The 102,088-nt window shown below is 73.1% G+C and carries 92 protein-coding genes and 3 pseudogenes (1 of these 95 running past the window's edge); 40 read left to right on the forward strand and 55 right to left on the reverse strand.

Annotated elements, in window-relative coordinates:
* The 3 genes from ACH4ZA_RS23120 to ACH4ZA_RS23130 form a co-directional block, all read right to left on the reverse strand.
* Positions 1–175 carry the start of a TetR family transcriptional regulator gene (locus ACH4ZA_RS23120; RefSeq protein WP_398431319.1) on the reverse strand. Its footprint begins 482 nt before the window's first position, so only the first 175 of its 657 coding nucleotides appear in the window; it begins with the start codon at positions 173–175; its stop codon lies beyond the left edge, outside the window.
* Positions 176–179: 4 nt separating this feature from the next.
* Complete coding sequence (locus ACH4ZA_RS23125) at positions 180–1,664, reverse strand: MFS transporter (RefSeq protein WP_398431320.1); 1,485 nt, start codon at positions 1,662–1,664, stop codon at positions 180–182.
* Positions 1,665–1,775: 111 nt separating this feature from the next.
* Positions 1,776–2,996 (reverse strand): FAD-dependent monooxygenase, encoded by a 1,221-nt coding sequence (locus ACH4ZA_RS23130; RefSeq protein WP_398431322.1) that lies wholly within the window; start codon positions 2,994–2,996, stop codon positions 1,776–1,778.
* Positions 2,997–3,344: 348 nt separating this feature from the next.
* Here ACH4ZA_RS23130 and ACH4ZA_RS23135 point away from each other — a divergent pair, with 348 nt between their 5' ends.
* The 3 genes from ACH4ZA_RS23135 (at position 3,345) to ACH4ZA_RS23145 (ending at position 5,154) form a co-directional block, all read left to right on the forward strand.
* On the forward strand, positions 3,345–3,725 hold the full coding sequence (locus ACH4ZA_RS23135; protein ID WP_398431324.1) for a tyrosinase cofactor: 381 nt from the start codon (positions 3,345–3,347) through the stop codon (positions 3,723–3,725).
* Positions 3,726–3,769: 44 nt separating this feature from the next.
* Positions 3,770–4,594: a tyrosinase family protein gene (locus ACH4ZA_RS23140; protein ID WP_398431326.1), complete on the forward strand. Its 825-nt coding sequence runs from the start codon at positions 3,770–3,772 to the stop codon at positions 4,592–4,594.
* A gap of 107 nt (positions 4,595–4,701) precedes the next feature.
* Entirely contained in the window at positions 4,702–5,154 is a 453-nt protein-coding gene (locus ACH4ZA_RS23145) for an SRPBCC family protein (RefSeq protein ID WP_266719442.1), read from the forward strand.
* 59 nt (positions 5,155–5,213) lie between these two features.
* Here the strand turns inward: ACH4ZA_RS23145 and ACH4ZA_RS23150 are convergent, their stop codons facing one another.
* On the reverse strand, positions 5,214–5,933 hold the full coding sequence (locus ACH4ZA_RS23150) for a ribonuclease H (RefSeq protein ID WP_398431328.1): 720 nt from the start codon (positions 5,931–5,933) through the stop codon (positions 5,214–5,216).
* 20 nt (positions 5,934–5,953) lie between these two features.
* Positions 5,954–6,751 carry a VOC family protein gene (locus ACH4ZA_RS23155; protein ID WP_398431330.1) on the reverse strand — a complete coding sequence of 266 codons (798 nt, stop codon included), beginning with the start codon at positions 6,749–6,751 and terminating at the stop codon, positions 5,954–5,956.
* Between the two features lie 179 nt (positions 6,752–6,930).
* Between ACH4ZA_RS23155 and ACH4ZA_RS23160 the strand changes: the two genes are divergently transcribed.
* Positions 6,931–7,860 (forward strand): aminoglycoside phosphotransferase family protein, encoded by a 930-nt coding sequence (locus tag ACH4ZA_RS23160; RefSeq protein WP_398431332.1) that lies wholly within the window; start codon positions 6,931–6,933, stop codon positions 7,858–7,860.
* On the opposite strand, the gene ACH4ZA_RS23165 is transcribed toward ACH4ZA_RS23160, so the two are convergent.
* Positions 7,845–8,327, reverse strand: a complete 483-nt coding sequence (locus tag ACH4ZA_RS23165; RefSeq protein ID WP_398431334.1) for a VOC family protein — start codon at positions 8,325–8,327, stop codon at positions 7,845–7,847. The genes ACH4ZA_RS23160 and ACH4ZA_RS23165 overlap by 16 nt on opposite strands.
* 185 nt (positions 8,328–8,512) lie before the next feature.
* Here ACH4ZA_RS23165 and ACH4ZA_RS23170 point away from each other — a divergent pair, with 185 nt between their 5' ends.
* Together ACH4ZA_RS23170 and ACH4ZA_RS23175 are read left to right on the forward strand one after the other, a co-directional pair.
* Positions 8,513–9,151, forward strand: coding sequence for an ATP-dependent Clp protease proteolytic subunit (locus tag ACH4ZA_RS23170; RefSeq protein WP_398431336.1), 639 nt, complete (start codon positions 8,513–8,515; stop codon positions 9,149–9,151).
* Between the two features lies 1 nt (position 9,152).
* Positions 9,153–9,755 (forward strand): ClpP family protease, encoded by a 603-nt coding sequence (locus tag ACH4ZA_RS23175; protein WP_398431338.1) that lies wholly within the window; start codon positions 9,153–9,155, stop codon positions 9,753–9,755.
* Between the two features lie 21 nt (positions 9,756–9,776).
* Here ACH4ZA_RS23175 and ACH4ZA_RS23180 read toward each other — a convergent pair whose 3' ends face one another.
* Positions 9,777–10,223: a helix-turn-helix domain-containing protein gene (locus ACH4ZA_RS23180; protein ID WP_398431340.1), complete on the reverse strand. Its 447-nt coding sequence runs from the start codon at positions 10,221–10,223 to the stop codon at positions 9,777–9,779.
* Between the two features lie 260 nt (positions 10,224–10,483).
* Here ACH4ZA_RS23180 and ACH4ZA_RS23185 point away from each other — a divergent pair, with 260 nt between their 5' ends.
* On the forward strand, positions 10,484–11,374 hold the full coding sequence (locus tag ACH4ZA_RS23185; RefSeq protein WP_398431342.1) for an RNA polymerase sigma factor SigF: 891 nt from the start codon (positions 10,484–10,486) through the stop codon (positions 11,372–11,374).
* 42 nt (positions 11,375–11,416) lie between these two features.
* Here the strand turns inward: ACH4ZA_RS23185 and ACH4ZA_RS23190 are convergent, their stop codons facing one another.
* Both ACH4ZA_RS23190 and ACH4ZA_RS23195 read right to left on the reverse strand, forming a co-directional pair.
* A complete protein-coding gene (locus ACH4ZA_RS23190) occupies positions 11,417–11,863 on the reverse strand; it encodes an ATP-binding protein (protein ID WP_398431344.1) in 447 nt (148 codons plus the stop codon).
* Positions 11,864–12,056: 193 nt separating this feature from the next.
* Positions 12,057–13,373, reverse strand: coding sequence for a DUF6777 domain-containing protein (locus ACH4ZA_RS23195; RefSeq protein WP_398431346.1), 1,317 nt, complete (start codon positions 13,371–13,373; stop codon positions 12,057–12,059).
* A gap of 237 nt (positions 13,374–13,610) precedes the next feature.
* Between ACH4ZA_RS23195 and ACH4ZA_RS23200 the strand changes: the two genes are divergently transcribed.
* A complete protein-coding gene (locus ACH4ZA_RS23200) occupies positions 13,611–14,885 on the forward strand; it encodes a streptophobe family protein (protein WP_398431348.1) in 1,275 nt (424 codons plus the stop codon).
* A gap of 118 nt (positions 14,886–15,003) precedes the next feature.
* Here the strand turns inward: ACH4ZA_RS23200 and ACH4ZA_RS23205 are convergent, their stop codons facing one another.
* From ACH4ZA_RS23205 to ACH4ZA_RS23220, 4 genes and pseudogenes are all read right to left on the reverse strand, one after another.
* The gene (locus tag ACH4ZA_RS23205) at positions 15,004–15,984 is read right to left on the reverse strand and encodes a serine/threonine-protein kinase (RefSeq protein WP_398431350.1); all 981 of its coding nucleotides are present in this window, start codon (positions 15,982–15,984) and stop codon (positions 15,004–15,006) included.
* Between the two features lie 284 nt (positions 15,985–16,268).
* Positions 16,269–16,772 (reverse strand): annotated as a pseudogene (locus ACH4ZA_RS23210) (hypothetical protein); the annotation flags it as partial.
* Positions 16,773–16,780: 8 nt separating this feature from the next.
* Entirely contained in the window at positions 16,781–19,120 is a 2,340-nt protein-coding gene (locus tag ACH4ZA_RS23215; RefSeq protein WP_398431351.1) for an FHA domain-containing protein, read from the reverse strand.
* A gap of 86 nt (positions 19,121–19,206) precedes the next feature.
* Positions 19,207–19,617 (reverse strand): hypothetical protein, encoded by a 411-nt coding sequence (locus tag ACH4ZA_RS23220; protein ID WP_351678497.1) that lies wholly within the window; start codon positions 19,615–19,617, stop codon positions 19,207–19,209.
* 307 nt (positions 19,618–19,924) lie between these two features.
* On the opposite strand from ACH4ZA_RS23220, the gene ACH4ZA_RS23225 reads away from it, so the two are divergent.
* The gene (locus ACH4ZA_RS23225) at positions 19,925–20,308 is read left to right on the forward strand and encodes a nuclear transport factor 2 family protein (RefSeq protein WP_398431353.1); all 384 of its coding nucleotides are present in this window, start codon (positions 19,925–19,927) and stop codon (positions 20,306–20,308) included.
* Positions 20,309–20,644: 336 nt separating this feature from the next.
* Here the strand turns inward: ACH4ZA_RS23225 and mgrA are convergent, their stop codons facing one another.
* Positions 20,645–21,637 (reverse strand): L-glyceraldehyde 3-phosphate reductase, encoded by a 993-nt coding sequence (mgrA, locus tag ACH4ZA_RS23230; protein ID WP_398431354.1) that lies wholly within the window; start codon positions 21,635–21,637, stop codon positions 20,645–20,647.
* A 138-nt stretch (positions 21,638–21,775) separates the two neighbouring features.
* On the opposite strand from mgrA, the gene ACH4ZA_RS23235 reads away from it, so the two are divergent.
* Together ACH4ZA_RS23235 and ACH4ZA_RS23240 are read left to right on the forward strand one after the other, a co-directional pair.
* Positions 21,776–22,660, forward strand: coding sequence for a LysR family transcriptional regulator (locus tag ACH4ZA_RS23235; protein ID WP_398431355.1), 885 nt, complete (start codon positions 21,776–21,778; stop codon positions 22,658–22,660).
* Positions 22,661–22,685: 25 nt separating this feature from the next.
* A complete protein-coding gene (locus ACH4ZA_RS23240) occupies positions 22,686–23,201 on the forward strand; it encodes a DinB family protein (protein WP_398431356.1) in 516 nt (171 codons plus the stop codon).
* Here the strand turns inward: ACH4ZA_RS23240 and ACH4ZA_RS23245 are convergent.
* The 6 genes from ACH4ZA_RS23245 to ACH4ZA_RS23270 form a co-directional block, all read right to left on the reverse strand.
* Positions 23,183–24,253 carry an adenosine deaminase gene (locus tag ACH4ZA_RS23245; RefSeq protein ID WP_398431358.1) on the reverse strand — a complete coding sequence of 357 codons (1,071 nt, stop codon included), beginning with the start codon at positions 24,251–24,253 and terminating at the stop codon, positions 23,183–23,185. The two genes, ACH4ZA_RS23240 and ACH4ZA_RS23245, sit on opposite strands and share 19 nt — an antisense overlap.
* Positions 24,254–24,274: 21 nt before the next feature.
* A complete protein-coding gene (locus tag ACH4ZA_RS23250) occupies positions 24,275–24,673 on the reverse strand; it encodes a VOC family protein (RefSeq protein WP_398431360.1) in 399 nt (132 codons plus the stop codon).
* A 567-nt stretch (positions 24,674–25,240) separates the two neighbouring features.
* Positions 25,241–26,161: an aldo/keto reductase gene (locus ACH4ZA_RS23255; RefSeq protein WP_398431361.1), complete on the reverse strand. Its 921-nt coding sequence runs from the start codon at positions 26,159–26,161 to the stop codon at positions 25,241–25,243.
* A gap of 286 nt (positions 26,162–26,447) precedes the next feature.
* Complete coding sequence (locus ACH4ZA_RS23260) at positions 26,448–27,776, reverse strand: aldehyde dehydrogenase family protein (RefSeq protein ID WP_398431363.1); 1,329 nt, start codon at positions 27,774–27,776, stop codon at positions 26,448–26,450.
* Between the two features lie 271 nt (positions 27,777–28,047).
* A complete protein-coding gene (locus ACH4ZA_RS23265; RefSeq protein ID WP_398431365.1) occupies positions 28,048–29,241 on the reverse strand; it encodes an RNA polymerase sigma factor in 1,194 nt (397 codons plus the stop codon).
* A 3-nt stretch (positions 29,242–29,244) separates the two neighbouring features.
* Positions 29,245–29,595 carry a YciI family protein gene (locus ACH4ZA_RS23270; protein WP_398431366.1) on the reverse strand — a complete coding sequence of 117 codons (351 nt, stop codon included), beginning with the start codon at positions 29,593–29,595 and terminating at the stop codon, positions 29,245–29,247.
* Between the two features lie 99 nt (positions 29,596–29,694).
* Between ACH4ZA_RS23270 and ACH4ZA_RS23275 the strand changes: the two genes are divergently transcribed.
* Positions 29,695–30,723: an acyl-CoA dehydrogenase family protein gene (locus ACH4ZA_RS23275; protein ID WP_398431367.1), complete on the forward strand. Its 1,029-nt coding sequence runs from the start codon at positions 29,695–29,697 to the stop codon at positions 30,721–30,723.
* A gap of 54 nt (positions 30,724–30,777) precedes the next feature.
* Here the strand turns inward: ACH4ZA_RS23275 and ACH4ZA_RS23280 are convergent, their stop codons facing one another.
* Both ACH4ZA_RS23280 and ACH4ZA_RS23285 read right to left on the reverse strand, forming a co-directional pair.
* The gene (locus ACH4ZA_RS23280) at positions 30,778–30,945 is read right to left on the reverse strand and encodes a hypothetical protein (protein ID WP_398431369.1); all 168 of its coding nucleotides are present in this window, start codon (positions 30,943–30,945) and stop codon (positions 30,778–30,780) included.
* 88 nt (positions 30,946–31,033) lie between these two features.
* Entirely contained in the window at positions 31,034–33,142 is a 2,109-nt protein-coding gene (locus ACH4ZA_RS23285; protein WP_398431371.1) for an MMPL family transporter, read from the reverse strand.
* A 258-nt stretch (positions 33,143–33,400) separates the two neighbouring features.
* On the opposite strand from ACH4ZA_RS23285, the gene ACH4ZA_RS23290 reads away from it, so the two are divergent.
* Positions 33,401–34,054: a hypothetical protein gene (locus tag ACH4ZA_RS23290; RefSeq protein ID WP_398431372.1), complete on the forward strand. Its 654-nt coding sequence runs from the start codon at positions 33,401–33,403 to the stop codon at positions 34,052–34,054.
* A 111-nt stretch (positions 34,055–34,165) separates the two neighbouring features.
* Here ACH4ZA_RS23290 and ACH4ZA_RS23295 read toward each other — a convergent pair whose 3' ends face one another.
* Complete coding sequence (locus ACH4ZA_RS23295) at positions 34,166–34,675, reverse strand: MarR family winged helix-turn-helix transcriptional regulator (protein ID WP_398431374.1); 510 nt, start codon at positions 34,673–34,675, stop codon at positions 34,166–34,168.
* Between the two features lie 126 nt (positions 34,676–34,801).
* Between ACH4ZA_RS23295 and ACH4ZA_RS23300 the strand changes: the two genes are divergently transcribed.
* Complete coding sequence (locus ACH4ZA_RS23300; protein ID WP_398431376.1) at positions 34,802–36,325, forward strand: SDR family oxidoreductase; 1,524 nt, start codon at positions 34,802–34,804, stop codon at positions 36,323–36,325.
* Between the two features lie 68 nt (positions 36,326–36,393).
* Positions 36,394–37,767 (forward strand): cryptochrome/photolyase family protein, encoded by a 1,374-nt coding sequence (locus ACH4ZA_RS23305; protein WP_398431378.1) that lies wholly within the window; start codon positions 36,394–36,396, stop codon positions 37,765–37,767.
* Positions 37,768–37,792: 25 nt separating this feature from the next.
* Here the strand turns inward: ACH4ZA_RS23305 and ACH4ZA_RS23310 are convergent, their stop codons facing one another.
* Positions 37,793–38,890: a MerR family transcriptional regulator gene (locus ACH4ZA_RS23310; RefSeq protein ID WP_398431380.1), complete on the reverse strand. Its 1,098-nt coding sequence runs from the start codon at positions 38,888–38,890 to the stop codon at positions 37,793–37,795.
* 139 nt (positions 38,891–39,029) lie between these two features.
* Here ACH4ZA_RS23310 and ACH4ZA_RS23315 point away from each other — a divergent pair, with 139 nt between their 5' ends.
* Positions 39,030–39,470: an SPW repeat protein gene (locus ACH4ZA_RS23315; RefSeq protein WP_398431382.1), complete on the forward strand. Its 441-nt coding sequence runs from the start codon at positions 39,030–39,032 to the stop codon at positions 39,468–39,470.
* Positions 39,471–39,533: 63 nt separating this feature from the next.
* Here the strand turns inward: ACH4ZA_RS23315 and ACH4ZA_RS23320 are convergent, their stop codons facing one another.
* Positions 39,534–40,310: a GNAT family N-acetyltransferase gene (locus ACH4ZA_RS23320; protein WP_398431383.1), complete on the reverse strand. Its 777-nt coding sequence runs from the start codon at positions 40,308–40,310 to the stop codon at positions 39,534–39,536.
* A gap of 162 nt (positions 40,311–40,472) precedes the next feature.
* Positions 40,473–41,282, reverse strand: a complete 810-nt coding sequence (locus ACH4ZA_RS23325) for a chaplin (protein WP_398431384.1) — start codon at positions 41,280–41,282, stop codon at positions 40,473–40,475.
* A gap of 237 nt (positions 41,283–41,519) precedes the next feature.
* On the opposite strand from ACH4ZA_RS23325, the gene ACH4ZA_RS23330 reads away from it, so the two are divergent.
* Positions 41,520–43,166, forward strand: coding sequence for an alpha/beta hydrolase (locus ACH4ZA_RS23330; RefSeq protein ID WP_398431385.1), 1,647 nt, complete (start codon positions 41,520–41,522; stop codon positions 43,164–43,166).
* Entirely contained in the window at positions 43,167–44,657 is a 1,491-nt protein-coding gene (locus ACH4ZA_RS23335) for a glutamate synthase-related protein (protein ID WP_398431387.1), read from the forward strand.
* A gap of 11 nt (positions 44,658–44,668) precedes the next feature.
* Here the strand turns inward: ACH4ZA_RS23335 and ACH4ZA_RS23340 are convergent, their stop codons facing one another.
* Positions 44,669–45,451, reverse strand: coding sequence for an alpha/beta fold hydrolase (locus ACH4ZA_RS23340; protein WP_398431388.1), 783 nt, complete (start codon positions 45,449–45,451; stop codon positions 44,669–44,671).
* Between the two features lie 167 nt (positions 45,452–45,618).
* Here ACH4ZA_RS23340 and ACH4ZA_RS23345 point away from each other — a divergent pair, with 167 nt between their 5' ends.
* Positions 45,619–46,713: a chemotaxis protein gene (locus ACH4ZA_RS23345; protein WP_398431389.1), complete on the forward strand. Its 1,095-nt coding sequence runs from the start codon at positions 45,619–45,621 to the stop codon at positions 46,711–46,713.
* Between the two features lie 85 nt (positions 46,714–46,798).
* Positions 46,799–47,821, forward strand: coding sequence for a Gfo/Idh/MocA family protein (locus ACH4ZA_RS23350; RefSeq protein WP_398431390.1), 1,023 nt, complete (start codon positions 46,799–46,801; stop codon positions 47,819–47,821).
* Between the two features lie 13 nt (positions 47,822–47,834).
* Here the strand turns inward: ACH4ZA_RS23350 and ACH4ZA_RS23355 are convergent, their stop codons facing one another.
* Complete coding sequence (locus tag ACH4ZA_RS23355; RefSeq protein WP_398431391.1) at positions 47,835–48,248, reverse strand: SsgA family sporulation/cell division regulator; 414 nt, start codon at positions 48,246–48,248, stop codon at positions 47,835–47,837.
* A 349-nt stretch (positions 48,249–48,597) separates the two neighbouring features.
* Between ACH4ZA_RS23355 and ACH4ZA_RS23360 the strand changes: the two genes are divergently transcribed.
* Positions 48,598–49,989 (forward strand): PP2C family protein-serine/threonine phosphatase, encoded by a 1,392-nt coding sequence (locus ACH4ZA_RS23360; protein WP_398431393.1) that lies wholly within the window; start codon positions 48,598–48,600, stop codon positions 49,987–49,989.
* Between the two features lie 48 nt (positions 49,990–50,037).
* On the opposite strand, the gene ACH4ZA_RS23365 is transcribed toward ACH4ZA_RS23360, so the two are convergent.
* The gene (locus ACH4ZA_RS23365) at positions 50,038–51,540 is read right to left on the reverse strand and encodes a hypothetical protein (RefSeq protein WP_398431395.1); all 1,503 of its coding nucleotides are present in this window, start codon (positions 51,538–51,540) and stop codon (positions 50,038–50,040) included.
* 232 nt (positions 51,541–51,772) lie between these two features.
* Between ACH4ZA_RS23365 and ACH4ZA_RS23370 the strand changes: the two genes are divergently transcribed.
* Positions 51,773–52,912: an aminoglycoside phosphotransferase family protein gene (locus tag ACH4ZA_RS23370; protein ID WP_398431396.1), complete on the forward strand. Its 1,140-nt coding sequence runs from the start codon at positions 51,773–51,775 to the stop codon at positions 52,910–52,912.
* Positions 52,913–53,075: 163 nt separating this feature from the next.
* Positions 53,076–55,061 carry an N-acetylmuramoyl-L-alanine amidase gene (locus tag ACH4ZA_RS23375; RefSeq protein WP_398431446.1) on the forward strand — a complete coding sequence of 662 codons (1,986 nt, stop codon included), beginning with the start codon at positions 53,076–53,078 and terminating at the stop codon, positions 55,059–55,061.
* Positions 55,062–55,075: 14 nt separating this feature from the next.
* On the opposite strand, the gene ACH4ZA_RS23380 is transcribed toward ACH4ZA_RS23375, so the two are convergent.
* From ACH4ZA_RS23380 to ACH4ZA_RS23405, 6 genes are all read right to left on the reverse strand, one after another.
* Positions 55,076–55,573: a hypothetical protein gene (locus ACH4ZA_RS23380; protein ID WP_319165450.1), complete on the reverse strand. Its 498-nt coding sequence runs from the start codon at positions 55,571–55,573 to the stop codon at positions 55,076–55,078.
* Positions 55,574–55,862: 289 nt separating this feature from the next.
* Positions 55,863–56,105, reverse strand: coding sequence for a DUF397 domain-containing protein (locus tag ACH4ZA_RS23385; RefSeq protein WP_351673760.1), 243 nt, complete (start codon positions 56,103–56,105; stop codon positions 55,863–55,865).
* An 83-nt stretch (positions 56,106–56,188) separates the two neighbouring features.
* The gene (locus ACH4ZA_RS23390; protein ID WP_398431398.1) at positions 56,189–57,355 is read right to left on the reverse strand and encodes a thiolase domain-containing protein; all 1,167 of its coding nucleotides are present in this window, start codon (positions 57,353–57,355) and stop codon (positions 56,189–56,191) included.
* Positions 57,352–58,422 carry a thiolase domain-containing protein gene (locus ACH4ZA_RS23395; RefSeq protein WP_398431401.1) on the reverse strand — a complete coding sequence of 357 codons (1,071 nt, stop codon included), beginning with the start codon at positions 58,420–58,422 and terminating at the stop codon, positions 57,352–57,354. Before ACH4ZA_RS23395 ends, ACH4ZA_RS23390 begins: the two co-directional genes overlap by 4 nt.
* Complete coding sequence (locus ACH4ZA_RS23400; RefSeq protein ID WP_398431403.1) at positions 58,419–59,360, reverse strand: Zn-ribbon domain-containing OB-fold protein; 942 nt, start codon at positions 59,358–59,360, stop codon at positions 58,419–58,421. Before ACH4ZA_RS23400 ends, ACH4ZA_RS23395 begins: the two co-directional genes overlap by 4 nt.
* 130 nt (positions 59,361–59,490) lie before the next feature.
* Positions 59,491–60,291, reverse strand: coding sequence for a crotonase/enoyl-CoA hydratase family protein (locus tag ACH4ZA_RS23405; RefSeq protein WP_398431404.1), 801 nt, complete (start codon positions 60,289–60,291; stop codon positions 59,491–59,493).
* Positions 60,292–60,468: 177 nt separating this feature from the next.
* Between ACH4ZA_RS23405 and ACH4ZA_RS23410 the strand changes: the two genes are divergently transcribed.
* Together ACH4ZA_RS23410 and paaK are read left to right on the forward strand one after the other, a co-directional pair.
* Positions 60,469–62,091: an acyl-CoA synthetase gene (locus tag ACH4ZA_RS23410; RefSeq protein WP_398431405.1), complete on the forward strand. Its 1,623-nt coding sequence runs from the start codon at positions 60,469–60,471 to the stop codon at positions 62,089–62,091.
* A 132-nt stretch (positions 62,092–62,223) separates the two neighbouring features.
* Positions 62,224–63,522: a phenylacetate--CoA ligase PaaK gene (gene paaK / locus ACH4ZA_RS23415; RefSeq protein WP_398431406.1), complete on the forward strand. Its 1,299-nt coding sequence runs from the start codon at positions 62,224–62,226 to the stop codon at positions 63,520–63,522.
* 15 nt (positions 63,523–63,537) lie between these two features.
* Here paaK and ACH4ZA_RS23420 read toward each other — a convergent pair whose 3' ends face one another.
* From ACH4ZA_RS23420 to ACH4ZA_RS23435, 4 genes are all read right to left on the reverse strand, one after another.
* Positions 63,538–65,034 (reverse strand): fatty acyl-CoA synthetase, encoded by a 1,497-nt coding sequence (locus tag ACH4ZA_RS23420; protein ID WP_398431407.1) that lies wholly within the window; start codon positions 65,032–65,034, stop codon positions 63,538–63,540.
* 349 nt (positions 65,035–65,383) lie between these two features.
* A complete protein-coding gene (locus ACH4ZA_RS23425) occupies positions 65,384–66,937 on the reverse strand; it encodes an acyl-CoA synthetase (protein ID WP_398431408.1) in 1,554 nt (517 codons plus the stop codon).
* Entirely contained in the window at positions 66,934–68,043 is a 1,110-nt protein-coding gene (locus ACH4ZA_RS23430; protein ID WP_398431409.1) for an NAD(P)H-dependent flavin oxidoreductase, read from the reverse strand. Before ACH4ZA_RS23430 ends, ACH4ZA_RS23425 begins: the two co-directional genes overlap by 4 nt.
* A 202-nt stretch (positions 68,044–68,245) precedes the next feature.
* On the reverse strand, positions 68,246–69,871 hold the full coding sequence (locus tag ACH4ZA_RS23435) for a phytoene desaturase family protein (RefSeq protein ID WP_398431410.1): 1,626 nt from the start codon (positions 69,869–69,871) through the stop codon (positions 68,246–68,248).
* Between the two features lie 168 nt (positions 69,872–70,039).
* On the opposite strand from ACH4ZA_RS23435, the gene ACH4ZA_RS23440 reads away from it, so the two are divergent.
* Complete coding sequence (locus ACH4ZA_RS23440; protein WP_398431411.1) at positions 70,040–70,957, forward strand: NUDIX domain-containing protein; 918 nt, start codon at positions 70,040–70,042, stop codon at positions 70,955–70,957.
* Positions 70,958–71,057: 100 nt separating this feature from the next.
* On the opposite strand, the gene ACH4ZA_RS23445 is transcribed toward ACH4ZA_RS23440, so the two are convergent.
* Both ACH4ZA_RS23445 and ACH4ZA_RS23450 read right to left on the reverse strand, forming a co-directional pair.
* On the reverse strand, positions 71,058–72,152 hold the full coding sequence (locus ACH4ZA_RS23445) for a serine/threonine-protein kinase (protein WP_398431412.1): 1,095 nt from the start codon (positions 72,150–72,152) through the stop codon (positions 71,058–71,060).
* A gap of 55 nt (positions 72,153–72,207) precedes the next feature.
* Positions 72,208–73,053, reverse strand: a complete 846-nt coding sequence (locus ACH4ZA_RS23450) for an oxygenase MpaB family protein (RefSeq protein WP_398431413.1) — start codon at positions 73,051–73,053, stop codon at positions 72,208–72,210.
* 205 nt (positions 73,054–73,258) lie between these two features.
* Between ACH4ZA_RS23450 and ACH4ZA_RS23455 the strand changes: the two genes are divergently transcribed.
* A complete protein-coding gene (locus ACH4ZA_RS23455) occupies positions 73,259–74,128 on the forward strand; it encodes a universal stress protein (RefSeq protein WP_398431414.1) in 870 nt (289 codons plus the stop codon).
* A 98-nt stretch (positions 74,129–74,226) separates the two neighbouring features.
* Positions 74,227–74,661, forward strand: a complete 435-nt coding sequence (locus ACH4ZA_RS23460; protein ID WP_398431415.1) for a pyridoxamine 5'-phosphate oxidase family protein — start codon at positions 74,227–74,229, stop codon at positions 74,659–74,661.
* Between the two features lie 77 nt (positions 74,662–74,738).
* On the opposite strand, the gene ACH4ZA_RS23465 is transcribed toward ACH4ZA_RS23460, so the two are convergent.
* Positions 74,739–75,317, reverse strand: a complete 579-nt coding sequence (locus ACH4ZA_RS23465) for a TetR/AcrR family transcriptional regulator (RefSeq protein ID WP_398431416.1) — start codon at positions 75,315–75,317, stop codon at positions 74,739–74,741.
* 90 nt (positions 75,318–75,407) lie between these two features.
* On the opposite strand from ACH4ZA_RS23465, the gene ACH4ZA_RS23470 reads away from it, so the two are divergent.
* Together ACH4ZA_RS23470 and ACH4ZA_RS23475 are read left to right on the forward strand one after the other, a co-directional pair.
* On the forward strand, positions 75,408–75,854 hold the full coding sequence (locus ACH4ZA_RS23470; protein ID WP_398431417.1) for an anthrone oxygenase family protein: 447 nt from the start codon (positions 75,408–75,410) through the stop codon (positions 75,852–75,854).
* 232 nt (positions 75,855–76,086) lie between these two features.
* Positions 76,087–76,302: pseudogene (locus tag ACH4ZA_RS23475) on the forward strand (hemin transporter); the annotation flags it as partial.
* A 213-nt stretch (positions 76,303–76,515) separates the two neighbouring features.
* Here the strand turns inward: ACH4ZA_RS23475 and ACH4ZA_RS23480 are convergent.
* The 4 genes from ACH4ZA_RS23480 to ACH4ZA_RS23495 are packed head-to-tail and all read right to left on the reverse strand — an operon-like array spanning position 76,516 to position 81,438.
* The gene (locus ACH4ZA_RS23480; protein WP_398431418.1) at positions 76,516–78,036 is read right to left on the reverse strand and encodes an ABC transporter ATP-binding protein; all 1,521 of its coding nucleotides are present in this window, start codon (positions 78,034–78,036) and stop codon (positions 76,516–76,518) included.
* Positions 78,033–78,893 (reverse strand): ABC transporter permease, encoded by an 861-nt coding sequence (locus ACH4ZA_RS23485; protein ID WP_398431419.1) that lies wholly within the window; start codon positions 78,891–78,893, stop codon positions 78,033–78,035. Before ACH4ZA_RS23485 ends, ACH4ZA_RS23480 begins: the two co-directional genes overlap by 4 nt.
* Complete coding sequence (locus ACH4ZA_RS23490) at positions 78,890–79,903, reverse strand: ABC transporter permease (RefSeq protein ID WP_398431420.1); 1,014 nt, start codon at positions 79,901–79,903, stop codon at positions 78,890–78,892. Before ACH4ZA_RS23490 ends, ACH4ZA_RS23485 begins: the two co-directional genes overlap by 4 nt.
* Positions 79,888–81,438: an ABC transporter substrate-binding protein gene (locus ACH4ZA_RS23495; protein ID WP_398431422.1), complete on the reverse strand. Its 1,551-nt coding sequence runs from the start codon at positions 81,436–81,438 to the stop codon at positions 79,888–79,890. Before ACH4ZA_RS23495 ends, ACH4ZA_RS23490 begins: the two co-directional genes overlap by 16 nt.
* A 297-nt stretch (positions 81,439–81,735) precedes the next feature.
* Here ACH4ZA_RS23495 and ACH4ZA_RS23500 point away from each other — a divergent pair, with 297 nt between their 5' ends.
* The 5 genes from ACH4ZA_RS23500 to ACH4ZA_RS23520 are packed head-to-tail and all read left to right on the forward strand — an operon-like array spanning position 81,736 to position 87,608.
* The gene (locus ACH4ZA_RS23500) at positions 81,736–82,725 is read left to right on the forward strand and encodes a TauD/TfdA family dioxygenase (protein WP_398431423.1); all 990 of its coding nucleotides are present in this window, start codon (positions 81,736–81,738) and stop codon (positions 82,723–82,725) included.
* Between the two features lie 35 nt (positions 82,726–82,760).
* On the forward strand, positions 82,761–83,792 hold the full coding sequence (locus ACH4ZA_RS23505) for an ornithine cyclodeaminase family protein (protein ID WP_398431424.1): 1,032 nt from the start codon (positions 82,761–82,763) through the stop codon (positions 83,790–83,792).
* On the forward strand, positions 83,789–85,141 hold the full coding sequence (locus ACH4ZA_RS23510) for a Y4yA family PLP-dependent enzyme (protein WP_398431425.1): 1,353 nt from the start codon (positions 83,789–83,791) through the stop codon (positions 85,139–85,141). The genes ACH4ZA_RS23505 and ACH4ZA_RS23510 overlap by 4 nt, the downstream gene beginning before the upstream one ends.
* A 29-nt stretch (positions 85,142–85,170) precedes the next feature.
* Complete coding sequence (locus tag ACH4ZA_RS23515; protein ID WP_398431426.1) at positions 85,171–86,199, forward strand: cysteine synthase family protein; 1,029 nt, start codon at positions 85,171–85,173, stop codon at positions 86,197–86,199.
* A gap of 5 nt (positions 86,200–86,204) precedes the next feature.
* Complete coding sequence (locus ACH4ZA_RS23520; protein WP_398431427.1) at positions 86,205–87,608, forward strand: MATE family efflux transporter; 1,404 nt, start codon at positions 86,205–86,207, stop codon at positions 87,606–87,608.
* A gap of 96 nt (positions 87,609–87,704) precedes the next feature.
* On the opposite strand, the gene ACH4ZA_RS23525 is transcribed toward ACH4ZA_RS23520, so the two are convergent.
* Positions 87,705–88,115 (reverse strand): hypothetical protein, encoded by a 411-nt coding sequence (locus ACH4ZA_RS23525; RefSeq protein ID WP_398431428.1) that lies wholly within the window; start codon positions 88,113–88,115, stop codon positions 87,705–87,707.
* Between the two features lie 59 nt (positions 88,116–88,174).
* Positions 88,175–89,692, reverse strand: a complete 1,518-nt coding sequence (locus ACH4ZA_RS23530; RefSeq protein WP_398431429.1) for a carboxylesterase/lipase family protein — start codon at positions 89,690–89,692, stop codon at positions 88,175–88,177.
* A 50-nt stretch (positions 89,693–89,742) separates the two neighbouring features.
* On the opposite strand from ACH4ZA_RS23530, the gene ACH4ZA_RS23535 reads away from it, so the two are divergent.
* Positions 89,743–89,991, forward strand: coding sequence for a hypothetical protein (locus tag ACH4ZA_RS23535; protein WP_398431430.1), 249 nt, complete (start codon positions 89,743–89,745; stop codon positions 89,989–89,991).
* Between the two features lie 581 nt (positions 89,992–90,572).
* Here ACH4ZA_RS23535 and ACH4ZA_RS23540 read toward each other — a convergent pair.
* Positions 90,573–90,992: an ester cyclase gene (locus ACH4ZA_RS23540; protein ID WP_398431431.1), complete on the reverse strand. Its 420-nt coding sequence runs from the start codon at positions 90,990–90,992 to the stop codon at positions 90,573–90,575.
* A 91-nt stretch (positions 90,993–91,083) separates the two neighbouring features.
* Between ACH4ZA_RS23540 and ACH4ZA_RS23545 the strand changes: the two genes are divergently transcribed.
* Positions 91,084–91,644, forward strand: coding sequence for a PadR family transcriptional regulator (locus tag ACH4ZA_RS23545; RefSeq protein ID WP_398431433.1), 561 nt, complete (start codon positions 91,084–91,086; stop codon positions 91,642–91,644).
* Positions 91,645–91,664: 20 nt separating this feature from the next.
* Positions 91,665–92,645 (forward strand): NADPH:quinone reductase, encoded by a 981-nt coding sequence (locus ACH4ZA_RS23550; protein ID WP_398431434.1) that lies wholly within the window; start codon positions 91,665–91,667, stop codon positions 92,643–92,645.
* A gap of 61 nt (positions 92,646–92,706) precedes the next feature.
* On the opposite strand, the gene ACH4ZA_RS23555 is transcribed toward ACH4ZA_RS23550, so the two are convergent.
* The 3 genes from ACH4ZA_RS23555 to ACH4ZA_RS23565 all read right to left on the reverse strand — a co-directional run bounded on the left by ACH4ZA_RS23555 (position 92,707) and on the right by ACH4ZA_RS23565 (position 95,071).
* A complete protein-coding gene (locus ACH4ZA_RS23555) occupies positions 92,707–93,111 on the reverse strand; it encodes a type II toxin-antitoxin system PemK/MazF family toxin (RefSeq protein ID WP_398431435.1) in 405 nt (134 codons plus the stop codon).
* A gap of 286 nt (positions 93,112–93,397) precedes the next feature.
* Positions 93,398–94,576 (reverse strand): acyl-CoA dehydrogenase family protein, encoded by a 1,179-nt coding sequence (locus ACH4ZA_RS23560; protein WP_398431436.1) that lies wholly within the window; start codon positions 94,574–94,576, stop codon positions 93,398–93,400.
* Positions 94,577–94,696: 120 nt separating this feature from the next.
* Positions 94,697–95,071 (reverse strand): ferredoxin, encoded by a 375-nt coding sequence (locus ACH4ZA_RS23565; protein ID WP_398431437.1) that lies wholly within the window; start codon positions 95,069–95,071, stop codon positions 94,697–94,699.
* Between the two features lie 188 nt (positions 95,072–95,259).
* Between ACH4ZA_RS23565 and ACH4ZA_RS23570 the strand changes: the two genes are divergently transcribed.
* A complete protein-coding gene (locus ACH4ZA_RS23570) occupies positions 95,260–95,625 on the forward strand; it encodes a DUF6479 family protein (protein WP_398431438.1) in 366 nt (121 codons plus the stop codon).
* A 71-nt stretch (positions 95,626–95,696) separates the two neighbouring features.
* Here the strand turns inward: ACH4ZA_RS23570 and ACH4ZA_RS23575 are convergent, their stop codons facing one another.
* Positions 95,697–98,084 carry an ATP-binding cassette domain-containing protein gene (locus tag ACH4ZA_RS23575; RefSeq protein WP_398431439.1) on the reverse strand — a complete coding sequence of 796 codons (2,388 nt, stop codon included), beginning with the start codon at positions 98,082–98,084 and terminating at the stop codon, positions 95,697–95,699.
* 264 nt (positions 98,085–98,348) lie between these two features.
* Between ACH4ZA_RS23575 and ACH4ZA_RS23580 the strand changes: the two genes are divergently transcribed.
* Complete coding sequence (locus ACH4ZA_RS23580) at positions 98,349–100,382, forward strand: PAS domain S-box protein (protein ID WP_398431440.1); 2,034 nt, start codon at positions 98,349–98,351, stop codon at positions 100,380–100,382.
* Here ACH4ZA_RS23580 and ACH4ZA_RS23585 read toward each other — a convergent pair.
* On the reverse strand, positions 100,366–101,343 hold the full coding sequence (locus ACH4ZA_RS23585; protein ID WP_398431441.1) for a RimK family alpha-L-glutamate ligase: 978 nt from the start codon (positions 101,341–101,343) through the stop codon (positions 100,366–100,368). The two genes, ACH4ZA_RS23580 and ACH4ZA_RS23585, sit on opposite strands and share 17 nt — an antisense overlap.
* Positions 101,344–101,722: 379 nt before the next feature.
* Positions 101,723–102,088: pseudogene (locus ACH4ZA_RS23590) on the reverse strand (phosphoketolase); the annotation flags it as partial.

The following is a 102,088-nucleotide window of genomic DNA, read 5'->3' on the forward strand; positions in this document are numbered from 1 at the left end:
CACGCTCCGCCACGGCCTTGAGCGTGATGTCGGCGTGAGCCTGGCGGGCGAGGAGGTGGCGGGCGGCGCGCAGGATGGCGGCCCTGGTCGCCTCGGCGTCGCGCCGGGCGGGGGCCGAAGAGCCTGTGGAGGCCGGAGAGCCGGTGGGGACCGGGGCGTCGGGTGAGGTGCTCACGGGTTCATGCTCCCTCCCTGGCCCCGTCGCTCACCGGCCGGGTGCGGCCCAGGGGCGCCGGCGTGTCCGCGGCGCCGGCGTCGCCGGGGATGGCGAGGGCCACCGCGCATGCGCCGAGGGCCACCGCGCCCGCGACGCCGAAGGCCAGCAGATAGCCGTGCAGCGTCGGCACCCGGGCCCCGCCGAGAAGGCTGGTGTGGTGCACGAGGACGGCGGCGACCGCGGCGCTGGAGACGGCCTGGCCGATGGTGCGCATGAGGACGTTGACGCCGTTCGCCGACGCGGTCTGGCCGGGCGGGACGGCGCGCAGGATCAGCGCGGGCAGCGCCGAGTAGGCGAGGGTCGTGCCGGTGGACACGACGGTCGCACCCACCATGATCATCCACAGTTCGCGGCTGTCGGCGACGCGCAGGGCGTACCCGGCGGCGATGACGGCGGCGCCGAGGGCGAGGGTGATCCTGGGGCCGCGCGCCTCGGAGATGCGGGCGGAGAGCGGCGAGAACAGCAGCATGGTGACGCCGCCGGGCAGCAGGCACAGGCCCGTCTGGACGATGGACAGCCCGAGCCCGTACCCGCTGGCCTCGGGAGCCTGCACGAGCTGGGCGGTCACCAGCGAGTTGGCGTAGAAGGCGAAGCCGGTCAGCAGTGCGGCCAGGTGGGAGAGGCCCACTCTCGGCCGGGACACCAGCCGCAGGTCGACCAGGGGCTCCGCGGAGCGCAGCTGACCGCGCCACCACAGACCGAGCACGGCGACGGCGCCGAGGAAGAGGCCGACGATCCGGGGGCTGCCCCAGCCCCACTGACCGCCCTGGGAGACGGCGAGCAGGAGACAGACCAGGCCCGCGGCGAGGCCGAGCGCGCCGGTCACGTCGAACCGGCCCGGCTCGCGCACCGGCGACTCGGGAACCGCCCAGCGGATGAGCACGACGCCGGTCGCGCCGAGGGCGGCGGTCACCCAGAACATCGCGTGCCAGTTCGCGTACTGCACGACCACGGCCGCGGCGGGCAGTCCCAGTGCGGCGCCGATGCCGACGGTGGAGCTCATCAGCGCGATGGCGGATCCGCGGCGCTGCGGGGGCAGTTCGTCGCGCAGGATGCTGATGGACAGCGGGACGACACAGGACGCGGCGCCCTGCAGGGCGCGGGCCGCGATCAGCACCCCGATGTCGGAGGTGAGGGCGCAGACCACGGAGCCGGCGACCATCAGGGAGAACGACAGGAGCAGGACCCGGCGCTTGCCGTACATGTCGCCGGCGCGGCCGAGGACCGGGGTGAGGACGGCGCCGGACAGCAGGGCGGCGGTCACCATCCAGGAGACCGCGCCGGCCGAGGCGCCGGTCAGCCGTGGCAGGTCGGGCAGCAGCGGGACGACGACGGTCTGCATGACCGCCATGAGAATTCCGCAGTACGCCAGGACCGGAATCGTGAGCCGGGCCCGCAGAGCAGGGTCTCCGCTGGTCGAGGTGGGTATCGGAGCGGGCGACGCCATGGGCACTCCAATGGCCGGAACGGCACGCGAAGAGAGGTGAATGACCATTCACCATAGCAGTGAATGGTCATTCACCCAACGCTCTCCGGCGTGACGGAGGCCGCCCTCCCCCTACTTGCCCGAGGTCAGCGTGCGGGCGTGCGCGCCACGCGCCAGCTTCGGGCCCAGCCAGCGCTTGAGGCGGCGCAGCGCCTCGAGACGCCCGGCCGCCCGGTCGAGGCGGTAGTACAGCTGGGGCGGGACATAGGGCAGCAGGGGCGAGTGGCGCTGTCCGAGCAGGGCGAACATCTGCTCCGGGGGGAGGTGGATGTAGCGGGTGAGGTTCTCGTACCACTGGGCGCTGTAGCGGGCCGCGCTCTGCTGGGACAGCAGAGCGGACTTGCGGACGCGCTCATAGCGGTCGAGCGCCTGCGGAAGGTCCGGGCTCTCGCACAGCGCCCCGGCGAGGGCGATGGCGTCCTCCAGGGCGAGAGTGGTGCCGGCGCCGATCGAGTAGTGGGTGGTGTGGGCGGCGTCCCCCAGGAGGACGAGGTTGCCGCGGCTCCAGGTGCGGTTGACGAGCGTGCGGAACGTCAGCCACTGGGCACTGCCGCCGGCGGAGGAGGCCCGGCCGACGAGGGGGTGGCCGTCGAGGATGTGCGCGAAGAACTTCTCCAGGTCGGCGAGGCCGTCGGCCTCGGCGGCCCGGTCGAGGCCGAGTCCGGCGAGGGTCTCGGGGGCGCACTCGATCACGCAGGTGCTCTGCTCGTCGCTGAAGGGGTAGCCGTAGCACCAGACCCAGCCGTGCGCGGTCTCCACGAAGGCGAAGGTGAAGGAGTCGAAGACCTTGGTCGTGCCGAGCCAGACGTAGGCGTTGCGGCCTTCGGTGAGCTGCGCGCCGAAGTCGTCCGCGTGGGCGGTGCGCAGCGCGCTGTGGACGCCGTCGCCCGCCACCACGAGGTCGGCGTCCGGCAGGTTCCCGGCGGTGATCTCGCTCTCGAACTCCAGTCGTACGCCGAGCGCGCGGGCCCGGTCCGCGAGGATCTCCAGGAGCCGGTGGCGGCCGATGCCGTGCCCCTTGTCGCCGGGCTGACGGGTCGCCAGGTCCCGCACGTGCGCGACGCCCTCGTTCCACCGGACGGAGCTCTCCTCGATCGCGCGCGCCGACTCGGGGTCGTGGGCGCGGAGTTCGTCGAGGAGCCCCTGCCAGTACGTGACGCCCCAGCCGTAGGTCGAACCCTCCGGGTTGCGCTCGTGGACGGTGATGTCGTGGGACGGGTCCTGCCGCTTGAGCAGGATCGAGAGATACAGGCCGGCGGGCCCGCCGCCGACACAGGCGACCTTCACGCGCACCCCTTCGGAGTCACCAGACGTGGTTGATTGACGACGCAGGGTAGCAGGAGCCGAGCCCGCCCGCCGGACGCCCCACCTGCCCGATCGCGCCACTTTTCGCACGTGAGCCACACCACCCACGGCGCGACGGACCGATAAAGATCACCGGAAGCGGTGGCCCGACGGAAAGGAATTGCCCGTTCCGGCGCACGGCGGTCCACGGACGGCCAAGATCATCTTGGTTAAAGATTGCACGACATGTAAGCGAATGTCCGGATCACAGCCAACCGTTCGAGGCCGATTTCCCGGCCTCGCGGTACGGCCGATAGGCATGCGGAGTCGTCACCCCCTGGACCCTGGAGATCCCGCATGCCGCACATCAGCCGCCGTCGCGCACTCACCGCGGTCGCCGCCGCCGGCGCCGGCGCCACCCTCGCCGCCGTCCCCGCGGCCCGTGCCGCCGACGGCCGGCCCGGCCCGCACGACCCGCACGGCTCCCCCGAGGCCTTCGACGAGGTGTACAAGGGCCGCCGGATACAGGGCCGGAGCCGGACCGGCGGCGGCCATCACCACGGCGGCGGCTACGCCGTGTACGTCGACGGGGTCGAGCTGCACGTGATGCGCAACGCCGACGGCTCCTGGATCAGCGTGGTCAGTCACTACGACCCGGTGTCCACTCCCCGGGCCGCGGCCCGCGCCGCGGTGGACGAGCTGCAGGGCGCCCGGCTCGTCCCCTTCCCGGCCGGCTGATCCGCCGACCGCCCCCGTCCTTCCGCACCCCTGGAGCACCGCACATGACCGTCCGCAAGAACCAGGCCGCCCTGACCGCCGACGAGAAGCGGCGGTTCGTCGCCGCCGTCCTCGAACTCAAGCGCACCGGCCGCTACGACGCCTTCGTCACCACGCACAACGCGTTCATCCTCGGCGACACCGACGACGGCGAGCGCACCGGCCACCGTTCGCCGTCCTTCCTGCCCTGGCACCGCAGATTCCTGCTGGAGTTCGAGCGGGCGCTGCAGTCGGTGGACGCCTCGGTGGCGCTGCCGTACTGGGACTGGTCCGCCGACCGGTCACCCCGCTCCTCGCTGTGGGCTCCGGACTTCCTCGGCGGCAGCGGGCGCAGCCGGGACGGCCAGGTGATGGACGGTCCGTTCGCCGCCACGGCGGGCGCCTGGCCGATCAACGTCCGGGTGGACGGCCGCACCTATCTGCGCCGCTCGCTGGGGGCGGGCGTCCGCGAGCTGCCGACCCGGGCCGAGGTCGAGTCGGTGCTCTCGATGGCGACGTACGACATGGCTCCCTGGAACAGTTCGTCCGACGGCTTCCGCAATCACCTGGAGGGCTGGCGCGGCGTGAACCTGCACAACCGGGTCCATGTGTGGGTCGGCGGGCAGATGTCGACCGGGGTCTCCCCCAACGACCCGGTGTTCTGGCTGCACCACGCCTACATCGACAAGCTGTGGGCCCGGTGGCAGCGCCGGCACCCGGCGTCCGGCTACGTCCCGGGCGGCGGGACCCCGAACGTCGTCGACCTGCACGAGACGATGCGTCCCTGGAACGACACCACCCCGGCGGACCTGCTCGACCACACCGCCCACTACACCTTCGACGCCGACTGACCCCGCCGGCCGGGCCGATCGCACCGGCCTGTTTGCCTCCGCGCTGACGGGTACCCGCCACGGGCAACACCGACAGGATGAACCCGACGACGCAGGAGGAGACGACCGTGTCGCAGGTCGAGGAGTCCATCGAGGTCGACGTGCCCGTGCACACGGCCTACAACCAGTGGACGCAGTTCGAGAGCTTCCCCGAGTTCATGGGCGGCGTGCAGCGCGTCGAGCAGCGCACCGACACGCTCACCCACTGGGTGACCAGTGTCAACGGCGTGCACCGCGAGTTCGACGCGGAGATCACCGAGCAGATCCCCGACGAACGGGTCGCCTGGACCACGGTCTCGGGCGAGGCCAGGCAGGCCGGGGTGGTGACCTTCCACCGGCTCGACGACGCCCACACGAAGGTGATGCTCCAGATGGAGTTCCAGCCGGAGGGCGTCGCCGAGAACGTCGGCGACAAGCTGGGCTTCGTGAAGCGCCAGACCAAGGGAGACCTCGAGCGCTTCAAGACGTTCATCGAGGAGCGCGGCCTGGAGACCGGAGGCTGGCGCGGCGCGGTGGTGTGAGGCGCGGCGGCCGTGTGAGGCGCGGTGGCCCCAGAGCCGCCGCCGGCCCGGACCGCCGGTCAGCCCGCGTCGCCGGCCGCCGTCCGGCACTCCGGGTGTCCCCAGCCCTGGTCGTTCTTGGCGATCTGCTCGCCGGCCGCGTAGGTGCGGCCGCACAGGCAGCGGCCGGGGAACTTGGCGCTGATCGTGCGGGCCGACGAACCGCCGCTCCGCCGGGGCGACTTGCCCCCGGCGGAGCGGCCCTGCTTCGAGGCGGGCCGCGCCTTCGGGGTGTCCGGTGAGGCCGGCGGCTCGGGCGAGCCCTGGGCGCTGCCGGCCGGCTGCTGGACGACCGCCGCCTGGCTGGCCGCGCGGTCCGCGAAATCGTTGAGCGGGTCGCCGTCCACCTGGTGCGCGGGCACATAGCGGAAATCGACGGAGCGGCCTGCGAGCAGCTCGTCGATGCGGACCACGAGCTCCTGGTTGGCCACCGGTTTGCCGGCGGACGTCTTCCAGCCGTTGCGCTTCCAGCCGGGCAGCCAGGTGGTGACGGCCTTCATCGCGTACTGCGAGTCCATCCGGACCTCGAGCGCAACGGCCGGATCGGTGGCCGCCAGCAGGCGTTCCAGCGCGGTGAGTTCGGCGACGTTGTTGGTGGCCCTGCCGAGCGGACCCGCCTCCCAGCGGTCCGGCGCCTCCGTGTCGTCCGCGACCACCCACGCCCAGGCCGCCGGTCCCGGGTTTCCCTTCGAAGCCCCGTCGCACGCGGCCACCAGTCGTTCATGCATGCGCCCGATCATGCCATGACCGGCCGGGCCGGTCAGACGTCCGTGGTCTGCGGCATCTCACCGGCGGTGGTCGTCACATCGATCATCGAGAAGTTCGCGCCCTGCGGGTCGCTGATCGCCGCGAACCGTCCGAACGGGGTGTCCATCGGGCCGAAGCGCAGGGTGCCGCCGTTCTTCGTCGCCCGGGCGACGGCCGCGTCGCAGTCGTCCACCGTGAAGTAGACATTGACGTACGAGGGCACCTCGGGCGGGAACTCCTCCGTCATCCGCATGCGGCCCAGCACCGTGTCGCCCCCGATCTCGAACATCCGGAAGTCGACCGCGTCGTCCTGCATCTGCTTCGCCGTGTACGGGAACACGGCCGGGAGGAACGCGTCCGTCCGCTCCGGTTCGCGGGTGAAGACCTCGGCCCAGCAGTACGCGCCGGGCTGCTCCGGCGGGGCCTCGAAGCCCTCGTGCGAGCCGGCCTGCCACACGCCGAACACCGCGCCGCCCGGTTCGCGCCCCAGGCACATCGTGCCGAAGTCGCCGACCTGCATCGGCTCCATCAGCACCTCGCCGCCGTTCTCACGGATCCTGCCGGCGGTGGCGGCGGCGTCCTCGGAGGCCAGGTAGAGGCACCACTGCGACTGGCCTTCCTGACCCGGCATCGGCGGGACGACCGCGGCGACCGCCCTGCCGTCGGCGTACGCCTGCGTGTAGTTCCCGTACTCCGACGACGCTTCGCCGAAGGTCCAGCCGAGGACCTCGCCGTAGAAGTGCTTGGCGGCCTCCACATCGCTGAACATCGCGTCGGCCCAGCACGGGGTTCCCTCTGGTCGTACGGCCATGACGGCGGCCCTCCCGGTGAGATGGATTGTCCGGTTCCTCACGCTAGCCACCCCGCCTGCGCGGCGCGCGCCGAACACCCGGGTCTCCTGGAACACCCCCTGGACGGCACAGCCCGTCGCGGCCTGCGGGGCCCTTAATCGTTGGACGGCGCCGTCGCCGATCGCCTGGAATGGGACGCATGAGCGCCATGAGGATGCACGCCGACGAGGTCGACCTCGACGACTCGCTGGTCGGCCGGCTCGTCGCCGCCCAGTTCCCGCAGTGGGCGGGACTGCCCCTGCGGCGGGTGACCTCCTCGGGAAGCGAGAACGCGATGTTCCGGCTGGGCGAGGACATGGTCGTACGGCTGCCCCGGCATCCCAGGGCCGTGGCGAGCGTCGCCCACGAGCAGCGGTGGCTGGCGCGGCTGGGGCCGCTGCTGCGGGTGGCCGCGCCCGAACCGCTGGCGCAGGGCGGGCCGGGTGAGGGGTTCGCCTGGCCCTGGTCGGTGTACCGCTGGCTGGACGGCCGTAACCCGATCGCCGGCGCGGTCGAGCGGCCGGAATCGCTGGCCGCCGACCTGGGGGCGTACATCGCCGCACTGCGAGCCGTCCCGCCGAAGGACGGACCGCCGAATCCCCGGGGTGTTCCGCTGGCCGAGCGGGACGGACCCACCCGCGACGCCCTCGCCCGGCTGGAGGGCCAGATCGACACGGCAGCGGCCCGCGCCGCGTGGGACGAGGCGCTGCGCGTCCCCTACCGCGCGGGGCCGCCGGTCTGGGCCCACGGAGACATCTCTCCCGGCAACGTCCTGGTCGCCGGCGGGCGGCTCGCCGCGGTGATCGACTTCGGCTGCGTGGGTGTGGGCGACCCGGCGGTCGACCTGATCGTCGCCTGGAACCTGCTGCCCGCGTCCGCGCGCGGCGTCTTCCGCGACGCCGTGGGAGCGGACGACGCCGAATGGGCGCGAGGCAGGGGCTGGGCGCTGTCGATCTCCCTGATCCAGCTGCCGTACTACCGGCAGACCAATCCGCCGCTGGCGGCGAACTCACGGCATGCGATCAGCGAGATCCTGGCCGAGACCCGCTCCGCGGACGCCGGCGCGAGCGGGGGCTACGCGCCGTCGTAGGCCTTCCTCAGGGCCGCGACGTCGAGCTTGCCCATGGCGTACATGGCCTTGGTGGTGCGGGCGGACTTCACGGGATCGGGGTCGCTGATCATCTCGATCAGTCCGTCGGGGATGACCTGCCAGGACACCCCGTACTTGTCCTTGAGCCATCCACAGGGGCCCGGCTCGCCGCCGTTCTCGGTGAGCTTGGTCCAGTAGTGGTCGACCTCGGCCTGGTCGGCGCAGTAGATCTGGAAGGAGATCGCCTCGCTGAAGGTGAACTGCGGGCCGCCGTTGATGCCGACGAACTTCTGCCCGTTGGCGGTGAACTCCACCGCGAGCACCGATCCGGCCGGACCGGGGCCGGCCTCGTTGTAGCGTCCGATGGCGCCGATGCGGGAGTTCTTGAAGACCGAGACGTAGAAATGGGCGGCTTCCTCGGCCTGGCCGTCGAACCAGAGACACGTGGTGAATCCGTCGGTGGTCATGAGCACCTCCTGGGTGGGAACGCGGTCGTCAGTATCGACTCCCGCCGGTGCGGAATCTCATCGCCCGGCCCCCCGTGTCGCCGATCCGCCCTCGGCGGATCTGCCACGGGCAGAGAACCGGCGTGCGGGCGTCCGCCGGGGCCGAGAGTGAAGTCGACGGCATCACGCCACGACGAGGAGACCCGATGACCGCACTCACCACTCTCGCTCCCCGCGCCGCGGAGGGCGACACCCCGCCCTCCCGCTTCGACGACCACCTCGCCGCCCAACTGCTCGGCCAGCGCATCGTGCTGCTGGGCACCCAGGTCGACGAGGTGTCCGCGAACCGGGTCTGCGCGCAGCTGCTGATCCTGTCGGCGGAGGACCCGCGCACCGACATCGGCCTGTACATCAACAGTCCCGGCGGATCGGTGCACGCCGGGCTCGCCATCTACGACACGATGCGGCTGATCCCCAACGACGTGTCGACCCTCGTGATGGGATTCGCGGCCAGCATGGGGCAGTTCCTGCTCAGCGTGGGCGCGGCCGGCAAACGGTTCGCGCTGCCGAACGCGCGCGTCATGATGCACCAGCCGTCGGCCGGGATCGGCGGCACCACGGCGGACATCGAGATCCAGGCGGAGAACCTGGAGCACACCAAGCGGACCATCGAGCGGATCACCGCCGAGCACACCGGGCAGTCCCCGCAGACCATCTCGCGGGACGGCGACCGCGACCGCTGGTTCACGGCCGAGGAGGCCAGGGAGTACGGGATGGTGGACCGGGTCGTGGAGTCCCTCGCGGACGTCCGCCCGGCCGCGCAGAAGCGACGGATGGGGCTCTGACATGGGGACCTACACGATTCCGAACGTGGTCGAGCGGACCCCGCAGGGCGAGCGGTCCTACGACGTGTTCAGCCGGCTGCTGTCCGAGCGGATCATCTTCCTCGGCACCGAGATCGACGACGGCGTCGCCAACGTGGTGATCGCGCAACTCCTGCATCTGGAGGCGGCGTCCCCGGAGAGCGAGATCTCGATCTACCTCAACTCCCCGGGCGGCTCGTTCACCTCGCTGATGGCGATCTACGACACGATGACGTTCGTCCGGGCGCCGATCGCGACGCTGTGCGTCGGACAGGCGGCCTCGACGGCGGCCGTGCTGCTGGCGGGCGGCGATCCCGGCCGGCGGCTCGTGCTGGAGCACGCGCGCGTGCTGCTGGGGCAGCCGGCCAGCGGCGGCCGGCAGGGCACGGTCTCGGATCTCGCGCTGCAGGCCAAGGAGATGGTCCGCATCCGCGCCCAGGTGGAGGAGGTGCTGGCCCGGCACACCGGCCACGACGTCGCGACCCTGCACGCGGACATGGACCGCGACAAGGTGTTCACCGCACAGGAGGCGGTCGCGTACGGCCTGGCCGACGAGGTGCTGAGCCGGCGTCCCCTGACGGTGTGAGACGCCGGCCCGCGCGGCTCGTCAGGCGGCCAGGCAGAGACCGTCATGCCTCGATGCGGTCGTCGCCCGGCTCCGCACGGCGCGCCGGGCGGTGTGCCGGGCCAACTCCCCCTGGGCCCGGGCCAGTAGGTCGCCCAGGCTGAGACCGAGGGCCTGGGCGGCGGCCGCGAGCACCTCCGATGAGGCCTCCTTGCGGCCCCGCTCCACCTCCGAGAGGTACGGCATGGAGATACGCGCCTCGTCGGCGACGTCCTTCAACGTGCGCTCCTGCGCCTGGCGTTCACGGCGCAGGACGTCTCCGACGAGGTCGCGCAGCAGGGGTTCGCGCGGCGTCGTCCGGGGAGCGGTCCCGGGCGCCGCGGGGGGCACGGGGGCAGCGGGCACGGGTCCGGCGGGGGCGGCGCCCGGGCGCCCGGCGGACGGGCGCAGCGGGATCACGCGGGCTCGGTTCGGCGTCTGGTGGCTCACCTTCCCAGCCTAGGAGAGCAGGCCGCCCCGGGAAGGGCGATGCGTTGCGCCCTGGGTGGAATCGGCGGACGCAGGGGGAAGCGGCCGGCGGCGAGCGCCCCACCGCAGCCCGCCCCGTACGCATGGGTCGTGCGTGAGCGGGTACCCGCATCCCCGAGCGGTGCCGTGTGCGGGTGCCCGCTCACGCAACGAGCACGACGCACGCCGAACCGTGACGGTGCGGGGCACGGTGACCGAGTACCGCGACTCGAGGGAGAGCCATGCAGACCGCCGTTGGCCGGTCGAAGGCCGAGGTCGTCGAGAACGCCGCAGGGGCAGGAGCGCCCGACGCGCCGCTGCCCGGCATCGAGGCGCCGCGGAGCGTGGCTCCACGCGACGCGCGCGAACTGTCCCGCCAGTTCTTCCGGCGGCTGGCCGGCCTCGAGGAGGGCACGCCCGAGCACCAGTACGCGCGCAACACCCTCATCGAGATGAACATGTCCCTGGTGCGCTTCGCGGCGGGCCGGTTCCGCGGCCGCGGGGACGACATGGAGGACCTCGTCCAGACCGGGATGATCGGCTTGATCAAGGCCATCGACCGGTTCGAGGTGGCGCGCGAGGTCGAGTTCACGTCGTTCGCGCTGCCGTACATCGTCGGCGAGATCAAGCGGTTCTTCCGGGACACGACGTGGGCGGTGCACGTCCCGCGGCGGCTCCAGGAGCTGCGCGTCGAGCTGGCGAAGGCGCGCGAGGAGCTCTCCAGCCGACTGGACCGGGAGCCGACGGTGGCGGAGCTGGCCACACTGATGAACCTCTCACCCGAACAGGTGATCGAGGCGCAGATCGCCTCCAACGGCTACACCTCCTCCTCGCTCGACGCGGCGCTCACCGCCGGCGACGGCTCCGAGCGGGGCGAGTCGGTCCTCGCGGACTTCATCGGCGTGGAGGAGGACAGGCTGGGACTCGTCGACGACTTCCACTCGCTCGCCCCGCTCATGGCGGAACTCAGCGAGCGCGACCGGCGGATCATCCATCTGCGGTTCGTGGAGGAGGCCACCCAGTCGGAGATCGGCGAGCGCCTCGGCTGCTCCCAGATGCACGTGTCCCGCCTGATCAAGCGGATCATCGGGCGGCTGCGGCAGGGGATGCTGGGCGAGCTGGGCTGCGCCTGACCCGTCCGCGGCAGGCCGGCTCGCGTCGCGCCCGGCCTGCCGTCAGAAGCTGAGCACCGCGCGGACCCGCTTGCCGACCGGCACGCGCTCGGCGGTGACCTGCACGGCCACCGCGTGCACGATCTCCAGGCCGTGCCGGCCGACCCGCTCGGGGTCCTTGGGATACCGCATGGGCAGGGCGTCGCTGCTGTCGTAGACGCTCACGGTGACCGAGGCCTCGGTGCCCTCCAGTTCGAGGATGTACGGCCCGTTGCTGTGCCGGTCGGCGTTGGTGACCAGTTCGCTGACCACCAGCATCACCTCACCGCACACGCGCTCGCCCACCGTGGCGCACCACTCGGTCCTGAGCTGGTCGACGAAGTGCGCGGCGAAGGCACGCGCCTCGGCTATGCAGCCGGGGTCCCCCGTGTAGTGCGCCGCGCGCCGCAGCGGTTCCACGGGTACGTCGAAACCAGTCGGTATCACTGCCCCGTCCAGGTGCTCGATCATGCAGTTCTCTCTCGGAGGCCGGACTGTCCGGACGCTGCTGTGCACCAGTGCTCGTACCCCGTGCCGCGCCGTGCAGTCCCCGTCATATCTGACCCGTCAAGGCTACGGCCATGCCGTACCTCACAGTGCGGGCGGCCCCGAACGGATCCGGCCGTGAGCGAGGTGAGGCCTGCTCACGGCCGGGCGCACGCGTCTACTGCGACAGCGCCGAGAGCGAGCTGCCGGGCGCGCTCGACAGCTCGGACAGCGAGCTCGGCGGCGACGGCGACGCAGGCGCTTCGGAGGACGGCGGCTTCGACGACGGCGGCTTCGAGGACGGCGGCTTCGACGACGGCGGCTCGGAGCTCGGCGACTCGGAGGACGGCGGCTTGGAGCTCGGGGACTCGGAGGACGGCGGCTTCGACGACGGCTCCCCGGTGGACGAGCCGGACGACGGCGGCAGGACGCATCCGGGCGGGCTGGCGGTGCCGGTCACGTCACCGGTCGCCGGCGATACGCACGGCGGGGACGCGGGGCTGGTCAGGGAGCTCGGCGGGGCGACGATGATGGACGGGGTGCTGTGCGCCGGGGGGCGCGTGGGCCGGTCCTTGTGCCCGTCGTCGCCCGGCCGGCGGGCGAACCAGTGGTGGGAGTGATGGGGGTCGTAGAGGACGAAGACCTTGATCACGGTCGTGGACGGCATGACCGTGACGGTGGTCGCGGGGCTGTACGTCGGCCACGACTGGCCCGTCCGCCGGTACCCGCTCTGCTGGGCGACGGGCGGGGTCAGCGGGTTTCCGCAGGCGCAGCGCACCCGGGGCACGCCGAGCCGGTCGACCAGGACGGCCGTTCCGGCCTGCAGGATCGCCTGGTAGGTGGTGGCGCGGCCGTCGCGGTATCCGTGATTGGTGACGCGGGTGTCCAGGCGCAGCTGCACCGAGGTGAGCGAACGCAGGTAGGCGGGGACGCCGGACGGGTCGATCCCGACCACCGAGGCGAACGCCGCGTTCTTCTGGGGCGCCTGCTGGAGGGCCGTGATCTGCTGCTCCACGTCGCAGCTGGCGACGTTGCGGGTGCCGCCGTACAGTCCGGGCTCGCCGCCGCGGACGGCGGGCACGGTGTTCTGGGCCGGGGCCGAGCCCGAGGGGGCGACCGTGGCGGGCGGGACGGACGCCTTCGTCGCGGAGGTCGTGGTCACGGGGTTCGGGCCGACCTCGCCGGCCGGCTGCATGAACACCTCGCCGGCCTGGTCGGACGTGCCGCCGCCGGGCAGGGTCAGCACGAGGGCGAGCGCGGTGGCGGCCACGACGGCGACGGTGATCAGCGCGATCCGGGGCGCGGACTTCCACCACGGCAGGTGCGGCGGCCCTCCGCCCGCTCCGAAGTCGCCGCCCGACGGCGGGGCGGGCGGGCCCTGGGGCGGCTGCGAGGAACCCGAGGACAGCGGACCGGAGGGGGGGCCGGTCGGCCGCCCGGACGGTTCGGTGGGCGGTTCCGAGGGACGGCCGGACGACGGCGGTTCGACGCTCACGAGCACTCCCGACGTGGGGTTCCCGCGACACGGTGTCCGACGGAGCCGAGGCGATCGGCGGGCCGGCAGGACCGCGCGCCTGCGGGACGTGCGACCGGCGCAAACCGGATTCATCCGATATGCGCCGCTTTCTTCCACCATGACCATTGTGTGCTCCGGTCGGGCGCCGCCCGCAAGCCGAGCCCGTACGGTCCCTCCCGACGGGCGTACTCCCCCGGCGCTGCTTAGCGTGACAGGGTGAGTGCGCAGACCCCCCACGACCAGGCAGGATCCCCGGCGCACGGCTGGGTGCGCGCGGTCGTCACAGCGCTGGCCGGACTGATCGCCATGGGCGTGACGGCCGCACTGGGACTGTGGGCGGCCGGGGCCGGGGATCTGCCCGAGGGGGCCTTCCCCCGGGTGGTCGCGGCGACCGTCGTCACGGCCGTCGGCGGCACGGTCGAACTCGTCGGCGACGCGGGCGGCCTCGCCGAGACCGACGCCGGCCTGACGGTGATCCCGCTGTCCGTGACCCTCGTCGGGGCGCTCGTCGTCGGCGCCGGATTCCTGTGGCCGCTGCGCCACCGGGCGGTCGCCGGCGCGGCCGAGCTGGCCGGCTGGGCGGCCCGGATCGCCGCCGGGTGGCTGCTCGGCCTGCTCGGCCTGGCAATCGCCGCCCGCCAGACCTTCAAGGTGTCCCTCGGCGACGGCGCCCTGAGCGATCTGGGCGACCTGTTCGACGTCGGTCCCGAGGTCGGCTTCAGAACGGACGTGGCGGTGACGGTCCTGGTCGGACTGCTCTGGCTGACCGGAGTGCTGGTACTGGCCCTGCTCGTCGCGCGCGGGGCCCCGTTGCCTGCCCGGCTGCTGCGCTTCCAGGAGCCGGTGCGGCCCGCCGCGCACGCGATGGTCGTGCTGCTGCTGGTCTGCGTCGCCCTGGGCGTCGTCATCGCGCTCGTCGTCGCGGCGACCCGTGGACACGCCGCCGAGACCCTCGCGGTGATCCTGCTCGGCCTGCCCAACCTCGTGTGGCTGGCGTTCACCGTCGGACTGGGCGCCGGCTGGGACGGCCGGGTCGAGGGGCCCTTCGGGCTGCCGATGCCGCATGTGCTGGACGAGGTGCTGCGCGGCAAGGAGACCGCTCGGCTCGACCTCGGCGCCCTCGCCGCGTACGACGGCCGGGTCTGGTGGCTGGTCGTGGTGGACGCGGTTCTGCTGGTGGGGGCGGGGTTCCTGATGGCGGCGCACTCACCGCCGAACACGCCGGCCTGGCGGCACTCCCTGCACATGGCCGTCGCGCTGGTGCTCACGGTGCTGATGATCTGCCTGGTCTGCCGGATCTCCGCGCACTACGGCCTGTCCGTGCTCGGGCTCGGCGACCTCGGCGGCAACCTGTCCGGGGAGCTGTACCTGCGGCCCCGGCTGTGGTCGGCCCTGGGCCTCGCCGCGCTTTGGGGCCTGGTCACCGGGCTTCTGGGCGGCCTGCTGGCCGGTCTGGTCCGCCGCCGGGGAGCGCAGCCCCCGCCGCGCTGACGCCGCCGCCGCGGTCGCAGCGCCGGCGCAGTCGCGTACGGGCCGCAGGACCGCCGGGGCTCAGGACCTGCGGGGCTCAGGAAGGAGCTGCGGGGCTCACGAGCTGCGGGGCCCGGGGTCAGGGCCGGCGGGCGCCGAACACCGGGCGCGCCCAGAGCGGAGGCTCGAGCGCCCTCGGCAGGGCGTCCACCAGTTCCGTCGGCGGGTGCGCCGCCGGTTGCTCGCGGCCTCCCGTCGACCTCAGCTCGGCGACGAACGCCCCGCAGGTCTCCTGACGGTCGTCCGGGCTCTTCGCGAGGGCCCGGACGAACACCCGGTCCACATGCGCAGGCAGGTCGGGCCGGGTCTGTGTCAGCAGCGGCGGGTCGGCGTTCTGGTGGGCCCACAGCAGCGCCATGTCGTCGTCGCGGAGGAAGGGCGGACGGCCCGCCAGGCACTCGTAGACGACGCAGGCGAACCCGTACACGTCGCAGCGCCCGTCGACGGGGCGCCCGGAGATCTGCTCGGGCGAGACGTAGTCGAGCGTGCCGACGAACTGGCCGACCGTGGTGAACCCGGTCAGGGACAGCGACTTCTTCGTCAGCCCGAAGTCGGTGAGATAGGCGTGCTCGGGATGGTCGGTGTCGGTGCCCCGGGCCACCAGGATGTTGCCGGGCTTGACGTCCCGGTGCACGAGCCCGTGCTCGTGCGCGGCGTCCAGCGCCGAGGCGATCTGCGCGGCGATGCGGACGGCCTTCGCCAGCGGCAGCGGACCCTGCCGGTCGAGCAGATGCCGCAGGTCGCTGCCCTCGACGTAGCGCATCGCGATGTACAGCACGCCGTCGGTCTCGTCCGCCTCGAAGACGGGCACGATGTGCGGATGGTCGATCGCCGCGGCCGCCCGCGACTCGTGGGTGAACCGCTTGCGGAACACGTCGTTGCGGGCCAGCTCCGGCGCGAGCAGCTTGAGCGCGACCGTCCGGTCCAGGCGCAGGTCGTGGGCGCGGTAGACGACGGCCATGCCGCCGCGGCCGATCTCGCGCTCGATGCGGTAGCCGGCCACCTGCCGCCCGACCAGTTCGGAGGGCCGGCCGGAGAAGGGGCTGGTCTGATGTGCCATCAGGGTCTCCGGTCCCGGTTCACGATCCGGGTGACGGTGTGGTCGAGATCCTGCTGCCGACCCTGTTCACGGTCCCCGGCGCGGTCCCGGCCCTGGTCCCGGCCCCGGCCCCGGTCTCGGTCACGGTCCTGGTCCCGGCTCGTGTCTCGCTCCCAGTCACGGTCCTGGTCCCGGCCCGTGTCTCGCTCCCAGTCACGGTCCTGGTCCCGGTCCCGGCCTGTGTCTCGGCCTCGGTTCCGGTCCCGGTCCCGGCGGCGATCCCGGCCGAGGCCCTCCGGCGGGTCCGGCGGCTCCGCCGTCGCGTGCGGCGCACGGTCCGTCGCGTACGTGCTGAGGCGGGTCCCGTCGCCGTACACCCAGCGCCCGGCGACGGAGTCGTACATCCAGACGTCCTCGCCGTCGACGACCACGCCGAGCCGCAGCCCCTGGGTGCGGCGGCGGAACGACTCGCCGTCGAGGCCGCCGTCCGCCAGCTCCTCCACCGCCTCGCGGTACCGCGCCAGGGCCTGTTCGGCACGGTCGAGGAGGGGGCGCGGGTCGGCCGCGGCCGTGTGCGGGCCGCCGGCACGGGGCGGGTCCTGGGGGACGGCGACCAGAGCGCGGCCGTCCACCCAGGCCGACCAGCCGTTGGAGCACAGCACGCGTCCCCAGTCGCCGCGCCGCTCCAGGAGCCGGACCGGCAGCAGCGGGTCGAGCGGCATGGTGGGGCGGGCCGGATCGGGCTCCTCCCAGGCGGGCATGCCGTGCTGGGGGACGACGTGCGTCGGGCTGAATCCGGGAGTCGTCATGCGCCGCCCTACTTCCGCATCACCGCGGGCTCGTGCCGGCGCAACAGCCGGGAGACGATGAATCCGAAGGCCGCCGAGAGCACGACCAGCATGCCCACGTCCAGCAGCCAAGTCCCGGCCGAGTGCTCGAACAGCGGGTCGCCGGTGAGGTCGCCGGGCACGATCCGGGACAGCCCGATGGTGCCGGCCATCGCGCCGAGCGCCCACCGTGAGGGAACCAGCCACGACAGCTGGTCCAGGCCGGGCACACCGCTCAGTTGCAGCAGCGCCCCGCAGAAGACCACCTGGACGATGGCGAGCAGCACCAGCAACGGCATCGTCACCTCCTCCTTGCGCACCAGCGCGGAGACCAGGAGTCCGAGCATCATCGCGGTGAAGGACAGCAGCGCCACGGCGACGGTGATCTCGACGAGGGGCGGCATCAGCACGCCCTCGCCGCCGGGCGCGTGCAGGTCGACGCCGAGCAGGGCGACCAGGGTGAGGACCACCGCCTGCACGACGGTCACCGTGCCCAGCACCACGACCTTGGACATCAGATACGCCGATCTGGACAGGCCCACGGCGCGTTCCCGCTGGTAGATCACGCGTTCCTTGACGAGTTCGCGCACCGCGTTGGCGGCTCCGGTCAGGACGCCTCCGACGCACAGGATGAGCAGTGCGTTCATCGCCGTGTCCCGGGTCAGCTCTCCGCCCGCGAGAGCCCGGGCCATGACGCCCATGACGAACGGCAGCGCGATCATGATGGCGAGGAAGGTGCGGTCGGCTGCGAGGGCGGAGGTGTAGCGGCGCACCAGGGTGCCGACCTGGGCGCTCCGGCTGCGGGGACGCGGCGGCGGCAGCATGATCACCGGTCCGGAACGCGGCAGCCGGGGCTGTTCGCTGTCGTCGAGGACGTAGCGCCGGCGCGACGGCGAGTCGTGGTACTCCCCCGCCCAGTCGCGGTCCTGGTCGCGCTCGAAGGCCTCGAATGCCTCGGGCCACTGCTCGAAGCCGAAGAAGGCGAGCGCGTCCTCGGGCGGGCCGTAGTAGGCGACCTTGCCGCCGGGCGCGAGCACCAGCAGCCGGTCGCAGACGTCGAGGCTGAGGACGCTGTGCGTGACGACGATGACGGTGCGGCCGTCGTCGGCGAGGCCGCGCAACATGTGCATCACCGAGCGGTCCATGCCCGGGTCGAGACCGGACGTCGGCTCGTCGAGGAAGAGCAGCGAGGGCTTGGTGAGCAGTTCCAGGGCCACGCTGACACGCTTGCGCTGCCCGCCGGAGAGGCTGTGCACCGGCTGGTCGGCGCGCTCCTGGAGGCCGAGTTCCCGGATGACCTCCTCCACCCGCTCGCGGCGCTCCGCCTTGGCGGTGTCCTGCGGGAAGCGCAGTTCGGCGGCGTAGGCGAGGGCGCTGCGCACGGTCAGCTGGGCGTGCAGGATGTCGTCCTGCGGGACGAGGCCGATGCGCTGGCGCAGCTCGGCGTAGTCGCGGTAGAGGTCGCGGCCGTCGTAGACCACGGTGCCGTGGCCGGCGGGGCGCTGGCCGGTGAGGGCGCCGAGCAGGGTGGACTTGCCCGCGCCGCTGGGCCCGACGACGGCGAGCAGGCACTTCTCCCCCACCGGGAACGACACGTGGTCGAGGAGCACCTTGCGGCCGCGGTCGACGGTGACCGTCAGGTCCTGCACGTCGAGGGAGACCTCACCGGTGTCGACGTACTCCTGGAGCTGGTCCCCGACCAGGCAGAACGCCGAGTGGCCGATGCCGACGATGTCGCCGGGGCCGACCGGGGCGCGCTCGACGGGCAGCCCGTTGAGATAGGTGCCGTTGTGGCTGCCGAGGTCGACGATCTCGTGGCCGCCGTCGGGCAGTGCCCGCAGTTCGGCGTGCCGACGGGAGACGACGAGGTCGTCGACGACGAGTTCGTTGTCGACGGCACGGCCGATGCGCACGGTGCGCGGGGGCAGCGGCCGGACGTGGGTGGGCTGCCGGAAGGTGCCGGTCAGGGCGGGCATGGAGACGGCGGACGGCCGCTCGGGCGCCACCGGAGCCAGGCCGGACAGGACGACGCGGGGCCCGTCGGACGGGCTTCCGAAGCGGATCACGCTGCCGGGGCCGACGCCCCACTCGTGGACCTGACGCCCGTCGGCGTAGGTGCCGTTGGTGCTGTGGTCGTCCTCGAGGGTCCAGTGGTCGCCGTCGGGCCGCAGCACCGCGTGGTGCCAGGAGACGCGGGTGTCGTCGATGACGATGTCGCTCTGCGGGTCCCGCCCCAGGCGGTAGTCGTGGCCCGGGATCAGCAGAGTCGAGCCCGTCTCGGTCTCCAGCACGAGTTCGGGCGCAGTCGAGGAGACCGGCCGCTCCGTCATGTCTGAATTCTATCGATTGGCACCCTTGTGTGCCTGACGGGAGACGCGTGTGTGCCTGACGGGAGGTGCGCGGCACGGGCGGCCCGTCAGCCGACCGGGAGGACGAGGGCCGGGACGGTGCGCTGCATGCGCAGTGCGTCCACGGACTCCGCGAGGAGCTCGTACTCGGTGGTGTCGTCGCTGATCGCGATCCGCACCAGCCTGCCGCCCGCCAGCTCGTCGGCCACCAGCTCCTGTCGGCCCGTGTCGGCGCACCAGGCCCGCAGCAGCCCGGGCACGTCCTGCACGGTGTCGGCGACGGGGACGAGCGCGCCCGGCGGGAAATACTCGCTCTCGGGCAGCGGATCCAGTCGTTCCGCCATCCAGGACGCCCGGTCCCGCAGCCACCACAGGGCGAGCGCCAGCGTCGGCGCGCGATAGGTGCCCAGCGGTACGCCTATGCGCCGGCCGTCGCAGACGCCGTACGCGGTGACATGGCACAGGAATTCGTCGTGCACGTCCCTCTCCCCCGGTGCTCGCTTGCCGGTCGCGCCTCGCTTTCCGTGCGGCTCCTGTGGGGAAACTGCCCCCGACGTTCGAGTATGTTCACTGCTGAATCACTGTCACCATGTCTTTTTGGCCAGTCTCCTGGCATATTCCTCATGATTCATGGCCGAAATGCGGCGAGCTTTGCCGGGCACCGTCATTACCCGGCGGGTAATCGACCCGGACGGCGGGTGCGGGCAAGGTGGTCACACCGGATCGGCGAAGGCCCGAATCCGGGACCTGACCAGTATCGACGACCTTCCTGGGGGCTGATTTCCCATGTCCGCGAACACCGACCGCTACGAGAACGCCGTCGCCCGCTACTTCGAGGCCTGGAACGCACGGGAGCCCGAGACGCTGGCGAAGGCCGTCGCCGCCGCGTGGGCCGTGGGAGGCGGGTACACCGACCCCCTCGCCGACGTCCGCGGTCACGAGGAGATCGCGGCCGTGGTCGCTGCGGCGCACGCGCAGTTCCCGGGCTTCGTCTTCCGGCTCTCCGGCGCGGTCGACGGCCACCACGACACGGCCCGGTTCTCCTGGGAACTGGTGAGCGAGTCCTCGGGCGTCGCCCCGGTGGCCGGATCCGACGTCATCACCCTGGACGCGCAGGACCGGATCACGTCCGTCCTGGGATTCCTGGACCGGGTGCCGGCCGGAGCCTGAGTCCGGCGGCGAATTCCCCCGCCCGGGCGGTGGTAACGGTGCGAGACCGCCGTACGGCCGCCGCGGGCGGGGGAGATCGCGAAAACGAAGGATGCCCCGGGCACGGGAAACGGAATACGGAATGCCGAATTCACCGGCGTCCCGCACGGGTTTTACACCGGCGCGCCGCGCACGTGTCCTGCGAACGGGGCTGGACTTGCGCCGCCCGGCCCGATTCCGTCGCTTCATCCGGACGCGCCGACCCGTCGCGGGAACCGAGGTGCGCAGTGCCGTCGGAGAACCGGACGACCCGGTGAGCACCGTCCGACGCGACGGCTCAGCCGGCGATCACCCGCGTCAGCCGTTGATCACCGCGTCGATCCGGGACAGCTCCTCGGCCTCGAAGTCCAGGCGGGCCAGCGCGCCGACGCTGTCCTCGATCTGGCGGGCGCTGCTCGCTCCGACGAGTGCGGAGGTCACCCGGCCGCCGCGCAGCACCCAGGCGAGCGCGAGCTGTGCGAGGGACTGGCCGCGGGACTTCGCGATCTCGTCGAGGGCGCGCAGCTTGCCGACGAGCTCCTCGGTGACCGCCTCGGACTTCAGGAACGGGCTGTCGCTCGCCGCCCGCGAGTCCTCCGGGATGCCGTTCAGGTAGCGGCCGGTGAGCAGCCCCTGCTCCAGCGGTGAGAACACGATCGACCCGACCTGGAGCTCGTCCAGGGCGTCCAGCAGGCCCTCGCTCTCCGGGCGGCGGTCGAGCATCGAGTAGCGCGGCTGATGGATGAGGAGCGGGGTGCCCAGTTCGCCGAGGATCCGGGCCGCCTCCCGGGTCTGCTCCGCGGAGTAGTTGGAGACGCCGACGTACAGGGCCTTGCCCTGCTGGACCGCCGAGTGCAGGGCGCCCATCGTCTCCTCCAGCGGAGTCTGCGGGTCAGGGCGGTGCGAGTAGAAGACGTCGACGTAGTCCAGACCCATCCGCTTCAGGCTCTGGTCCAGCGAGGACAGCACGTACTTGCGCGAGCCCCACTCCCCGTACGGGCCGGGCCACATCAGGTAGCCGGCCTTGGTGGAGATCACCAGTTCGTCGCGGTACGCCGCGAAGTCGCTCTTCAGGAACCCGCCGAGCGCGGACTCGGCGGCGCCGGGCGGCGGGCCGTAGTTGTTGGCGAGGTCGAAGTGGGTGATGCCGAGATCGAAGGCGCGGCGCAGGATGGCCCGCTGCGTCTCGACGGGGCGGTCCGGGCCGAAGTTGTGCCACAGGCCGAGCGACAGCGCGGGAAGCTTCAGGCCGCTGCGTCCGGTGCGCCGGTAGGGCATGTCCGCGTAACGGTCGGGGTGTGCGGTGTACAACGCGACTCCAGAGGGGGTTGGCACGACGATCGGGTCCGGGAAGATCACTCCCGTGGACCGCTACCCACTCTGGCTCCACCTGCGGGCAGTGGTCCAACAGAAGAATCCGATGAGATTCAGCGGATACGCTTCTCAATCATGGAACTGCGCCACCTCCAGCACTTCGTAGCGGTCGCCGAGGACCAGCATTTCACCCGGGCCGCCGAACGCCTGATGGTCTCCCAGTCCGGCCTGTCGGCGTCGATCCGGTCCCTGGAGCGCGAGCTGCGCGCCCCGCTCTTCGTGCGGACCACCCGGCGGGTGACGCTGACCGAGGCGGGCCGGGCGCTGCTCGGCGAGGCGGAGCGCGTCCTGGCACAGGTGCGGGCGGCCCACGAGGCGGTCGCCGCCGTGCAGGGCGTGGTCCGCGGCACCCTCTCCGTGGGCACCGAGCAGTGCATCGCCGGGGTGCATGTGGCGGGGCTGCTGGCGGCGTTCCGGCGGCGTCACCCGGACGTGGAGATCCGGCTGCGGCAGACCGGCTCGGGCGCGCTCGGCGAGGAGGTGGCGGCCGGCCGGCTCGACCTGGCGTTCGCCTACCGCACCCAGACCGACACCGACCAGCTGCGCTGCGTCCCGCTGGCGGCCGAGCCGATGTACGTGCTGTGCCACCCCGACCATCGCCTCGCGGGAGCGTCGGCGGCCCTCACGCCCCGGGATCTGGCCGGCGAGGTGTTCGTCGACTTCCACCCGGACTGGGGGCCGCGCAGCGCCACCGACGCCGCGTTCGCCGGGGCGGGGGTGCACCGCACGGTGGCCCTGGAGGTCAACGACGTGCACAGTCTGCTGGACCTGGTGGACGAGAACCTCGGCGTCGCCGTGGTGCCGCGTCATTTCCGGCACAAGCGCGAATCCCTCGCCGCCGTCGCCCTCGCCGGCGCGGGCGAGGCGGCCTACGAGACGGTGGCCCTGCTGCCGCCGGCCCGGGCGACCAGTCCGGCGGCCCGGGCGCTCATGGGGCTGCTGGAAACAGGGGGCGCGTGAGCGTCCGCTGGGCGATGGTGGACGTATGCATGCGAAGGACGTCCTCATCGACGGGTACAACCGCATCCAGGAAGAGGTCCGCGCCGCCGTCGGGGGCCTGGACCCCGACGCGCTCAACAGCCGGCCCGCGGCCGGGGCCAACTCGGTCGCCTGGCTCGTCTGGCACCTCAGCCGGGTCCAGGACGACCATCTGGCCGAAGCCTTCGGGCTCGACCAGGTGTGGCTGGCCCAGGGCTGGGAGAAACGGTTCGGCCTCGACCTGCCGCCCGAGGACACCGGGTACGGGCACAGCGCCGCCCAGGTCGCCGAGGTGCACGTGCGCGACGCCGGGCTGCTGACCGGCTACCACGACGCCGTGCACGCGCAGAGCGTCCAGGCGCTGCGCACGCTGACCGCCGCCGACCTGGAGCGCGTGGTGGACGAGCGCTGGGATCCGCCGGTCACCCTGGGCGTCCGGCTGGTCAGCGTCCTGTCCGACGACCTGCAGCACGTCGGACAGGCCGCCTACCTGCGAGGGCTGCTTCAGAGCGCGGCGGCGTAACCCGGCAGGACCACGTCCTCGATGAGGGCGGTGCGCTCGTCGAACGGGATGAACGCGCTCTTGAGGGCGTTCACCGTGACCGTGCGCAGGTCCTCGACGCCCCAGCCCGCGTGCTCGACGAGCAGCGCCATCTCGCCGGTCATCGTGGTGCCGGAGACCAGACGGTTGTCCGTGTTCAGGGTGACGCGGAAGCCGAGGTCCTTCAGGGCGGTGATCGGGTGCTCGGCGATCGAGGTGGCGGCGCCGGTCTGGAGGTTGGACGTCGGGCACATCTCCAGGGCGATCCGGCGGTCGCGCACCCAGCCGGCGAGGCGGCCGAGCTTGCCGTCCACGATGTCGTCGGTGATCCGCACGCCGTGCCCGATGCGCTGGGCGCCGCACACCTGGAGCGCCTGGTGGATGCTGGGCAGGCCGTGGGCCTCGCCGGCGTGGATGGTGAAGGGCACGTTCTCGCGACGCAGGTGCGCGAAGGCGTCGAGGTGGTCGGCGGGCGGGAAGCCGTCCTCGGCGCCGGCGATGTCGAAGCCGACGACGCCGGCGTCCCGGAAGGCGACCGCGAGGTCGGCGGTCTCCCGGGTGCGGTCGAACATGCGCATGCCGCAGAGCAGGGTACCGACCCGGACGGGGGTTCCCGCGGCGGCGGCCTTGGCCATGCCGGCGGCGAGGCCCTCCTGGACCGTCTCGACGACCTCGGCGAGCGCCAGCCCGCCCTTGAGCATCAGCTCGGGGGCATACCGGACCTCGCCGTAGACGACGCCGTCCGCCGCCAGGTCGAGGACGTACTCCTCGGCGGTGCGCAGCAGGCCCTCGCGGGTCTGCATGACGGCGAGGGTGTGCTCGAAGGTGGCTATGTAGCGCACCAGGTCGCCCGAGTCGGCGGCCTCGACGTACCAGGCGGCGAGCTCGTCGGCGTCGGTGGTGGGCAGGGCGTGGCCGGCCTCCGCCGCCAGTTCGACGACGGTCGCGGGGCGCAGTCCGCCGTCGAGGTGGTCGTGCAGGACGGCCTTGGGGAGCCGGCGAAGGGTGTCGATGTCGATGCGGGGCGCGGTCATGTGCGTGGTGTCTTTCTCGGGTCAGTCGGTGGCGGCGGGCTGGAGCAGGTCCCAGCGGTTTCCGTACAGGTCCTGGAAGACGGCGACGGATCCGTAGGGTTCGTGACGGGGCTCTTCCAGGAAGGTCACCCCCGCAGCGAGCATCCGGGCGTGGTCGCCGGCGAAGTCGTCGGTGTGCAGGAAGAACCCGACGCGGCCGCCGGTCTGGTCTCCGACACGGGCGCGCTGCCCCTCACCCTTGGCCAGGGCGAGCAGCAGCCCTGTGCCGTCCTGACCGTCCCCGGGCCGCACGACGACCCAGCGCGCTCCGCCGGGCCGCGGCTCGTCCTCGACGAGCCGGAATCCGAGCGCCTCGGTATAGAAGCGGATCGCCTCGTCGTAGTCGTCGACGACGAGGGTGACCAGGGCGATACGACTCATCGGGGCCTTTCGGGGAGCACCGGGGCAGGGACGGCGACGCCGGCGGAAGTCTTGCCGGAGGGGCGACAGACGGGTGAGGTTATACGTAAAACCTCGCGCACGCCAGTCTCCCCCGTGCGCACCGGATCGCACCCGGCGAGGCCGACCGCCCCGGCCGGGGACGGGGGCGGCCGGCGGCTGGCGGCTGGCGGCTGGCGGCTGGCGGGCAAGCGCTCCGCAGGCGCGACGGGCAGGGGTCAGGCGGCGGGCGGGCCGCCGGGGCGGCGGCCCGGGGGTGTGCGGCGGACGGCCGCGGGGGTGGACGGCGGACGGCCCGTCCGGTCCGATCACCGTGGGCCGACGGCGGGCGTCCCACCGGATGGCAGGCAGCCCGTCCGGTCCGATCACCCGGAGCCACCCGGCGGGCCTCACGACCGGGACGGCGGCCGCGAAGGAGGCGGCGGACAGCTCGCCGGAGCGGCAACGGCGAGGCAGGCGGCGGACAGCGGGTGGGCGGGACGGGCGACGGGGGTCGGGGGCAGGGGGCAGGGTCAGGGGGTGGGCGGCTCGGCGGGACGGGGGTCAGGGTCAGGGGGTGGGCGGCTCGGCGGTCCTGCGGTGGGCCGTGTTCAGACGGTCCAGCTCCTCCGGGGCGAGGCGCAGCGCCCCCGCCGCCACGTTCTCGACGAGGTGGTCGGGGTTCCCCGTGCCCGGGATGGCGAGGACGTGCGGGCCCCGGCTGAGGGTCCAGGCGAGCCGGACCTGCGCCGGCGTCGCACCGTGCGCCCGGGCGACGGCGAGCACCTCGTCGTCGTGGGCGGCGGTCGCACCGCCGGGGCCCGCGTCGCCGGCGATGGCGAAGAACGGGACGAAGGCGATGCCCTGTTCGCCGCAGAGCCGCATGAGCTCTTCGTTCACGGGATCGTGGTCACCGAGTCCGAACCGGTTCTGCACGCTCACCACCGGGGCGATGGCCTGGGCCTCGGCGAGATGCTCGGGCCGGACGACGGACAGACCGAGGTGACGGATCAGGCCGGCCTCGCGCAACTCGGCCAGCGCGCCGAAGTGTTCGGCGATCGACTCCTGCCCCGTCCGGCGCAGGTAGACGAGGTCGAGATGGTCGCGGCCGAGTTGGCGCAGGTTCTCCTCGACATGGGCGCGCAGGTCCTCGGGCCGGGCCGAGGTGCCCCACTCGCCCCGGTAGTCGCGGAACGGGCCGACCTTCGTGGCGATGAGCAGCTCCTCCGGGTAGGGGGAGAGCGCGCTGTTGATGAGTTCGTTCGCGGAGCGCAGTGCGGAGAAGTAGAAGGCCGCGGTGTCGATGTGGTCGACGCCGAGGTCGATCGCCCTGCGCAGCACGGCGATCGAGCGCGAGCGGTCGCTCGACGTGCCGAGGTGGAAGGCGGCACTTCCCGTCAGCCGCATCGCGCCGAATCCGACGCGGCTGACCGGATGGCCGCCGACGCTCCAACTGCCCGCGGCTTGCGCGGTGATCGCTCCGATGGTCATCCGTGCAGTTTCGCACGCCCGGCGGATGCCGGAAGGGGGACGGTCCGGACCGTCGTCGACACCACGGGCCGCGGGGTCTCCTGCCGCCATGTGAACGGGCCGGCGAAGCCCGTTCGGCCGCGCGGACGGCCGTGTGACGGACCCGAGCCGTGGGACGGACCGAGCCGTGTGACCGGCCGACCCCGCGTGTGACGGACCGGCCCGCGCGGGGTCGGCCCGCGCGGCCGACGGGCCGGGCGGTCGACGGGCCGGGCGGTCGACGGGCCGGGCGGTCGACGGCAGGCGGTCAGTGCAGGGGCTTCTCCAGGACGGCCTTGCGGTGGCTGAACGTCTCGATCGAGTAGCGCCCGTGATAGCTGCCCATGCCGCTCGCGCCCACTCCGCCGAACGGTAGGTCGGAGACGGTGAGATGGGCCAGGGGCAGGCCGTGGCCGAGACCGCCGGAGGAGGTCTCGGCGGCGATCCGGCCGCGGGTGTCCTCGGAGTCGGTGAAGACGTACAGGGCGAGGGGCTTGTCGCGGTCGTTGATGAAGCCGATGGCAGCGTCCAGGCCGTCGACGGTGACGATCGGCAGGATCGGGCCGAAGATCTCCTCCTGCATGACGGGCGACTTCGGGTCGACGTCGGCGAGCACGGTCGGCGCGAGGTACTTGTCCGCACGGTCCGTGCCGCCGCCGACCACGACGCGGCCGGAGCCCAGCAGACCGACGAGCCGGTCGAAGTGGCGTTCGTTGACGATGCGGCCGTACTCGCCGGAGGTCTGCGGGTCGGCCCCGTAGACGCTCTCGACCGCCCGCGCCAGCAGCGGCTCGAGGGCGGCGGCCGTCTCGGGGTCGGTGAGGACGTAGTCGGGGGCGACGCAGGTCTGCCCGGCGTTGAGGAACTTGCCGCGGGCCAGCCGATCGGCGACGACGACGAGATCGGCGTCACGGTCGACGAACGCCGGTGACTTGCCGCCCAGTTCGAGGGTGACCGGAGTGAGGTGCTCGGCGGCGGCGCGCAGCACGACGCGGCCGACGACGCCGTTGCCGGTGTAGAAGATGTGGTCGAACCGCTCCTGCAACAGGGCCGTGGTCTCCGGGACGCCGCCCTCGACGACCGCGACCGCCTCGGTGTCGAGGTGCGTCGGCAGCAGACGGGCCAGGGCGGCGGAGGTGGCGGGGGCGAGCTCGCTGGGCTTGACGACCACCGCGTTGCCTGCGGCGAGGGCGCCGACCAGCGGGGCGAGCAGGAGCTGGGCGGGGTAGTTCCACGGGGCGATGACGAGGACGACGCCGAGCGGGTCGTACTGGGTCCAGGCGCGCGCGTCGGCGCCCAGGTGGGCGGGGACCGGGGTCGGCTCGGGGCGCAGCCATCCGTCGAGGTGCTCGAGGGTGTGGTCGATCTCCCGGACCGTGAAGTCGATCTCGGTGCGGTAGGCCTCGGTGGAGCTCTTGCCGAGATCGGCGTGGAGCGCGGCGGCCAGCTCCGCTCCCTGATCGGTGAGCATCCGGCGCAGGCGGCGCAACTGGTCCGTGCGCCAGGCGACGGGCTTGGTGCGGCCGGTGCGGAAGGCGGCTCGCAGCCGGGCCACGACGTCGGCGGGCTGCTCGGGAGTGGTGGCGGCGGTGGTCATCGTGCCTCGCTGGGGTGTGCGGGCCCTTGCGGGCCCTGGGTCGTCGGACGAGCGGTCAGCTCGATGTATATGCCAACCTTTCGGGAGTCAAAATACATTCCCGCGGACCGCCGCTCCCTCCGCGCTCTGCCGAGCCACCCCGTGGGCCTCCCGCGAGCCACCCCCTCGCCCCTCGCCGGCCTGCCGCCCCGGACCGCCCTGTCGGACCGCCGTCCGAACCCCTCTTCCGGAGCGCCGTCCGCCCCCTTCCCGACCGCCGTCCCGGATCGCGTCAGTGGGCGAGCTCACGCAGCCGCCGTTCGAGGAAGGCGCGTTCCGCCGGGCTCTCGCTCAGCGCGAGAGCCGCCCGGTAGGCCCGTCCGGCCTCGGCCGTGCGGTCCAGCCGGCGCAGCAGGTCGGCGCGGACGGCGTGCCAGACGCGGTAGCCGTGCAGGTCCAGCGCGTCCACGAGGTCGAGCGCCTGGCGCGGGCCCTGGGTCCCGGCCACGGCGACCGCCCGGTTCAGGGCCACGACCGGGCTCGGGGCGAGGGCCGTCAACTGGTCGTACAGGCGCAGGATCTGCCCCCAGTCGGTGGCGTCGGCGGCCGGCGCGTCGCTGTGGACGGCCTGGACGGCGGCCTGGATCTGGTACGGCCCGGGCCGGTCGCGGCGCAGGCAGCGGCGGACCAGCGCCTGGCCCTCGGCGATCAGTGCGCGGTCCCACCGGTCGCGGTCCTGCTCGGGCAGCGGCACGAGCGTGCCGTCGGCGTCCACGCGTGCGTCCCGACGGGACTCGACCAGCAGCATCAGCGCCAGCAGGCCGACGGCCTCCGGCTCGTCCGGCATCAGCTCCACGAGGAGCCTGCCGAGCCGCACCGCCTCCGCGCACAGGCCCGCCTCACCCTCGTATCCCTGGTTGAACACCAGGTACACGACGGCGAGGACGCCGCTCAGCCGATCGGGCAGATCCGCGTCGCGCGGTACGCGGTACGGGATGCGCGCGTCCCGGATCTTCGCCTTGGCGCGGACCAGTCGCTGGGCCATGGTCGGTTCGGGGACGAGGAAGGCCCGGGCGATCTGGGCGGTGGTGAGCCCGCCGAGGAGCCGCAGGGTCAGGGCGACCTGTGCCTGCGGGGACAGTGCGGGATGACAGCAGGTGAAGATCAGCCGGAGCCGGTCGTCGCGCACGGGGCCCTCCTCCACGGGCGGGTCGGCGGCGTGCAGCAGGGCCGCCTCGGTCTGACGGGCGTGCCGGGTGGACTCCCGGCGCAGCCGGTCGACGGCCCTGTTACGGGCGGTGGTGATGATCCAGCCGGCCGGGGCGGGCGGCGCCCCGGTCTGCGGCCAGCGGTGCACGGCCGTGGCGAAGGCGTCCTGGACCGCTTCCTCGGCGAGGTCGATGTCGCCCAGGAAGCGGACGAGGACGGCGACGGCCCGGCCGTACTCCGCGCGGAAGACGGCCTCGACCCCCGTGGCGTCCGCCATGGGTCAGTGACTGTCCACGAACGGGCGGACCTCGATCGGCAGCGTGGTGGCGAGCGCGGCCTTGCGCCCCCACTCCAGGGCCTCGTCGAGGTCGGCGGCGGTGATCAGGCAGAGCCCGCCGAGGTACTCCTTCCCCTCGGCGTACGGCCCGTCGGTGATGAGCACCTCGCCGTTCTCGGGCCGCAGCACGGTGGCCGTCTCCGGACCGTGCAGACCGCCGGCGAAGACCCAGGCCCCGGCGGCACGCAGCTCGTCGTTGTAGTCCTGCACGCGGCCCATGATCTCGGCCAGCTCGTCGGCGGCGGGCGGTTCACCGCCGGTCGGCTGGACCACACTGAGCAGGTAGTGCTTCATGACGTCCTCCTTGGCGTCGTGCCGTTGTCTCACCTCCTACACGAACGACTCTCCCCCGGATCGACACCCCGCGCCGCGATCCGGGAAAGAATCCCGCCCATGACCGCACCGCACCCGCTCGTCGCCCGCGCCCGCCGTCTCGCCGACGACCTGCTGACCCCGCACGCCGAGCAGGTCGACCAGGGGGAGGTGCCGAGGGGCCACCTGACGGAGATCGGCCGCTCGGGCCTGCTGGGCGTGAACGCGCCGAGGGAGTACGGCGGCGCCGAGGCGCCCGCGTCGGTGGTGCGGGAGACGACGGAGATCCTGGCCGGGGCCTGCTGCTCGACCTGGTTCGTGCAGGCCCAGCACCACACGCCGGTGCAGGCGCTGGCCGGGAGCGAGAGTCCGGAACGCGAGCGTCTGCTGCCCCGGCTGGCCGGCGGCGAGCTGCTGGCCGGCGTGGCGTACGCCCAGCTGCGGGCGTATCCGCGCACTCCGGTGCGGGCCACGCGGGAGCGGGGCGGCTGGCGCTTCGACGGGACCGTGCCCTGGTACACGGGCTGGGGCCTGAACGACGTCATGCTGCTGGCCGGGGTGACGGAGGCGGGCGAGGCCCTGTTCGCGTTCACCGAGGCGCGCGAACAGCCGGGCCTGCGTGCCTCCGCCCCGCTGCGGCTGGCCGCGCTGACGGCCGCCCGCACGGTCTCCCTGGAGCTGGACGGCCTGTGGTTCCCGGCGGAGGCGGTGGTCGTGCGCACCGCGCACGAAAGCTGGTCGGCGGCCGACCGCCGCAAGACGGTCAACACCAATCCCGCGGTCTTCGGCGTCGCGCGGGCGGCGCTGGCCCTGCTGGACGAGGAGACGGCGGCCCCGCTGCGCAGCCGCCTCGACGCGACCCGCAGTGAGGCCTACGCCCTCGCCGACGGCGCGGCCCCCGACGAGTGCCTCGGGGAACGACTGGCCCTGCGGACGCAGGCCTTCGCGGTCCTTCAGACGGCGACCACGGCGGCCGTCGTCGCGGGCGGAGGCCGCTCCATGCTGCTGACGAACCGCGCCCAGCGCCTCGCGCGCGAGGCGCTGTTCCTCATGGTCCAGGCCCAGACCCGGGAGTCGCGCCGGGCTCAGCTGGCCGCCCTGACGGCCTGACTCCGCGAGGGGCGCGGGCGCAAAACGACGGGGCCGGCCCCCGCGCACGCCCGGTCAGTCCTCGTCCGCTCCCGGGACCACGACGAGGAACGCGTCCGACTTCAGGTCCATGACGACGGTCGCAGGCTCGCCCTCGGCCCGTCGGCGGGCCGCGTACTCCTCCGCGGGCCACGATCCGCGCGGCGCTCCCGCGGGGAACCTCTCCAACACCTTCGCGTGCATGACGGCAGACACCTCCACAGCGAAACGGACACCGCCGAGACCGACGACTCGTGCACGAACCGGCTTCCCGCGATCCGAGCGGGCATGTTCACAGCCGCGCGAAACGGTCCTCCTCGACGGGCGTGCGGGGGCGGCTCGGCCGGCCCGGCCACCACGCCCGGGCCCCGATGTCCCGCACGAGCGCGGGGACCAGCAGCGACCTGACCACGAGGGTGTCGAGGAGGACGCCGAAGGCCACGATGAAGGCGATCTGGACCAGGAAGGCCAGCGGGACGACCCCGAGCGCGGCGAAGGTCGCGGCGAGCACCACACCGGCCGAGGTGATCACCCCGCCGGTGGCGACGAGCCCCCGCAGCACGCCCTCGCGCACCCCGTGCCGCAGCGACTCCTCGCGGACCCGGGACATCAGGAAGATGTTGTAGTCGACGCCCAGCGCGACCAGGAAGACGAAGCCGTACAACGGCACGGAGGGGTCGGTTCCGCCGAAACCGAGGACGTGCCGGAACACCAGGGCCGAGACGCCCAGCGTGGCCGCGAAGTTGAGCGCGACGGTGGCCACGAGCAGCACGGGCAGCAGCAGCGAGCGCAGCAGCAGCGTGAGGATGAGCAGAATGACGGCCAGCACGACGGGGACGATGAGGGTCCGGTCTCGTTCCGCGGTGCGCCGGGTGTCGACCTGCTGGGCGGTGTAGCCGCCGACGAGGGCGTTCGCGCCGGGAACCGCGTGCAGGGACGTGCGCAGCCGCACCACGGTCCGCTTGGCCGCGTCGCTGTCCGCGGGCGAGGCGAGGGTGACGTCGACGCGGACGCGGCCGTCGACCACCAGCGGCGCCCCGCCGGGCCGTCCGGACGCGCTCACCCCGGCCGCGGAGGCGACGCCGTCGGTGGTGCGGGCCGCGGCGAGCACCTGCGCGAGCCGGTCGGCGTCGGCCACGACGACCGCCGGGTTGCCCGAGCCGCCCGGGAAGTGCCTGCTCAGCGTCTGCTGTGCGGCGACCGAGGGAGCGTCGTCCACGAAGGTCTCGTCGAGGGGGACGCCCTTCGAGCTCAGTGTCGGCGCGAAGGCGGCGCCGGCCAGCAGCAGGGCGAGGGTCACCGCCCAGACGCGGCGCGGCGCCCGGTCGACGAGTGCGGCGACGCGGTGCCAGATCCCGGCGCCCGCGCCGCGCCCCTCGGCGGGGGCGGGCTTCGCGGGCCAGTAGGCGGCTCGCCCGAGGACGACGAGGACGGCGGGCACGAAGGTGAGCGAGGCGAGGGCGGCGCAGCCGATGCCGATGGCGCCGACCGGGCCGAGGGCCCGGTTGTTGGTCAGGTCGCTGAGCAGCAGGGCGAGCAACCCCAGCGCGACGGTCGCGGCGCTGGCCGTGACGGCGCCCCAGGACTGCCGCAGCGCGGCTCGTCCGGCGGTGTGGCGGTCCGCGCCCGCGGCGAGTTCCTCTCGGTAGCGGGCGGTGAACAGCAGGGAGTAGTCGGTGGCCGCGCCGATCACGAGGATCGACAGGATGCCCTGCACCTGCCCGTCGACGCGGACGACGTCGTGGTCGGCGAGCGCGTAGACGACCGCGCACGCGAGGCCCAGCGCGAAGACGGACCCGAGGATGATCACCAGCGGGAGCAGCAGGCTGCGGTAGACCAGCAGCAGGATGGCGAGCACGGTGGCCAGCGCCACGCCGAGGAGCAGGCCGTCGATGCCGGCGAAGGCGTCCGCCAGGTCGGCCTGGCCGGCGGCCGGGCCGGCCAGCCGGACCGTGGTCCCGGGAACGCCTTCGGCTGCCTCCCGGATGCGGTCGAGGGCGGCCCCGAGGCCGTCGCCGAGGTCGGGACGCAGCGGCACCACGCCCTCCAGCGCCTTCCCGTCCCGTGAGAGCACGGCGGGCGGGATCTCGCCGGCCACCTCCGGGGCGTCGGCCAGCGGCGCGAGCGCCCGGTCGGCCGCCGCCCGCCGGCCTGCCGGGCTCGTGGCCTCGCCGCCCGTCCAGACGACGATCGCCGGGAGCGTCTCGTCCTGGCGGAACGCCCGCCGGGCGGCGATCACCGCCGTCGACTCGGCGCTGCGCGGCAGGAACGCCGCCTGATCGTTGGTGGCGACCTCGCCGAGCCGTCCGGCGAAGGGGCCGAGGGCGCCCCCGACGCCGAGCCAGACGGCGACGAGCAGCAGGGGGACGAGCCATCGGGCGCGTCGGGGCGTGGCGGGCATCGCTCTCCTGGTTCCGGGGGCCGCGGCAGCGGCGGCCGGCCAATATATCTCGATGATGAACAATCTCAATCATCGAGTCAGTTGGTGATCGTAGACGGCGCCTCTGCTTCCGTCGATGCCGGGTGCGCGGATGCGGTGCGGACGGACGTAGGTCCGCGCAGTCCTCTACGTGGATCCACCGATGTGCCGGCCCGGCCGCCTGGGCGAGGATGCGAGCCCGCGCACCACCCCGGCCGGAGCGAAAGGACGTCGCCCGCGGTGCTCCCCTGGATCATGTTCTCGGTCATCCTCATCGCCCCGTTCGTCGTGGGCGGAACACTCGCCGCCCGTACCGCCCGCCGGGCGAACAAAACGGACCGGGCCATGCGCGTCCTCGCCCAACGCCCCGGCTGGAGCCGCATCTCGAGCGACGGGCAAGGGCCGCCCGGGACCGGCTACGCGGGGCACTTCCCGTGGCTGCTCCGCACCCGCCACGGCACCGGCGTGACCGGCCCGCTCGGGGATCTCCGAGTCGGCGTCACCAGACTCTGGGAGCCGGTCGGGCGCAGGGACGTGCGGCACTGGCTCGTCGTGTCCTTCGACCTGCCCGGCGACGGGCTCTTCCTCCGGCTCGAGCGCGACTGGAGCGCGGCGGAACTCAACCTGCGCTGCGAGGGCCTTCCGTACCTGCCGATGAGCAAGGACGACCAGGCGGGGACGGTCGAGCGGTTCTACTCGTCGGATCTGCCCGAGCGGCTCATGAGGTTCGCCGCTCCGGCGGTCTCGCTGTACGGGGCCGGGGTGTGCTTCGCCTACCCGATGCCCGACGTGGTGGACATGGGCTCCCTGCTGGAGGGACTGGCGGCCCTGCTCCCGGACCTGACCGCACTCGCCCGGCCCGCCGGCCCGAAGGAGCCGCAGGACGCTCCCTAGCCCTCCCCGGCCGAGCCGCCCGTCACGGGGGCCGCAAGGCCGTGAGGGGCCGCAAGGCCGTGAGAGCGCGCACGGTCGTGGGGAGCCGCACGGACGGTACCGCCGGGCCGGTCAGCGCGCCGGCGGCGGCACGCTCCCGGCGAGCTCCTCGTTGAGGGCCGCGAGGAAACGCACCACGACCGACAGCTCGTCCGCCGTGAAGCGGGCCCGTGCGGCCTCGGTGGCCTCGGCCAGCGGACGGAAGTAGGTGCGGGCCGCCGACCGGGCGTCGGAGGCGTAGTACAGGTGAACCACCCGGCGGTCGGCGCTCTCCCGGACCCGGCGGATGTGCCCGGCCCGTTCGAGCCGGTCCACGCACGCGGTGACCGCGCCGGAGGTCAGTCCGAGGAGCTCGCGCAGCCGCTTCGGCGTCATCGGCTCCTCGGCGTCCAGGATCGCCGCGAGCGCCTGGACGTCGGTGGCGTGCAGGGCGTGCTCGCCCGCGAACCCGTGCACCAGCCGGTTGATCCCGCCGTTCATCCGCCGCAGCTGGACGGCGAAGGCGTGCAGGTCGGCTGGGTGCGGGAGCGCCTCGGACTCCCGTGCCGCCGCCGGGCGTTCCCGGTCGTTCGCTGTGGCCACGCGATCAGCGTAGTCGGCCGCCCGTCTCACTCGATCGTGCGCACAAACCGGTGTCCCCGCATCCATGACGGCTCCCGGCGTGGAAGCGATCGACAAGGGGCCATCGAGACGGAGGACCGAGGACTGATGACCGCACAGGGCGACCGCACGGGACCGCTGAGCCTGGTGACCGGCGCGACCGGGTACATCGGCGGGCGGCTGGTCCCGGAGCTGCTCGCGGCCGGACACCGGGTGCGCTGTCTGGCCCGTTCCCCCGACCGGCTGCGCGACCACACGTGGGCGGGCGACGTCGAGGCCGTGCGCGGCGACGTCACGGACGCCGCGTCGGTCGCGGCGGCGATGCGGGGCGTGGACGTCGCCTACTACCTGGTTCACGCCCTGGGCACGGGCGACGACTTCGAGGAGACCGACCGGCGGGCGGCGCGGATCTTCGGCGAACAGGCCCGGGCCGCCGGGGTCCGTCGCATCGTCTACCTCGGCGGTCTCACCCCGGCCGGGGCGCCCGAACGGGAGCTCTCGCCGCACTTGCGCTCGCGGGCCGAGGTGGGCCGCATCCTGCTGGCGTCGGGGACGCCGACGACGGTCCTGCGGGCTGCGGTCGTCATCGGATCCGGCTCGGCGTCGTTCGAGATGCTGCGCTATCTGACCGAGCGCCTGCCGGTGATGGTCACCCCGAGCTGGGTGCACACCCGCATCCAGCCCGTCGCGGTGCGCGACGTGCTGCGCGCGCTCGTCGGCAGCGCCGCCATGCCGGACGACGTCAGCCGGGCCTTCGACATCGGCGGCCCGGACGTGCTGACGTACCGCGAGATGATGCTCCGCTACGCCGCGATCGCCGAGCTGCCGCGTCGCCTCATCCTGTCCGTCCCGATGCTCACCCCCGGCCTGTCCAGCCACTGGGTCGGCCTGGTGACGCCGGTGCCCGCGTCGATCGCCCGGCCGCTCACCGAGTCGCTGCGGCACGAGGTGGTCTGCCACGAGCACGACATCGCCCGGTACGTGCCCGACCCGCCGGGGCATCCGATCGGCTTCGACGAGGCGGTCCGGCTCGCGCTGCGCAAGGTCCGCGACGCGCAGGTCTCCACCCGCTGGTCGTCCGCCTCGGTGCCGGGCGCACCCAGCGATCCGCTGCCCACCGACCCCGGCTGGGCCGGCGGCAGCCTGTACACGGACGACCGGGAACTCGCCGTCGACGCGCCGCGCGCCGCCCTGTGGCGGGTGATCGAGGGCATCGGCGGTGAGAACGGCTGGTACTCGTTCCCGCTCGCCTGGGCCGTCCGCGGCGGGCTCGACCGGCTGGTCGGCGGGGTGGGGCTGCGCCGCGGCCGCCGGGACGCCGCCCGGCTGCGGGTGGGCGACTCGCTGGACTTCTGGCGGGTCGAGGAGATCGAGCCCGGACGGCTGCTGCGCCTGCGGGCGGAGATGCGGCTGCCGGGCCGGGCCTGGCTGGAGCTGTACGCGCGAACGGACCCCGAGGGCCGGACCCGGTTCCGTCAGCGCGCCCTGTTCCACCCGCACGGGCTCCTCGGCCACGCCTACTGGTGGAGTGTGGCGCCCTTCCACACGGTCGTCTTCGGCGGCATGGCCCGCAACATCGCCCGGGCGGCGGAGGCGCAGGCGGGCGCCCCGAAGCCCGCGCCCGTGCGCTGAACGGCGTGCGCCGCCCGCCCGGCAGCAGTTCTTCGTCGTCCCCGATCTTTTCGCACCGGAGCCCCCTCATGAACGTCTCGGTCGTCCTGTTCACCGCCGACCTGCGTCTGCACGACCATCCGCCGCTGCGCGCGGCCCTCGACGGGTCACGTCAGGTGGTGCCGCTGTTCGTGCGCGACCGGGCGGTGGACGCGGCGGGGTTCGCGGCGCCCAACCGGCTGGCCTTCCTCGCGGACAGCCTGCGCGACCTCGACGCCGGGCTGCGCGAGCGGGGCGGCCGGCTGGTGCTGCGCTCCGGCGACGTGGTGGACGAGGTGTGCAGGGCGGCTCGGGAGGCGGACGCCGACGAGGTCCATCTGGCCGCCGACGTGAGCGCGTACGCACGGCTGCGCGAGAAGCGGCTGCGGGCCGCGCTCGAGGCGCAGGGCGTGCGGCTTCATGTGCACGACGAGGTGACGACGGCGGTCGGCCCCGGAGCGGTGGTCCCGTCGTCCTCGGACCACTTCGCGGTCTTCACCCCGTACTTCCGGCACTGGTCGCAGCGGCGGCTGCGGACCCCCCTGCGCGCCCCCGGCCCGGTACGGGTCCCCGACGGCGTCGGCTCGGAGGAGCTTCCCTCCCGGGGAGAGCTGTCGGGGCTGTCTCCCGCCCTGGCGGAGGGCGGCGAGACGCAGGGACGCCGGCGGCTCGCCTCCTGGCTGCGGTCGGGCGTCGCCGCCTACGAGGACCGGCACGACGACCTGGCCGGCGACGCCACCTCGCGGCTCTCCCCCCATCTGCACTTCGGCACGCTGTCCCCGGTGGAACTCGTGCACCGTGCGCGCCGGGCGGGCGGCCCCGGCGCCGAGGCCTTCGTGCGCCAGCTCGCCTGGCGCGACTTCCACCGTCAGGTGCTGGCGGCACGGCCCCGCGCGGCGCACGCCGACTACCGCACCAAGCACGACCGCTGGCGCTCGGAGCGCACCGCGCGCGAGGACGTCGAGGCATGGCGGGCGGGCCGCACCGGCTACCCGATCGTGGACGCGGCGATGCGCCAGCTGCGGCACGAGGGCTGGATGCACAACCGCGGCCGGCTGCTGACCGCGAGCTTCCTCGCCAAGACCCTCTACGTGGACTGGCGCGTCGGCGCCCGGCACTTCCTGGACCTGCTGGTCGACGGGGACGTGGCCAACAACCAGCTCAACTGGCAGTGGATGGCGGGCACGGGCACCGACTCGCGCCCCAACCGGGTCCTCAACCCCGTCACCCAGGCGAAGCGGTACGACCCCGACGGCGCGTACGTGCGGCGCTGGCTGCCCGAACTGCGGGACGTGGCGGCCCCCGGGATCCACGAGCCGTGGAAGCTGCCCGGCCCGGCCCGGGCGGAGCTCGACTATCCGGACCCGATCGTCGAGCTCTCCGCGGGCCTCGACCGCTTCCGGCGAGCCCGGGAGCGCCGCTGATCGAACGGCGCCGCTGCGGTCGCGCTCAGGCGGTGTCGTACAGCCCGGCCAGCAACGTCAGGGCCTCGGCCAGTCCGGTCGGCCGGTGCAGGCCCTGCGCGGGGCGTCCGGCCCAGCCGGGACCGCCCAGCACCACCACGGGGGCGCGCCGGGCCCCGGCGACTCCCCACCGCGTGTCCGCGATGTGCCGGGCGAGCGGCAGACTCGCGGTGGAGCGCGCCTGGGCCCACAGCACGACCGCGGCCGGACCCAGCCGCCGGACGGCCGAGTCCAGCGCCTCGGCGGGCACGGCCGGCCCGAACATGCGGGTGGGCACCCCCAGTTGACCGAGCGCGGCGTCGAGCGCCTCCAACGGCAGACTGTGCTGTTCGCCGGGCGCGCAGGCCAGCACCACGGGCCCCGGCCGACCGGCCGCCTCCCGCGGCGCCGCGGCCCGGGCGGCGCGGCGCAGCACGGTGGAGACGTGCCAGGACAGCAGGTGCTCCACCTCGACGTACCGGTCGCCGGAGGAGACCCACTTGCGTCCCACGGCGTGCAGCGTCGGGACCATCACCTCCTGCCAGGCGACGATCAGTCCGTGGCGTTCGACAGCCGCGCCCAGGAGCTCCGCGACGCCCGGCGCGTCGAGCCGTACGGCGGCGCGGGCCAGCCCCCGGCACTCGTGGCGCACGTCGACGCCGAGCAGGAGGGCGTCGTCCGCGCGCGTCGGCGCCCCGCCGTCGCCCGGCGGACGGTCCCGGCCTGCGACGCCCGGCGGACGCGCGTCCCTGTCCGAAGCGTCCGGGTCCGCGTCCTCCGGAACTGCGCCCGCGCCCGCATCCGGATCCGCGGCCGTGCCCGCCGCGTCCGTGCCCGCCGGACCCGGACGCGTCCGGCGGATGGCCTCCTTCGCCGCCCGGGCCGCGTCCGCCGGGGGCACGCCGGACGCGGTGAGCCGGCACATCGCCTCCAGTACGGCCACGTCGCCCGGGCGCCAGCGCCGGTGCCGCCCGTCGTCGCGGACGACGGGACCGATGCCGTACCGACGGTCCCAGGAGCGCAGGGTGGTGGGCGCCACGCCCAGCCGGCGGGCCAGCGCCCCGGTCGTCAGTCCGGCCTCGTCCGGGCTCGGGATCTCGCTCATGGTCCGACGATACGAGAAGCGCCACTCCACCCCTGCGACCTCTACACATAAGGAGCAAATAAGAGCAGAATGAACATGCGCGGCACATACCGCACACCGCAGCGAAGCGGTCAGGCCGGAAAGTCGAAGGAGACGAACCATGGCCAACGTCTCGCCCACCAGAGGTGACATGTCGACGCACCCCGACGTTTCCGAGATGCAGGCGCGGTACGCGCGCATGCTCGGTGGTCGTGATGTGGCACTCGTGGACGGACCGGTGTTCCTGCTCGGTCTGTACTGCGCCGTGTCCCCGTGGATCCTCCACTACACCGCCAGCCAGCCCGCGCTCATGACCCACAACCTGATCGTGGGCATCGCGATCGCCCTTCTGGGCCTCGGATTCACCGCGGCTCCCGCCCGTATGTACGGCCTGAGCTGGGCCATGTGCGCGGCGGGGATCTGGATGATCATCGCGCCGTGGGTCGTGGGCGACAGCCCGGACGCCGGTGTCGCGGTGAACAACATCGTCATCGGCGCCCTGGCGCTGGTCCTGGGACTGCTGTGCACCGCCACGGCGGCGAAGAGCACACCGAAGCCGTAGGGAGGGCTGCACGCCCGGAAGGCGGCCGGTCCGGTCCGCAGGGGGCGGAGCGGACCGGCCGCCTCACGGCGCGTACACGTACGGCGTCGTCGTGGTGAGCGCCGTGAAGCCGAGGCGTTCCAGGATGGGACGACTCAGGTCGGAGGCGTCGACCTGGAGGTAGCGGTAGCCGCGGTCGGCGGCGATACGGGCGCGGTGGGCGATCAGGGCCCGGTAGACGCCGCGACCGCGCCAGCCCTCCACCGTGCCGCCGCCCCACAGCCCGGCGAACGCGGCCCCCTCGACCAGCTCCAGCCGCGCCGAGCTCACCGGCGTGTCCCCGGCCAGCGCGACGAGGGCGACGAGGGTGTCCGGGTCGGTGGCGAGGCGGGCCAGCAACAGGTCCCGCAGCCAGGAGCCGTCCCGGCCGAAGGCCTTCTCGTTGGCCTCGACCATGAGTTCCACGCCCGCCCGGTCGGTGACCGGCACGATACGGACGCCGTCGGGCGGCCGGACGTCGCCGAGCTGCTCGCCCGTCTCGGCGATCAGCAGGGTCTCCTCCGGCTCGGGCGTGAAGCCGGCCGACCTGAGCCGCTGTCCGAGATCGCCCGGACGGTCGTGCCCATGCAGCTTCCACTCGAACTCGCGGCCGAGCCCGGCGAAGAAGGCGACCTGTTGCGCGATGGCCGCGTCGGCGTCGGCAGGGTCCAGCTCCGACCAGAGAACGCCGTTCCAGCCGCCGGCGCCGCCGAGGTGACGGACCACGTTCCCGACCCGTTCGACCCGTGCGTCGGAGCTGTCGGGACGTGCGCCTTCGCGCATCTCCCGGTCGTACAGTGCGAGTACCGCGGCATGATCCATGCGCCCACCCCAACACTCCGGGGCGGAGCCGCACAACGCGATTACGGACGCGGGCGGCCGGCGCGGGCGACCGGGACGGCCGGACGCGCCCGCACCGCCGCGACGACGGACCGCAGACCCCCGACACTCCGGGGCCTGCGGTCCTGGTGCCGAAGGCCCCGCTCAGCGCTCCGCACCGGGGCGGAACCTGCGGTACAGCAGCACGCCGCCGAGCAGCATCGCCGTACTGCCCGCCAGCGCGGTCAGCGTGGCGTCGGCGCCCGTGTGGGCCAGCGACGCCAGGGCCTCGGGGCCCCTGGTCCCGGCCTCGACGGCCGGTGCCGAGGGGTTGGCCTTCGGCCCCGGCTGCTGCGGCTTCGCGGGCGGGGTGTGCCGGGCCGGCGGCCGGTGCTCGGGCTGCTCGGGCTTCTCCCCGGAGGTGTTCACCGACGTGTTGCCGAACGCCGGGTCGCCGATGCCGACGACGTTCACGCTGTTGCCGCTGACGTTCACCGGGAGCTGCACCGGCAGCTGGACGCCGTTGCCGGAGACCACGCCCGGGGAGCCCTCCATGTCGCCCTGCGCGACGGCCCCGCCGCCGGAGGAGGCCCCGGATCCGCCGCGGCCGTCGTGACCGCCACGGCCGCCGTGCTCGCCGTGCCCGTCATGCCCACCGCGACCGCCGTGCCCGTCCTGCCCGCCACGACCGCCGTGCGCACCCTGCCCGCCGCGGCCGCCGGAGGCGTCGGCCCCGCCCTTGTTGACACAGGTGTTGCCCGCGGCGGGGTTCAGCACTCCCACCACGTTGACCGTGTTCCCGCACAGGTTCACCGGGAGGTGTACCGGCAGCTGCACCCCGTTGCCGGAGATCAGCCCCGGCGAGCCGGCCGCGACGCCGTTCGCCGTGGAGTCGGCGTGTGCGGGCAGTGTCACAGCCATCGCGCCGGAGACCACGGCGACGGCCATCACACCGGATCGGGTAACCCGCTTCATGGGTCCCTGCCTTCCAGACTTGAATCGCGGGCAGTCGCCCGCACCCGATAGAACGTCGGCGAAGCGTCCGAGTTATGCCTAAACGCCCTTTCACCCCATCGGGTGTCACCCGCGTCGAACTGTCGGCGGGCCGCGCGCCGGGGGCCGCGCCGCCGCCCGGAGGCGGCGCGTCCACCTGCCGCTTATCGTGATCGAGGGCGCCGTTCCGGACCGCTGCGGGCGTCCTTGGAGGCACTGATGCTGGCCAATCTGTCGACGCGGCCCGGGCTGCGGAGCTGTGCCCTCGCCGCGACCGCCGCACTGACCCTGTTCGGCGGCGCGGGTCTGCCGACGGTAAACGCGAACCGCGCCGGCGACGGGGACGACCGCCCCGACCTGTCCCGGTTCTCCGGTCAGAAGGTCGCCTGGAAGGCGTGCAGGGGCGAGGGCATGCCCAAGGATCTGCAGTGCGCCAAGCTGACCGTCCCACTCGACTACTCCCGCCCCCAGGCGGGCACGCTCGACCTCGCGCTCGCCCGCTACCGGGCCACGGGTGACAGACGCGGTTCTGTGGTGCTGAACTTCGGCGGCCCCGGCGGCGCAGGCGTCCCCGAACTCGCCTACGGCGGCAAGGAGTTCATGGACCTGACGGACGGCTACGACGTGGTCACCCTCGATCCGCGCGGCGTCGGCCGCTCCTCCCCCGTCAGCTGCGGGGACGGCGAGGGCAGCGGGCTGGCCCCGCTCAACGACGACACGGCCCTCGCGGATCCGCCGGAGCTCCTCAGCCGGCTCAAACAGGCCGCCGCCGAGTGCGCGGAGCACTCCGGACCGGTCCTGCCGCACATCGGCACCGTGTCCGCGGCCCAGGACCTCGACGTCATGCGTCAGGCGCTCGGCGACAGCAAGCTCAACTACCTGGGCTTCTCGTACGGCAGCCGGCTCGGCGCGGTCTACGCGGCCCGGTTCCCCGACAAGGTGGGACGGATGGTCCTCGACGGGGTCGACACCCTCACCGAGCCGCTCACCGAACAGGGCGTGGCGGGCGCCCGAGGCCAGCAGGTGGCCCTCGACGACTTCGTCAACTGGTGCGTGAAGGACATCGCCTGCCCCTTCGGGCAGGATCCGCGGGTGGCGCGCCAGGAGGTCGTGCGACTCGTCCGCTCGCTCGACGAGGATCCCCTGCCGACCGACTTCGGCGACGACTTCAGCGGGCAGGACCTCGTCGGCGCCCTGGGGCAGGGCCTGTACAGCAGGGAACTGTGGCCGCTGCTGGAGAGGTCGCTGGCCCAGCTGATCGAGAACGGCGACCCGAGCGGGGTCCTCGGGTTCACGACCGGCGGCTTCGCCCGTCCGCTGCCCTTCCCGGTGCCGCTCCCGCTCCCGCTGCCGCCGCGGTCGGCGGTCCGCACCGACCCCTCCCCCGGCGCCCTGGTCGACGCGGAGGACGTCCCGCTCGACAACCTGCCCGCGGCTCTGATGGCGATCAACTGCGCGGACGACCCGGACCGGCCCACCGCCGCCCGGATCACCGCGGACCTCGAACGGCTGCGGGCCGCCTACGACAAGGCGTCGCCGGTCTTCGGCCGGTACCGGCTCAACGAGGTCCTGCTGTGCTACGGACGCCCCAGGGGCACCGACTACATCCGCAACGAGGTGAAGGACCTCCGCACCCCGAAGATCCTCCTCGTCGGCACGCGGGGCGACCCGGCGACGCCGTACCGCTGGACCGTGGAGACCGCCAAGCGGCTCGGATCGCCGGCCGTCGTGCTCGACAACAAGGGCGAGGGCCACACCGGGTACGGATCGTCGAAGTGCGTGCACCGCAAGGTCGACGACTTCCTGCTGTACGGATCGCTCCCGCCCAGCGGCAGCTCGTGCGGGCCGGACGAGGACGCCGGCTGAGTGCGCCGATTCCTGCCGCTGCTGCTCGTCGCCCTGTGCGCGGCCGTGACGACGGCCTCGGCGGCCGTCCTGTCCGCCCGGTGGTGGTTCGCGGCCGGGCCGCTGCTCGCGACGGCCTGCCTCGGCGTCCGGGACCTGCTGCAGCGCGGCCGCGCCGTGCCGCGCAACCACCCGCTGGTCGGCCGTCTGCGGTACCCGGCGGCGCGGGCGCTGCCCGGGGACGGCGGCCCGGGACGCCCGCCCGACGCCGCCGGCGAACCCGACGTGCACGAGTACCTGGTGCCCTCGCTGCGTCCCGTCGAGGCGGCGGAGGAGCCGCCGGTGGTGCGGGTGGGCGGGCCCGACTGCTCGCAGCCCTACGACATGGCCCTGCTGAACGTGTCCGCGATGAGCTTCGGCGCGCTGTCCTCACGTGCGGTCCTCGCCCTCAACCGGGGCGCCGCACTGGGGCGCTTCGCCCAGGACACCGGCGAGGGCGGTCTGTCGGAGCACCATCTGCGCGGCGGCGGCGACCTCGTGTGGGAGATCGGGACGGGGTACTTCGGCTGCCGTACCGCCGACGGCGGCTTCGACGAGCGGGAGTTCGCGGACAAGGCGGCGCTGCCCGAGGTGAAGTGCGTGTCGCTGAAGCTCTCGCAGGGTGCGTCGCCGGGTACCGGCGCGGTCCTGCCGGGCGTGAAGGTCGGCGTCGAGGTCGCGCGGGAGCGCAAGGTGCGGGTGGGCGAGCCCGTGGTGTCGCCCCCCGTCCACCGGACGTTCGCGACGCCGCGCGAACTGGTGCTGTTCGTCGCCCGGTTGCGGGAGCTCGCGGGCGGCAAGCCGACCGGGTTCAAGCTGTGCGTGGGCTCGCGGCGGGAGTTCCTCGCGGTCTGCCGGGCGATGGCGGCGGAGGGCGTGACGCCCGACTTCGTGGTGGTCGACGGGTCGGAGGGCGGCACGGGCGCCGCTCCGGCGGAGTTCGCCGGACGCCTGGGCATGCCGCTCACCCAGGGGCTGGTCACGGTGCACAACGCCCTGGCCGGGGTCGGTCTGCGGGACCGGGTGCGGATCGGGGCGAGCGGTCGGGTGGCGTCGGGCTCGGACATCGTCCGGCGGCTCGTGCAGGGCGCCGACTACACCAACGCGGCGCGCGCGATGATGCTCGCCGTCGGCTGCGTGCGGGCCGGACGCTGCCACACCGGCGCCTGTCCGGCCGGCGTGGCGACGCAGGACCCGTCGCGGGTCCGTGCGCTGCATGTGGCCGACAAGGCCCGCCAGGTCCGGCGCTATCAGCGCGACACCGTCCGCGACGCGGTGCGGATCATGGCCGCGATGGGCGTGCGCGAGCCGGGCGGGCTCACCCCCGCCCAACTGGTCCGGCGGACCGGGCCCGGCTCGGAGCGCTCGTACGCGGAGCTGTACGAGTGGCTCGCGCCGGGCGAACTCCTCGCCGGGCCGCCCCAGTCGTGGGAGGCGGACTGGAAGGCGGCCGACCCGGACAGCTTCGGGTGACGTCGCGGGGACTAGGCGGACCTGACGGTCACGAAGGCGTCGATCGCCGCGGTCAGCTCGGCCGGCCTCTCCACGGGGAGTTCGTGACCTGCGTCGATGATGCGCACGGTGGCGTCCGGGTAGGCCTTGGCCATCCGCAGCATCTGACGGACCGGGAGCTGGATGTCGTGATAGCCGTGGATCATCAGCGTCGGGGCCTGGATCTCGCCGACCCGGTCGAGGACGTCGAAGGCCCGCATGGCGCCGTACAGGGTCATGACCACTTCGCGCGGGGTGTCCGCCGAGGACTTGACGTACGCGCGGATCTCGTCGCGGGGGTGACCGGGGGCGAAGGCACGCTGGATGTTGGCGGCGACGAACAGCTTGAACGGGACGAGGGTGGAGACACCCATCAGCAGTCCTCGCCCCCGGCTGTAGGTCATGCGGCCGATGGAGTTCACCAGAACCATGCGCTCCACCCGCTCCGGGTGGGAGAGGGCCACGGTCTGCGAGATCATCCCGCCCATCGAGTGGCCGACCAGCACGAACCGCTCGATCTCCAGGTGGTCGAGGAGGGCGAGGAGGTCCCGCGCCAGCTCCTCGACCGTCTTCACGCCCGCCCCGCTGCTCTCGCCGTGCCCGCGCAGGTCGAGCCGCACGACCCGGCGCCTGCCGGAGAAGTGCGCCACCTGGTGGTCCCAGCGGCGCCGGTTGGCCGTCCAGCCGTGCACGAACACCAGGGGCACGCCGTCGCCGTCGCGCGGGCCCTCGTCGTCGTACGTCAGTGCTGCGCCGTCGACTTCGAGCTGCGGCATGGAGGCCTCCTGCGGTGCGGTCCCGGTTACTGACGCGTACGGTAACCGGCCGAGGGGGTCGCCGTCACCGGCGGCCACCGGGGAGACCGAAGTGTGACCGCACGCCCCTCCACCGCGCCCGTCCTGTCCCGAATGCCCGCTACGCGATTCGGACCTATCGTGCTCGTATGGAGCACGCACTCAGCCCCTCCGCCCTCTCCGAACTGCGCCGCCCGCGCCCCTACCCGGCGGTGTCCGTGCTGACGCCGACCCATCGGCGCGAACCCGACAACGCCCAGGACCGGGTGCGGCTGCGCAACGTCGTGGCGGAGGCGAAGAGACAGCTGGAGCACGATCCGGCGATCACCCGCGATCGGCGCGCCGACGTCGCGGGACACCTCGATCGCGCACTGGCCGAGGTCGACCTGACACACAGCGAGGACGGCCTGGTCATCTACGCGGCGCCGGGCGAGCACCAGGTGTGGTCGCTGGCCCGTCCCGTGCCCGAACGGGTCGTGCTCTCCGACACCTTCCTGACCCGCAACCTGGTCGCCGCGCAGGCCGCCGAGCGGCCGTTCTGGGTCCTGTCGGTCTCCGCCGACCGCGTCACCCTGTGGAACGGCGGCGCCGACCGGGTGACCGAGGAGCACACCGGCGGCTTCCCGCTGGTCAGGAGCCGGCCGAACTTCGACGCCGAGCGCATGCAGCGCACCGGCGACCTGCCCAGCACGTTCCGCGACGAGGACACCCGCCACTTCCTGCGCGACGCCGACACCGCCATGGGCGGGCTGCTGCGCGCACACCCGCGGCCGCTGTTCGTCACCGGCGAGCACGCGGCCCTGTCGCTCCTCGACGAGCTGGGCGGCGTCACCCGCGACGCGCTGCACGTCGCGCACGGCGGGCTCTCGCACGGTCCGCCCGAGGCCGTGTGGCAGACGGTGCGCCCGCTGCTCGACGCGGAGTCCCGCCGGGACGTGGCCTCGATCGCCCGGGTCTTCGACTCGGCCCGCGGGCACCGCATGTTCGCGGCCGGAGTCGACGAGCTGTGGCAGAACGCGCGGGAGGGCCGGGTCCGGCTGCTGGCCGTCGAGGAGAACTACCGGATCACGGTCCGCGACCACGGCGACCACCTCGTCCCGGCCGCGAGCGGCGATCTGGACGCCCGGGAGGACATCGTCGACGAGATCGTCGAGCAGTGCCTGGAGACGGGCGCCGCGGTGCGTTTCGTGCCGGACGGCACGCTCGGCGACATGGACGGCATCGCGGGCGTGCTGCGCTACTGACCGCGGACCCGTCACGGCCCCGGCCGGCCGGGTTCCCCGGCGGCGTACGCTTCGGCGTGATCGTCGACCGGGAGGGGGCGGGCGCGTGGGCGACCTGCTGGGGGTGGCCGTGCTGGGCGCCGGGCACATGGGCGCCGACCACGTGCGCCGCCTCGCCCGGGTGGTGAGCGGAGCCCGGGTCGCCGCGGTGGCCGACCCCGACACGGCGCGCGCCGAGGAGGCCGTGGCCGGCCTCGACGCGGTGACGGTGCACACGGAGGCGGAGGCCGCGCTCGACGCGCCCGGCGTCGAGGCCGTGCTGATCGCCTCGCCCGGTCCCGCCCACCAGGAGGCGCTGCTCGCGGCGTTCGACCGCGGCCTTCCGGTGCTCTGCGAGAAGCCCATGGTGCCGGACACGGCGGGGGCGCTGCGCGTGCTGGAGGCGGAGGCCCGGCTCGGTCGGCGGCTGGCGCAGATCGGGTTCATGCGACGGTACGACGCCGAGTACCGCAGGCTGAAGGCGCTGCTGGACGACGGGCGGCTGGGACGGCCGCTGATGCTGCACTGCGTGCACCGCAACGTGTCCTCGCCGCCGGACTTCACCAGCGCGATGCTGGTCGACAGTTCGGTGTCGCACGAGATCGACGCGGCCCGCTGGCTGCTCGGGCAGGAGCTGACGTCGGTGACCGTGCTGCGGCCGCGCTCCTCGTCCGGCGCCCCGCAGGGCCTGCTCGACCCCCAGTTCGTCCTCTTCGAGACCGCGGACGGCGCCCTGGTCGACGTGGAGGTCTTCGTCAACTGCGGCTTCGGGTACCAGGTGCGCTGCGAGGCCGTGTGCGAGGCGGGCAGCGCACGCATCGGCGACGACCACGGCGTGCTCGTCACCGCACGGGGCGCCGCCGGCGCGGAGGTGCCGCAGGACTACCTCGTACGGTTCGCGGACGCGTACGACCGCGAGGTGCAGGCCTGGGTCGACGCCACGCGGCGCGGCCGGGTCACCGGTCCGTCCGTGTGGGACGGCTACGCGGCCTCGGCCGTCGCCGAGGCCGGGGTCCGGGCCCTCGGGAGCGGGGCGCGCGTCGCCGTCGAACTCGCCCCGCGCCCCGGTCTGTACGCCGTCGGCCGTTGAGCCCGGGCGCTCCTCAGACGTTGCCGAGCAGGGCCTGCAGACCCCGGTCGACCGCGCTGCCGACGTCCTCCCCGCCGCGGGCGACGACCGCGTAGCTGCGCAGCAGGAAGCGGCGCAGGGCCGCGGTGTCGAACTGGAGCAGGGCCATCCCGAGCGGTGAGTGGAACTCCATCACCGTGCGGGCCTGCCCGCAGGGCCAGATGTGCACGTCGCCGCTCCCGGCCGGACCGTCCACGCCCTGCTCCAGCAGCCCGCGGCCGAAGGTCCAGGTGACCGGCTCGCCCGCCAGGGAGACCTCGGGCGGGAAGTCGATGTGCACGGCGAAGGGGTCGGCGGAGTCGTAGCGGAGTGTGGCGGGCACGGGCAGCGCCTGGTCCTCCGCGGTGATCAACCGGGCGCGGACGGGTTGTTCCAGAGGGATGTCCATGCACATAGGACCTCGCGGAGGCCGATCGCATTACGCCTTTCCCGGGACCAATTAATGTGACCTGCATCACACCATGAGGTGCGTAGAACATATGCCCGTCGAACACCCGGATGACACGCACCCCAACCCCCTCAGGAGTCCCTCAAGTCACGTACGCTGCCTACGACTTGAAGCGTCTCCGAGGCGCCCGCGCCACACTTCTCCACCCCTCCGCGAAGACACTGGCATATGCCGGAAGCACCACCGAATCGTGTGTTGCCAAATCCCTTACACCGCGTCGCGGGCTGTGCCACAGTCGTAACGGCCCTCGCGTCAGCCTTCGTCGTACCGTCCCGCATCGGAGAGCCTCATGCCGCCCCACGTCTTCGCGGATCACCCGGCCGCCCAGCCGCCGCCGCGCGGCTCGGTGGACGCGCTGATCTCGCAGACCCGACGGCTCAAGGGCGACATGGACGCCGTACGGCAGGACGCCCACAGCGACCCGACGGACCCCGAGGGACGCTGGCAGCGGGCCCTCTACGATCTGGCCCGGCACCAACTCGAGGATCTCGACGCGCACTTGGCCCAGTTACGGGACGGCCCCCGGCCCGCGCCGCCCCCCGGACCCCCGCCGGCCGCCACGGAGCCCCGGCACGGGTCCCTGGTCAGCCGGGTCGGCAGCGCTGAGTGGAACCTGCTGACGGACGAAGCCGTGTGGTCCGAGGAGCTCTTCCGGATCCTCGGCCGCGACCCCGCCACCGCCCCGCTCACCCTCGACGAACTCCCCTGTCTCGTCCTGGAGGAGGACCGGCCCAAGCTGACCGCGATGGTCACGGACTGCCTGGTCGACGCCCGCCCCATCGACGGCGAGTTCCGCATCCTCCGCCCCGCGGGCTCCCCGCGCACCGTGCACATGATGGGCGAGCCGGTGCTCGACTCCGACGGCGCCACCGCGTCCATGTGGGCCGTACTGCGGGACGTCAGTGAACTGCGCCGCAACCAGCGCGCGGTGCGCGAGAGCCATGACTCGTTGCGGGCCCGGCAGCAGGCACAGACCGAACACCGACGGGCGGTCGAGCTGCAGGAAGCCGTCCTTCCCCCGCACCGCGTCCCCCTGCGCCTGCCGCACGAGGGCCCCAGCGCACTCGACGTCGCCGCCCGGTATCTGCCCGCCGCCACCACCTCCCTGATCGGCGGCGACTGGTACGACGCGCTCGAACTCCCCGACGACGAGACGCTGCTGAGCGTCGGCGATCTCACCGGACACGGCCCTGCCGTCACCTCGAACACGGCGATGCTGCTGGGAGCGCTGCGCGGCATGGCCATGGCGGGCGCCCAGCCGGACCGGCTGCTGTGCTGGCTGAACCAGTTGCTGGACGCCACCGCCCGACCGGTCCTCGGCAGCGCCGTCTGCTGCCGCTACCGGCCACGGACCCGCACCCTGATGTGGGCGCAGGCCGGTCACCCCGCCCCGCTGCTGTTCCGCGACGGGACGGGTCGCCGGCTGCGGGCGCCGGAGGGCTCCCTGCTCGGAACCGCCCCCCGCACCACGTACGAGCAGGCCGAGGAGACGCTCCATGAGGGCGACCTGATCCTGCTGCACACCGACGGCCTGGCGCCCGCCGATCGTCTCCTCGCCCTGGCCCCGCGCCTGCACGCGGCCCGCAGCGCCCAGGAGTGCGTCGACGCGGCCGTGCAGGAGTGCGGCGAGGCCGAACGCACCGACGACGCCTGTGTGCTCGTCGCCCGGGTGACCCGGTAGGCAGCCGGGCGACCCGGTGACGGGTGGCGACGGAGAAGCCCGGCTCGCTCACGCCCGGGCGCTGCCGCCCCCTTTGGCCCCCTTCTGCTTCGGCAGCGCCAGCCTGATCTCCTCGCGCAGCTCACTGATCCTCGGGGAGCCGGCGTACTCCGCGGTGAGCCGGTACATCTGGCTCAGCCGGTCCCAGGTGCGCCGGGAGGAGTTCGACCCCATCGACATCAGGGCCAACCGTGCGAACCGGTCCGCCTGTTCGGGGTCGTCCGCGATGAAGCAGGCGGACGCCATGGACAGATGGTCGAAGATCTTCGACCGCTCGCGCCCGTCGACGCGCAGCGCCAGTGCCTTCTCCGCGTAGTACTGGGCGTGCGCGGCCGCCTGCGGCTCGAACTCGGCCAGCGTGCGGTAGGCGAGCGCCTGCATCCCGTACAGGTCCTCGTCCTTGAAGGTCTGCATCCAGGACGGCGGGACGACGTCGTCCTTGTCGGAGACGAAGAGGTCCTCCGCCCGGCCGAGGGTGCGCCGCATCGCCTGCCCCTTGCCCATCGCCGCCTGCGCCCAGGCCTCGATGGTGTGGAACATCGCCCGGGTGCGCGGCAGCACCTCCTCGCCGGAGCCGGACTGGGCCAGTTTCATCAGGTCGAGGGCGTCGTCGGGCCGTCCCAGGTGCACCATCTGCCGGGCGGCCCGGGACAGCGCCTCGCCGGCCCGCGGGCGGTCGCCGCCCTCCCGCGCGGCATGGGCGGCGATCACGAAGTACTTCTGGGCGGTGGGTTCGAGGCCGACGTCGTGCGACATCCAGCCGGCCAGGACGGCGAGGTTGGCCGCGACGCCCCACAGGCGTCGCTGCAGATGGGCGGGATGACGGTAGGCCAGGATGCCGCCCACCTCGTTGAGCTGTCCCACCACCGCCTTGCGTTGCAGCCCGCCTCCGCGGGCCGCGTCCCAGGCCCGGAACACCTCGACCGACTGCTCCAGTTCGTCGACCTCCTCCGCCCCGATGGGGGCGGCCTCGTAGCGGTCGAACCCTGCGGGATCGGCATGATGGACGAGCGGATGGTCGACGGTGGGAGCATCGGCGGAGAGGGTGGGGTCGGTGTGCAGCCAGTCGTGCATGGCGCTGCTGAGAGCTGATCCCGCGGCGAGCGCGGCACCCGCGCCCACCAGACCGCGTCGGTTGAGCATGAGGTCCATTCCCGTGAATTCGGTGAGGACCGCGGCAGTCCGTTCGGGCGCCCACGGCACGCCGTCGGGGTGTTCAGCACTCCCGCCGCCGGGCCGTCTACCTGTACGCCCGTGCCGGACCAGACCGAGGTCTTCTATGGTCACGACACGGCCGAGACGCTCGGTGAACAGTGCTGCCAGCACCCGCGGCACCGGATCGCGCGGGATCTCTCCCGTGTCGATCCACCGCCGCACCCGGGAGGTGTCGGTCGACAGCTGGGGGTGGCCCATGGCCGCCGCCTGCCGGTTGACCAGCCTCGCGAGTTCGCCCTTGGACCAGCCGGCCAGGCCGAACAGATCCGAGAGACGGGTGTTGGGTTGTCCGCTCACGTCAAGCCCCCAGGTTCTCGGCTGAGTTGACAGTAGCCCCGGGAAAGTTGCCGGGCGACTATTCGCCAGGCTTCGCCAGGGTTCGCCAGATGGTGTGCCACTGGGCGACGGGTGTCAGGTAGGAATGCGCCACCCCGACCCGGTCGCCGAGGGACACTCCCCAGGGTGCACCCGAAAGGGCCGGTCGGGGCAGCGCTCTGACGTCCGGCACACGAAGGGATCTGTTTCCCCCATGTACGCAGCATCGTCCTCCGTGTCCGCCCCGCCCCGGTCGCTGCACACCCGCCCGGGCGGTGGCGGCCCCTATCTGGCCCCCGCGCGAACGGCGGCTCCCGCGCTCGGCGCGGGCGGTGTGCGCCGTCCCGCGGGGCTCGGCGCGCAACCGCTCAGCGGAAGGCTCGACCTGTCCGGCCCGCAGGGCGCCCAGCTGCGCACGGCGATCGCCTCCGTGCACCGCATCTGTCCGGAGTTCGCGCCGGTCCAGGTGCTGCGCCGCAGCGGACGTTCCGTGCTCCTGGTCGGCACGACCGGACGCAGCACGGCCGTCGCCAAGTGCTTACTGGACCACTCCCCCGTCTGGGCCGAGCGGATCCGGCACGAAATAGCGGCATACCGCACGTTCGTCCGGCAGCGCCCCCCGGTGCGCGTGCCGAGGCTGATCGCGGCGGACCCGGACAACTGCACCCTGGTGATCGAGCGGATGCCGGGGCGGGCAGCCGCCCTGCAGCGGCACCCCACCGAGGCGCCGCCGCGGGCGGACGTCAGGGCCGCGCTCGGCGCGATCTGCCGGCTCAACGCCTGGCGGCCGCCGGCCGGTTCGTTCGACGCGCCGCTGGACTACGCCGCCCGCATCTCCCGCTACCACGAGCTGGGCCTGCTCACCGACCGGGACCTCGGCGACCTGCAGAAGCTGCTGCACGGCATCGCGGCCACCGCGGGCCGACAGGGCATGGGCCAGTTCTGCCACGGCGACGCCCTCCTGTCGAACATCCTCCTGTCACCGGCCGGTCCCGTGCTGGTGGACTGGGAGCACGCCGGCTGGTACCTGCCGGGCTACGACCTGGCGACGCTGTGGTCGGCGCTGGGCGACGCGCCGGTGGCGCGCCGTCAGATCAGCCAGATCGCCCAGTCGGCGGGCCCCGCATCCCGGGACGCCTTCCTGGTGAACCTGATGCTGGTCCTGACCCGCGAGATCCGCACGTACGAGACGGCCGTGCAGCGCTCGATGCACGACACGCCCCCGACGACCCCGGGGGCGGCCCACGCGGGAGGAGCGCCGTCGGGTGAGGAACAGCGTCTGCTGCTGCGGCGGCTGCACGACGACTGCCAGCTGGCCCGCCGGGCGGTACGCGCGGCGGTCGGCACGCGCTGAGGGCATGCCGGTCGACGGTGCGCCTGAACGGCGGCGCACCGTCGACTGACGTATGCGGTGTCTTGACGAGGGAATTCATCCCGCTATGGGCATGATTGACGGGTTGTCGGCCCGGCCGACTGCGGCCGGCCCGCACCCCCGCTCTCTCGCCCTGGAGGCCGCATTGCGCAGACCCGCCACTCCCCCCGGAGCGCACAGACGTACCCGTAGAGCCGCAGGCGCACTCGCGTCGGCGGCTCTCGTCCTGCCGCTCCTCGGCGCCGCCCGCCCGGCCGACGCCGCGCCCCGGCCGGTGAACGGCCTCCAGCGGGCCTTCGCCGCCGCGGCAGCCGAGTACCACGTGCCGCAGAGCGTGCTGCTGGGCGTGTCCTACCTCCAGTCCCGCTGGGACGCGCACGCCGGAGCGCCGAGTGTGACCGGCGGCTACGGCCCGATGCATCTCACCGACGTCCGCGCGGCCCTTGCCGCGGCCCCGCGCCACGGCGCCGGCACCGGGAACCCGCGCGGCGACTCCGCCCGGAAGGACCGTACGGCCCGGCCCCCGGCCCCGCATGTCCGGGCGCCGTCGAACGAGCGGATCCCGGCCCGCCTGAAGACCCTGCCGCGGGCCGCGAAGCTCACCGGCCTCGCCGCCGGGAAGCTGCGCACCGACCCCGCGGCCAACATCGCCGGCGGCGCCGCGCTGCTCGCCGACACCCAGCGCCGCCTGGGCCGGCCCCTGAGCACCGACCCCTCCGACTGGTACGGCGCGGTGGCGCGCTTCTCGGGCGCGGACGACACCGCGACCGCCGCCGCCTACGCGAACGACGTGTACGGCGTGCTGCGCACCGGCGAACGGCGTATCACCGACGCCGGCCAGACGGTCGTCCTCGCGGCGCAGCCGGGCCTCGCGCCGCGGCCGGCCCAGCTGCGCGGGACCGGCCTGCGCCATGTCCCGGCGACGGGCGCCGAATGCCCGTCCACGGTGTCCTGCGAGTGGATCCCGGCGCCGTACCAGCAGTTCGGTGACGACGACTACGGCAACCACGACATCGCCGACCGGCCCGCCTCGCCCGACATCGACTATCTCGTCGTCCACGACACCGAGGGCGGCTGGGAGGGGGTGCTGGCCTCGGTCCAGGACCCGTCCTTCGTGTCCTGGAACTACTCGCTGCGCGCCACCGACGGGCATGTCGCCCAGCATGTGAAGGCGAAGGACGTGGCCTGGCACTCGGGCAACTGGTACGTCAACTCCAAGTCGATCGGCCTGGAGCACGAGGGTTTCCTCTCCGCCCCGGACTCCTGGTACACGGAGGCCATGTACCGCTCGTCGGCGCGACTGGTGAAGTACCTGGCCGACAGGTACGACATCCCGCTGGACCGGCAGCACGTCCTCGGCCATGACAACGTGCCGGGCCCGACGGCGGCGAGCATCTCGGGGATGCACACCGATCCCGGCCCCTTCTGGGACTGGCGGCACTACTTCGAACTGCTGGAGGCCCCCTTCACGGCGACCGCCGACGGCAGCGGCGGTTCGGTGACGATCCGGCCGGACTACGCCGCGAACCGGCCGGTGTTCACGGACTGCGCCGCGCGCCGGCGAGCCTGCGCCGCGCACGGCTCCAGCACGGTGCGGCTGTACGTCGACCACGACGAGAAGTCCGCGCTGATCAACGACGTCGGCCAGGGCTCGGGCCCGACCAAGGGTCTCAACGACACCTCGTCACGGGCGTCCACCGGGCAGCAGTACGCGGTCGCCGGCCGATGGGGCGACTGGACGGCGATCTGGTACCTCGGCCAGAAGGCGTGGTTCGAGAACCCGGCCGCGCGGCCGACGGCGGTGCCCGCGGCGGGGCAGGTGGTCACGCCCAGGGACGGTGTGGCGAGCGTTCCGCTCTACGGCCGCGCCTACCCCGAGGCGTCCGCCTATCCGGCGGGCGTCCCGGTCCAGCCGGTCTCCGCGCTGCCGTACAAGCTGCCCAAGGGCCAGCGGTACGTGGTCGGGGGGAAGGTACCGGGCGAGTACTACTACGCGTCCACCTTCGCCACCGGTTCGCACCGGCTCGTCGTCGGCCGGGAGCAGTACTACGAGATCCAGTACGGCCACCGGGTGGCGTTCGTGCGGGCTGCGGACGTCAAGGTGATGCCGTCGGACTCCCCGGCCGCCTAGGGCCCGGCCGTGCCTCAGCCCTGCTGGAACAGCTCCGCCGGGAGCGGCTTCAGCAGGGCGTACAGGTCGTCGGTGATGGGGCGGTCCCAGGCGGCGATGGTCACCAGGACGTTGTCGCTGCGGTCGAACTGCACGCAGGAGACGCGTCCCTCGGACAGCTTCAGGCGGCGCACGATCAGCAGGTTGTCGCCCTGCATCACCGGCATGTCCTCGACGCCGACGACGGTCACCTCCTCGTCGTTCTCCAGCGCGAGCAGCAGCTGGGCCACCTCGAAGGGGATCTCCCCCTCCTCCACCTCGCGGGCCGGGGAGCCCTCGGGCAGATTGCCGATGATCATCGCGGGGCCGCGGCCGCCGAAGAGGTCGTAGCGCAGGAACACGCCCTGGCAGCTGCCGTCGGGGGCGGGCAGCAGCCCGGCGCCCAGATTGCCGGGCCAGTCGCCCGGGTCCATGGCCAGAACGTCGAATTCGGGCCCGGCGGGGGTGGCGCTGCGGCGGCGGAGGAACGACATGCGGCCATGGTACGTGGCCGCGGCCGTTCGGCGACGGGTGGGAGCGCCGCGTTCGGTCGTTTCGACGCGTCCCGGGAACGGCCGCCCGCTCCGGCCCGGCGGCCCCCGTCGCCCGGGCGCGCCCGCCGTGCGCGGGAGCGGGGCGAGGGCGGGGTCCGCCCGCCGTCGAGGACCCGTGCCGCCCTCGGCTGCGAGAGTGCACGGCGACCGGGAGCACCCCGGCGACCCGCCGTCCCCGCGGGGTGCGGAAGGCGGCCGGCGGACCGGCCGGACCGCGGCGTGGCCGGTCTCAGGTCAGGTCGAACTCCCCTTCCCGCGCCCCCGACACGAACGCGCCCCACTCCGCGGGCGTGAAGATCAGAGAAGGGCTCTGGGGGCTGCCGCTGTTGCGCATCGCGATGAACCCCTCGACGAAGGCGATCTGGACATCCCCCCGCCCCCGGCTGCTGGACTGCCACTCGGCGTTGCTGAGGTCCAGCTCCGGCTTGTTCCAGCCTGTGAGCGGCGGCTGCTGGATGGTGCTCTCGGCCACGTCCGTGCTCCTCCCGGTTCGTCGTCCGCGGGCCAGCCTAGCGACCGGGTCCGGACGCCGACAGAGCACGTGGGAAGGACCTTTCACGACTCCGGCGGTCGCGCTCCCACGAGCCACATGGAGAAGAACTGCGAGCCGCCCCCGTAGGCGTGCCCGAGGACTCTGCGGGCCCCGTCCACCTGGTGTTCGCCGGCCTGTCCGCGCACCTGGAGCGCCGCCTCCGCGAAGCGGATCATGCCGGAGGCGCCGATCGGGTTGGTGGACAGGACGCCGCCCGACATGTTGACCGGCAGGTCGCCGTCGAGTTCGGTGGCGCCGGCCTCGGTGAGCTTCCAGCCCTCGCCCTCGTCGGCGAAGCCGAGGTTCTCCAGCCACATGGGCTCGTACCAGGAGAACGGCACGTACATCTCGACGGCGTCGATGTCCCGGCGCGGGTCGCCGATCCCGGCCTGGCGGTAGACGTCCGCGGCGCAGTCCTTGCCGGCCTGCGGCGAGACGGCGTCCTTGCCCGCGAAGAGGGTCGGTTCGCTGCGCATCGCCCCGCCGAGCATCCAGGCGGGCGGGCGGGGTGCGCGGGCGGCGCCGGCCCGGTCGGTGAGGACCATCGCACAGGCCCCGTCGGAGGAGGGGCAGGTCTCCGAGTAGCGGATCGGGTCCCACAGCATCGGCGAGGCCTGGACCTTCTCCAGGGTGATGTCGTGCTCGTGGAGGTGGGCGTAGGGGTTCTTCAGCGCGTTGCGGCGGTCCTTGTAGGCCACCAGGGAGCCGACGGTGTCGGGCGCGCCGCTGCGTCGCATGTAGGCGCGCACGTGCGGGGCGAAGAATCCGCCCGCCCCGGCGAGGAGGGGTTGCTGGAAGGGGACCGGCAGGGACAGCCCCCACATGGCGTTGGACTCGGACTGCTTCTCGAAGGCGAGGGTGAGGACGGTGCCGTGGACGCGGGCTGCGACGAGGCCCGCGGCGACGAGCGCCGTCGAGCCGCCGACGGATCCGGCCGTGTGCACGCGCAGCATGGGCTTGCCGACCGCGCCGAGGGCGTCGGCGAGGTACAGCTCGGGCATCATGACGCCCTCGAAGAAGTCGGGGGCCTTGCCGATGACGACGGCGTCGACGTCGGCCCAGGTCAGCTCGGCGTCGTCGAGGGCGCGCCGGGCCGCCTCCCGGACCAGCCCGGCGATCGAGACGTCCCGCCGGGCGGCGACGTGCTTGGTCTGGCCGATCCCCACGACGGCCACGGGCTCCTTGCTCATCGCGCATCCCCTTCGAGTACGGCGACCAGGTTCTGTTGCAGACACGGGCCGGACGTGGCGTGGGCGACGGCCCGGTCGGACTCGCCCCGGTGGATGCGGGCGGCGGCCTCGCCCAGGCGGATGAGACCGGCGGCCATCATCGGGTTGGCGGCGAGGGCGCCGCCGGACAGGTTCACCCGCACGCTGTCGTCGAGACGCAGCGCCTTGCGCAGGACGATCTCCTGTGCGCTGAAGGGGGCGTGCAGCTCGGCCGTGTCGACGGGCCGTTCGAAAACGCCGGCCCGCTCGGCGGCGAGGCGGGTGGAGGGCGAGTCGGTGAGGTCGCGCACGCCGAGCGAGTGGGCCTCGATGCGGTGGTCGACGCCCCGGATCCACGCGGGCCGCGAGCACAGCTCGCGGGCCCGCTCCCCCGCCGCGAGGATCACGGCGGCGGCCCCGTCGCCGACGGCCGGGCAGTCGCCGGTGCGCAGCGGCCGTACCGCGTAGTCGCCCTGGGCGACGGTGCCGCGCAGCTGGGCGTGGGAGTTGAGGGTCGCGACCCGTCGGCTGCGGGCGCCGATCGCGGCGAGGGCGCTCTCGTCGGCCTCGCCCGCGTCGATCAGGGCCTGGGCCTGGAGCGCGGCGAGCGCGACGGAGTCGGGCCACAGGGGGGCGACGTAGTACGGGTCGAGCTGGCGGGTGAGGACGTCGCGCAGGGAGCCGGGCGAGGACTTGCCGTAGGAGTAGACGAGCGCGGTGTCGGCGTCGCCGGTGAGGAGCTTGGTCCACGCCTCGTACAGCGCCCAGGCGCCGTCCATCTCGACGTGCGACTCGGAGATGGGCGGCCAGGCGCCGACGCCGTCCAGGGCGAGGGTGAAGGAGAAGGCGCGGCCGGCGAGGTAGTCGCTGGAGCCGGAGCAGGTGAAGCCGATGTCGGCGGTCTTCAGGCCGGTCCGGTCGAGGACGCTGTGCAGGACCGGCATGAGCATCTCGACCTCGGAGAGCTCGTCGGTGGTGCGCAGGACGTCGGTCTGCGCGAAGGCCACGATCGCGATGTCGCGGACGCCCGGGGTTTCCTCGCGGGTCACAGCAGCTCCTTGTAGGCGTCGTAGTCCGCGTCGGGTTCGCCGGTCGGCCGGTAGTGGTCGGGGTAGCGGGCCCCGTCCGTCCACACGGGTTCGACGCGCAGGCCCATGCGGACCTGGTCGTAGGGGATGCCGCCGATGCGGCCGTGCAGGGCGAGGCCGGCGCCGTCGAGGGCGATGTGGGCGTAGACGTAGGGGACTTCGATGTCGAGGTTCTTCGCCTTGATGTTCACGATGCAGAAGGTGGTGACGGTCCCGCGCGGTCCGACCTCGACCTGCTCGGCGGTCGGCACCCCGCAGGTGGGGCAGGCTCCGCGCGGCGGGACGTACACCTTGCGGCAGGACGGGCAGCGTTCGCCGACGGTGCGCCGGGTGGAGAGCGCCTCGATGTAGGCGGACTGGGCCCGGCCGGGCGAGTAGGTGTAGTCGAGGCGGGCGGGGGCGACGATGCCGGTGACGGGGTCCGTGAACTCGCCGGTGACGCCGGCGGGTTCGGCCGGCCGGCCGTCGTGGGGCTCGAAGCAGGCGATGTCGGTGATGGCGCCGGTGCGGTTCTCCGCCCAGCGGATCCGGACCCGCATCCCGGTGTGGACGGCGTCGGGGCCGGGGGCGTCGAGGGCGTGCAGGAGGGCGGTGCCGGCGCCGTCGAGCCTGACCAGGACCCAGGCGAACGGGGTGGCGAGGGGCTGGCCGCGCCGGGGGGCGTGGTTCCAGGCCCAGGTGGTGACCGTGCCGGTGGGGGCGACCTCGACCAGCTCGTGGAGCTCCTCGGCGGTGACGGGGTCGTACTCGACGGGCGGGACGAGGGTGCGGCCGTCGCCGGTGCGCACGCCGAGGACGACGCGTTCGCGCAGGCCGGTGAGGAAGGCACTCTGGACGGGGCCGAGTGACCGGGTGAACGGGAACTCGACGACGAGCGGGGCTTTGAGCACTTCGGGCATCGGAGCTGCCTCCCTGGGAAGCCGACGTCGGCGGGAGCGCCCCGAAGGGGGCGCGGGGAACTGCGCGACCGGCCACAACGGACCCGCAGTATGGCGAACTGCGCTTACCGCCCACTCGCCCGGCGGAGCGTCACGCGCGCCGGTAGACCGGCGCCCGTTTCTCCGCGAAGGCGCGGGCGCCTTCCTTCGCGTCGTCGGTGTCGAACACCGGCCAGCCGCGCGCCAGTTCGGCGGCCAGCCCGTCGGCCTCGGTCAGCTCGGCGGCCTCGTACACGGACGCCTTCACGGCCTCCACGGCCAGCGGGGCACAGGCGTTGACGCGTTCGGCGATCTCCAGGGCCCGGTCCAGGGCGGTCCCGGTGGGCACGACGTGCCCGATCAGGCCGATGTCGGCGGCCTCGCGGGCGCTGTAGGGCCGCCCGGTGAGCAGCATCTCCAGGGCGTGGGTGCGCGGGATCTGCCGCGGCAGGCGGACCGTGGACCCGCCGATCGGGAACAGGCCGCGCCTGACCTCGAAGAGGCCGAAGGTGGCGGACTCCCCCGCGACGCGGATGTCGGTGCCCTGGAGCATCTCGGTGCCGCCCGCCACGCAGTGGCCCTCGACGGCGGCGATCACCGGCTTGCGGGGGCGGTGGTGGCGCAGCATCGCCTTCCAGTGCAGGTCCGGGTCGGCCTTGAGCCGGTCGCGGTGCTGCTCGCCCTCCATGCCCTGGCCGGCGAGCGCCTTGAGGTCCATGCCGGCGCAGAAGGAGCCGCCGGCGCCGGTGAGGACGACCGATCGGACCGAGTCGTCGGCGTCGGCCTCGAGCCAGCCGTCGTACAGGCCGACGAGCATGGCGATCGAGAGCGCGTTCCTGGCCTTGGGCCTGTTGAGCGTGAGCACCAGTGTGGCGCCCTCGCGCCGCACGGTGAGGTGTTCGGTACCGCCCATCGCAGATCTCCCCTCGGAAAGAACGAGAACAGGTTGCAGGAGGCGCGATGGCACTTCAAGGGTTTTCTGACAGACAGTCAGATTTCTTGTCCGGAGCCCTTCACACTTGCCGCGCCCTTTGCTCTGATGACCGGCGAACCGTCTGGGAGCCAGGCCGTCGCGAGGTCAGGAGGAACGGTGGAGTACAACCTTGCCGACCTGTTCGAGTCCGTCGTCGACGTGGCGGCCGAGCGCGAGGCGCTCGTCCACGTCGACCACCCGGGCTCGGGCGCGGAACGCCGACTGACGTACGCGGAGCTGGACGCCGCGGCCAACCGCATCGGCCACCACCTCCTCGACAGCGGGATCCGCCCCGGCGAGCACCTCGGCCTGCACCTGTACAACGGCGTCGAGTACCTGCAGACGGTGCTGGGCTGCCTCAAGGCCCGGATCGTGCCGGTCAACGTCAACTACCGGTACGTCGAGGAGGAGCTGGTCTATCTCTACCGGGACGCCGACCTTGCCGCGCTCGTGTTCGACGCGGAGTTCACCGACCGGGTGGTGGCCGCGCTGCCGCAGGCTCCGACGCTGCGGCACCTGATACGGGTCGGGCCGGCGGGCGAGGACGTCGCTCCCCTCGCGGACGTCGTCTCCTTCGCGGACGCCGAAGCGGGTGGCTCCCCCGGACGCGGCTTCCCGGCCCGCTCGGGGGACGACCAGTTCATCATCTACACGGGCGGCACGACCGGCATGCCCAAGGGCGTGATGTGGCGCCAGGAGGACCTGTTCTTCGCGGGCCTCGGGGGCGGGGCGCCGACCGGGGAGCCGGTGAAGAAGCCGGAGGAACTCGCCGAGCGGGTCGCCGCGGGCGGCTCCGGGATCACCTTCTTCCCCACTCCCCCGCTGATGCACGGCACGTCCACCCTCACCGCGTTCATCGGCTTCAACTTCGGCCAACGGGTCGTACTGCACAGCAAGTTCGTGCCCGAGGAGGTGTTGCGCACCATCGCCAGGGAGAAGGTCAACGCCATCTCCCTGGTCGGCGACGCCATGCTGCGGCCGCTGATCGACGCGCTCGAGGGCCCGATGCGGGGAACGGACTGCTCGTCCGTGTTCAGCGTCTCCTCGTCCGGGGCCATCATGTCGGACACGGTGCGCCGGCAGTTCCGGGCACTGATGCCGAACGCGACGCTGCTCAACAACTTCGGCTCCTCCGAGTCCGGCTTCAACGGCACGGCGACGGAGGACTCGGGCCCCGAGCGCGGCTTCCGTGTCCGGGTCAACTCCCGCACCCGCGTGGTCGATCCGGCCACGAAGGAGGTGATCGCACCGGGCGAGATCGGCCGGGTCGCCCAGTGCGGCCACGTCCCCCTCGGCTACTACAACGACCCGGTGAAGACCGCCGAGACCTTCTTCGAGAAGGACGGCGAGCGCTGGGTCCTGCTCGGCGACATGGCGACGGTCGACGAGGCGGGCGTGGTCGTCGTGCTTGGCCGCGGCTCGCAGTGCATCAACACCGGCGGCGAGAAGGTGTACCCCGAGGAGGTCGAGCAGGCGCTGAAGGCCCATCCGGACGTGTACGACGCCCTGGTGGCCGGGGTGCCGGACGCGAGGTGGGGCGCCCGCGTGGCGGCGGTGGTCCAGGTGCGCCGGGGCGCCCCGCCCCTGTCGCTGGAGGAGATCCAGACTCACTGCCGCACCCGGCTGGCCGGATACAAGATCCCGCGCCGGCTGGTGCTCACCGAGTCCATCCGCCGCTCCCCGAGCGGGAAGGCGGACTACCGGTGGGCACGGGAGGCGGCGGTGGCGGAGAACTCCTGAACGCGATCCGCGGGCAAAACCCGTAGCCGGACTCTTGCCTGAGGGCCTCGATCCTGGATCATTGACCCCGAGGGAGATCGACCGAATGATCGGTCGTCCTTTTCGGCGTGATTCTGGTGAGGGAGGCCCTCGATGGCGGACACGGGGAACACGCTGGACGACGGCGAGCGCCTCACCGAGGACGCCCTGCGCACGCGGCAGCTGGAACGTCTGCGCGCCTCACTGCGTCACGCGTACTCCGGCGTGCCCTTCTACCGCGAGGCCTTCGACAAGGCCGGCGTCCACCCGGACGACTGCCGCGACCTCGGCGACCTGGCCCGCTTCCCCTTCACCGGCAAGGCCGACCTGCGCGCGCACTACCCGTACGGCATGTTCGCCGTCCCCAGGGAGCGCATCCGCCGCATCCACGCCTCCAGCGGCACCACGGGCCGCCCGACGGTGGTCGGCTACACGGACGCCGACCTGTCCATGTGGGCCGACCTGGTGGCCCGTTCGATCCGAGCGGCGGGCGGCAGGCCGGGCGACACGGTCCATGTGGCGTACGGCTACGGCCTGTTCACCGGCGGCCTAGGCGCACACTACGGAGCCGAACGCCTCGGCTGCACGGTGATCCCGGCCTCCGGCGGCATGACGTCCCGTCAGGTCCAGTTGATCCAGGACCTCGAGCCCCGGGTCGTCATGGTGACCCCGTCCTACATGCTGACCCTGCTGGACGAGTTCGAACGGCAGGGCGTCGATCCGCGCTCCACCTCGCTGCGGGTGGGGATCTTCGGCGCCGAGCCCTGGACCGAGCGGATGCGGCAGGAGATCGAGCAACGGTTCGCGATCGACGCGGTCGACATCTACGGACTGTCGGAGGTGATCGGTCCGGGGGTGGCGCAGGAATGCGTGGAGACCAAGGACGGGCTCCACATCTGGGAGGACCACTTCTATCCCGAGGTGGTCGACCCGATCACCGGCGAGGTCCTGCCGGACGGCGAGGAGGGCGAGTTGGTGTTCACCTCGCTCACCAAGGAGGCCATGCCGATCGTCCGGTACCGCACCCGGGACCTGACGCGGCTGCTGCCGGGCACGGCCCGCGTCTTCCGCCGCATGGCGAAGGTGACCGGCCGCAGCGACGACATGGTCATCCTGCGCGGCGTGAACCTCTTCCCCACCCAGATCGAGGAGATCGTGCTGCGCACTCCGGCCGTCGCGCCCCACTTCCAGCTCCGGCTGACCCGCGAAGGCCGCCTCGACGCCCTCACGATCCGCGCGGAGGCCCGCCGCGACGCCACGCCCGCCGACCGCGACACGGCCGCCCGGGCCATCGCGGCCGCGGTGAAGGACGGCATCGGCGTGTCCGCCGCCGTGGAGATCGTCGACCCCGAGACGCTGGAGCGGTCGGTGGGCAAGATCAGGCGGATCGTGGACCTGCGGCCCCGTGAGTGACGAGGTCCGCGCGGCTCACGAGCCGAACCGCTCGCGCAGCTCCCGCTTGAGGATCTTCCCGCTGGCGTTGCGCGGCAGCCCGTCGACGAAGAGCACCCGTTTGGGGACCTTGAACGACGGGAGCCTCCCCCGGACGTGCGCGACGAGCTCCTCCTCGGTCACCTCGCCGCGCGCGACCACCACCGCGGTCACCGCCTCGACCCACTTCTCGTCCGGCAGCCCGATCACGGCCGTCTCCGCGACGGCGTCGTGGGCGTAGAGGACGTCCTCGACCTGGCGTGAGGCGACCAGTACGCCACCGGTGTTGATGACGTCCTTCACCCGGTCGACGATCGTGAAGTAGCCGTGGGCGTCGCGCACGGCGAGGTCCCCGGAGCGGAACCAGCCGTCGCGGAAGGCCGCCGCGGTCTCCTCGGGCTTGTCCCAGTAGCCCTCGCACAGCTGCGGGGAGCGGTAGACGATCTCGCCGGGCGTCCCGTCGGGGACCTCCGTGCCGTCCTCGTCGACGACCCGGGCGTCCACGAACAGCACCGTGCGGCCGCAGGAGTCCAGGCGCCCCTTGTGCTCGTCGGGCGCGAGGACGGTGGCCAGCGGACCGATCTCGCTCTGCCCGAAGCAGTTGTAGAAGCCGAGCTTCGGCAGGCGTGCGCGCAGCCGCTCCAGGACGGGCACCGGCATGACCGACGCGCCGTAGTACGCCTTGCGCAGGCCGCTCAGGTCACGCTCGTCGAAGTCGGGGCGGCCCGCCAGGGCGATCCACACGGTCGGCGGCGCGAACAGGCTGTCGACGCGGTGCGCCTCGATCAGGTCGAGGAGACGGTCGCCGTCGGGGGCGTCCAGCACGAGGTTGGTGGCGCCGACCACCAGGTAGGGCAGCAGGAACACGTGCATCTGCGCCGAGTGGTACAGCGGCAGGGAGTGCGCGGGACGGTCGCCGGCGCTCAGGTCGAGGGCGGCGATGGCGCTCAGGTACTCGTGCACCAGGGCGCGGTGCGTCATCATCGCGCCCTTGGGCAGGGCCGTCGTGCCGGACGTGTAGAGCAGCTGCACCAGGTCCTCGGGGCGCGGCTCGGGGCCCTCGTACGGGTCGGCCGCGGGCAGCAGGGCCAGCAGCGAGTCGTCGGCGTCGCGCAGGGCCCGTGCGCGCACGCCGTCGGGGAGCCGGGCCGCGAGGTCGGGGTCGGCGAGGACCAGCGCGCAGCCCGACTGGCGCACGATGTACGCCAGGTCGTCGCCGGTCAGGTTCTGGTTCACGGGGACGTGGACCAGGCCGGCGCGGGCGCAGGCGAGGAAGGCGATGAGGTAGGCGTCGGAGTTGTGGCCGTAGGCGCCGACCCGGTCGCCGGGGGCGAGGCCCTCGCCGAGCAGGACGCTCGCCGCGCGCGAGACGGCCTCGTCGAGCTCCTCGTAGGTCCAGGTGCGGTCGCGGTACTCGATCGCGACGCGCGCCGGGGTGCGGCGGGCGCTGCGCCGCAGCACCCCGTCGACCGTGCTGCCGTGTCCGGGCGTCATGACCATGATCCTCGGGCGAGGGCCGGGGCAGGTCAAGTCGCCGTGACGGGGACGGGGCCGGTCGGGCCGTTCCCGGCACCGGCGGCGCGGGACCGGCCCGCCACGGGGCGCCGCCCGGCCCGTCACCGAACGGCCGGAACGAACCTTCACCGCGGGCGCAGGCACTGCCCGGCCCGAGCAGCCGGGCCAGGCCCGCGCCCGACGGGTCGGGCTTTGCCCAGGGGGCGGGCGGGCCCCCTCCCGACGGCCGGGTCCGGCCCCTCGCCCAGGGTGACCGGGACCGGGGCCTCGCCCGGCGGTCGGGGCGGGCCCCGTCGAGGGGGAGACGCCGTGCCGCGGCCGTCCGCGGTCATACCGGACGTGTCCGGCCCTCCCAGTACGGCTCGCGCAGCCGACGCTTGTACAGCTTGCCGTTGGGGTCGCGGGGCATCTCGGCGAGGAAGTCGATGCTCCTGGGCCGCTTGTAGCCGGCCAGCCGGTCGGCGCAGTGGTCGAGGAGGGCGGCGGCGAGGGCGGGTCCCGGCTCGTGGCCGGGCGCCGGCTCGACGACGGCCTTCACCTGCTCGCCCCAGTCGTCGTGCGGGATGCCGAAGACGGCGGCGTCGGCGACGGCCGGGTGGGCGAGCAGCGCGGACTCGATCTCGGCGGGGTAGATGTTGACGCCGCCGGAGATGATCATGTCGATCTTGCGGTCGCGGAGGAACAGGTAACCGTCCTCGTCGAGCACGCCGAGGTCGCCGACGGTGAAGAAGTCGCCGATGCGGTTCTTGCGGGTCTTGTCCTCGTCCTTGTGGTAGGCGAAGCCGCCGGTCGTCATCTTCATGTACACCGTGCCGAGTTCACCGGCCGGCAGCCGTTCGCCGTCGTCGTCGAAGACCGCCAGCTCGCTGATGGGCCACGCCTTTCCGACCGTGCCGGGCTTCTTCAGCCAGTCCCCCGCCGTGGCGAACGCGCCGCCGCCCTCGCTGGCCGCGTAGTACTCCTCGACGCAGTGGCCCCACCAATCGATCATCGCCCGTTTCACATGGTCGGGGCAGGGCGCGGCGCCGTGGATGGCGTGCCGCATGGACGACACGTCGTAGCGCGCCCGCACCTCCTCGGGAAGGGCGAGCAGCCGGTGGAACTGGGTGGGGACCATGTGGGTGTGGGTGCAGCGGTGGCGGTCGATCAGCCGGAGCATCTCCTCGGGCGTCCACTTGTCCATCAGGACCAGCCGGTGGCCGATGTGCAGGGACGCGCCCGCGAACTGGAGCACCGCCGTGTGGTAGAGCGGCGAGCAGACGAGATGCACGTTGTCGTCGAAGGGCTTGATGCCGAAGATGCCGAGGAAGCCGCCGAGGTACGCCTCCTCGGGCGGTTTGCCGGGCAGCGGCCGCCGGATGCCGCGCGGGCGGCCCGTCGTGCCCGACGTGTAGTTCATGACCCACCCGAGGGTGCGGTCGTCGGGCGGCGACTCGGGTTGTCCGGCGAGGAGTTCGGCGTACGGCCGGAACCCGTCGATCGCACCGACGGCGTACCGCTGACCGGCGGGCAGCGACGCCTCGTCGGCGGCGCGGCGGGCCTGGTCGGCGAACCGCTCGTGGGCCAGCAGCACCTTGGCGCCGGAGTCTGAGACGATCCAGGCGATCTCGGGACCCGTCAGGTGGTGGTTGACCGGGACCAGGTAGAACCCGGCCTGGCTGGCGGCGAGGTGGACGGTGAAGAACTCGGCCGAGTTGGGCAGGACGACGGCGAAGGCGTCGCCCCGTTCCAGCCCGGCGGCGCGCAGGCCGTGCACGAGCCGGTTGGCGGCGGCGTGCAGGCGTCCGGCGGTCCACTCCTCGCCGTCCGGGGCGATCAGGACGACGCGGTCGGGGTCCTGGGTCGCCTGGGCCCAGAATCCCGCGGGGGGCGTGCTGGTCACTGGCCGCTCCTTCCGGCGATGCGGTTGACGCGGTCGACGGCTTGTTCGAAACCGCGGGTGAGGTCGTCGAAGACCTCCTGCACACTGCGGACCTCGTTCATCCGGCCGACGATCTGACCGACCGGGGTGCCGAGCAGCGGGTCGACCTCGTACTTCTGGATCCGGGAGACGGCCTCGGCGACGAGCAGGCCCTGCAGGGGCATCGGGAGGGTGCCGGGGCCGTCCGGGCCGTCCCAGGCGTCGGTCCACTCGGTGCGCAGCTGGCGGGCGGGTTTGCCGGTCAGCGCGCGGGAGCGGACCGTGTCGCCGGAGCCCGCGGCGAGAAGCTTGCGGGTGAGGGCGGGCGAGTGCAGGTCGGCCTCCGCGGTGGTCAGCCAGAGCGACCCGAGCCAGACGCCCTGGGCGCCCAGCGCGAGGGCCGCGGCGATCTGCCGCCCGCTGCCGATGCCGCCCGCGGCGAGGACCGGCAGCGGGGCGACCGCGTCGACGGCCTCCGGCGTGAGCACCATGGAGGCGATCTCGCCGGTGTGGCCGCCCGCCTCGTACCCCTGGGCGACGACGATGTCGATGCCCGCGTCCCTGTGCTTGCGCGCGTGCCGGGCGCTGCCGGCGAGGGCGGCCACGAGGACGCCCCGCTCGTGGGCGCGCGCGACGACGTCGGCCGGCGGCGAGCCGAGCGCGTTGGCCAGCAGCCGGATCGGATAGTCGAAGGCGACGTCGAGCTGGCTGCGGGCGACCTGCTCCATCCAGCCGGTGATCCGCCACCCGGAGGCCTCGCCCTCGGCCAGCTCGGGCACCCCGTAGGCGGCGAGGGTGTCGCGCACGAACTTCCGGTGCCCCTCGGGGATCATCGCCTCGACGTCGGCCTCGGTCACCCCTTCGACCTTCTTGGCGGGCATGACGACGTCGAGCCCGTACGGCCGGCCGTCGACGTGCGCCTCGATCCAGTCGAGGTCGCGTTTGAGGTCGTCGGGGTCGGTGTAGCGGACCGCGCCGAGCACGCCGAAGCCGCCCGCGCGGCTGATGGCCGCGGCGACCGCGGGGAACGGCGTGAAGCCGAAGACGGCGTGCTCGACTCCCAGTTGTGTGCTCAGCTCCGTCTGCATGGGCGCAGGATGCCGCAGCTACGCGGACGACGGAAGAGGTTTTCTGATAGACCGTCAGATTCTTGCCGGCCGAGGTCTGCCCGGCCGGCCGATCGGATGCCCGAGCGGCGGCGGACCGCGTGCCGGATCAGATGCCCGGGCGGGGGCCCGGACCGGATGCCCGATCGGGTCCCGGACCGGATACCGGATCCGGCCACCGTCGTCAGACCCCGGTGTGCTCCTCGAGCACCGCCATGGCGGCGTTGTGCCCCGGCACGCCGCTCACGCCGCCGCCGCGCACCGCGCCGGCCCCGCACAGGAGCACGTTGGCGTGCGGTGTCGACACCCCCCAGCGCCCCGCGCCTTCCTGGGCGTGGGGCCAGCTCAGGTCGCGGTGGAAGATGTTGCCGCCGGGCAACCCGAGGTCCCGCTCCAGGTCGAGAGGGGTCCTCGCCTCGATGCAGGGGCGGCCGTCCGCGTCCGTGGCCAGGCAGTCCGCCAGGGGCTCGGCGAGGTGGGCGTCCAGCTGGGCGAGGGTCGAGCGCAGCAGCTCCTCGCGCACGGCGTCGTTGTCCCGCGCGAAGAGCCGGGCGGGCGTGTGCAGTCCGAACAGCGTCAGCGTCTGGTACCCCCGCTCGACGAGCTCCGGGCCGAGGATGCTCGGGTCGGTCAGGGAGTGGCAGTAGATCTCGGAGGGCGGGGCGGCGGGCAGTTCCCCGGCGGCGGCCTGGGCGTGCGCGGCGGCCAGCTGACGGTAGCCCTCGGCGATGTGGAAGGTGCCGGCGAACGCCTCGCGCGGGTCGACGGAGCTGTCCCGCAGCCTCGGCAGCCGCTCGAGCAGCATGTTCACCTTGAGCTGGGCGCCCTCGGCGGGGGCCGGCGGCGCGTCGCCGGTGAGGGCCGCGAGCGCCTGCGGCGAGGCGTTCACCAGGACGTGCCGGGCCACGGCGACGCCCTCGCCGTCGGCGGTGCGGTAGGCGACCTCCGCCGTACGGCCGTCCGTGTCGATCCGCACGGCCTCGTGGCCGGTGGCGAGGACCGCGCCCGCGTCGCGGGCGGCGGCGGCCAACGCGTCGGTGAGCGCGCCCATGCCGCCGACGGGGACGTCCCAGGAGCCGGTGCCTCCGCCGATCACGTGGTACAGGAAGCAGCGGTTCTGCTGCAGCGAGGGGTCGTGGGCGTCGGCGAAGGTGCCGATGAGGGCGTCGGTCAGGACCACGCCGCGCACCAGGTCGTCCGCGAAGCGCTCCTCGACGGCGACGCCGATGGGCTCCTCGAACAGGGTCCGCCAGGCCTCCTCGTCGTCGACGCGCCGGCGCAGCTCCTCGCGGGACGGCAGCGGCTCGGTGAGCGTGGGGAACACCCGCTGGGCGACCCGCCCGGTCATGGCGTAGAAGCGCTCCCAGGCCGCGTACTCGCGCTCACCGCCGGTCAGCCGCGCGAACGCCTCCTGCGTGCGGCGGGCGCCGCCGCCCACGAGCAGCCCGGTGGCCCGTCCGTCGCGCTCCACGGGCGTGTACGAGGAGATCGTGCGGCCCTGGACGCTAAAGCGGAGCCCGAGGTCCCGCACGATCTTCTGCGGCAGCAGGCTGACCAGGTAGGAGTAGCGCGAGAGCCGTGCGTCGACCCCGGCGAACGGCCGGGTGGAGACGGCGGCGCCCCCGGTGTGGTCCAGTCGCTCCAGCACCAGCACGGACCGTCCGGCGCGGGCCAGGTAGGCGGCGGCGACCAGGCCGTTGTGCCCGCCGCCGACGACGACTGCGTCGTAGACGCGGCGTCCCCGGCGATCCCGCCGCTCGTGATCGCCCTCGTGTCGCTGTGGTCCCCGGTGTCCCTCGTGTGCGGCCATGGTTCTTCGTAACACGTGCCGATCAAGGTCGGCCAGGGGGGAGCGGCGCCGGCCCGCGCGGGGCCGCGGTCCGGGAGCCGAAGAACAGCCCGGCGCGGGCCGCTCCCCTACGATCGTCATGGCCTCAAGTCCGTTGAAGCGCAAGCGCGTTGGATCGAGGGGGAGCCCATGACCGCCCAGACGCCCGCCACGCCCGCCACGCCTGCCACGCCTGCCACGCCTGCGGCCGAGCCCCGCAACTGCGCCGCACTGCTGGTCAACCGGCGCGGCCAGTACCTCCTGCATCTGCGGGACGCGCACAAACCGATCTGTGACGCGGGCCTGTGGTCACTGCCCGGCGGCGCGTGCGAGGGTGACGAGACGCTCGAGGAGGCCGTCGCCCGCGAGCTGCTGGAGGAGACGGGCCTGGTCCTCGAGGGGCTGACCCGGTACACGGTCGTCGACGGCATCCAGATCTTCCTGGGCGGCTGGGACGGCGATCCCTCGCGGCTGCCGGTCACCGAGGGCATCATGTTCGCCTTCTTCGACGCGGCGACCACCGCGCACCTGACGATGGCGCCGGGCGCCGCGCAGGTCATCGCCGGTCATCGGGCGGCCCCCGTCGCGCCGGCGCACCAGCCGCCCGTACGCCAGACCGTCCTCAACGCCGTCGGCGTCCACCTCTATCTGGAACGCGACGGCGAGATCCTCCTCGGACTGCGCCATCCCGACTCGCCCTTCGCGCCCCTGCACCACCACTTCCTGGCCGGGCACTGCGAGCAGGAGTCCGCGGTGGCGTGTCTCGTCCGTGAGGCGCGGGAAGAGGCCGGACTGGAGATCGCGGCGCGGGACGTCGAGCTCGCGCACGTCGTGCACGTCGCCGACTCGCCCGTCGCCCGACCGCGCCTGCAGCTCGTCTTCCGGGCCCGGCGCTGGGGCGGCGAACCGCGGCTGCTGGAGCCGGACAAGTGCATGAGCTGGGGCTGGTGGCCGCTGGACGCGCTGCCGGAGCCGATGGTCGCCTACGCGCGCACGGCTGTCGCCGGGATCCGCGCCGGGCGGCCGTACTCGGAGCTGGGCTGGGAGCCTCAGCCGGCCCCCGCGTGACGGCCGGCGCCGGCGGGCCGGTGCGCTCTCCTGGATTCCGGGCTGCTTCCCCGCCCCCGCCCCGTCCTCGGCCCGGCGGCGGGGCCGGGGGCGGCCGGGTTCACGGGGTCTGCGCGCCGTCCGGGGCCGGGACGCCCACGAGGGTCGGTCGGGGTATCCACTCGTCGGTCAGCGCCGCCCCGGCGTCCGGGCGCGCGCGCCGCGGTCCGGTGCTCACGGCCGGGTGGCCGACGGTCATGCCCCGGGTCCAGGACGGCAGGCGGGGGCCGCCTCCGTCCGCGGGACGGCGTTCGGTCGGCTTCGGCCCGGGCCGCGACGGCACGAGCGCGGTCGGGCGGCCCTGCGTGCCGCGGGACTCGGCGAGGCGCTGGACGATCTCGCGGGCGTCGTCGGGACGCTCGGCCGGCTGCTTGGCGAGCAGGTCGAGGATGATCCGGTCGAGGTGGGCCGGCAGGTCGGCGCGGTGCTCGCGCGGCGGCCGGGGCGGGGTGTCCCGGTGTCCGACGAGGATCGCCCAGGGGTCGTCCAGGTCGAACGGCGGGCGGCCGGTGGCGATCTCGTAGAGCACGCATCCCAGCGAGTACAGGTCGCTGCGCCGGTCGACCTCCTCCCCCGCGATCTGCTCCGGCGACATGTAGTGCGGGGTGCCCATGGCGATGCCGGTGCCGGTGAGCCTGGAGGTGAAGCCCACGTCGTGGCTGAGGCGGGCTATGCCGAAGTCGCAGATCTTCACGGTGCCGTCGCCGAGGCGCACGATGTTCGCCGGCTTCAGGTCGCGGTGCACGACGCCCTGCCGGTGGGTGTAGTCGAGGGCCGCGGCCACCTGGTCCGCGATGTCGACGACCTCCGGCACGGGCAGCGGCCGGCGTTCGCCGTCGTCCAGCATCTGGCACAGGTTGCGGCCGTCCAGGAGTTCCATGACAAGGAAGAGGACGCCGTCGTGGTCGCCGAAGTCGTGGACGACCGTCACCCCGCGGTGCTGGAGCCCGGCGGCCACCCGGCCCTCGCGCCGGAACCGCTCGCGCAGGACGCTTCCCGAGGACGGGTCGTGGTGCGGTCCGGCCGGTTTGAGGCACTTCACGGCGACCTGCCGGCCGAGGGACTCGTCGCGAGCCCGCCACACCTCGCCCATGCCGCCGCGTCCGATCCGGTCCAGCAGCCGGTACCGGCCCTGGATCAGCCTGCTCTCCGCCATGGTGTGCCGCCCCCGTCGCCTTCCTGCCCTCCCCCAGAGGGTTCAGTATGGCCGCCTATCGTCGCACCTTGTACGGCGCCGGTCGGCTTTCGGGGCCCAGTCTCGCCATCGCCCGCAGGATGTGTTTGGGCGGGAGCTGCCATCGCAGACGTGCGGGAACACAGCGCAGCGCGGCGCCCGTGGCGCGCAGCCGGCGGGTGACCACGGCGGGTTCGGGGGCCGGTCTGCCGTACAGCGCGTGGGCGTACGGCGGCAGCGAGGCGTACGCCAGGTTCGCGACGCGCCGCCACAGCACCTCGCGCGCCGGGACCAGCAGGGGATGGACGGGCGGCCGGCGCAGGAAGTCGTCGACCTCGCGGGCCTCCGCCCCCGCGGCGAGCTCGGGGAGGATCCGGTCGAAGTACGCCGCCATCTCCGCCCGGTCGCCGGGCGCCGTCTGCGGGTCGAGGCCCACCAGACGGGCGCTGACGCGGTGTTCGCGGAGGTAGCGGTCTGCGTCCGCGTCGGTGAGCGGATAGCCGGAGCGGCGCAGCACGTGCAGATACGAGTCGATCTCGGCGCAGTGCACCCACAGCAGCAGTGCGGGCTCGTCGACGCCGTACCGCTCCCCCGTCTCCGGGTCGGTCGCGGACAGCTTGCGGTGGATCCTGCGGACGCGGGCTCCTGCCTCCTCGGCCGCTTCGGACGTGCCGTACGCCGTGGTGCCGACGAAGTCGGCGGTCCGCATCAGCCGGCCCCAGGCGTCGCGCCGGAAGTCGGAGTTCTGGGTGACGCCGCGTACGGCCCGCGGGTGCAGCGCCTGGAGGTAGAGCGCGCGGATCCCGGCGACCCACATCATGGGATCGCCGTGCATCTGCCAGGTCACGCTGCGCGGAGTGAACAACCTCGGGTCGCCCGTCATGGCGGCAGTCTGACAGGAATCGCCGGCCGGCGGACGGCGTCCGGGGGGCCGGACCGTCCGCACGGGTCCACATGCGCCGCGGAGGGAACTGCGGTACTCCTCGAAGGGAGACAACGCCCCACGCCCGGCATGCCGACGATGTCGCACCAGGCCCCACGTCACTCGCTCACCGTCGCATCCGGCTTCGATCGAGACGGAGGCCGCCATGCAACAGGTCGTCACCGTGGGCCTCGACGGCTCACCCGCCAGCCTCTCCGCCGCCCGCTGGGCCGCCGACGAGGCAGAGAGGCGCAAGCTGACCCTGCGGCTGCTGCACGCCTGGCCCCTCCTGGCGCCGGAACCCGCGCGGCGGCCCTCCGAGATCGACCAGAACTACTGGGCGAAGCGTCTGGTCCACACCGCGCAGGCGGAGCTGCAGACCCGCCACCCGGGCCTGACCGTCGTCGGGAGCCTGATCGCCGAGGACGCCCACGACGCCCTGCTGCACGCGGCCTCGGAGGCCGAGATGCTGGTTCTGGGTTCACGGGGGATGGAAGCCGTCGAGAGCTACTTCATGGGCGAAGTGAGCCTGCCGGTCGTGGCTCGGGCCGGGCGGCCCGTGGTCCTCGTCCGCGCGCGGCCGGCGGACGACGACCTCGCTCCCGCCCCGCCCGGCCGCGTGGTCGTGGCGCTGAAACTGCACACTCCGGGGGACGGACTGCTCGACTTCGCCTTCCACACCGCCGCGGCCCGGGGTGCTCCCCTCGTGGCCCTGCACAGCCGCAGCGTGCCGCTCCACGCACGGATGCCGTGGGGCGCCGACCACACCGTCACCGAGGAGATGACCAAGGACGCGCGCAAGGCGCTGAGCGACGCTCTTCGCCCCTGGCAGGAGAAGTACCCGCAGGTGGAGGTTGCCGAGAGCGTCCGGCTCGCGAGTCCGGCCAAGGCGGTCGTGCGGGCCGCCGAGGACGCGGCCCTGCTGGTCGTGGGCAGACGCGCACACCGGCGCGGCACGGGGCACCATCTCGGACCGATCGCCCAGGCCGCCGTCCATCACGGACGCTGCCCCGTCGCCGTCGTCCCCCATGACTGAGCCGGCCCGGGCGGTGTGAGCACACGGGTGGCCGGCAGCCCCCGCGAATGGGCCGCTCGGCCCTACTCCCCCGCCCCGGGCGGGGAGACGATGGGCGAATGTTCCATGACGACGGCTTTCGCGGACTCGACCGGCAGGAGTGCCTGCGTCTGCTCCGGCACGTGCCGGTCGGCCGTGTCGTCTACACCCGGCACGCGCTGCCCGCGGTCCTTCCGGTGAACTTCTCCCTGGACGCGGACGCCTCCGTGGTGCTGTGCACGGCACGGGGCTCGGACCTGGTCCGCGCCATCGACGGCGTCGTGGTCGCGTTCGAGGCGGACGACTTCGACGTCGAGACCCGGTGCGCCTGGAGTGTGACGGTCACCGGACGGGCGACCGTGGTGACCGAGCCCGCGGAACATGTCCGGCTGTCCCGGTCCGGCCCCCGCTCGTGGGTGCCGGTACAGGACCCGGTCTTCGTACGGATCGAACCAGGGATGATCTCCGGACGCGAACTGGGGGGCGGACTGCCGCTCCGCCGCCTGCCCGCCTGAGCACGGCCCGGCACGGCCGCGTGGTGTTCGGAGGCCGTGCCCGCGGCCGCGTGCCCGCCGGGACCGTGTGTCGGGTGTCAGACCACGGCGAGCCGCTCCACCAGCAGCTCCACCCTGTGTGCGGCGTCCTCCGGCAGCAGCCGTCCCGCCCGGCCCAGGGTCGCGAGGCCGTGCAGGGACGCCCAGAACACCTCGGTGAACAACCCCGGGGCGACGCCGTCCCCGGCGACCTCGGCCAGGCTCTCCAGCAGCGCGGCGAAGGCGTCCTTGAGAGGTTCCGGGGTGTCCTCGCGCGCGTACGGCAGGCCGCCGTCGAGCTGGAAGAGGGCGTCGTAGACCGCCGGGTTGGCCGCGGCGAAGTCGAGGTAGGCGCGGGCGAGAGCGGCGACCCGCCCGCGCGGGCCGTCCGCGGCGCAGGTCGCGGCGCGCACCGCCGCGGCCAGCTCGACGGCGCCCTGCAGGGCGACGGCGCCGATGATCTCCCGCTTGCCGCGGAAGTGGCTGTAGAGCACGGGCTGGCTGTACTCGATGCGCTCGGCGAGCCGGCGGGTGGTGACCGCGTCCCAGCCCTGTTCCTCGGCGAGTTCACGGGCCGTCGCCACGATGAGGCGCTCGCGCTCCGCCCTCTCGCGCTGCTTGCGTTCCTGTACCGACATGATTCGATCCTAGCACCGCTAGACAGACGAGCGGCAGCAGTACTAGCGTTGCCTCATCAGCTAGCAACGCTAGAACAGAGGAGAGGCACCATGCTCGACGCACTCGAGATCGTCACCACCGTGTCCTTCGGCGTGATGGTGGGGGTGGAGTTCTCCGTCGCCTTCGTCATGAACCCGATCTTCAACGCCCTCCCGGAGGACAGCGGCCAACTCGGCCGCGCCCACGGGGGCCGCATGCTCGGCGCCGTGATGCCGGTCTGGTACCTCGCTTCGCTCGCCCTCGTCGCGGTCTGGGCCCTCGCCGGACGCCACCACCCCGGCGCCGGCCTCGTGGTCACCGCCGGCGCGCTGCTGATCCTCAGCGTGATCATGTCGCTGCTGCTGCTCGTCCCGATCAACAACCGGAACAAGACGTGGACCCCGGAGAACCGGCCCGCCGACTGGAAGGAGCAGACGGACCGCTGGAACCGCTACCACTACGCCCGCGTAGCCGTCCTCATCGCCGCGCTCGCCCTGCTCGTCGCCGCCCTCACCTGAGCCCGCGTGCCGTGTCGTCGGCCCCGGGGGGAGAACTGCGGCGGATCACCGTGAAGCGGGTCGAGGGCGCCCCCGGCGCACCGGACGGAGAGGTCTCCGGCCTGTTGCACGACCGTCCGTGAAGGGGACGAACTGCTGCCGTCCGCGCCGTTCGGCGATGTGTTCCTCGACGACCCGGTGGACGCGGCCATCCCCGCCGTGCTGGTCTCGGCGGGCATCGGCGGCGCCCCCCATGACCGGCGTCCTGGCCCACCTCGCCGCGCTGCGCTCGACCCGCCCGGTCCTGGTCCCGCACGCAGACCGCTCCCCCGCCGACCACGCCCTGCGCACCGAGACGCGCGACCTCGTCCGGCAACTGCCGGACGCCCGGGCGGTCTTGTGGTACGAGCGACCCGGCCCGGACGAGCCCGACGGACGCACCGGCCTGATGAACGTGAGCGAGACGCGGATTCCCGGGGACGCGACGGTGTTCCTGTGCGGCCCGCTGCCCTTCATGCGGGAGGTACGCGGACAGGTGCCCGGCGCCGGGGTCCCGCGCGAAGCATCCGCCACGAGGTCTTCGGACCCGATCTGTGGCTGGCCGACTCCGCCGCCTGAACAGCGAGGTGCGCATCGCGCGCATCCGCCCACCGCGCCGGCGAACCGCCGGCGACGCGGTTCGTCAGCCGCCCAGTGGAACTCCGGTCGTCAGCGCGGCCGTCACGGGATGTGCGGGCGAGCTGAACAGCTGTGCCGTGGGACCCGACTCGACCACGTGCCCCTCGGACATCACGACCAGCGCGTCCGTCCGGTCGGCGACGAGGCGCAGGTCGTGGCTGACGAGGACCAGCGACAGGTCGCGCTGCTCGCGCAGGGCGGCCAGCAGGTCCATGACGGCGACTGCGGTGTCCGCGTCGAGGGCGGATGTGATCTCGTCGCAGAACAGCACGTCCGGGTCGGACGCCAGGGCGCGGGCGATGGCGGCGCGCTGGCGCTGGCCGCCGGACAGTTCGTGCGGGTAGCGGTCGGCGGAGGCGGCCGGCAGGCCGACGCTCTCCAGCAGCTCCAGGACGCGCTCGGGGGCCCGTGCCCGGTCGGCCCTGCGGTGCAGCAGAAGGGGGCGGCACAGCGTGGCGCCGATCGTGCGGCTCGGGTTGAGCGTGGCCAGCGGGTCCTGCGGGACGAACTGCAGGCGGCGGCGCTGTTCCCGGGACCGGCCGTGCGCGGCGGGCGCGAGCCGGGCGCCGTCCAGGGCGACGGTGCCCGTGGTGGGGCGGTGGAGGCCGATCAGGGTGCGCAGCAGGGTCGTCTTCCCGGAGCCGGAGGCGCCGACGACGCCGACGCTGCCGCCGGCGGGGACGGTGAGGTCGACACCGTGGAGGACGGGGGTACGGCGGCCCCGGTGGCCGTGCGCCGCGTGCAGCCCGGACCCGGTGAGCACGGCGGGGCCGGCGACGACAGCGCGGGGCACGGGGCGCCGCACCTGCGGGGTACGGCGGCCGCTCAGGTCGACGACGTCGTCGGCGAGCCGGCCGACCAGGTCGGTGTCGTGGCAGGACAGTGCGACGGCGAGCCGGTGGTTCTCGGCGAGATGCCGCAGCAGTTCGGCGATCTCGTCGCGCAGCGCCGGGTCGAGCCCGGCGGTGGGCTCGTCGAGAAGGAGGACGGCGGGGCGGCGGGCCAGGGCCCGGGCGAGTCCCACGCGCCGCTGCTGGCCCCCGGACAGCGCGCCGACACGGCGGTCCGCGAGCCCCCCGTCGACGGGCAGCCGTACTTCGGCGAGCAGGGCCTGGATCGCCTCGGCCGTGCGGTCGACGGCGACTTCGGCAAGCAGTCGACGCACCTTCATCCGCGGGTTCAGGCCGGTGCCGGGGTCCTGGCCGACGTAGGCGAGGTGGTGGCGGCGCAGGGTGCGCAGGTCTGCCGGCGGCAGCGTGAGTGGGTCCCGGCCGAGGACGGCGACTGTTCCGGCACTGTGGCGGGCCCCGGGCGGCAGGGCGCCCGCCACGGCCCGCAGCAGCGTGGTCTTGCCGCAGCCGGACGGTCCCGTGACTGCGGTGACGCGACCGGGGCGTATCGCGAGGTCGGCGCCGTCCAGCAGGAGGCGGCCGTCCGGTGCGGCGACGGTCAGGCCGGTGACCCGGACGGCGTGCTCCCCGTCCGCCGCCTGGCCGTTCGGGTACCAGTGGGGCATGTGGTTCACAGCGTGGGCACCGCCTTCCGGCCGGTTGCGGGGACGAGGGCGGCGGCGGCCAGGTTGACGCTCATGGCGAGCAGGCCGACGGCGATGCTGGGGGCGAGGACGGCCCAGGGGTTGAGGAGGACGCCGCCGGAGTTCTCCCGGATCATCAGCGCCCAGTCGGCGGCGGGCGGTTGGGGCCCGACCTGGAGGAAGCCGGCGGTGGCGACGAGGTAGACGGCGGCGACGAAGCGCAGTCCGAACAGCGCGAGCAGGGTGGCCCGCAGATTGGGCAGCACCTCCCGGACGACGACGTACCACAGCCGTTCGCCGCCGACGGCGGCCGCCTCCACGTACCCCGAAGCGGCCACCGGCGCGGCCGCGCCCGCGACCAGCCGCACCGCGTACGGCACGCCGAGGACGACCGCGGCGGTGACGACGGCGAGCCGTCCGCCGTCCGGCCAGGACAGGGTGACCAGCAGGATGCCGAGCACGGCGGGCAGCAGCATGAGCACGTCTGCGGCGCGTTCGACGATCCGTCCGACGGCCGGGCGCAGGGCGCTGATCGCGCCGAGCAGGGCGGCGATCCCGGTGACGAGGACGGCGACGAGCAGGGAGGTGACGACGAGTTCGCGTCCTCCGGCGAGGACGCGGCTGACCACGTCCCGGCCCAGCTGGTCGCCGCCGAAAGGGGCGTCGCCGCCGGGCTCGGCGTACGGGGCGGCGACGGGGGCGTCGATGGCGTGCGGGGCGAGCCAGGGGCCGGCCAGGGCAAGGGCGGTGAGCAGCAGGGCCGGGAGCACCCGCAAGGCCGGACGGCGGCGCATCGGAAGGCGGCGCGCGGGGGCGGCGGGACGCTCGGTGGACGTGGAGAGGGTCATGTCCGGCCTCCGGAGGCCCAGGCGCGTACGAGGTCGGCGAGCAGCAGGACTGTGGTGATGACGGCTCCGGTCACGGCGACGACGCCCGCGATGAGGGGGCTGTCCCGGTCGGTGACCGCTCCGGCGAGCACCGAGCCGATGCCGGGGTAGTTGAAGACGGTCTCCACGACGACCGCTCCGCCCAGCAGCATGCCCGTGGAGGTGGCGATCCCGGCCGCGATGGTCGGCAGCGCGCCGGGCAGCAGATGGTGGGTGAAGATCCGGTGCCGGGGCAGTCCGTCGAGCACTGCGGTCTCGATGTGCGGCGCCCTGGCCTCGTCGGCGAGCGCGGCCCGCACGATCCGGACGTTCCAGCCGATCTGCGGGATGGCCAGCGCGAGCACCGGCAGCACGAGCATCTGCCAGGAGGCGGGCGAGCCGTCCGCGTCGGTGAGGGTGACGGCGGGCAGCCAGTCGGTCCACAGGGCGAAGACCAGGACCAGGGCCACCGCGACGACGAACTCCGGCAGCGCGAGCACCCCGGTGGCGCTCGCCGAAACGGCCCGGTCGGTCCTCCCTCCGGGCCTGGCCGCCGCCCAGCAGCCGAGCGTGACGGAGGCGACCAGGGTCACCAGCAGCGCGAGCCCGCCGAGCAGCAGGGTGTTGGGAAAGGGACGGGAGAGCAGGTCGGCGACGGGCTCGCCGCGCGCGGAGACGCCGAGGTCGCCGGTGGGCAGGCCGGTCATCCACTCCCGGAAGCGCTCCAGCACCGGCCGGTCCAGGCCGAGCAGACGGCGTCGCGCGGCGAGGTCGGCCGCGCTCTCCCCGCGCTCGGAGGTGGCGGTGGCCGCATCGCCCGGCAGCAGCTGAACGGCGGTGAAGACGAACGCGAGCAGCACGGCGAGCATCAGGGCCCGGCGCGCGAGCAACCCGGCCACGCGCAGCAGGAGGCGTACGACGGCCGGGGCCTGCCGGGGCTCGCCGTCCCCGGCCGGCCCGCGCCGCACCGCCTCGATCAGCGAGTCAGCCATGCCGTCTGAAGCTGGACGCGTCCGTACCCGGGCAGGGTCGGCAGGCCGCGCACCGCGGCGGCGGCGAGGTCGATGCCGTCGGCCATGCCCCACAGCAGGTAGCCGGACTCGTCGTACTCGATCCGCTGGAGCTCGTGCAGCACCTTCGCGCGCTCCGCCGCGTCCTTGGTCGCCATGGCCTTCCTGTAGGCGGCGTCGAACTCCTTGCTCTTCCAACCGGCCTCGTTCTGGCCGGAGTCGGACACCATCGTCTTGCTGGCGAAGAACACCACCGAGTCGTTGGTGCCCCAGTAGGTGGTGTAGAGGTCGCCCTTGAGCCAGGTCTTCTCCCAGAAGGCGGCCGACTCCTGCTTGACCACCTCGACCTTCACCCCGGCCTCACGAACCTGGGAGGCGAACAGGGTCGCGGCCTCGGCGAGGCCCGAGACGTCCTCGGTGGTCAGCAGCCTGTAGGTCTTCGACAGGTCGAAACCGGCCTCCTTCAGCAGCGACTTGGCCTTGGCGAGATCCCGCTCGCGCTGCGGGATGTCCTTGGCGTAGGCGGGGTCGCCGGTGCCGAGGATGTCGTTGGCGACCGTGCCGTAGCCGGACAGCACCTGCTTGACCATGGCCTCGCGGTCCACGGCCAGCCGCAGCGCCTCCCGCACCTTCGCGTCCGCGAACGGCCCGTCGGCGGTACGCATGACGATCGGCATCGCCATGTCGTTGGGCCGCCGCACGATCTGGACGTCCCCGCGCTTCTCGGCCGTGCGGGCCGCCACCGCGCCGACGTTGGAGGCGACGTCGATCTGCCCGGCGAGCAGCGCGTTCGCCATCGCCTGCGGGCTCTCGAAGATCTTGACCTCGATGGCGTCGAGGAGAACGTCACCGCCGTACCAGTCCTCGTTGCGCACCAGACGGGCGTTGCCGGAGCGGAACCAGTCCAGCTTGAACGGGCCCGTGCCGGGCGCCTTGCCGAGGTCCTTCTCCGCCGTGTCCTTCTTCAGCACGAACGTCGTCAGGCGCGTCAGCTGCGGCAGTTCGGCGTTGGCGTAGTCGGACACCAGGACCACGGCGTCACCCTCGGCCTTGATGTTCTCCGGCTTGACGCCCGGCAGACGGGAGGCGCCCGAAGGGGTGTTGCGCAGCCGCTTCAGCGACCAGACGACGTCTTCGGCGGTGACCGGGGTGCCGTCGTGGAACTTCGCTCCCTCGGCAAGGGTGAAGGTCCAGGTCCTGAGGTCGGCAGACGCCTTCCAGGAGGCCGCGAGTCGGGGCACGGTGTTGGGCTCGGCGCCCGGGACCGTGAGGGTGTCGTGCACGAGGGAGATGATCAGGTAGTCGCTCTCGTTGGCCTGGGTGCCGTGCGGATCACGGGTGATGGCCGAGGCGCGACCGAGTGCGCCGACCCGCAGGGTTCCGCCCTTGCGGGGCTTCCCGCTCTCCTTCGTCGGCGACTTGGACGAGGTCTCGTCACCGCCGCCGCACGCGGTCAGGACGGCGGCCGCGCCCATCCCGCCGCCGACCCGCAGCACTTGGCGCCTGTTCCAGTTCACGTACGACCTCGTTCCACTCACACGGAGATTGCTTAGGTGTGCCTATCCTAAGAAGATCTCTCTGCGCAAGCCGTGTGCGACAGATCGCCTTTTCCTGACGGAGCGTCAAACCGGTGCAGTGGAGCGCATGGTGGCGCGAGAGGGGTGCCGCCGGCCCGACGGGGGCATGAGTTTCCAGTAAGGATTGCCTTACCTAATCTCGGCTGATAGTTTCCTGCCGCCGAGGCACAGCACCTGCACAGGAAAGCGTTTTCGCCGCAGCGCACCTCACCCGCACCCGGAACGGATGACTCAGCCATGCCCACGGGAGCCGCACCCATCCGGCAGCTCGACGCCCACGCCGTCGACGAGCTGGCCGGCACAGCCCAGAAGATCCTCGCCGACTTCGGCAGCTCGGCCGCGCGGCCCGAACTGCTCCGCCGAGTCGCCGCGTCCGCCGCCCGGCTCGGCGACGCCATCCGCCGCCACTGCCGCCCGGTCGACGCCGACGACGGTCTGTTCGTCCTGCGTGGCCTGCCGATCGACGACGGCGGAATCGGCCCGACCCCCGCCGGCTGGGCCACCGCGGGCGACTGCGCGGCCGAGTGGGACGTGATCCTGCTCCTGCTCGCCACCGCCATGGGTCACCCGATCGCCTGGGAGGGCCAGCAGGAGGGCCGGTTCGTGCACAACATCGTGCCCTCGCCCGGCCACGAGATCGAGCAGACCGGCGCGAGCAGCACCGTGCTGCTCAGCCCGCACACCGAGGACGCCTTCCACCCCGGCCGAGCCCACCTGCTGCTGCTCGCCTGCATGCGCAACCACGACGCCGTCGCCACCACCGCCGCCGGCATCCGCAAGGTCCGGCTCGGCGCGGACGACGTCGCGCTGCTGTCCCGGCCGGTGCTGCCCATCCTCCCCGACGACGCCTACGCCGAGGCGCAGTCGTTCGCGGGAGAGCCGCCGAAGGTCCCCGTCCTGTGGCAGACCGCCGACGGACCGACCCTGCGCTACGACCCCGCCTACACCCCGCTCGACGAGGCGCCCGCCGACTACCGCGCCGCCTACGGCCGGCTGACCGCCGAGCTGGAACGGGTGTCGGTCGCCGTCGCCCTGGAGCCCGGTGACGTCCTGGTCGTCGACAACGACCAGACCGTGCACGGCCGGGTGCCGTTCAAGGCCCGCTACGACGGCACCGACCGCTGGCTCAAGCGCGCCTCGGTTCGCGTGCCCGGCCGCCGCAGCCGTCCGCTGGCCGAGGCGGACGAACACGGCTACGGCCAGGCCGCCCTCGTGGCCCATCTCTGATCCCCGTCATCCCCCCTCGTACGAAGGGACCAGCCGTGACCGGCACCCCCGCACCCACGGACGACACCCCGTCCGGCATATCCGCGGACGGCAAGAGCCTGCGCATCCTCAGCACCAGCGACATCGCGGGCCTGGACATCTCCCTCGCCGACGTCGTCGGCGTGGTCGAGCAGGCGTACCGCACCCTGGCCGACGGCAAGTCGGCCAACCCGCGCAAACTCACCGTGAAGCCCGAGGACGGCCACTCCGTCTCGTACGCCATGCTGGGCCGCGACGGCGTCCGCGAGGTCGTCGCCGTCAAGACGTCGTACAAGCACGGCCTGGACAAGTCGCGCGACGAGCAGCACTACTACACGACCCTCACCCTCTACGACGACGTCACCGGACTGCCGGTCGCGATGATGGACTGCGGCCGAATCGGCTCGCTGCGCACGCCGGCCGTGTCCGCTCTCCTCGCCCGTCGGCTGGCGGCACCCGGAAGCCGCAGCGCGCTGGTCATCGGCACCGGGACCCAGGGCCGGCTGGCCCTGCCGTTCCTGCTCACCACCCTGCCGGACCTGGACCGGCTCATGGTCTACGGCACCCATCCCGACGGTCTCGCCGCGGTCCGCGCACAACTGCACCACCACTTCCCCGGCAGGGAGGTGGAGGTCGTCCAGGACGCCCGGGCAGCCGCGGCCGAGGCCGACGTGGTGGTCGCCACCGCCGGACAGCACACGCCCGCCTCGGTGGAGGCGGACGACCTGAAGCCCGGCGCCCTGTCGATCCTCGTCGGCCACGGCATCGCCCCCTCCACGCTCCACCGGGCGGACCGGGTCATCGCCACCAGCGAGGCGCAGATGAAGGTCACCGGCACCGACATGGCCGACGCCGACGGCGACTTCCCGCCCGTGGACGCGGAGTTCCCCGACGTCGTGGCGGGCCGGGCGCAGGGCCGGCGCTCGGCCGAGGAGCGGATCTTCGCCTACAACAGCGGCCTGGTCGTCACCGACATCGCCCTCGGGCACCGGTTCGCGCAGCTGGCCGTCGAACAGGGCCTGGGGACCCGGGTGTCGCTGTGGAAGTGACGCACACCGCCACGGCCGCCCCGCAGCTGCCCGCCCACCCGGACCCACAGCTCGATGCGATCCTGGGCAGCGGGCTGCCCCACGAATTGTCGTACGCGATCGGTGGCCCGTTCCACCTGCTCCTGCCCGACCGCTTCGACGCCAACGTGGCCGCCTTCCGGCAGGCCCTGCGCGAGGCCGGTGTCGAGGGCCGCGTGTACTACGCGAAGAAGGCCAACAAGGCCGCCGTCTGGCTGGAGCACGCCGCCCTGTCCGGCACCGGCGTGGACGTGGCCAGCCTCGGCGAGCTGCGGGACGCCCTCGGCCACGGTGTACGCGGCGAGCACGTCGTGGTCACCGGGCCGGCCAAGGCCGAGGACCTGCTGCGGGTGGCCGTCCTGCACGACGCCCTCGTCGCCGTGGACGCGCTCGACGAGCTGGAGCGCGTCCTGGCGCAGGCGCGGGCGGTCGCCCGCCCGGCGCGCGTGCTGCTGCGGCGGCTGCCGCCGGCCCAGCCGCACAGCCGCTTCGGACTGGACGACGGCGAACTGGAGGCGGCCCTCACCCGGTGCGCGCAGGCCGCGGATGCCGTCGTGATGGAGGGCTTCTCCTTCCACCTGTCCGGCTACGCCACCGAGCCGCGCGCCCGACTGGCCGGTGAACTGGTCGACTTGTGCCTCAAGGCGCGCGCTCTGGGGTTGCGGGCGGACCGGATCAGCATCGGCGGCGGGTTCGCCGTCGACTACGCCGACGCCGGGCACTGGGAACGCTTCCTGGCCGAGCAGCGGCCCGAGCACTACCACGCGGGGAAGTCCTTCGACCCGGCGGACTTCTACCCGTACCACTCGCCCGTGGCGGGCGCGGACGCCCTGCGGGCCGTCCTCGGGGCGCACGGTCTGGCCGAGCGGCTGCGCGAGGCCGGGGTGAAGCTCCTGCTGGAGCCCGGACGGGCGTTGTTGGACCGGGCCGGGTGCACGGTGTTCCGCGTGCAGGGCGTGAAGGACCGCAACGGCTACGGCATCGTCACCGTGGACGGCACCAGCCTCAGCCTGTCCGAGCAGTGGTTCGACAGCGAGTACCTGCCGGATCCGGTGCTGCTGCCCGCGCCCTCTCGTCCGGCGGGGGACGAGCCGTACGCGGCCTGCGTCGGCGGCGCCACCTGCCTGGAGTCCGACATGGTCACCTGGCGCAAGGTGCGCCTCCCCGGCCGCCCGGCCATCGGCGACCTGCTCGTCTACCCCAACACCGCCGGCTACCAGATGGACTCCAACGAGTCCCCCTTCCACGAACTTCCGCTCCCCCCGAAGGTCGTCCTCGACAACGCCGGCGGCACGACCCGCTGGCGGTTCGACCGCCATCCACTCGCCTGACTCTCCTCCCCGAAACCTGGAGCCATCCGATGGACAAGGCGCTTTCGCGTCCCGCCGTGGTCAAGCGGGTCTCCGACCTGATCGGCCACACCCCGCTCTTCGAGCTGTGCCGTACCGCCACCGGCAGCCGACTGCTGCTCAAGCTCGAGCAGTTCAACCCCACCGGCACCGCGAAGATCCGCATGGCCCGGCAGATGGTCCTCGACGCCGAGGACCGCGGCCTGCTGCGCCCCGGCGGCCGGATCGTCGAGTCCACCTCCGGCAACACCGGCCTGGGTCTCGCCGTCATCGCGGCCGAGCGCGGCTACACCTTCACCGCGGTCGTCGATCATCACGCCGCCGCCGACAAACTGCGCGGCATGAAGGCCCTGGGCGCCGAACTCGTCTACATCGCCGAGGAGGGCGACGAGGAGCTGGCCACGGCCGCCCGCGAGGAGTTCGCCGAGAAGCTGGCCGCCGAGAGCGACAACGCCTACTTCACCGAACAGCACAACAACCCGGCCAACGGCGACGGTTACCGGGCTGTGGCGCACGAACTGCACGCCGCCCTGGAAGGCCGCGTCGACATACTGATCGGCGCCGTGGGGACCGGCGGCGGACTCTTCGGAACCGGCGGCGAACTGCGCAGGACCGTGCCCGGGGTGCGGATCGTCGGGGTCGAGCCCAAGGGGTCGATCGCCTTCGGCCCGCCCGCCCACGACTACTACCAGTCCGGCACCGGCACCCCCGAGGGCGCCACCATCGGCGCCATGGTCGACTACGACCTGCTGGACCGGGGTGCCAAGGTCGGCGACGTCGAGGCGTTCGCCGCGGCACGAGTCCTGGCCCGCCGTCTGGGCCTCCTCGTCGGCGGCTCCGCGGGCGGTGTCGTCTACGAGGCGCTGACCCTGATGTCCTCCCTGGCACCGGGCACGACTATGGTCGCGCTGGTCAACGACGGAGGCGAGAAGTACATGGACACCGTCTTCAACGACGACTGGATGAACGAGCACGACCTCATGGACCCGGCCGTCGAGCGCGAGATCGACGAGCTGCTGACCGCACTCCGCGAGAACTGACACCGATGCCGACACCGCTCACCACCCTGCTCCGCGACAGCCGCGCCCTGGCGACCCTGGCCGTCCCGCTCGCCCTGACCCAGCTCGCCCAGGTCGCGCTCACCACCACCGACACGGTGATGATGGGACTGATGGGCGCCGAAGCCCTGGCAGGCGGCGGCCTGGCGCTGGTCGTCTTCAACCAGCTGCGCACCATGGGCGTCGGCATGGTCACGGCGGTCGGCAACCAGGTCTCCGCCGCCTCCGCCCGGGCCGACGAGGACGACGAACTCACCGACGCGGCGACCGAGGAGGTCCGCGACGTCGTCCGCGCCGCTCTCGCACTGGCCACACTGTCCGGCATCCTCGGCGCGGTCGTCATCCTGATCCTGGGGCAGGCCGTCGCCTTCCTCGGTCAGGACCCCGAGGTCGTCGACACGGCCTGGCCGGTCCTGGTCACGCTCGCACCGGGCCTCGTCCCCTGCCTGTGGTTCCAGACGATCCGTCAGTTCACGGTCGGCATGCGCCGGCCCCAGGCCCTGCTCCGGATCACCATCGCCTCGGTCGCCGTCAACACGGCCCTCAACTGGAGCCTGATCCACGGCACCTGGATCCTGCCGGAACTGGGCCTGCCCGGCATCGGCGTCTCCACCTCGCTCGTGTATGCCCTGACCTGCCTGGCCCTGTACGTCTCCGCGCGCCGCGACCCCCGGCTCGCCCCGCTGCTGGACATCCGCATCTGGCAGGCCGGCCCGGCCACCCTGCGCAGGCTCACCGGTCTCGGCCTGCCCATCGCCGCCACCTACGGCTCCGAGGCCGGGTTCTTCTCCGTCGTCGCCCTGCTGATCGGCACCTTCGGCAGCGCCGCCCTGGCCGCCCACACCGCCGTCAACCAACTGATCTACATCGTCTTCCAGATAGCCGTCGGCCTGTCCCACGCAGCGTCCCTCAACGTCAGCCGCGAACTCGCCCTGGACCGGATCGCCGCGGCCCGCCGTATCAAGAACACGGCACTGGCCTGCGCGGCAGCCGTGATGGCGGTGGTCGGCGTCGTCTACCTCACCGTCCCCGGCCTGGTCCTGCGCCCCTTCCTCGACCCGTCGGGCCACGACGGGGCGAGCGCGACGGACATCGCCACGAACCTTCTGCTGGTCGCGGCCGTCCTGCAGTTCTTCGACTGCGCCCAGAACATCGGCGTCGGGCTGCTGCGCGGACTCGACGACACCAAAAGCGGCTTCCGCATCACCCTCGTCGGCTACTGGCTGATCGGCCTGCCCGCCGCCTGGCTCCTCGGCCACCTCGCCGACCTGGAGACCCTCGGCGTCTGGCTCGGCCTCCTCACCGGCCTCGCCGCCACCGCCCTGCTCCTGCTGCGCCGCTACAACCGGTCCCTGACCCATCGCACGGCCGAACAGCCGGCCGTCGCCTGACCCCTCTCCGACTGCGGCGGGCGGCGGGCAGCCATGTCCTGCGGATCCACGGCACCCCACCGGCCGCTCCGGGCGGGCCCTCCCTCCTCCGGGGCCTCAACCGCGGCGCCACCGCTCGATGCGCTCCGCCCAGGCCCGATCGTCCGTGGTCTCCAGGAAGCCGCGGTGGTCGACGAGCAGGTACACCTCGCCGGCCGATGCGTGGGCGGTGTTGAGGATGAGGGGTCGGCCCGCGTTCAGCAGGCCTCCGAGGAAGCGGCCGTAGACGTGGGTGAAGCGGGTCGCCACCGCGGTGACGTCCGCGCGGGTGAGGGTGAGATCGCCGGTGTCGGACCAGCCGGTGAGCACGAGCAGGCCGGGGTGCAGGATGATCCGGCCGCGGCGCTGGAAGAGGGTCTTCTGGCTGATGCCGGCGGTGATCTTCGCCGCTGCTCGCTTCTCGCTCAACTCGTGGGCGGTGGCGCCGATGTAGTCCGCCTCGGCGAGCGGAGTGCCGAGCTCGTTCATGGGGATCCTCCGGAGGGGTTCGTTCGTACGGTCCGCGGGAGAGGTGCGGAAGACGGGCGTCAGGAGTCGTGCGACCAGAAGGCACAGCGGTGTTCGGCCGCCGCGTCCACACCGGAGAGCGTGTTCCGCGCCAGCCGCCGGGTGTACGGGAAGGGCGGCCAGTCGTCGCCCGGCGTGCCGGTCCTGGCGAACGCCGTCCACGCGGCGATCATGCGCCGGGAGAGGGCGGACTGCCCGTCGTCGAGGCGCAGGTCGCCCATGCCGAACAGGTAGGGCAGCTCCGCGCTGTGGTAGGCGCCCAGCGGGAAGTCGGGGTGCAGGTCGGGTGCGGGTGGGCGGCGGTCGGCGAACTCGTAGCTGTAGACCGGAACATGCCTGGCCAGCAGCCGGTCGGCGGCCAGCGTGGGGCACACCCAGCCGCGGTCGGTGCCGACCCGGGCCCAGGCCAGTGCGGGCGTCGCGCCGGGCGGGTACGCGCGGGCGACGCGGGCCGCCTGCCGCCGGCCGTAGGTCTCGGTGAGCAGGCTGCGGTAGTCCGCCGCCGTGATCGGCCCGTCCAGCGTGAACAGGGCGGCGAACAGCCGGTGTTCGTCACGGGTGTTGCCCTGCAGGACGGGCACGCGAAGGAAGTTGCCGGCGGCGAGCTCGCGGGCCGGAGAGCGGGGCAGGACACTCGTCCCGTAGGCGGGCTGGTGGAAGCGCCCGTTGAGGGACAGCACGTCCCTGACGGGCTTGGCGCGCAGGCACTTCAGGGTGCGGCAGCCCAGAGCGCCGCGGCCCTTGGCGGTCAGCTCGTCCCGGTGGGCGAAATAGGCGGCGGCGGGATCGCCGGGCGCGAGCGTGTTCTTGGGCCAGTTCTGCAGGCAGGAGCCGCTTTGGACGACCGCGCGGTGGAAAAGTCCGGCGGCCGTGGGCGAGGTGAGCTGGGCGCACACGCTCGCGCCTCCGGATGACTCGCCCATGAGCGTGACGTTGCCGGGATCACCGCCGAACGCGGCGGCGTTGTCCCGTACCCAGCGCAGCGCCGCCTGCTGGTCCTGCAGGCCGAAAGCCCCGGAGTCGGGCAGGTCCGGATGGGCGAAGAAGCCCAGGGCGCCCAGGCGCGAGTTGACGGTCACCACCATGACGTCGCCCTGCCGGGCCATCCTGGTGGCGTCGTACTGGTCCCCGGAGCCCGAGCTGAAGGCCCCGCCGTGCAACCAGACCACGACCGGCCGCGGCACCGCGCGGTCCGAACCATCGGCGGGCGCGGTGACGTTGAGGTACAGGCAGTCCTCCGCGGAGTCCGGCGCCTCGGGCTGCGCGCAGGCCGGTCCGGGCTCGGCCGCCGTGCGTGTGCCGGTCCAGACGGGTGGCGCGGCCGGGGGTCGCCAGCGCAGCGGGCCGACCGGCGGCGCCGCGTAGGGGATGCCCCGATAGGTGGTGACGCCGTCGGCGGTCACCCCCTCCAGACGGCCCTGGCGCGTACGGGCGGTCTCCGACCGGGCCTCGGGGTGCTGTGCGTGGGCGGGCTGCGCGTGCGGATGCCGCCCGGCCGTCGCCGGCGAGGTCTGCGCCGCACCCGCTGTGCCGGTCACCGCCACGAGGAGGGCCGCGCCCAGTGCGGCGCCGGTAGTACCTCATCCGCATGCTGGCGAACCCCAAACTGCGCGCCCTCTACGTCGACGGTCTGCCCCGCCTCTACCGGCTCCTCGCCGATCTCGTCCGCACGGCCCAGGAAGCCGGCGACATCGCGCCGGACCGCGACCCCGAGGTGGAGGCGGAACTGCTCTTCGGCATCGCCGACTCACAGGGTCCGCCCGTCGTCCTGGGCCTGCGTACCCCCGAACAGGCCACCGCTGCCATCGACTACTACCTCGACCGTCTCTTCCGGTGACCGCCGACGGGTCATGGCCCCTGCCCTGCGAGCCCGGCAGCGGGGCGGGCGTGCCGGGCCGATGAGTCTGCCGGTCGCCTGGAGTCTTCCCTGTGACGATCCCGCCCCGTCGGGGGATCCGGAAACGCCGGCTCCAGCGTCATGGAGGACAGAGGGATGCCAGGATGCACCATCCGATTCGGCGTGGAGTGGCCGTCCGGCCATCCCGACGCCATCACCGCAGAGGACTTCGCCTGAGGCGTCCCGGCCTGACCGCGCTCGCGGCGGCGCGGGACGACCGGTCCGATGCCCGGGTGGCCGCCATCGGCGGTCATGAAGGCCCTGCCGACGGCGGCTGCGCCAGTAAGCTGCGGCCCTCAGGCCGCTGTGCAGCCTGTCCGTCTGTTCGAACGGGGTGAGGGCGGGACGTGGAGACATCGGTGGAGGGGGCCGTGGCGGAGGCGCTTCACGACGGGGGCGCCGAGGCGCTCCGCCTGTTACGTCACCGCCTGCGCCGAACGCATGGCGCCGCTGTTCGTGGCACCAGATCGAGTGTCACTCCGCGCACGTCAGAGGCACCGGCGCCGCGCCTGTGGCCTGCTTCACGGTGCCGGTACGGCACCGATCTGCTGCATGACTCCGAGGAGGTCGGGCTGGCCTCGTTCGCCGACGATCCGGCCGTCGGCCAGGTAGTAGAAGTTCATGGCCTGCACCGAGACCTTGTTGCCGCTTGCGGGGATGCCGAAGAACTCACCGTCGTGCGTGCCGCGCATGGTGAACCGTGCAGCCACCGTGTCGCCTTCCCCGATCAACTCCTCCAGGGTCCACTGCACGTCCGGGAATCCACTGCGCATCATGCCGATGACCTCCAGGTAGCCCTCGGGGCCTCGAAGCGGCTCCGGATGAATCGGTGCGTGGAACACCGCGTCGGCAGAGACGACCTGGCGGCCGAGATCCTCATCGGCAGTGTTGATGAACTCGACGAAGCGGTTCATCACCGACTTCACGGCTTCGAGCGGCACGTTTCTCTCCTCATGGCGGTGGCATTCCGACCCAAGGTAACATCGATTCGATGTGTACATCGTTTCGATGCGATTGGGGGACGCTGAGGGCATGCTCGAACTGGCGATACTGGGCTTCCTGGCCGGGGGTGCTCTGCCCGGGCACGAGCTGCGCCGGCGGGTTTCGCAGCTGACCGGGTACACGCGGCCGGTCAGCGACGGCAGTCTGTATCCGGCGATCAGCCGTCTCACCAAGGCGGGCCTGCTGGAGCGGCGCGCCGACCCGGGGGCGGGCCCAGCGCGGTACGTGGTGAGCCTGACCGGCGCCGGGCGCACCGAACTGCTGAAGCGGCTGCGCAGGCCGGCCGATCACGAGATCACCGACTTCACCCGCTTCTTCACCATCCTGGCCTTCCTCTCGCACCTGCCCGAGGTGTCCGAACAACACGCGGTGCTGCGCAGACGGCTTGAGTTCCTGGAGGAGCCGGCGAGCTTCTTCTACGACGGTGACAGGCCGCTGCGGGCCGAGGAGGTGGCCGACCCCTACCGGCGCGGCATGATGCTCACCGCCCGTGCCGTCAGCAGCGCCGAACGCGCCTGGCTGCACGCTGTTCTGGACGGTGACGAGCCGCCCAGGAGCACTCCCTTTCCGCTCGACGAACCCGCGAGCTGACCCGCCATGGAGGTACGTCCATGCTTGCATCCTGGTACGACGAACAGGGCCCTGCCGCCGATGTCCTGCACGTCGGCGAACTACCCGACCCCGCCGCCGGCCCCGGCGAGGTCCGCGTCCGCGTCACCGTTTCGGGCGTCAACCCCGGCGACACCAAGAAGCGGCGCGGCTGGCTCGGCTCCTCGATGCCGTACCCGCGGGTGATCCCGCACAGCGATGCCGCGGGAGTCATCGACGCGGTGGGCGACGGAGTCGACGCCCACCGCGTGGGGCAGCGGGTATGGGTGTACGGCGCCCAGTCCTACCGCCCCTTCGGCACCGCAGCCCAGTACACCGTCGTGCCTGCGGATCTGGCCGTCCCGCTGCCCGACCACCTCAGCGACGAACTCGGCGCCGCACTGGGCATCCCGGGGATCACCGCCCACCGCACCGTGTTCAGCGACGGCCCCGTCGACGGACAGCTCGTGCTCGTGCACGGGGTGCTCGGCGGCGTCGGCTTCCTGGCCGCGCAGCTCGCCCGGTGGGGCGGCGCGACGGTGATCGGGACCGTGCGCCATGGCAGCGACCTGAACCGCCTCGACCCCGCCGTGGTCTCCCACGCCGTGGCGCTCGATGGGGACGACCCCGCCGCCGCGATCCGCGCGCACGCTCCCGACGGCGTGCACCGGATCGTCGAGGTGGCTCTGTCCGACAATGCGGACCTGGACAACGCCGTCGCCGCCAACGGCGCGGTGATCGCCGCCTACGCCACCCGGGACGACCGGCCCCGACTTCCCTTCTGGCCCATGCTGTTCAACAACGTCACGCTGCGCATGCTCGGCAGCGACGACTTCACCGAAACGGCGAAACGGCAGGCGGCCCGCGACCTCACCGCCGCAGCCGCGGTCGGCGTGCTCACCGTCGCCATCGGCGACGTGTACCCGCTGGAGGAGATCGCCCAGGCCCAAGACCGTGTCGACGCCGGCGGCCGAGGTCGCGTCCTGGTGACCGTTCCCGACTGAACTGTGCCGGCACGAGGCCTGATCGCTCGGGCGCGGGGGTGGGGTGCCGTCCCTTCTCCGTCTACCCGAGCTCACCTCGACGGAGGGCGTCCCTCATTGCGCTGAGCTTCGCGGTAGTCGCCGGGGTCCATTCCTTCTTCTGTCCGGCGAGACGGAGGGCGTCCTCGATCTCGCCGAGCTTCGCGGAGGACAGGACGCCCGCCCGCTCGATCAGGTCGTCCCGGGACACCGTGGTCAGCCACGTGCAAGGGGTGGAGCCCGGATACGGGAAACCGAACCGCAGCACGCCTTCGACGGGCAGTCCTTCCGCGGCACCCACTGCCACCTCGATGCCCAGGCCGCTGATGTCGACGCCCGCCGGGGCGACGACCTGCATCACCCGGATCCCGGACGCGTCGTCTCCCGAGAGCAGCACGACCGGCCGCCGTTCGTCGAACTCGACCCACCAGACGTCGCCGCGTTGCACATGTCCTCCTGACACGGGACGGCAGGCGGACCGACCCTGACGCGCTGTGGAGACGGGTGCGGCCACCGTTGATCATCGGTGTGTGAGGACTGAGGATCATGCGGTGGCCACCGGTCACAGCGTAGACCGTGCCCGCCGGCAGGAGGAGTCAGGGGGCCTGATGAGCCGGATCGCGGGACGGTTCGCTCGGGTCGAACCCCGGTGGCGGGCACGGCGGTTGGCGCTCGCACTGCTGTCGGACCCGCCGCGCGAGACCTGCTGGTGAAGCCGAATTGTCCCACCCGCCCTAGCGCCGCACCCGGGGCATCCCCAGGCCGATCCACGAGATGATCTCGCGCTGGATCTCGTTGTTGCCGCCGCCGAAGGTGAAGATCACGGCCGAGCGGTAGCCGCGTTCCAGTTCGCCGTGGAGCACCGCGCCCGCGGAGCCCTCCTGGAGCGTTCCGGGCACGGCGACGACCTCCATGAGCCAGGCGTAGGCGTCGCGGCGGGCCTCGGAGCCGTAGACCTTCACGGCGGAGGCGTCCTGCGGGGTGAGGGTGCCGTTCTGCAGGGCTGTGACCATCTGCCAGTTGAGGAGCTTGAGGGCGTCGAGCTTCACATGGGTCTGGGCCAGCCGGCGGCGCACCCAGGCCAGGTCGATGACACGGCGGCCGTCGACGAGCTTGGTCTCGGCCGCCCAGCGCTGCACGTCGTGCAGGGCGCGGATGGCCATGGTGCCGTGCGCGGCGAGGGTGACGCGCTCGTGGTTGAGCTGGTTGGTGATCAGGCGCCAGCCCTGGTTCTCCGCGCCGACGCGCCGGGAGACGGGGACGCGGATGTTCTCGTAGTAGCTGGCGGTGGTGTCGTGGGAGGCGAGTGTGCGGATGACGGTGCAGGAGTAGCCGGGGTCGGTGGTCGGCACGAGGAGCATGGAGATGCCCTTGTGCGGCGGGGCCTCGGGGTCGGTGCGCACGGCGAGCCACACCCAGTCGGCGGTGTCGCCGTTGGTCGTCCAGATCTTCTGCCCGTTGACGACGTAGGCGTCGCCGTCGCGTACCGCGCGGGTCTTGAGGGCTGCGAGGTCGGTGCCCGCGTCGGGTTCGCTGTAGCCGATGGCGAAGTCGATCTCCCCGGCGAGGATCTTCGGCAGGAAGTACGCCTTCTGCTCGTCGGTGCCGTACCGCATGATCGTCGGCCCGACGGTGTTCAGCGCCATCAGGGGCAGCGGTACGCCGGCCTGGGCGGCCTCGTCGAAGAACACGAACTGCTCGATCGGGGTCAGGCCGCGGCCGCCGTACTCCTGCGGCCAGCCGACGCCGAGCCAGCCGTCGGCGCCGAGGCGGCGGATGGTGGCGCGGTAGAAGGCCTTCGCGCCGACCGGGTCGGAGTGCCGGGCGTAGGCGTTGTCCGGCACCAACTCGGCGAAGTAGGCGCGCAGTTCCGTGCGCAGCCGCAGTTGCTCGGGCGTGTGGTCGAGGTGCACGGCGCCTCCTGGCTCCCAAGGCCGGTGTCCTGACGGCGCACACCGTAGAACGTGTTGCAGAAATTGGGAATGCACAGGGGCGGCGCAAAGCCACGGAGCTCCGGCGGCGGCGCGGCCGGCTCAGTTCAGCGTCGCGATGAACTCCGTGCAGGCCTGCGCGCACGCCCGGCAGGCCGCCGCACCCTCCTCGGCGCCGGGGTGCCCGTCGAAGGCGTGCGCGCACTCCAGGCAGACGGTGCGGCACCACTCCAACTGGGCGCGGATGCCGTCCTCGTCCATCCGGTTCTCCTCGGACAGCACGCGGCAGGTCGCGTCGCAGACCTCCGCGCACATGATGCCCTTGCGGCGCACCAGCGCCTGCCGGTCGGTTCCGTCCGGGTCCACGAGGCTCGCACGCAACGCACACGCCTGCGCACACTCGGCGCACGCCTGGGCGCAGGCGAAGCGGTCCTCCAGGAACCGGAAGAGCTCCTGCTGGGATGTCGTCGAAGTCACGTCTGAGCGGGTAGCCGGTGCGCGCCGGGCCAAACCGTCCGCCGGCCATGCGGACGGCGGGGATCGGAGCGCGCCGGGCACGCGGAGCACCAGGAAAGGAGCGCGAGGGGCACAGGGGGCGCGAGGGCAACCGCGAACCGGAAGCGGAAAGTTCGGTTTGCTGTCTGTTTCAGGGGTATTTTCCTGATATGACTACCGCAAGCCAGCAGCTGGCCGCCACGAGCGGCCTGCTCAGCCTCGGGTTGTTCATGGTCCCGGTGCTCCTCGTGATCGTTCTCGGCGGGAGCTTCTGGCTGGGCGCGCGCATCAAGTCGCGCGAGTCGGATCGGCCGCGCCCCGACGAACAGCCGCACCTTCCGCCCGGCGGGGCGGTGCGCGAGATCCGCGAGTACCGGGAGCCCGAGGAGGTCCCGCGGACGCCGGACGGCGGGCGCCCCCTGACCCCCTACGAGCTGACCAACATGCAGACCAGAGCCAGCTCGGACCAGAAACGGCCGCGCTGGAGCCGCGGCAGCAGCGGCTCGTTCGGCGGCGGAGGACTCGGCGCGCACTGACGTGGCGCGCCGCCCCCTCCCTCCAGGGGGCGGGGGCGGCGCCTTCGGGAGCGGCGGCGCCGCCCGGGGCGTCAGGCGCCGACGTAGTCCGCCAGGTGCTCGCCGGTGAGGGTGGAACGGGCGGCGACGAGGTCGGCGGGGGTGCCCTCGAAGACGATGCGGCCACCGTCGTGACCGGCTCCGGGGCCGAGGTCGATGATCCAGTCGGCGTGCGCCATCACCGCCGGGTGGTGCTCGACCACGACGACCGACTTCCCGGCGTCGACCAGCCGGTCGAGCAGGCCGAGCAGCTGCTCGACGTCGGCCAGGTGGAGACCGGTGGTCGGCTCGTCGAGGACGTAGACGCCGCCCTTGTCGGCCATGTGCGTGGCCAGCTTGAGCCGCTGCCGCTCACCGCCGGAGAGTGTGGTGAGGGGCTGGCCGAGGCTGACGTAGCCGAGACCGACGTCGGCGAGCCGCCGCAGGACGCGGTGCGCGGCCGGCGTGACCGCCTCGCCCGTGGCGAAGAACTCCTCGGCCTCGGTCACCGACATCGCCAGCACCTCACTGATGTCGCGGCCGCCGAGACGGTACTCCAGCACCGACGCCTGGAACCGCTTCCCCTCGCACTCCTCGCACGTCGTGGCGACGCCCGCCATCATCGCCAGGTCGGTGTAGACGACGCCTGCGCCGTTGCACGTGGGACAGGCCCCCTCGGAGTTGGCGCTGAACAACGCCGGCTTCACGCCATTCACCTTCGCGAACGCCTTGCGGATGGGGTCGAGCAGTCCGGTGTACGTGGCCGGGTTGCTGCGCCGGGAGCCGCGGATCGCCCCCTGGTCGACCGCCACCACCCCCTCCCCGGGCGGGATCGACCCGTGCACGAGTGAGCTCTTGCCGGAGCCGGCCACACCGGTGACCACGACCAGCACCCCGAGCGGGATGTCGACGTCGACGTCCTGGAGGTTGTGCGCCGACGCGCCCCGGACCTCCAGCGCGCCGGTGGGCTTGCGCACCGTCTCCTTGACCGCCGCCCGGTCGTCGAGGTGGCGGCCGGTGACGGTGCCGCCGGCCCGCAGCCCCTCCACGGTGCCCTCGAAGCAGACGCTGCCGCCCGCCGTGCCCGCGCCGGGGCCGAGGTCGACGACGTGGTCGGCGATGGCGATGGTCTGCGGCTTGTGCTCCACGACCAACACCGTGTTGCCCTTGTCGCGCAGGCGCAGCAGCAGGTTGTTCATCCGGCTGATGTCATGCGGGTGCAGACCGGTCGTGGGCTCGTCGAAGACGTAGGTGACGTCGGTCAGCGAGGAACCGAGATGGCGGATCATCTTGACGCGCTGCGCCTCACCGCCCGAGAGCGTGCCCGAGGGCCGTTCGAGCGAGAGATAGCCGAGGCCGATCTCCGCGAAGGAGTCCAGCGTGTGCTGCAGCGCGGTGAGCAGCGGGGCCACCGACGGCTCCTCGACGCCGCGGACCCACTCGGCCAGGTCGCTGATCTGCATCGCGCAGGCGTCGGCGATGCTCACCCCGCCGATCTTCGACGCCCGGGCTCCCTCGCTCAGCCGCGTGCCGTCGCACTCGGGGCAGACGGTGAACGTCATGGCCCGTTCCACGAACGCACGGATGTGCGGCTGCAACGCATCGATGTCCTTGGACAGCATCGACTTCTGGATCTTGGGGATCAGGCCCTCGTAGGTGAGGTTGATGCCGTCCACCTTGATCTTGGTCGGTTCCTTGTGGAGGAGGTCGTGCAGCTCCTTCTTCGTGAACCTGCGGATCGGCTTGTCCGGGTCGAAGAAGCCGCAGCCGGAGAAGATGCGGCCGTACCAGCCCTCCATGCTGTAGCCGGGGACCGTCAGCGCGCCCTCGTTGAGGGACTTGGCGTCGTCGTAGAGCTGGGTCAGATCGATGTCGGAGACGGTGCCCCGGCCCTCGCAGCGGGTGCACATGCCGCCGGTGCGGGAGAAGGTCGCCTTGACCGCCTTCTTGTTGCCGCGCTCCACGGTGATCGCACCGCTCGCCCGTACCGACGCGGTGTTGAAGGAGTAGGCGCCGGGCGGGCCGATGTGCGGCTCGCCCAGTCTGCTGAAGAGGATGCGCAGCATCGCGTTGGCGTCGGTGGCGGTGCCCACGGTGGATCGCGGGTCGGACCCCAGCCGCTGCTGGTCCACGATGATGGCGGTCGTGAGCCCGTCGAGCACGTCGACCTCGGGGCGGGCCAGGTTCGGCATGAAGCCCTGCACGAAGGCGCTGTAGGTCTCGTTGATCAGCCGCTGCGACTCGGCGGCGATCGTGTCGAAGACGAGCGAGCTCTTGCCCGAGCCCGAGACGCCGGTGAACACCGTCAGCCGGCGCTTGGGAATCTCGATGCTCACGTCCTTGAGGTTGTTCTCGCGCGCGCCGTGCACCCTGATCAGGTCGTGGCTGTCCGCGACGTGGGACGCGGACGACCGCGCGTCCGTCCTCCTGGCCATGCTCATCGTCTCTCCCTCGACTCGCCGGGGATCACGTGCGTGCTCCCCCGTTGCCCGGCCGGTGCGATGCCCGGCCGGTCCGTCCTGCCGCCGGCCGTCGGCCGTCCGACGCCACGCTATCCACGGGCCGGGCTCAGCCGCTTCTCGAATACTGATGGGTCCGGTGGCGTTCAGGTTCGAACAGGGGACGGACAGTAAACGACAACCCGCCGCGAGGCCGGGCCGGAGGCGCTGAGATGGCCTGATTCGTCGTGCGGGATGAGGTGGAAGATGGCCGGCGTGATGCGGGCGGTACCGGCGCGGCGCGCGAAGGCGGGGGCGGGCGCTGCGCAACAAGGCGCGAAGCAGGACGCGAAGAGGGAGGGGAAGGGCGCACAGCAAGGCTTCCCAGAGGCGGCTGGGCAGAAAAAACGGTGCACCTGCCAGCCGGCGCAGGACGCCGTCGGCGGGGCGGAGGAGCGGTTCCGGGGCCTGCTCGAGGCGGCGCCGGACGCCATGGTCATCGTCGACGACACGGGCGCCATCCGGCTCGTCAACGCCCAGACCGAGGCCCTGTTCGGGCACGGCCGTGAGGAACTGCTCGGCCGCCCGGTCGAGTTGCTGATCCCGCACCGGTTCCACAGCCAGCACACCGCGCACCGGAGCGGGTACACGACCAACCGGCAGGTGCGCCCGATGGGCGCGGGTCTCGAACTGCACGGGCTCCGCAAGGACGGCACGGAGTTCCCCGTCGAGATCAGCCTGAGCCCGCTGGAGACGCCGGACGGCCTGCTGGTCTCCGCGGCCGTGCGCGACGTCAGCGACCGCAAGGCGGCCGAGGCGCGCATCAACGAACTCGCCGCCCTGGTGGAGTCCTCACAGGACGCGATTCTCGCCAAGACACTCAACGGGTACATCACCTACTGGAACGCGGCCGCTCAGCGCCTGTACGGGTACACCGCCGAGGAGGCCATCGGCCGCCACGTGTCCATGCTGGCCCCGCCGGAGCGGCGCGGGGAGGTCAGCGAGCTGCTCAAGCGGCTGCGGCACGCCGAGAAGGTCGAGCACTACGAGACGCTGCGGCTGACGGCCGCCGGGCAGCTGCTGGACGTCGACGTGACGCTGTGGCCGACCCGCGACACGAACGGCACGGTGGTCGGGGCCTGCGCGATCGTGCGCGACATCAGCGACCGCAAGCGCGCGGAGGCCGAGCTCACCGCACTGTACGAGCAGCAGCGGCACATCGCGCTGACGCTGCAGCGCAGTCTCATGGGGACGCCCCCCGCGCTGCCGGGGCTGGCCACCGCAAGCCGCTACCGGCCGGCGACCCAGGGCGCCGGCGTGGGCGGCGACTGGTTCGACCTGATTCCGCTGGGCGCCGACCGGGTCGGTGTGCTCATAGGCGACGTCATGGGCCGCGGACTGGAAGCGGCCGCGGTGATGGGCCAGTTGAGGTCGGCGGCGCACGCGCTGGCGAAGACCGGGATGCAGCCGCGGCAGCTGATGCGGGCGCTGGACACCTGTGTCGCCGACCTCGACGTGCCCGACCAGCTCGTCACCTGCTGCTATCTGGTGATCGCCCCGGACGCGGGCACGGTGACGGTCTGCTCGGCAGGGCATCTGCCCGTTCTGGTGGCCGGGACGGGCGAGGGGATCAGCGCCCTGCCCTGTCCGGTGAACGCCCCGCTCGGCGTGGGCGACGTGCTGTACGAGCAGTCCAGTTCGGAGATACCGCCGGGCGCGACGCTCGTGCTCTACACCGACGGCCTGATCGAGACGCCGGGCTGCGACATCGAGGTGCGCATCGGGGAACTGAGCGTGCTGCTGGACGACCTGTTCGTCGGCACACCCTGTCTGGAGGCCGCCGCGGACCATGTCCTCGCCGGTCTGCTGCTGGACGCCGACAGCCACAACGACGACGTGACCCTGCTGCTCGCGCAGCTCCCGGCCGCTCCGCTGGCCACCGTCACCACCCACCTCCCGGCCGTCCCGGCCTCGGTGCCGGAGGGGCGTGCATTTCTGCACAAGGCGCTGACCTCCTGGAACTGCGCGGACAACGCCGCCGACGCCCTCCTGCTGCTGTCGGAGACGCTGACCAACGCCGTCCAGCACGCCACGGGGCCGGTGGGTCTGCACCTGCACCGGACGGCGACCGACCTGACGGTGGAGGTGAGCGACGGCAGCGCGCAGCTTCCCCAGCCGCGTTCGGCGGTCGAGGACGAGGAGTCGGGCCGCGGTCTGCTCCTGGTCCGCGCCCTCGCCGCCAGCTGGGGCGTGCGGCCGACGGACGAGGGCAAGACGACGTGGTTCACGCTGAGGCTGTGAGCCCCCGGGGCGGGCCGCCGCAGCCCCAGTCGAGGGCGTCGAGGTGCGCCTGGACGTAGGGCACGGCCACCGCGTGCAGTTCGCGCTCCCCGTCGACGAAGGCCGGCTGGACGTTGACCTCGAAGACGACACCCCCGTGCTCCACGGCCAGGTCGACGCCGGCGAAGGGCAGCCCGACCGAGGCGGTGGCGGCGACGGCGAGCTCGGCCAGCCGGGGATCCAGGTCCGGCGGGGCGATGTGCACGGCGGTCGCGCCCTGGCAGGTGTTGCAGGGGGTGTCGGTCTCGGGCTGGAGGTGCTCACGGGCGTGCACGACGCGGTCGCCGAGGACGAAGACGCGGAACTGATGGCGTCTGCCGTCGACGGTCAGGTTGCCGGCGTCGCGGGAGAGCAGCCAGTCGGTGCCGCGCTCGGCGTAGTAGGCGGTGGCGTCCTCCAGCTGGGCGGAAGTGGTGACATGGAAGGTGTCGTTGCCGCCGGTGCCGACGACTGGCCTGGCCCAGGTGTCTCCGCCGAGCCGCTCGAACGCGTCGGCCGCCTCCTGCGCGGCGGGACGGGACAGCACGACGGTCTCCATCTGGGCGATGCCGTCCCGGCGGAAGCGTTCGACGGTCAGGTTCTTCTCGGTCGCCGTCCGCCAGGCGTCGGGACCGGCGGCCAGGGTGACCACGCCGTGTGCTTCGAGGAGTTCCTGGAATCCGGCGAGGGCCCGGCGGCGGTGCGGCGGGATCTCGTAGAGGAGGACGACGTCGGGTTCGACGTCGAGCCGCTCCTCGGGGACCCGCAGCCGTAACCGGTTCTGGTGGCGGGTCGCCCGCCCCGTTCCGCCGGTCGCGAAGTGTCGGGAGTCGACCCGGACGGGCGGCGCGCCGGTGAGCAGTGCCACGGCGTCGGCGAGGTACTCACGGCACCCCTCGGGAGAGGTGGGATCGGCGATCAGGGCGATGCACGGTCGGGACACAGCGGCCTCCAGGCCTCTCGGGCTCACGACGCGCGCTCGTACCGCGGACGGCCCTCGCACGGCCCGAGCGGTGTCACGGATGGTGCCTGTCGCGCGGGTGGTCGTGCACCCGTCGCCGCGGAAGCGGCGCCGGTGTGCGGGCCGTCGCCGGGGCCCGGACGGGCGCCGGGCCGGACGGCCGGTGACCAGGGATGTGGGGCGGGCCCCGGGGATCCGTGTGCGGGGCCGGCCGACCACTGTAGGCACCGGGCGCGGCAGCGTGCCAGGGCGCACGACGGCCCGGTGTCTGCCCCGTCCCCTGCGCCGTCCGCCCCGGCCCGTGCGCCCTGGCCGGACATCCTCGCCGGACATCCTGGCCGGCGGTGGCCGGGCCGTCGCCTCAGCCGTCCCACGTCCAGTCGGCGACCTCGGGAAGGTCGGTGCCGTGGGCGCGGATCCAGTCGTGGTGGCGCAGTCGCGCGTCCTCCATCCGCTGGCGTACCGCGGCGGCGCGCACGGCGAGGCCGGGGACGCGGTCGACGACGTCCATGACGAGGCGGTAGCGGTCGAGGTCGTTGCGGACGACCATGTCGAACGGCGTGGTCGTGGTGCCGATCTCCTTGTAGCCGCGGACGTGCAGGTTCCGGTGGCCGGCACGGCGGTAGGCGAGGCGGTGGATGAGCCAGGGGTAGCCGTGGTAGGCGAAGATCACCGGCTTGTCGGCGGTGAACAGCCCGTCGTACTCGAAGTCGCCCATCCCGTGCGG

This window comes from Streptomyces sp. NPDC020597, from assembly GCF_044335095.1.
Taxonomy (GTDB): domain Bacteria; phylum Actinomycetota; class Actinomycetes; order Streptomycetales; family Streptomycetaceae; genus Streptomyces.

Bases quoted from the DNA above. Each gene is read 5' to 3' on its own strand.
- ACH4ZA_RS23125 (WP_398431320.1), bottom strand. From the start codon at position 1,664: ATGGCGTCGCCCGCTCCGATACCCACCTCGACCAGCGGAGACCCTGCT.
- ACH4ZA_RS23135 (WP_398431324.1), top strand. From the start codon at position 3,345: ATGCCGCACATCAGCCGCCGTCGCGCACTCACCGCGGTCGCCGCCGCC.
- ACH4ZA_RS23140 (WP_398431326.1), top strand. From the start codon at position 3,770: ATGACCGTCCGCAAGAACCAGGCCGCCCTGACCGCCGACGAGAAGCGG.
- ACH4ZA_RS23150 (WP_398431328.1), bottom strand. From the start codon at position 5,933: ATGATCGGGCGCATGCATGAACGACTGGTGGCCGCGTGCGACGGGGCT.
- ACH4ZA_RS23155 (WP_398431330.1), bottom strand. From the start codon at position 6,751: ATGGCCGTACGACCAGAGGGAACCCCGTGCTGGGCCGACGCGATGTTC.
- ACH4ZA_RS23160 (WP_398431332.1), top strand. From the start codon at position 6,931: ATGAGCGCCATGAGGATGCACGCCGACGAGGTCGACCTCGACGACTCG.
- ACH4ZA_RS23165 (WP_398431334.1), bottom strand. From the start codon at position 8,327: ATGACCACCGACGGATTCACCACGTGTCTCTGGTTCGACGGCCAGGCC.
- ACH4ZA_RS23170 (WP_398431336.1), top strand. From the start codon at position 8,513: ATGACCGCACTCACCACTCTCGCTCCCCGCGCCGCGGAGGGCGACACC.
- ACH4ZA_RS23175 (WP_398431338.1), top strand. From the start codon at position 9,153: ATGGGGACCTACACGATTCCGAACGTGGTCGAGCGGACCCCGCAGGGC.
- ACH4ZA_RS23185 (WP_398431342.1), top strand. From the start codon at position 10,484: ATGCAGACCGCCGTTGGCCGGTCGAAGGCCGAGGTCGTCGAGAACGCC.
- ACH4ZA_RS23190 (WP_398431344.1), bottom strand. From the start codon at position 11,863: ATGATCGAGCACCTGGACGGGGCAGTGATACCGACTGGTTTCGACGTA.
- ACH4ZA_RS23205 (WP_398431350.1), bottom strand. From the start codon at position 15,984: ATGGCACATCAGACCAGCCCCTTCTCCGGCCGGCCCTCCGAACTGGTC.
- ACH4ZA_RS23215 (WP_398431351.1), bottom strand. From the start codon at position 19,120: ATGACGGAGCGGCCGGTCTCCTCGACTGCGCCCGAACTCGTGCTGGAG.
- ACH4ZA_RS23225 (WP_398431353.1), top strand. From the start codon at position 19,925: ATGTCCGCGAACACCGACCGCTACGAGAACGCCGTCGCCCGCTACTTC.
- ACH4ZA_RS23235 (WP_398431355.1), top strand. From the start codon at position 21,776: ATGGAACTGCGCCACCTCCAGCACTTCGTAGCGGTCGCCGAGGACCAG.
- ACH4ZA_RS23240 (WP_398431356.1), top strand. From the start codon at position 22,686: ATGCATGCGAAGGACGTCCTCATCGACGGGTACAACCGCATCCAGGAA.
- ACH4ZA_RS23245 (WP_398431358.1), bottom strand. From the start codon at position 24,253: ATGACCGCGCCCCGCATCGACATCGACACCCTTCGCCGGCTCCCCAAG.
- ACH4ZA_RS23250 (WP_398431360.1), bottom strand. From the start codon at position 24,673: ATGAGTCGTATCGCCCTGGTCACCCTCGTCGTCGACGACTACGACGAG.
- ACH4ZA_RS23255 (WP_398431361.1), bottom strand. From the start codon at position 26,161: ATGACCATCGGAGCGATCACCGCGCAAGCCGCGGGCAGTTGGAGCGTC.
- ACH4ZA_RS23260 (WP_398431363.1), bottom strand. From the start codon at position 27,776: ATGACCACCGCCGCCACCACTCCCGAGCAGCCCGCCGACGTCGTGGCC.
- ACH4ZA_RS23265 (WP_398431365.1), bottom strand. From the start codon at position 29,241: ATGGCGGACGCCACGGGGGTCGAGGCCGTCTTCCGCGCGGAGTACGGC.
- ACH4ZA_RS23270 (WP_398431366.1), bottom strand. From the start codon at position 29,595: ATGAAGCACTACCTGCTCAGTGTGGTCCAGCCGACCGGCGGTGAACCG.
- ACH4ZA_RS23275 (WP_398431367.1), top strand. From the start codon at position 29,695: ATGACCGCACCGCACCCGCTCGTCGCCCGCGCCCGCCGTCTCGCCGAC.
- ACH4ZA_RS23280 (WP_398431369.1), bottom strand. From the start codon at position 30,945: ATGCACGCGAAGGTGTTGGAGAGGTTCCCCGCGGGAGCGCCGCGCGGA.
- ACH4ZA_RS23285 (WP_398431371.1), bottom strand. From the start codon at position 33,142: ATGCCCGCCACGCCCCGACGCGCCCGATGGCTCGTCCCCCTGCTGCTC.
- ACH4ZA_RS23300 (WP_398431376.1), top strand. From the start codon at position 34,802: ATGACCGCACAGGGCGACCGCACGGGACCGCTGAGCCTGGTGACCGGC.
- ACH4ZA_RS23305 (WP_398431378.1), top strand. From the start codon at position 36,394: ATGAACGTCTCGGTCGTCCTGTTCACCGCCGACCTGCGTCTGCACGAC.
- ACH4ZA_RS23310 (WP_398431380.1), bottom strand. From the start codon at position 38,890: ATGAGCGAGATCCCGAGCCCGGACGAGGCCGGACTGACGACCGGGGCG.
- ACH4ZA_RS23315 (WP_398431382.1), top strand. From the start codon at position 39,030: ATGGCCAACGTCTCGCCCACCAGAGGTGACATGTCGACGCACCCCGAC.
- ACH4ZA_RS23320 (WP_398431383.1), bottom strand. From the start codon at position 40,310: ATGGATCATGCCGCGGTACTCGCACTGTACGACCGGGAGATGCGCGAA.
- ACH4ZA_RS23325 (WP_398431384.1), bottom strand. From the start codon at position 41,282: ATGAAGCGGGTTACCCGATCCGGTGTGATGGCCGTCGCCGTGGTCTCC.
- ACH4ZA_RS23330 (WP_398431385.1), top strand. From the start codon at position 41,520: ATGCTGGCCAATCTGTCGACGCGGCCCGGGCTGCGGAGCTGTGCCCTC.
- ACH4ZA_RS23340 (WP_398431388.1), bottom strand. From the start codon at position 45,451: ATGCCGCAGCTCGAAGTCGACGGCGCAGCACTGACGTACGACGACGAG.
- ACH4ZA_RS23345 (WP_398431389.1), top strand. From the start codon at position 45,619: ATGGAGCACGCACTCAGCCCCTCCGCCCTCTCCGAACTGCGCCGCCCG.
- ACH4ZA_RS23355 (WP_398431391.1), bottom strand. From the start codon at position 48,248: ATGGACATCCCTCTGGAACAACCCGTCCGCGCCCGGTTGATCACCGCG.
- ACH4ZA_RS23360 (WP_398431393.1), top strand. From the start codon at position 48,598: ATGCCGCCCCACGTCTTCGCGGATCACCCGGCCGCCCAGCCGCCGCCG.
- ACH4ZA_RS23370 (WP_398431396.1), top strand. From the start codon at position 51,773: ATGTACGCAGCATCGTCCTCCGTGTCCGCCCCGCCCCGGTCGCTGCAC.
- ACH4ZA_RS23380 (WP_319165450.1), bottom strand. From the start codon at position 55,573: ATGTCGTTCCTCCGCCGCCGCAGCGCCACCCCCGCCGGGCCCGAATTC.
- ACH4ZA_RS23390 (WP_398431398.1), bottom strand. From the start codon at position 57,355: ATGAGCAAGGAGCCCGTGGCCGTCGTGGGGATCGGCCAGACCAAGCAC.
- ACH4ZA_RS23400 (WP_398431403.1), bottom strand. From the start codon at position 59,360: ATGCCCGAAGTGCTCAAAGCCCCGCTCGTCGTCGAGTTCCCGTTCACC.
- ACH4ZA_RS23405 (WP_398431404.1), bottom strand. From the start codon at position 60,291: ATGGGCGGTACCGAACACCTCACCGTGCGGCGCGAGGGCGCCACACTG.
- paaK (WP_398431406.1), top strand. From the start codon at position 62,224: ATGGCGGACACGGGGAACACGCTGGACGACGGCGAGCGCCTCACCGAG.
- ACH4ZA_RS23420 (WP_398431407.1), bottom strand. From the start codon at position 65,034: ATGACGCCCGGACACGGCAGCACGGTCGACGGGGTGCTGCGGCGCAGC.
- ACH4ZA_RS23430 (WP_398431409.1), bottom strand. From the start codon at position 68,043: ATGCAGACGGAGCTGAGCACACAACTGGGAGTCGAGCACGCCGTCTTC.
- ACH4ZA_RS23435 (WP_398431410.1), bottom strand. From the start codon at position 69,871: ATGGCCGCACACGAGGGACACCGGGGACCACAGCGACACGAGGGCGAT.
- ACH4ZA_RS23440 (WP_398431411.1), top strand. From the start codon at position 70,040: ATGACCGCCCAGACGCCCGCCACGCCCGCCACGCCTGCCACGCCTGCC.
- ACH4ZA_RS23445 (WP_398431412.1), bottom strand. From the start codon at position 72,152: ATGGCGGAGAGCAGGCTGATCCAGGGCCGGTACCGGCTGCTGGACCGG.
- ACH4ZA_RS23450 (WP_398431413.1), bottom strand. From the start codon at position 73,053: ATGACGGGCGACCCGAGGTTGTTCACTCCGCGCAGCGTGACCTGGCAG.
- ACH4ZA_RS23455 (WP_398431414.1), top strand. From the start codon at position 73,259: ATGCAACAGGTCGTCACCGTGGGCCTCGACGGCTCACCCGCCAGCCTC.
- ACH4ZA_RS23460 (WP_398431415.1), top strand. From the start codon at position 74,227: ATGTTCCATGACGACGGCTTTCGCGGACTCGACCGGCAGGAGTGCCTG.
- ACH4ZA_RS23465 (WP_398431416.1), bottom strand. From the start codon at position 75,317: ATGTCGGTACAGGAACGCAAGCAGCGCGAGAGGGCGGAGCGCGAGCGC.
- ACH4ZA_RS23470 (WP_398431417.1), top strand. From the start codon at position 75,408: ATGCTCGACGCACTCGAGATCGTCACCACCGTGTCCTTCGGCGTGATG.
- ACH4ZA_RS23485 (WP_398431419.1), bottom strand. From the start codon at position 78,893: ATGACCCTCTCCACGTCCACCGAGCGTCCCGCCGCCCCCGCGCGCCGC.
- ACH4ZA_RS23490 (WP_398431420.1), bottom strand. From the start codon at position 79,903: ATGGCTGACTCGCTGATCGAGGCGGTGCGGCGCGGGCCGGCCGGGGAC.
- ACH4ZA_RS23500 (WP_398431423.1), top strand. From the start codon at position 81,736: ATGCCCACGGGAGCCGCACCCATCCGGCAGCTCGACGCCCACGCCGTC.
- ACH4ZA_RS23515 (WP_398431426.1), top strand. From the start codon at position 85,171: ATGGACAAGGCGCTTTCGCGTCCCGCCGTGGTCAAGCGGGTCTCCGAC.
- ACH4ZA_RS23520 (WP_398431427.1), top strand. From the start codon at position 86,205: ATGCCGACACCGCTCACCACCCTGCTCCGCGACAGCCGCGCCCTGGCG.
- ACH4ZA_RS23525 (WP_398431428.1), bottom strand. From the start codon at position 88,115: ATGAACGAGCTCGGCACTCCGCTCGCCGAGGCGGACTACATCGGCGCC.
- ACH4ZA_RS23535 (WP_398431430.1), top strand. From the start codon at position 89,743: ATGCTGGCGAACCCCAAACTGCGCGCCCTCTACGTCGACGGTCTGCCC.
- ACH4ZA_RS23545 (WP_398431433.1), top strand. From the start codon at position 91,084: ATGCTCGAACTGGCGATACTGGGCTTCCTGGCCGGGGGTGCTCTGCCC.
- ACH4ZA_RS23550 (WP_398431434.1), top strand. From the start codon at position 91,665: ATGCTTGCATCCTGGTACGACGAACAGGGCCCTGCCGCCGATGTCCTG.
- ACH4ZA_RS23570 (WP_398431438.1), top strand. From the start codon at position 95,260: ATGACTACCGCAAGCCAGCAGCTGGCCGCCACGAGCGGCCTGCTCAGC.
- ACH4ZA_RS23575 (WP_398431439.1), bottom strand. From the start codon at position 98,084: ATGAGCATGGCCAGGAGGACGGACGCGCGGTCGTCCGCGTCCCACGTC.
- ACH4ZA_RS23580 (WP_398431440.1), top strand. From the start codon at position 98,349: ATGGCCGGCGTGATGCGGGCGGTACCGGCGCGGCGCGCGAAGGCGGGG.